The 111,215-nt window shown below is 65.0% G+C and carries 113 protein-coding genes (1 of these 113 cut by a window edge); 49 read left to right on the forward strand and 64 right to left on the reverse strand.

Going from position 1 to position 111,215, the window contains the following annotated elements; translation table 11 throughout:
* Window positions 1–137: 137 nt before the first annotated feature.
* A complete protein-coding gene (locus HZF03_RS20735) occupies window positions 138–347 on the forward strand; it encodes a hypothetical protein (RefSeq protein WP_041810056.1) in 210 nt (69 codons plus the stop codon).
* 23 nt (window positions 348–370) lie between these two features.
* Here HZF03_RS20735 and HZF03_RS20740 read toward each other — a convergent pair whose 3' ends face one another.
* On the reverse strand, window positions 371–808 hold the full coding sequence (locus HZF03_RS20740) for a tautomerase family protein (protein WP_234819455.1): 438 nt from the start codon (window positions 806–808) through the stop codon (window positions 371–373).
* 66 nt (window positions 809–874) lie between these two features.
* Between HZF03_RS20740 and HZF03_RS20745 the strand changes: the two genes are divergently transcribed.
* The 4 genes from HZF03_RS20745 (at window position 875) to HZF03_RS20760 (ending at window position 5,416) form a co-directional block, all read left to right on the forward strand.
* Window positions 875–1,744: a LysR family transcriptional regulator gene (locus tag HZF03_RS20745; RefSeq protein WP_234832336.1), complete on the forward strand. Its 870-nt coding sequence runs from the start codon at window positions 875–877 to the stop codon at window positions 1,742–1,744.
* Between the two features lie 117 nt (window positions 1,745–1,861).
* Window positions 1,862–2,872 carry a Fe(3+) ABC transporter substrate-binding protein gene (locus HZF03_RS20750; RefSeq protein WP_119019932.1) on the forward strand — a complete coding sequence of 337 codons (1,011 nt, stop codon included), beginning with the start codon at window positions 1,862–1,864 and terminating at the stop codon, window positions 2,870–2,872.
* 143 nt (window positions 2,873–3,015) lie between these two features.
* Window positions 3,016–4,662: an ABC transporter permease gene (locus HZF03_RS20755; RefSeq protein ID WP_119019933.1), complete on the forward strand. Its 1,647-nt coding sequence runs from the start codon at window positions 3,016–3,018 to the stop codon at window positions 4,660–4,662.
* Window positions 4,663–4,777: 115 nt separating this feature from the next.
* Window positions 4,778–5,416, forward strand: coding sequence for a hypothetical protein (locus tag HZF03_RS20760; RefSeq protein ID WP_119019934.1), 639 nt, complete (start codon window positions 4,778–4,780; stop codon window positions 5,414–5,416).
* A 164-nt stretch (window positions 5,417–5,580) separates the two neighbouring features.
* Here the strand turns inward: HZF03_RS20760 and HZF03_RS20765 are convergent, their stop codons facing one another.
* Both HZF03_RS20765 and HZF03_RS20770 read right to left on the reverse strand, forming a co-directional pair.
* Window positions 5,581–6,231 carry a 3-oxoacid CoA-transferase subunit B gene (locus tag HZF03_RS20765; protein ID WP_011159690.1) on the reverse strand — a complete coding sequence of 217 codons (651 nt, stop codon included), beginning with the start codon at window positions 6,229–6,231 and terminating at the stop codon, window positions 5,581–5,583.
* Window positions 6,232–6,242: 11 nt separating this feature from the next.
* Entirely contained in the window at window positions 6,243–6,959 is a 717-nt protein-coding gene (locus HZF03_RS20770) for a CoA transferase subunit A (protein WP_011159691.1), read from the reverse strand.
* A 207-nt stretch (window positions 6,960–7,166) separates the two neighbouring features.
* Here HZF03_RS20770 and HZF03_RS20775 point away from each other — a divergent pair, with 207 nt between their 5' ends.
* Window positions 7,167–9,113 (forward strand): AsmA family protein, encoded by a 1,947-nt coding sequence (locus tag HZF03_RS20775; RefSeq protein WP_119019935.1) that lies wholly within the window; start codon window positions 7,167–7,169, stop codon window positions 9,111–9,113.
* Between the two features lie 159 nt (window positions 9,114–9,272).
* Here the strand turns inward: HZF03_RS20775 and HZF03_RS20780 are convergent, their stop codons facing one another.
* The 4 genes from HZF03_RS20780 to HZF03_RS20795 all read right to left on the reverse strand — a co-directional run bounded on the left by HZF03_RS20780 (window position 9,273) and on the right by HZF03_RS20795 (window position 13,341).
* Complete coding sequence (locus HZF03_RS20780) at window positions 9,273–10,073, reverse strand: ABC transporter permease (RefSeq protein WP_011159693.1); 801 nt, start codon at window positions 10,071–10,073, stop codon at window positions 9,273–9,275.
* A gap of 307 nt (window positions 10,074–10,380) precedes the next feature.
* Window positions 10,381–11,295, reverse strand: coding sequence for an ABC transporter permease (locus HZF03_RS20785; RefSeq protein ID WP_119019219.1), 915 nt, complete (start codon window positions 11,293–11,295; stop codon window positions 10,381–10,383).
* On the reverse strand, window positions 11,292–12,434 hold the full coding sequence (locus HZF03_RS20790; RefSeq protein WP_119019220.1) for an ABC transporter ATP-binding protein: 1,143 nt from the start codon (window positions 12,432–12,434) through the stop codon (window positions 11,292–11,294). Before HZF03_RS20790 ends, HZF03_RS20785 begins: the two co-directional genes overlap by 4 nt.
* A gap of 100 nt (window positions 12,435–12,534) precedes the next feature.
* Window positions 12,535–13,341 (reverse strand): TrmB family transcriptional regulator, encoded by an 807-nt coding sequence (locus HZF03_RS20795; RefSeq protein WP_011159696.1) that lies wholly within the window; start codon window positions 13,339–13,341, stop codon window positions 12,535–12,537.
* A gap of 230 nt (window positions 13,342–13,571) precedes the next feature.
* Between HZF03_RS20795 and HZF03_RS20800 the strand changes: the two genes are divergently transcribed.
* The 5 genes from HZF03_RS20800 to HZF03_RS20820 are packed head-to-tail and all read left to right on the forward strand — an operon-like array spanning window position 13,572 to window position 18,047.
* Complete coding sequence (locus tag HZF03_RS20800; RefSeq protein ID WP_011159697.1) at window positions 13,572–14,405, forward strand: ABC transporter permease; 834 nt, start codon at window positions 13,572–13,574, stop codon at window positions 14,403–14,405.
* 11 nt (window positions 14,406–14,416) lie between these two features.
* Complete coding sequence (locus HZF03_RS20805; protein ID WP_011159698.1) at window positions 14,417–15,271, forward strand: ABC transporter ATP-binding protein; 855 nt, start codon at window positions 14,417–14,419, stop codon at window positions 15,269–15,271.
* 3 nt (window positions 15,272–15,274) lie between these two features.
* Window positions 15,275–16,330, forward strand: coding sequence for an ABC transporter substrate-binding protein (locus HZF03_RS20810; RefSeq protein WP_119019221.1), 1,056 nt, complete (start codon window positions 15,275–15,277; stop codon window positions 16,328–16,330).
* A 56-nt stretch (window positions 16,331–16,386) separates the two neighbouring features.
* Window positions 16,387–17,082: a flavin reductase family protein gene (locus tag HZF03_RS20815; protein ID WP_119020085.1), complete on the forward strand. Its 696-nt coding sequence runs from the start codon at window positions 16,387–16,389 to the stop codon at window positions 17,080–17,082.
* A gap of 11 nt (window positions 17,083–17,093) precedes the next feature.
* The gene (locus tag HZF03_RS20820) at window positions 17,094–18,047 is read left to right on the forward strand and encodes a carbon-nitrogen hydrolase family protein (RefSeq protein WP_119020084.1); all 954 of its coding nucleotides are present in this window, start codon (window positions 17,094–17,096) and stop codon (window positions 18,045–18,047) included.
* A gap of 42 nt (window positions 18,048–18,089) precedes the next feature.
* On the opposite strand, the gene HZF03_RS20825 is transcribed toward HZF03_RS20820, so the two are convergent.
* Together HZF03_RS20825 and HZF03_RS20830 are read right to left on the reverse strand one after the other, a co-directional pair.
* The gene (locus HZF03_RS20825) at window positions 18,090–20,768 is read right to left on the reverse strand and encodes a sensor domain-containing protein (protein ID WP_179906211.1); all 2,679 of its coding nucleotides are present in this window, start codon (window positions 20,766–20,768) and stop codon (window positions 18,090–18,092) included.
* Window positions 20,689–20,925 carry a hypothetical protein gene (locus HZF03_RS20830; RefSeq protein WP_085977309.1) on the reverse strand — a complete coding sequence of 79 codons (237 nt, stop codon included), beginning with the start codon at window positions 20,923–20,925 and terminating at the stop codon, window positions 20,689–20,691. The genes HZF03_RS20825 and HZF03_RS20830 overlap by 80 nt, the downstream gene beginning before the upstream one ends.
* A gap of 12 nt (window positions 20,926–20,937) precedes the next feature.
* On the opposite strand from HZF03_RS20830, the gene HZF03_RS20835 reads away from it, so the two are divergent.
* From HZF03_RS20835 to HZF03_RS20845, 3 genes are all read left to right on the forward strand, one after another.
* Window positions 20,938–22,038, forward strand: coding sequence for an NAD(P)/FAD-dependent oxidoreductase (locus tag HZF03_RS20835; protein ID WP_119019872.1), 1,101 nt, complete (start codon window positions 20,938–20,940; stop codon window positions 22,036–22,038).
* A gap of 123 nt (window positions 22,039–22,161) precedes the next feature.
* Window positions 22,162–22,860: a GntR family transcriptional regulator gene (locus HZF03_RS20840; protein ID WP_234832334.1), complete on the forward strand. Its 699-nt coding sequence runs from the start codon at window positions 22,162–22,164 to the stop codon at window positions 22,858–22,860.
* 275 nt (window positions 22,861–23,135) lie between these two features.
* Entirely contained in the window at window positions 23,136–24,338 is a 1,203-nt protein-coding gene (locus HZF03_RS20845; RefSeq protein WP_119019870.1) for an ABC transporter substrate-binding protein, read from the forward strand.
* A 432-nt stretch (window positions 24,339–24,770) separates the two neighbouring features.
* On the opposite strand, the gene HZF03_RS20850 is transcribed toward HZF03_RS20845, so the two are convergent.
* Window positions 24,771–24,953 carry a YdcH family protein gene (locus tag HZF03_RS20850; RefSeq protein ID WP_012497432.1) on the reverse strand — a complete coding sequence of 61 codons (183 nt, stop codon included), beginning with the start codon at window positions 24,951–24,953 and terminating at the stop codon, window positions 24,771–24,773.
* Window positions 24,954–25,311: 358 nt separating this feature from the next.
* On the opposite strand from HZF03_RS20850, the gene HZF03_RS20855 reads away from it, so the two are divergent.
* A complete protein-coding gene (locus tag HZF03_RS20855) occupies window positions 25,312–25,518 on the forward strand; it encodes a YdcH family protein (RefSeq protein WP_012497433.1) in 207 nt (68 codons plus the stop codon).
* Here HZF03_RS20855 and HZF03_RS20860 read toward each other — a convergent pair.
* Window positions 25,508–26,236 (reverse strand): GGDEF domain-containing protein, encoded by a 729-nt coding sequence (locus HZF03_RS20860; RefSeq protein ID WP_042441280.1) that lies wholly within the window; start codon window positions 26,234–26,236, stop codon window positions 25,508–25,510. The genes HZF03_RS20855 and HZF03_RS20860 overlap by 11 nt on opposite strands.
* Window positions 26,237–26,388: 152 nt before the next feature.
* On the opposite strand from HZF03_RS20860, the gene purE reads away from it, so the two are divergent.
* The 3 genes from purE (at window position 26,389) to rpsU (ending at window position 28,394) form a co-directional block, all read left to right on the forward strand.
* Window positions 26,389–26,877, forward strand: a complete 489-nt coding sequence (gene purE, locus HZF03_RS20865) for a 5-(carboxyamino)imidazole ribonucleotide mutase (RefSeq protein ID WP_011159709.1) — start codon at window positions 26,389–26,391, stop codon at window positions 26,875–26,877.
* On the forward strand, window positions 26,874–27,974 hold the full coding sequence (locus HZF03_RS20870; protein ID WP_119019869.1) for a 5-(carboxyamino)imidazole ribonucleotide synthase: 1,101 nt from the start codon (window positions 26,874–26,876) through the stop codon (window positions 27,972–27,974). Before purE ends, HZF03_RS20870 begins: the two co-directional genes overlap by 4 nt.
* A 156-nt stretch (window positions 27,975–28,130) precedes the next feature.
* Window positions 28,131–28,394: a 30S ribosomal protein S21 gene (gene rpsU / locus HZF03_RS20875; RefSeq protein ID WP_011159711.1), complete on the forward strand. Its 264-nt coding sequence runs from the start codon at window positions 28,131–28,133 to the stop codon at window positions 28,392–28,394.
* Between the two features lie 177 nt (window positions 28,395–28,571).
* On the opposite strand, the gene HZF03_RS20880 is transcribed toward rpsU, so the two are convergent.
* Window positions 28,572–29,447: a hypothetical protein gene (locus HZF03_RS20880; RefSeq protein ID WP_119019868.1), complete on the reverse strand. Its 876-nt coding sequence runs from the start codon at window positions 29,445–29,447 to the stop codon at window positions 28,572–28,574.
* A gap of 149 nt (window positions 29,448–29,596) precedes the next feature.
* Window positions 29,597–29,884 (reverse strand): cupin domain-containing protein, encoded by a 288-nt coding sequence (locus tag HZF03_RS20885; protein ID WP_011159713.1) that lies wholly within the window; start codon window positions 29,882–29,884, stop codon window positions 29,597–29,599.
* Between the two features lie 203 nt (window positions 29,885–30,087).
* On the opposite strand from HZF03_RS20885, the gene HZF03_RS20890 reads away from it, so the two are divergent.
* Complete coding sequence (locus HZF03_RS20890; protein WP_011159714.1) at window positions 30,088–30,462, forward strand: VOC family protein; 375 nt, start codon at window positions 30,088–30,090, stop codon at window positions 30,460–30,462.
* A 177-nt stretch (window positions 30,463–30,639) separates the two neighbouring features.
* Here HZF03_RS20890 and HZF03_RS20895 read toward each other — a convergent pair whose 3' ends face one another.
* The 6 genes from HZF03_RS20895 to HZF03_RS20920 all read right to left on the reverse strand — a co-directional run bounded on the left by HZF03_RS20895 (window position 30,640) and on the right by HZF03_RS20920 (window position 36,282).
* Window positions 30,640–32,043: an NAD(P)(+) transhydrogenase (Re/Si-specific) subunit beta gene (locus HZF03_RS20895; protein ID WP_011159715.1), complete on the reverse strand. Its 1,404-nt coding sequence runs from the start codon at window positions 32,041–32,043 to the stop codon at window positions 30,640–30,642.
* 13 nt (window positions 32,044–32,056) lie between these two features.
* Window positions 32,057–32,380 (reverse strand): proton-translocating transhydrogenase family protein, encoded by a 324-nt coding sequence (locus tag HZF03_RS20900; protein ID WP_011159716.1) that lies wholly within the window; start codon window positions 32,378–32,380, stop codon window positions 32,057–32,059.
* 25 nt (window positions 32,381–32,405) lie between these two features.
* Window positions 32,406–33,533, reverse strand: a complete 1,128-nt coding sequence (locus HZF03_RS20905; protein WP_011159717.1) for a Re/Si-specific NAD(P)(+) transhydrogenase subunit alpha — start codon at window positions 33,531–33,533, stop codon at window positions 32,406–32,408.
* Window positions 33,534–33,728: 195 nt separating this feature from the next.
* Window positions 33,729–33,881 carry an aa3-type cytochrome c oxidase subunit IV gene (locus HZF03_RS20910; protein ID WP_011159718.1) on the reverse strand — a complete coding sequence of 51 codons (153 nt, stop codon included), beginning with the start codon at window positions 33,879–33,881 and terminating at the stop codon, window positions 33,729–33,731.
* A 286-nt stretch (window positions 33,882–34,167) separates the two neighbouring features.
* Entirely contained in the window at window positions 34,168–34,314 is a 147-nt protein-coding gene (locus tag HZF03_RS20915) for a hypothetical protein (protein WP_420853821.1), read from the reverse strand.
* Window positions 34,315–34,365: 51 nt separating this feature from the next.
* The gene (locus tag HZF03_RS20920; protein WP_104512890.1) at window positions 34,366–36,282 is read right to left on the reverse strand and encodes a M3 family oligoendopeptidase; all 1,917 of its coding nucleotides are present in this window, start codon (window positions 36,280–36,282) and stop codon (window positions 34,366–34,368) included.
* Between the two features lie 365 nt (window positions 36,283–36,647).
* On the opposite strand from HZF03_RS20920, the gene HZF03_RS20925 reads away from it, so the two are divergent.
* The 4 genes from HZF03_RS20925 to mepK all read left to right on the forward strand — a co-directional run bounded on the left by HZF03_RS20925 (window position 36,648) and on the right by mepK (window position 43,319).
* The gene (locus HZF03_RS20925) at window positions 36,648–37,283 is read left to right on the forward strand and encodes a TerC family protein (RefSeq protein ID WP_119019874.1); all 636 of its coding nucleotides are present in this window, start codon (window positions 36,648–36,650) and stop codon (window positions 37,281–37,283) included.
* A 95-nt stretch (window positions 37,284–37,378) separates the two neighbouring features.
* Window positions 37,379–38,866, forward strand: coding sequence for a sigma-54-dependent transcriptional regulator (locus HZF03_RS20930; RefSeq protein ID WP_119019867.1), 1,488 nt, complete (start codon window positions 37,379–37,381; stop codon window positions 38,864–38,866).
* Between the two features lie 349 nt (window positions 38,867–39,215).
* Window positions 39,216–41,390: a L,D-transpeptidase family protein gene (locus HZF03_RS20935; RefSeq protein ID WP_119017212.1), complete on the forward strand. Its 2,175-nt coding sequence runs from the start codon at window positions 39,216–39,218 to the stop codon at window positions 41,388–41,390.
* A gap of 321 nt (window positions 41,391–41,711) precedes the next feature.
* Entirely contained in the window at window positions 41,712–43,319 is a 1,608-nt protein-coding gene (gene mepK / locus HZF03_RS20940) for a peptidoglycan L,D-endopeptidase MepK (RefSeq protein ID WP_179906213.1), read from the forward strand.
* A gap of 127 nt (window positions 43,320–43,446) precedes the next feature.
* Here the strand turns inward: mepK and HZF03_RS20945 are convergent, their stop codons facing one another.
* Both HZF03_RS20945 and HZF03_RS20950 read right to left on the reverse strand, forming a co-directional pair.
* Complete coding sequence (locus tag HZF03_RS20945; RefSeq protein WP_012497443.1) at window positions 43,447–43,719, reverse strand: DUF2312 domain-containing protein; 273 nt, start codon at window positions 43,717–43,719, stop codon at window positions 43,447–43,449.
* A 187-nt stretch (window positions 43,720–43,906) separates the two neighbouring features.
* Window positions 43,907–44,206, reverse strand: a complete 300-nt coding sequence (locus tag HZF03_RS20950) for a DUF1244 domain-containing protein (RefSeq protein ID WP_104512887.1) — start codon at window positions 44,204–44,206, stop codon at window positions 43,907–43,909.
* A gap of 191 nt (window positions 44,207–44,397) precedes the next feature.
* Here HZF03_RS20950 and HZF03_RS20955 point away from each other — a divergent pair, with 191 nt between their 5' ends.
* Both HZF03_RS20955 and pyk read left to right on the forward strand, forming a co-directional pair.
* Window positions 44,398–44,982 carry a DUF1036 domain-containing protein gene (locus tag HZF03_RS20955; RefSeq protein ID WP_119018925.1) on the forward strand — a complete coding sequence of 195 codons (585 nt, stop codon included), beginning with the start codon at window positions 44,398–44,400 and terminating at the stop codon, window positions 44,980–44,982.
* Window positions 44,979–46,412, forward strand: a complete 1,434-nt coding sequence (gene pyk / locus HZF03_RS20960) for a pyruvate kinase (protein ID WP_104512885.1) — start codon at window positions 44,979–44,981, stop codon at window positions 46,410–46,412. Before HZF03_RS20955 ends, pyk begins: the two co-directional genes overlap by 4 nt.
* Before the next feature lie 226 nt (window positions 46,413–46,638).
* On the opposite strand, the gene HZF03_RS20965 is transcribed toward pyk, so the two are convergent.
* The 4 genes from HZF03_RS20965 to ykgO form a co-directional block, all read right to left on the reverse strand.
* The gene (locus HZF03_RS20965) at window positions 46,639–47,067 is read right to left on the reverse strand and encodes an OsmC family protein (protein ID WP_119018926.1); all 429 of its coding nucleotides are present in this window, start codon (window positions 47,065–47,067) and stop codon (window positions 46,639–46,641) included.
* A complete protein-coding gene (locus HZF03_RS20970) occupies window positions 47,064–48,068 on the reverse strand; it encodes an alpha/beta fold hydrolase (RefSeq protein ID WP_119018927.1) in 1,005 nt (334 codons plus the stop codon). The genes HZF03_RS20965 and HZF03_RS20970 overlap by 4 nt, the downstream gene beginning before the upstream one ends.
* 70 nt (window positions 48,069–48,138) lie before the next feature.
* Window positions 48,139–48,801, reverse strand: a complete 663-nt coding sequence (locus HZF03_RS20975; RefSeq protein ID WP_119018928.1) for a tetratricopeptide repeat protein — start codon at window positions 48,799–48,801, stop codon at window positions 48,139–48,141.
* 97 nt (window positions 48,802–48,898) lie between these two features.
* Complete coding sequence (ykgO, locus tag HZF03_RS20980) at window positions 48,899–49,024, reverse strand: type B 50S ribosomal protein L36 (RefSeq protein WP_011159732.1); 126 nt, start codon at window positions 49,022–49,024, stop codon at window positions 48,899–48,901.
* Between the two features lie 310 nt (window positions 49,025–49,334).
* Here ykgO and HZF03_RS20985 point away from each other — a divergent pair, with 310 nt between their 5' ends.
* The 3 genes from HZF03_RS20985 (at window position 49,335) to HZF03_RS20995 (ending at window position 51,770) form a co-directional block, all read left to right on the forward strand.
* On the forward strand, window positions 49,335–50,204 hold the full coding sequence (locus tag HZF03_RS20985) for an amidohydrolase family protein (protein WP_119018929.1): 870 nt from the start codon (window positions 49,335–49,337) through the stop codon (window positions 50,202–50,204).
* 266 nt (window positions 50,205–50,470) lie between these two features.
* Complete coding sequence (locus tag HZF03_RS20990; protein ID WP_119018930.1) at window positions 50,471–51,211, forward strand: haloacid dehalogenase type II; 741 nt, start codon at window positions 50,471–50,473, stop codon at window positions 51,209–51,211.
* A 76-nt stretch (window positions 51,212–51,287) separates the two neighbouring features.
* The gene (locus HZF03_RS20995; protein WP_119018931.1) at window positions 51,288–51,770 is read left to right on the forward strand and encodes a YbaK/EbsC family protein; all 483 of its coding nucleotides are present in this window, start codon (window positions 51,288–51,290) and stop codon (window positions 51,768–51,770) included.
* Window positions 51,771–51,843: 73 nt separating this feature from the next.
* On the opposite strand, the gene HZF03_RS21000 is transcribed toward HZF03_RS20995, so the two are convergent.
* From HZF03_RS21000 to HZF03_RS21015, 4 genes are all read right to left on the reverse strand, one after another.
* Entirely contained in the window at window positions 51,844–52,134 is a 291-nt protein-coding gene (locus HZF03_RS21000) for a hypothetical protein (protein ID WP_119018932.1), read from the reverse strand.
* Between the two features lie 173 nt (window positions 52,135–52,307).
* Complete coding sequence (locus HZF03_RS21005) at window positions 52,308–53,633, reverse strand: methyl-accepting chemotaxis protein (RefSeq protein ID WP_119018933.1); 1,326 nt, start codon at window positions 53,631–53,633, stop codon at window positions 52,308–52,310.
* Window positions 53,608–54,129, reverse strand: coding sequence for a PAS domain-containing protein (locus HZF03_RS21010; protein WP_119018934.1), 522 nt, complete (start codon window positions 54,127–54,129; stop codon window positions 53,608–53,610). Before HZF03_RS21010 ends, HZF03_RS21005 begins: the two co-directional genes overlap by 26 nt.
* Window positions 54,130–54,364: 235 nt before the next feature.
* Window positions 54,365–54,589: a hypothetical protein gene (locus HZF03_RS21015; protein ID WP_119018935.1), complete on the reverse strand. Its 225-nt coding sequence runs from the start codon at window positions 54,587–54,589 to the stop codon at window positions 54,365–54,367.
* A gap of 256 nt (window positions 54,590–54,845) precedes the next feature.
* On the opposite strand from HZF03_RS21015, the gene HZF03_RS21020 reads away from it, so the two are divergent.
* Both HZF03_RS21020 and HZF03_RS21025 read left to right on the forward strand, forming a co-directional pair.
* A complete protein-coding gene (locus tag HZF03_RS21020) occupies window positions 54,846–56,207 on the forward strand; it encodes a lipopolysaccharide biosynthesis protein (RefSeq protein ID WP_119018936.1) in 1,362 nt (453 codons plus the stop codon).
* A 131-nt stretch (window positions 56,208–56,338) separates the two neighbouring features.
* Window positions 56,339–56,494, forward strand: a complete 156-nt coding sequence (locus tag HZF03_RS21025; RefSeq protein ID WP_234832268.1) for a hypothetical protein — start codon at window positions 56,339–56,341, stop codon at window positions 56,492–56,494.
* Between the two features lie 154 nt (window positions 56,495–56,648).
* Here the strand turns inward: HZF03_RS21025 and HZF03_RS21030 are convergent, their stop codons facing one another.
* The 5 genes from HZF03_RS21030 to HZF03_RS21050 all read right to left on the reverse strand — a co-directional run bounded on the left by HZF03_RS21030 (window position 56,649) and on the right by HZF03_RS21050 (window position 60,907).
* Window positions 56,649–57,437 (reverse strand): 3-hydroxybutyrate dehydrogenase, encoded by a 789-nt coding sequence (locus HZF03_RS21030; protein ID WP_011159741.1) that lies wholly within the window; start codon window positions 57,435–57,437, stop codon window positions 56,649–56,651.
* A gap of 48 nt (window positions 57,438–57,485) precedes the next feature.
* Window positions 57,486–58,625, reverse strand: a complete 1,140-nt coding sequence (locus HZF03_RS21035; protein WP_011159742.1) for a DUF3734 domain-containing protein — start codon at window positions 58,623–58,625, stop codon at window positions 57,486–57,488.
* 94 nt (window positions 58,626–58,719) lie between these two features.
* Window positions 58,720–59,235 (reverse strand): CAP domain-containing protein, encoded by a 516-nt coding sequence (locus HZF03_RS21040; RefSeq protein ID WP_119018937.1) that lies wholly within the window; start codon window positions 59,233–59,235, stop codon window positions 58,720–58,722.
* 244 nt (window positions 59,236–59,479) lie between these two features.
* Window positions 59,480–60,517: a glutamine synthetase beta-grasp domain-containing protein gene (locus HZF03_RS21045; RefSeq protein WP_119018938.1), complete on the reverse strand. Its 1,038-nt coding sequence runs from the start codon at window positions 60,515–60,517 to the stop codon at window positions 59,480–59,482.
* A gap of 93 nt (window positions 60,518–60,610) precedes the next feature.
* The gene (locus HZF03_RS21050; protein WP_133303247.1) at window positions 60,611–60,907 is read right to left on the reverse strand and encodes a hypothetical protein; all 297 of its coding nucleotides are present in this window, start codon (window positions 60,905–60,907) and stop codon (window positions 60,611–60,613) included.
* Between the two features lie 104 nt (window positions 60,908–61,011).
* On the opposite strand from HZF03_RS21050, the gene HZF03_RS21055 reads away from it, so the two are divergent.
* Entirely contained in the window at window positions 61,012–61,194 is a 183-nt protein-coding gene (locus HZF03_RS21055) for a DUF2735 domain-containing protein (protein ID WP_012497457.1), read from the forward strand.
* A 99-nt stretch (window positions 61,195–61,293) separates the two neighbouring features.
* Here HZF03_RS21055 and HZF03_RS21060 read toward each other — a convergent pair whose 3' ends face one another.
* The 5 genes from HZF03_RS21060 to cysG all read right to left on the reverse strand — a co-directional run bounded on the left by HZF03_RS21060 (window position 61,294) and on the right by cysG (window position 66,285).
* Window positions 61,294–62,229 carry a glutaminase gene (locus HZF03_RS21060; RefSeq protein WP_119018939.1) on the reverse strand — a complete coding sequence of 312 codons (936 nt, stop codon included), beginning with the start codon at window positions 62,227–62,229 and terminating at the stop codon, window positions 61,294–61,296.
* Between the two features lie 146 nt (window positions 62,230–62,375).
* Window positions 62,376–62,885, reverse strand: coding sequence for a DUF934 domain-containing protein (locus tag HZF03_RS21065; RefSeq protein ID WP_119018940.1), 510 nt, complete (start codon window positions 62,883–62,885; stop codon window positions 62,376–62,378).
* Complete coding sequence (locus tag HZF03_RS21070) at window positions 62,872–64,527, reverse strand: nitrite/sulfite reductase (RefSeq protein ID WP_119018941.1); 1,656 nt, start codon at window positions 64,525–64,527, stop codon at window positions 62,872–62,874. Before HZF03_RS21070 ends, HZF03_RS21065 begins: the two co-directional genes overlap by 14 nt.
* Window positions 64,528–64,537: 10 nt before the next feature.
* On the reverse strand, window positions 64,538–64,852 hold the full coding sequence (locus HZF03_RS21075) for a DUF2849 domain-containing protein (RefSeq protein ID WP_011159749.1): 315 nt from the start codon (window positions 64,850–64,852) through the stop codon (window positions 64,538–64,540).
* Window positions 64,849–66,285 (reverse strand): siroheme synthase CysG, encoded by a 1,437-nt coding sequence (gene cysG, locus HZF03_RS21080; protein ID WP_119018942.1) that lies wholly within the window; start codon window positions 66,283–66,285, stop codon window positions 64,849–64,851. The genes HZF03_RS21075 and cysG overlap by 4 nt, the downstream gene beginning before the upstream one ends.
* Window positions 66,286–66,683: 398 nt before the next feature.
* Here cysG and HZF03_RS21085 point away from each other — a divergent pair, with 398 nt between their 5' ends.
* Window positions 66,684–68,858, forward strand: coding sequence for a malate synthase G (locus HZF03_RS21085; RefSeq protein ID WP_119018943.1), 2,175 nt, complete (start codon window positions 66,684–66,686; stop codon window positions 68,856–68,858).
* 190 nt (window positions 68,859–69,048) lie between these two features.
* Window positions 69,049–69,249: a CsbD family protein gene (locus HZF03_RS21090; protein WP_011159752.1), complete on the forward strand. Its 201-nt coding sequence runs from the start codon at window positions 69,049–69,051 to the stop codon at window positions 69,247–69,249.
* 137 nt (window positions 69,250–69,386) lie between these two features.
* Here the strand turns inward: HZF03_RS21090 and HZF03_RS21095 are convergent, their stop codons facing one another.
* From HZF03_RS21095 to HZF03_RS21105, 3 genes are all read right to left on the reverse strand, one after another.
* Window positions 69,387–69,548: a Thivi_2564 family membrane protein gene (locus HZF03_RS21095; RefSeq protein WP_119018944.1), complete on the reverse strand. Its 162-nt coding sequence runs from the start codon at window positions 69,546–69,548 to the stop codon at window positions 69,387–69,389.
* Window positions 69,549–69,704: 156 nt separating this feature from the next.
* Complete coding sequence (locus HZF03_RS21100) at window positions 69,705–70,364, reverse strand: DUF2865 domain-containing protein (RefSeq protein WP_119018945.1); 660 nt, start codon at window positions 70,362–70,364, stop codon at window positions 69,705–69,707.
* 25 nt (window positions 70,365–70,389) lie between these two features.
* Window positions 70,390–71,157, reverse strand: a complete 768-nt coding sequence (locus tag HZF03_RS21105; protein WP_119018946.1) for a L,D-transpeptidase — start codon at window positions 71,155–71,157, stop codon at window positions 70,390–70,392.
* Window positions 71,158–71,378: 221 nt separating this feature from the next.
* Between HZF03_RS21105 and HZF03_RS21110 the strand changes: the two genes are divergently transcribed.
* A complete protein-coding gene (locus HZF03_RS21110) occupies window positions 71,379–72,494 on the forward strand; it encodes an AI-2E family transporter (RefSeq protein ID WP_011159756.1) in 1,116 nt (371 codons plus the stop codon).
* Window positions 72,495–72,611: 117 nt separating this feature from the next.
* On the opposite strand, the gene HZF03_RS21115 is transcribed toward HZF03_RS21110, so the two are convergent.
* Complete coding sequence (locus HZF03_RS21115) at window positions 72,612–73,007, reverse strand: hypothetical protein (RefSeq protein WP_119018947.1); 396 nt, start codon at window positions 73,005–73,007, stop codon at window positions 72,612–72,614.
* 372 nt (window positions 73,008–73,379) lie between these two features.
* Window positions 73,380–74,186 (reverse strand): response regulator, encoded by an 807-nt coding sequence (locus HZF03_RS21120; RefSeq protein ID WP_011159758.1) that lies wholly within the window; start codon window positions 74,184–74,186, stop codon window positions 73,380–73,382.
* Window positions 74,187–74,388: 202 nt separating this feature from the next.
* On the opposite strand from HZF03_RS21120, the gene HZF03_RS21125 reads away from it, so the two are divergent.
* Together HZF03_RS21125 and HZF03_RS21130 are read left to right on the forward strand one after the other, a co-directional pair.
* Window positions 74,389–74,601 (forward strand): NepR family anti-sigma factor, encoded by a 213-nt coding sequence (locus HZF03_RS21125; protein WP_012497468.1) that lies wholly within the window; start codon window positions 74,389–74,391, stop codon window positions 74,599–74,601.
* On the forward strand, window positions 74,601–75,146 hold the full coding sequence (locus tag HZF03_RS21130) for a sigma-70 family RNA polymerase sigma factor (RefSeq protein ID WP_011159760.1): 546 nt from the start codon (window positions 74,601–74,603) through the stop codon (window positions 75,144–75,146). Before HZF03_RS21125 ends, HZF03_RS21130 begins: the two co-directional genes overlap by 1 nt.
* A 157-nt stretch (window positions 75,147–75,303) precedes the next feature.
* Here HZF03_RS21130 and HZF03_RS21135 read toward each other — a convergent pair whose 3' ends face one another.
* Both HZF03_RS21135 and ureG read right to left on the reverse strand, forming a co-directional pair.
* Window positions 75,304–76,974: a CHASE domain-containing protein gene (locus tag HZF03_RS21135; protein WP_012497469.1), complete on the reverse strand. Its 1,671-nt coding sequence runs from the start codon at window positions 76,972–76,974 to the stop codon at window positions 75,304–75,306.
* A gap of 248 nt (window positions 76,975–77,222) precedes the next feature.
* Complete coding sequence (ureG, locus tag HZF03_RS21140) at window positions 77,223–77,852, reverse strand: urease accessory protein UreG (protein ID WP_011159762.1); 630 nt, start codon at window positions 77,850–77,852, stop codon at window positions 77,223–77,225.
* 604 nt (window positions 77,853–78,456) lie between these two features.
* Between ureG and HZF03_RS21145 the strand changes: the two genes are divergently transcribed.
* Together HZF03_RS21145 and HZF03_RS21150 are read left to right on the forward strand one after the other, a co-directional pair.
* Complete coding sequence (locus HZF03_RS21145) at window positions 78,457–78,807, forward strand: hypothetical protein (RefSeq protein WP_011159764.1); 351 nt, start codon at window positions 78,457–78,459, stop codon at window positions 78,805–78,807.
* A 465-nt stretch (window positions 78,808–79,272) separates the two neighbouring features.
* Window positions 79,273–79,557 carry a hypothetical protein gene (locus HZF03_RS21150; RefSeq protein WP_011159765.1) on the forward strand — a complete coding sequence of 95 codons (285 nt, stop codon included), beginning with the start codon at window positions 79,273–79,275 and terminating at the stop codon, window positions 79,555–79,557.
* 68 nt (window positions 79,558–79,625) lie between these two features.
* Here the strand turns inward: HZF03_RS21150 and HZF03_RS21155 are convergent, their stop codons facing one another.
* Window positions 79,626–81,737, reverse strand: a complete 2,112-nt coding sequence (locus tag HZF03_RS21155; protein ID WP_119018948.1) for a molybdopterin-containing oxidoreductase family protein — start codon at window positions 81,735–81,737, stop codon at window positions 79,626–79,628.
* A gap of 134 nt (window positions 81,738–81,871) precedes the next feature.
* Between HZF03_RS21155 and HZF03_RS21160 the strand changes: the two genes are divergently transcribed.
* On the forward strand, window positions 81,872–82,213 hold the full coding sequence (locus tag HZF03_RS21160) for a hypothetical protein (protein WP_234832269.1): 342 nt from the start codon (window positions 81,872–81,874) through the stop codon (window positions 82,211–82,213).
* Here the strand turns inward: HZF03_RS21160 and HZF03_RS21165 are convergent.
* A complete protein-coding gene (locus HZF03_RS21165) occupies window positions 82,210–83,448 on the reverse strand; it encodes a cyclic nucleotide-gated ion channel (RefSeq protein WP_119018949.1) in 1,239 nt (412 codons plus the stop codon). The two genes, HZF03_RS21160 and HZF03_RS21165, sit on opposite strands and share 4 nt — an antisense overlap.
* Window positions 83,449–83,500: 52 nt before the next feature.
* The gene (gene aadR, locus HZF03_RS21170) at window positions 83,501–84,220 is read right to left on the reverse strand and encodes a transcriptional activatory protein AadR (RefSeq protein WP_011159769.1); all 720 of its coding nucleotides are present in this window, start codon (window positions 84,218–84,220) and stop codon (window positions 83,501–83,503) included.
* A gap of 194 nt (window positions 84,221–84,414) precedes the next feature.
* Between aadR and HZF03_RS21175 the strand changes: the two genes are divergently transcribed.
* The gene (locus HZF03_RS21175) at window positions 84,415–84,732 is read left to right on the forward strand and encodes a c-type cytochrome (protein ID WP_012497473.1); all 318 of its coding nucleotides are present in this window, start codon (window positions 84,415–84,417) and stop codon (window positions 84,730–84,732) included.
* Here HZF03_RS21175 and HZF03_RS21180 read toward each other — a convergent pair.
* Genes HZF03_RS21180 through HZF03_RS21190 form a run of 3 tightly spaced genes read right to left on the reverse strand, consistent with a single transcriptional unit; the run spans window position 84,692 to window position 87,831 of the window.
* Window positions 84,692–85,888 (reverse strand): ABC-type transport auxiliary lipoprotein family protein, encoded by a 1,197-nt coding sequence (locus HZF03_RS21180; protein WP_119018950.1) that lies wholly within the window; start codon window positions 85,886–85,888, stop codon window positions 84,692–84,694. The two genes, HZF03_RS21175 and HZF03_RS21180, sit on opposite strands and share 41 nt — an antisense overlap.
* 12 nt (window positions 85,889–85,900) lie before the next feature.
* Window positions 85,901–86,680 carry an ABC transporter ATP-binding protein gene (locus HZF03_RS21185; RefSeq protein ID WP_011159772.1) on the reverse strand — a complete coding sequence of 260 codons (780 nt, stop codon included), beginning with the start codon at window positions 86,678–86,680 and terminating at the stop codon, window positions 85,901–85,903.
* A gap of 2 nt (window positions 86,681–86,682) precedes the next feature.
* Window positions 86,683–87,831: an ABC transporter permease gene (locus HZF03_RS21190; protein WP_012497475.1), complete on the reverse strand. Its 1,149-nt coding sequence runs from the start codon at window positions 87,829–87,831 to the stop codon at window positions 86,683–86,685.
* 150 nt (window positions 87,832–87,981) lie between these two features.
* Here HZF03_RS21190 and HZF03_RS21195 point away from each other — a divergent pair, with 150 nt between their 5' ends.
* Entirely contained in the window at window positions 87,982–88,392 is a 411-nt protein-coding gene (locus tag HZF03_RS21195) for a hypothetical protein (RefSeq protein ID WP_012497476.1), read from the forward strand.
* A gap of 28 nt (window positions 88,393–88,420) precedes the next feature.
* Here HZF03_RS21195 and HZF03_RS21200 read toward each other — a convergent pair whose 3' ends face one another.
* Window positions 88,421–91,144, reverse strand: coding sequence for a bifunctional acetate--CoA ligase family protein/GNAT family N-acetyltransferase (locus tag HZF03_RS21200; RefSeq protein ID WP_119018951.1), 2,724 nt, complete (start codon window positions 91,142–91,144; stop codon window positions 88,421–88,423).
* 139 nt (window positions 91,145–91,283) lie between these two features.
* Window positions 91,284–91,712, reverse strand: a complete 429-nt coding sequence (locus tag HZF03_RS21205; RefSeq protein WP_041810069.1) for a CBS domain-containing protein — start codon at window positions 91,710–91,712, stop codon at window positions 91,284–91,286.
* Window positions 91,713–91,966: 254 nt separating this feature from the next.
* Between HZF03_RS21205 and HZF03_RS21210 the strand changes: the two genes are divergently transcribed.
* The gene (locus HZF03_RS21210) at window positions 91,967–93,526 is read left to right on the forward strand and encodes a bifunctional aminoglycoside phosphotransferase/ATP-binding protein (RefSeq protein ID WP_119018952.1); all 1,560 of its coding nucleotides are present in this window, start codon (window positions 91,967–91,969) and stop codon (window positions 93,524–93,526) included.
* On the opposite strand, the gene HZF03_RS21215 is transcribed toward HZF03_RS21210, so the two are convergent.
* Together HZF03_RS21215 and HZF03_RS21220 are read right to left on the reverse strand one after the other, a co-directional pair.
* The gene (locus tag HZF03_RS21215) at window positions 93,508–95,271 is read right to left on the reverse strand and encodes a PHA/PHB synthase family protein (RefSeq protein WP_119018987.1); all 1,764 of its coding nucleotides are present in this window, start codon (window positions 95,269–95,271) and stop codon (window positions 93,508–93,510) included. The genes HZF03_RS21210 and HZF03_RS21215 overlap by 19 nt on opposite strands.
* A 269-nt stretch (window positions 95,272–95,540) precedes the next feature.
* On the reverse strand, window positions 95,541–96,377 hold the full coding sequence (locus HZF03_RS21220; RefSeq protein ID WP_119018953.1) for a universal stress protein: 837 nt from the start codon (window positions 96,375–96,377) through the stop codon (window positions 95,541–95,543).
* A gap of 189 nt (window positions 96,378–96,566) precedes the next feature.
* Between HZF03_RS21220 and HZF03_RS21225 the strand changes: the two genes are divergently transcribed.
* The 7 genes from HZF03_RS21225 (at window position 96,567) to HZF03_RS21255 (ending at window position 103,500) form a co-directional block, all read left to right on the forward strand.
* Entirely contained in the window at window positions 96,567–97,400 is an 834-nt protein-coding gene (locus HZF03_RS21225) for a universal stress protein (RefSeq protein ID WP_107345838.1), read from the forward strand.
* A gap of 86 nt (window positions 97,401–97,486) precedes the next feature.
* Window positions 97,487–98,218, forward strand: a complete 732-nt coding sequence (locus HZF03_RS21230) for a CBS domain-containing protein (protein ID WP_107356816.1) — start codon at window positions 97,487–97,489, stop codon at window positions 98,216–98,218.
* Window positions 98,219–98,363: 145 nt separating this feature from the next.
* A complete protein-coding gene (fixL, locus tag HZF03_RS21235; RefSeq protein ID WP_119018954.1) occupies window positions 98,364–99,890 on the forward strand; it encodes a sensor protein FixL in 1,527 nt (508 codons plus the stop codon).
* Window positions 99,883–100,494 carry a response regulator FixJ gene (fixJ, locus tag HZF03_RS21240; protein WP_107345841.1) on the forward strand — a complete coding sequence of 204 codons (612 nt, stop codon included), beginning with the start codon at window positions 99,883–99,885 and terminating at the stop codon, window positions 100,492–100,494. The genes fixL and fixJ overlap by 8 nt, the downstream gene beginning before the upstream one ends.
* An 85-nt stretch (window positions 100,495–100,579) precedes the next feature.
* On the forward strand, window positions 100,580–100,972 hold the full coding sequence (locus tag HZF03_RS21245) for a response regulator (RefSeq protein ID WP_107345842.1): 393 nt from the start codon (window positions 100,580–100,582) through the stop codon (window positions 100,970–100,972).
* 198 nt (window positions 100,973–101,170) lie between these two features.
* Entirely contained in the window at window positions 101,171–101,863 is a 693-nt protein-coding gene (locus HZF03_RS21250) for a helix-turn-helix domain-containing protein (protein WP_119018955.1), read from the forward strand.
* Window positions 101,864–102,192: 329 nt separating this feature from the next.
* Window positions 102,193–103,500 (forward strand): O-acetylhomoserine aminocarboxypropyltransferase/cysteine synthase family protein, encoded by a 1,308-nt coding sequence (locus HZF03_RS21255; protein WP_012497481.1) that lies wholly within the window; start codon window positions 102,193–102,195, stop codon window positions 103,498–103,500.
* 153 nt (window positions 103,501–103,653) lie between these two features.
* Here HZF03_RS21255 and HZF03_RS21260 read toward each other — a convergent pair whose 3' ends face one another.
* The 8 genes in view from HZF03_RS21260 to nuoG are tightly spaced (at most 10 nt apart) and all read right to left on the reverse strand, a layout consistent with a single transcriptional unit that may run on beyond the window.
* Window positions 103,654–105,018 (reverse strand): NADH-quinone oxidoreductase subunit N, encoded by a 1,365-nt coding sequence (locus tag HZF03_RS21260; protein ID WP_119018956.1) that lies wholly within the window; start codon window positions 105,016–105,018, stop codon window positions 103,654–103,656.
* Window positions 105,019–105,028: 10 nt separating this feature from the next.
* Window positions 105,029–106,471: a complex I subunit 4 family protein gene (locus HZF03_RS21265; RefSeq protein ID WP_119018957.1), complete on the reverse strand. Its 1,443-nt coding sequence runs from the start codon at window positions 106,469–106,471 to the stop codon at window positions 105,029–105,031.
* Window positions 106,462–108,531, reverse strand: a complete 2,070-nt coding sequence (locus tag HZF03_RS21270) for an NADH-quinone oxidoreductase subunit 5 family protein (RefSeq protein WP_119018958.1) — start codon at window positions 108,529–108,531, stop codon at window positions 106,462–106,464. The genes HZF03_RS21265 and HZF03_RS21270 overlap by 10 nt, the downstream gene beginning before the upstream one ends.
* Window positions 108,532–108,533: 2 nt before the next feature.
* The gene (gene nuoK, locus HZF03_RS21275; protein ID WP_011159790.1) at window positions 108,534–108,842 is read right to left on the reverse strand and encodes an NADH-quinone oxidoreductase subunit NuoK; all 309 of its coding nucleotides are present in this window, start codon (window positions 108,840–108,842) and stop codon (window positions 108,534–108,536) included.
* Window positions 108,839–109,345 carry an NADH-quinone oxidoreductase subunit J family protein gene (locus tag HZF03_RS21280; RefSeq protein WP_119018959.1) on the reverse strand — a complete coding sequence of 169 codons (507 nt, stop codon included), beginning with the start codon at window positions 109,343–109,345 and terminating at the stop codon, window positions 108,839–108,841. Before HZF03_RS21280 ends, nuoK begins: the two co-directional genes overlap by 4 nt.
* Window positions 109,342–109,863: an NADH-quinone oxidoreductase subunit NuoI gene (gene nuoI, locus HZF03_RS21285; protein ID WP_012497485.1), complete on the reverse strand. Its 522-nt coding sequence runs from the start codon at window positions 109,861–109,863 to the stop codon at window positions 109,342–109,344. The genes HZF03_RS21280 and nuoI overlap by 4 nt, the downstream gene beginning before the upstream one ends.
* Window positions 109,860–110,819: an NADH-quinone oxidoreductase subunit NuoH gene (nuoH, locus tag HZF03_RS21290; RefSeq protein WP_012497486.1), complete on the reverse strand. Its 960-nt coding sequence runs from the start codon at window positions 110,817–110,819 to the stop codon at window positions 109,860–109,862. The genes nuoI and nuoH overlap by 4 nt, the downstream gene beginning before the upstream one ends.
* A protein-coding gene (nuoG, locus tag HZF03_RS21295) for an NADH-quinone oxidoreductase subunit NuoG (protein ID WP_119018960.1) crosses the window boundary here: on the reverse strand, window positions 110,816–111,215 show its final stretch. 2,234 nt of this gene lie beyond the right edge of the window; the window shows 400 of its 2,634 coding nt (coding positions 2,235–2,634); its start codon lies beyond the right edge, outside the window; its stop codon occupies window positions 110,816–110,818. Before nuoG ends, nuoH begins: the two co-directional genes overlap by 4 nt.

Here is a 111,215-nt window from a genome sequence, read left to right on the forward strand (position 1 = left end):
CAAGGTTTGATTCACTCTCGGCATTAGAACACCGCCGCGCCGGCGGATCGCGCGATTCGCTTGCAGCTATTCGAATTGCATTCCCCCGAGGGCTGTGTGCTAGACTATCTCGCATGTGCACAATCCGGGGGACGCTCGTGAGTGCGAACTATCATGTCGCCGAAGGCGACCAGAACGCGCTTGGTCAGTATCTGGTCGCCCGGGCGACCAGCTGCAGTGCCGATCGACGTCCGCACCTGAAGATCGCCTGCATCCATTGTGGCGCCGAATACGTCGCCGCCGAAGTCAATTTTCATGCGTGTAAATGCCCGTCCTGCCAGAACGGTGCCGGCAACCTGCTGCTCTGAAGCCGTTGCCGCGCCGGCCGCTGTCAGCCCGGCGCGCGATACGCATACGCCTCCTGCGTGACCCCGCCATAGCCATAGGCTGCCGCCCGGCAGTCGATGATGTGGATGTTCGAGTGCGGATGCAGGTCGCCGATCAGCTCTGACAGCAGTGCGAACGCCTCGCGGTGATACGCCGCCTTCTCCACCTTGGTATTGGTCTCGTCGGTGATGGTAACCTCGAGCTTGAACGCATTCTTGCGCCAGGCGCTGAGCGCACGGCCGGCGATGAACCACTGATCGGCCGGATGATGGCGGATGAACACCGCCGTCCGATCGAGCTCCTTGCGCAGCACGCGGCAGGTGAGTTCGGCGACCGCGGCGGCGAGCCGTCCGGTCAACGCCGGGTCGAGGGGGATTGAAACCGTCAGTGTGATGCCGGGCATGTCCGCTGCTTTCCGGTGGTGGATGTCGATGCCGATCATGCCGTGGCTCTTCCCTCCTGAAAAACGGGAAGATACGATACGATCCATCTGGTTTTCGGGTGGATGATGAGCCGGCTGTTCGACCTCGATCTGCTCAACGCGCTGGTGGCGGTGGCCGAGACCGGCAGCCTGTCGGCGGCGGCGCCGCGCCTGTGCCGGTCGCAATCGGCGGTCAGCGAGCAGATCCGCAAGCTCGAGGAGATGTGCGGGCAACCGCTGTTTCGGCGCGGCAAGAGCGGCGCCAGCCTGACACAGGCCGGCGAGCGCCTGATCGGACACGCCCGTCAGCTGCTGGCGCTGAGCGACGCAGCCTATCGGGACATGCACGCCGCGCAGCTCGCCGGCGAACTGCGGCTGGCGATTACCGATTACTTTCGGCCGGGCGCGCTGCCGGGCATCCTGCGCCGCGTGCGCGACCAGTTTCCGCGGCTGCGGCTGCACGTCTCGATCCGCAAGAGCGCGCTGATCGAAGAAACCGCCGATTCCGGCGAGTTCGACATCGGGCTGTCGATGGCGATTCTCGACCGTCCGTCGCGGCGGAACGCGGCGAAGCGCATCAAGCTTCGGCGCGAGCCGCTGCTGTGGGTCGCCGACCGCTCGTTCGTGATGCCGGACGACGGTGTCCTGCCGCTCGTCGTGCTGCCCGACACCTGCTCGCTGCAGCGCTTCATCGCGCGCACACTGGCGGCGCACCAGGTGCCGCACACAGTGATGCACTCGGCCTCGGGCGTCGGCGGACTGCACTTGGCGCTGGCCGCCGGGCTCGGGCTGACCTGCCTCAACGCTTCGGCCGTGCCCGCGGACGCCGTGGTGCTGGCCTCGGGCAACCGGCTGCCGCCGCTGCCCGAAGTCGAATTCAGCCTGGTGCCGCCGCGCCGCGACGAACCGGCGCTGGTCGGCAAGGTGCGCGACATGCTGGCCGAGCAGCTGCGCTGACGGGCGCCGCCCGCTCCCGTGGCTGGAATAGTTCTAATCGCGACATTGCGCCGCTGCACTGCCCTGATGGCCTGAGCTACTGACAAGCGTTCTCGATTTTCGCCAGGAGCCCGCCGTATGAGCCGTTTCCGTGCCGCTGCCCTCGCACTTGCCGCCGTTTTCGTGCCGTTCGCCGCCGGGGCCGCCGAGCAGGTCAACGTCTACACCTACCGCGAGACCAAGCTGGTGCAGCCGCTGTTCGATGCCTTCACCAAGGACACCGGGATCGCCGTGAACGTCATTTCGGCGAGTTCGGGTCTGGAACAGCGGATCAAGGCCGAGGGCGCTGACAGCCCGGCCGACGTGCTGCTGACGGTCGACATCGGCCGGATCGACGACGCGGTCGCGGCCGGCATCAGCCAGCCGATCAACTCGGCCGTGATCGACGAAATCGTGCCGGCACAGTTCCGCGATCCCAACGGCCAGTGGGCCGGCATCTCGATGCGGGCGCGGGTGATCTACGCCTCGAAAGATCGCGTCAAGCAGGAAGCGATCACCTATGAGGAACTGGCCGACCCGAAGTGGAAGGGCAAGATCTGCATCCGTTCCGGCCAGCACATCTACAACAACGCGCTATTCGCCGCTTACATCGCCAAGCACGGCGAGGCCAAGGCCGAGGAATGGCTGCGCGGCCTGAAGGCCAATCTGGCGCAGAAGCCGTCGGGCGGCGACCGCGAGACCGCGCGCGACGTCGCGGCGGGCAAATGCGACCTCGGCATCGGCAACACCTACTACTGGGCGCTGATGCTGAACGATCCCGACAAGAAGGCCTGGGCGGACGCGACCCGCGTGGTGCTCCCGACCTTCGAAGGCGGCGGCACCCACGTCAACCTGTCGGGCGTGGTGCTCGCCAAGCACGCGCCCAACAAGGCCAATGCGGTGAAGCTGATCGAATGGCTCGTCGGTGAGAAGGCGCAGCAGATCTACGCCGACGCCAACTACGAATATCCGATCCGCGCCGGCGTGCCGCTCAATCCGATCATCGCCGGCTACGGCAAGCTGAAGCCGGATCCGCTGCCGATCGCCAAGATCGCCGCCAACCGCAAGGCCGCCTCGACGCTGGTCGACAAGGTCGGATTCGACAACTGAACGTCATCTCACCTCCACCCCCGGCACACTTCCCTCATCCCGAGGAGCCCGGCAAAGCCCTGAGGGCGAAGCCGGGCGTCGCGACGGATGAAACCACAGATCACGTCCTCATGGGTCGAGACGGCGCAACGCGCCGCCTCGCCATGAGGACGGCGCCTGGTGCATCCGACACCGAGCTCGTCGTCCTCTTCCTCGCCCTCCTCACCGCCCTCCTCGTCGCCGCGCCGGTGATCAGCCTGATGCTGATTGCGCTGCAGCCGGCACCGGAGGTGTGGTCGCATCTGATCGCCTATGTGCTGCCGCGCGCGGTGAGTGACACCGCGCTGCTGATCGCCGGCGTCGGCACGCTGACGCTGCTGATCGGGACCAGCACTGCCTGGCTGGTGTCGTCGCACGATTTTCCCGGCCGTACGGCCCTGATCTGGCTGCTACCTCTGCCGCTGTCGGTCCCGACCTATCTGTCGGCCTATGTCTATGTCGACCTGTTCGAGCCGCTCGGACTGGTGCATCGCACGCTCAGCCTGATGATGCCGGCCGCGCAGGCGGTGCACTGGTTGCCGCCGATGCGCTCGCTGCCCGGCGCGATGCTGCTGCTCGCCGCAGTGTTGTATCCTTACGTGTATCTGTCGGCCCGCGCGGTGTTTCAGGCGCAGGGGACCGATGCGATCGAGGCCGCGCGCACGCTCGGCGCCGGCCGCTTCACCATCCTGCACCGGGTGGTGCTGCCGATGGCGCGGCCGGCGCTCGCGGTCGGCGTCGCGCTCGCCGCGCTGGAGACGCTGAACGACATCGGCGCCTCGGAATATCTCGGCGTCCGCACCCTCACCGTCTCGGTATTCAACACCTGGCTGAATCGCGGCAGCCTCGCAGGCGCCGCGCAGCTGTCGCTGGTGCTGCTCGGCTTTGCCGCGCTCTTGATCGTGATCGAGCGCTTCGGCCGCCGCAGCGCCAGCGTCGAACTGTCGGCGGAAAGCCCGCGGCTCCGGTCGCGAACGCGGCTGCATGGCCTCAAGGGCGGCCTCGCAACCGCAGCTTGCCTGCTGCCGCCGCTGTTCGGCTTCGTGCTGCCGGCCGCCTACCTGCTCGGCGAAAGCCTGCGCCGCAGCCTGTCGATCGGGATCGACCCGGCGTTGTGGCGGGACGCCCTGCACACCGTGACGCTCGCGGCGCTGGCGACCCTGATCGCGCTCGGGCTCGGGCTGATCGTGGTGCTGGCCGCGCGCTGGCGCGAGGCCCGCACGACGCGCGCCGCCATGGCGGTCGCCCAGCTCGGCTACACGCTGCCCGGCCTGGTGCTGGCGCTCGGGCTGCTGACACCGGTCTTGGTGATCGACGGCACGATCGCCAACATCTTCCGCTCCTTCGGCTACTCGTCGCCCGGCCTGATCCTGATGAGCACCGGTGGTGCGGTGGTGGCCGCCTATGTGATCCGCTTCCTGGCCGTGCCGACCGGGCTGTTGAAGGCCGGGTTCGATCGCATCCCCCGCGATTACGACGACTCGGCCCGGGCCGCCGGTGCCGGTCGCTTGACCACGCTATGGAAGATCGACCTGCCGCTGCTGCGCCCGGCGCTGGTCGGCGCCGCGATCCTGGTATTCGTCGACTGTCTCAAGGAGCTGCCCGCGACACTGCTGCTACGGCCGCTCAACGTCGAGACGCTGTCGACCTCGATCTACCAATATGCCAGCCGCGGCAGCTTCGAGGATGGCGCGCTGGCGGCCCTGATCATCGTCGCCGCCAGCATTCCGCCGGTGATCTGGCTGACCCGGTTCTCCGACCTGCCGGAATGAGCCGGTCGCCACGCTGCCGCCCTCATCTCGTGGCTGATTAGGTTCGGAACTTGGCGCTGCGGCGATCCGCAGCACCGGCTGGCCTCGACCCGTCCACGACCGTATAATTCGCCCGATGAAGCAGATCCGGATCTCTCCTGTCGCCGCCTGGTGCGGCCTCGTCCTCGCCGCGATGCTGTTCGCCGGAGCATCCGCACAGGCGCAGGTGGCACCGATCCGCTATTGGGTACCCGGCGGGCCGTTCGGCTTCGGCGGCGGCGCGACCGAGAGCTGGCAGGCGCTGAGCTGGAGCGACGTCCCTGGCTTCACCGCAGAGACCGACGAGAATGGCGAGCTGCGCAGCGGCTTCGTCGCCCGCAGCTACAGCGCTCCGGTCACACCGCTGGCCGGCGGCTTGGGTTGGAACAGCCCGGGCGGGGCCGGCGCATTCGGCAATTTCGGCTCGCTCGCGACCGAAGGCTCGCAGTACGGCTACCGCTTCAAAGGCGTCGGCGACATGCCGGTGACGCTGTTCGGCGGCGTCGACAGCCTGAAGTACAGACCCGACGTTTTCACCTCGCTGACCTCGCCGGGCTTCGCCAGCAGCAACACGGCAGCCACCACCGTCAATGCCGGCATCGAGATCAAGCCGACCTCGAATGTCAGCCTGTCGTTCTCGGCCGGCTACACCCAGTACAACGGCACCACCGACAGCGACATCCGTTCCAATCTGCTGCCGGGCGAGTCGCCGATGTTCTCGGGCGGCCGGCGGTAGAAGCCCTCCACACGCGAGTCCATCCTCGTGTCCGCTTCCTTCGAGGTGCGCAAGAGCGCACCTCAGGATAACGGCGTCGTGCAGGTTTGGCAGGTGGTCGCGCTGATTGGTACGACGTGGGCACGGCGCTGCACGCCTTTGCCCACCTTGCGTTGCTACATCAACTAAGCGTTCTTCAGCGCGACGCGGAATTCGGCTTCGGTCTTGGCCTTGACCTCGTCGAGGGTGACGCCATCGGCGAGTTCGATCAGCGCCATGCCGTCATTGCCGTGCTTGTCGATGGTGAACACCGCAAGATCGGTCACCACCATGTCGACGACGCGTTCGCCGGTGAGCGGCAGATTGCACGTCTTCAACAGCTTCGGGCCGTCCTTGGCGGAATGCTCCATCACCACGACGACGCGCTTCACGCCGGCGACGAGATCCATCGCGCCGCCCATGCCCTTCACCATCTTGCCCGGAATCATCCAGTTGGCGAGGTCGCCGTTCTGGGCAACCTGCATGGCGCCGAGAATGGACAGATCGATGTGGCCGCCGCGAACCATCGCGAAGGAATCGGCCGACGAGAAGTAACTGGTCGACGGCAGCTCGGTGACGGTCTGCTTGCCGGCGTTGATCAGGTCGGGGTCTTCTTCACCCTCGTAGGGGAACGGACCCATGCCGAGCATGCCGTTCTCGCTCTGCAGCACCACGTCGACGCCGTCCGGGATGTAGTTGGAGACCAGCGTCGGAATGCCGATGCCGAGGTTGACGTAGAAGCCGTCGCGCAATTCTTTGGCGGCGCGCGCGGCCATCTGTTCGCGGGTCCAAGCCATCAGGGTTCTCCTCAGCTCGCCGCCGATTCGGCACGCTTGCGGGTGGTACGCTGCTCGATGTGTTTCTTCGCGTTCGGCACGTGGACGATGCGCTGCACGAAGATGCCCGGGGTGTGGATATGATCCGGGTCGATCTCGCCCGCCGGCACCAGATGCTCGACCTCGGCGATGGTGATCTTCGCCGCGGTGGCCATCATCGGATTGAAGTTGCGCGCGGTCTTTCGGTACACGAGGTTGCCGGCGGTATCGCCCTTCCAGGCGTGGACGATCGCGATATCGCCGAACAGGCCGCGCTCCATCACGTATTTCTCGCCGTCGAACTCGCGGATTTCCTTGCCTTCCGCCACCAGCGTGCCGACGCCGGTCTTGGTGAAGAACGCCGGAATGCCGGCGCCGCCGGCGCGGATCCGCTCGGCCAGGGTGCCCTGCGGGGCGAATTCCAATTCCAGCTCGCCGGCCAGAAACTGCTGCGCGAACAGCTTGTTCTCGCCCACATAGGACGAGATCATCTTCTTGATCTGCCGGGTTTCAAGCAGCCGGCTGAGGCCGATGCCGTCGACGCCTGCATTGTTGGAAACGAAGGTGAGATCCTTGACGCCCGCGTCGCGGATCGCGTCGGACAGGGTCTCGGGAATGCCGCAAAGGCCGAAGCCACCGGACATGATCATCATGCCGTCACGCAAGATGCCGTCGAGTGCCGCCTTGGCGTCGGGGTAGACCTTGTTCATGGTGCAGGGACCTTTGAGCGGGCTTTGCTGCGATTAGGTCTATTAGGCAAAAACCCCGCAACCCGTCAATTGCACCAGGACCCGTAGCACCCGGAAAGCCTTGAAAGCGCCAAGAAAACCGAGCAAGTTGCGACCCAAGGTCAGGCCCTGTCGGGAGCCGCCTCTCACACACCTCATTCACGCTCACGTTCCGGAAACTGGTTGGCGATGGCCCAAGGAATTAAGCGCCTCGGGATCTCGGTCGCGGTGCTGATCGCCGCCGCCGTGACGGGGGCGTTCGCGCTGTCGCTGACGATCGACCGCGGTGCCCTGCGCCAGGCTGTGGAGCAGCAGCTTCGCGCCGCCACCGGCCTGCAGCTGGTGGTCGACGGCGATATCGACGTCACCATCTTCCCGCGCAGCACTGTGACGTTCAGCAACGTACGCTTGAAGAGCGACGAGGATGGCGGCACCGACGCGGCGCTGAGCGTCAAGACGCTGATCACCAATTTGCGGCTGCTGCCGCTGCTGCTGCGCCGGTTCGAGATCGCCGACGTGATGCTCAACCAGCCGTCGATCCACGTCGTGCGCGATGCCGGCGGCCGCAGCAACTGGACGCCGTTCATCGACAGCCTGACCCGGACGATGAAGCCAGGCCTCGACGATCAGGTGTCGTTCTCCGAGATCCGGCTGCAGGACGGCGAGCTCAGCTATCGCGATGAAACCGCCGGCGTTCAGGAACACATCGACGATATCGACCTGTCGCTGGCGTGGCCGTCGATCTCGCGCACCTTTGCAGCAACCGGTCAGTTCGACTTCCGCGGCGAACGTCTCGACGGCTCGATCACCGTAGCCGACTTCATCGCGGCGCTGCGCGGCGACACGTCGGGCATCAAGCTGCGCCTCGCCGGCGCGCCGATGAAGATCGCGTTCGACGGCACGATCGCCAACAAAACCAGCCTGTCGCTGATCGGCACGGTGAGTGCCGACAGCGCGTCGCTGCGCAACGCGCTGCGCTGGGCCGGCCAGGAGCCTCCCGGCACGGGCGGCTTCGGCCGCTTCGCGCTGAAGGCCCGCGCCAACCTGATCGGTGCGTCGATCGCGCTCACCAACGTCAATGTCGAGCTCGACAAGAACGTCGCCGAAGGCGTGATGACCTACACGCTCGCCGGCGGCCATCAGGGCCTGCAGGCGACGCTCGCCGCCGGCAGCATCGACGTCACGCCGTATCTGTCGACGATCCGCCTGCTCGCCAGCGGCGCGCGCGACTGGAACCGGCAGCTGTTCGATCTGTCATCCGCCGATCCGGTCGATCTCGATATGCGGCTGTCGGCCGCGAAAGTGACGATCGGCAGCACCACGCTCGGCCGCACCGCGATCAGCGCCAATTTGCGCGGCGGCGCGCTGGCACTCAGCGTCGGCGAAGCCCAGGTGTACGGCGGCATCGCGCAGGGAACGTTCGGCGTCTCGCGCTCCGACAAGGCCGCCAGCATCAAGGCGCAATTCCAATTCAACGACGTCGAACTGCAGACCTGCGCGGCCGACCTGCTCGGCGTGCGCAACCTGTCCGGGCGCGGCAACCTCAGCGTGTCGCTGGAAGCCGAGGGCGCGAGCCCGTTCGGGCTGGCGCAGTCACTCGACGGCTCGGCGCTGCTCACCGGCCATGACGGCGCGATCAGCGGATTCAACGTCGAACAGCTTCTGAAGCGGCTGGAGCGCCGGCCGCTCTCCGGCGGCGGCAATTTCCGCAGCGGCAGCACGCCTTTCGATAAGCTCACCGTTTCGGTGCGGTTCGCCGACGGCATCGCCACTGCAGACGAAGTGCGGATCGACGGCCCGACCGCGCGGATTTCGCTGAGCGGCACCGCTTCGGTGCCGGCGCGCGAATACGACCTGAAGGGCGTCGCCAGCCTCGCCGGCGGCTCCGCCGCCAAGCCCGGCTTCGACCTGCCGTTCATCGTGCAGGGGCCGTGGGACGATCCGCTGATCTTCCCCGATCCGGAAAGCCTGATCCGCCGCTCGCCGGCCTCCGCGCCGCTGCTCGACGCCGTCAAGGATCGCAAGACCCGCGACACCGTCCGCTCGGTGCTCGAACGCATCACCGGCAAGAAGCAGGACGCCGAACCGCCGGCGGATGCGCCTGCAACCGCCCAGCCCGAGCCGAAGGCGAACTGATCAAGTTCAGCGCGATCTGCGTGGCTGCCGGTTGCGCACTGCTGGGCGCGGCCCTCTCCGTCACTGCGAGCGAAGCGAAGCAATCCAGCCCACTCAATTATCGAGCGGCTGGATCGCTTCGTCGCTTAGCTCCTCGCGAGGGCGAGGAGTGATGATGCGTCACATCGGCGCGGCGTTGTCGGCCTGGGTCTTCGACAGCTTCGAGGCAAGCGACGCGACCACGATCAGCACCGTTACGGCGGCAATGATCAACGTGCAGATCGCGTTGATCTCCGGCTTCACCCCGAGCCGCACTTCCGAATAGATCCGGATCGGCAGCGTGGTCGAGCCGGGACCGGTCGTGAAGCTGGCGATCACCAAGTCGTCGAGCGACAGCGCGAACGCCAGCATCCAACCCGCCGCGATCGCCGGCCAGATCAGCGGCACGGTGGCACGCAGGAACGCTTCCACCGGCGCGCAGCCGAGATCCATCGCCGCCTCTTCGATGCTGCGGTCGAGCGCATGCAGCCGCGACTGCACCACCACCGCGACGAAGCACATCGTCAGCGTGGTGTGGGCGATCACCACCGTCCAGAACCCGCGTTCGGCGCTGATCGCGACGAACAGCAGCAGCAGCGAGAGGCCAGTGATCACTTCCGGCATCACCAGCGGCGCATACAGCATCCCGGAGAACAGCGTGCGGCCTTTGAAATGGCCGGCGCGCGACAGCGCCACCGCCGCCAGCGTGCCGAGCACAGCCGCCGCGGTGGCCGACGTCAGCGCCACGCGCAGGCTCATCCAGGCGGCATCCAGCATCGGCTGATCCTGGAAGAACTCGCGATACCAGCGCAGCGACCAGCCGCCCCACACCGTGACCAGGCGGGAGTCGTTGAACGAATAGACCACCAGGATCACGATCGGCAGATACAGAAACGCCAGCCCCAGCGTCAGCGACACGAGGTTGAAACGGGAGAGCTTCATGGCATGCGCCCTTCCGCGCTAGGCAAGGCAGCCACATACGAATTCTCGCAGGCCGATGAGGCGGCGCTCTCTTCACCCTCCCCTGGAGGGGGAGGGTCGGCACGCAGGCCGCGAAGCGGATTGCGTGACGGGGTGGGGTGAGCCGCGGGCACGGCGGATGAACTCTTCGCCACCCCACCCCGCTCGCTACGCGAGCGACCCTCCCCCTCCAGGGGAGGGTGCCCCCCGCACCAGCGAGAAACGCCTATCCGCGATGGTACTCCCACAAAGGACAACGCAGCGACTCCAGCCGAGTCCGCCAACACCATCACGACCTCCCTTCGAGCTGACGGCGCTGCGCCCGCTCGTAGATCAGCAGCGGCAGCAGCAACACGCCGAGCAGCAGCACCGCCAGCGCCGAGGCGACCGGCCAGTCGCGGTTGGTGAAGAACTCCAGCCACAGCGTCTGGCCGATCATCGGCGAGGTCGAGCCGCCGAGTAGATCGGGGATGACGAACTCGCCGACGATCGGGATGAAGCACAGCAGCACGCCGGCGCCGATGCCGGGCAACGACAGCGGGAACGTCACCAGCCAGAATGCCTGCCGCGGCGAGGCGCCGAGATCGGCGGCGGCTTCCGACAGCGAATGCGGCAGCTTCGCCAGCGTCGCATACAGCGGCAGCACCATGAAAGGCAGATACGAATAGACGATGCCGACATACATCGCGGTGTCGGTCGACAGCCACACTACCGGCTTCGACACGATGTGCAGCGCCAGCAGCAGCTGATTGAGCAGGCCGTCGTGCTGCAGAATGTTGATCCAGGCGTAGATGCGGATCAGGAACGAGGTCCAGAACGGCACGATCACCAGCATCATCGCCAGCGGCTGCCAGCGGCGCGGCAGCCGCGCCATCGCATAGGCGATCGGATAGCCGATCAGCAGCAGGGTCGCGGTCGACACCGCCGCGACGGTGAGGCTGCGCAAATACGAGACGACGTAGAGGTGGTCGCCGAGGATCAGCTTGAAATTATCGGCCGACAGCGCGTCGAACGCCGCGCGCAGCGCCGTCCAGCCGGCGGCGAGATCGAACACCGGCGTATAAGGGGGCTGCGCGATCGCGGTCTGCGACAGGCTGATCTTTACCACGAAGCCGAACGGCACCAGGAAGAACAGCAGCATCCAGACATAAGGCGCGACGGCTGCGAGCCGCGCCGGCTTGGTGAAAATCCGGCGGCCGCTCATCGGGTCAGCACCACGCAATCGTCGGGTGAGAACCACGCCACCACGTGCTGGCCGGCGTGATACGCATCGACGTCAAGCCGCGTCGTATTGGCCATCGCGGCCAGCAAGGTGGCACCGTGATTGAGCCGAACCTTGTAGCTGGTCATGCCGCCGGCATAGCCGATGTCGGTGATGGTGCCGTCGAGCCGGTTGATCGCATCGGCATGACCGGCATCGGCGGCAGGGCCGCGCAGCGACAGCTTGATCTTCTCCGGCCGGATCGCGACCGAAATCGCCTCAGTCTGCAGCGCCTCGCGCGGTTCGGCCACCACGACCTCGCCGGCCCCGCCGGTCGCGACGGTGATGCGTCCGTTGTCGCGGCCGGCGACGCTGCCTTCCAGCATGTTGACGTCACCGACGAACTCCGCGACCCAGCGCGACGCTGGCGCCTCATAGAGCTGCCGCGGCACTGCGACCTGGTCGAGCTTGCCGGCGCGCATCACGCCGATGCGGTCCGCCACCGTCATCGCCTCCTGCTGATCGTGGGTGACGATCACGAAGGTCATTCCGAGCCGCTTCTGCAGCGCCATCAGTTCGAGTTGAGTGCTTTCGCGCAGCTTCTTGTCCAGCGCCGCCATCGGCTCGTCGAGCAACAGCAGCTTCGGCCGCAGCGCCAGCGCCCGCGCCAGCGCGACGCGCTGCTGCTGGCCGCCGGAGAGCTGATCCGGCTTGCGCTTACCCAGTCCTTCGAGCCTCACCAGCGCCAGCATTTCGGCGACACGCGCCTTGATCTCCTTGCGCGGCAGCCGGGCCCGCTTCAGCCCGAACGCGATGTTGGCCGCGACCGTGAGGTGCGGAAACAGGGCGTAGTTCTGGAACATCATGTTGACCGGGCGCTCGTGCGGCAGCACCGCGGCGATATCCACGCCGTTCAGCAGGATGCGCCCGGCATCCGGCGTCTCGAAGCCCGCCAGCATCCGCAGCAGCGTCGTCTTGCCGCAACCGCTGGGACCCAGCAGCGCGAAGAACTCGCCCGCCTTGATGTCGAGCGACAGCCGGTCGACGGCAACGAACCCGCCGAACCGTTTCTCCACGGCTTCGATACGCAACAGCGGTTCACCGGCAACCTCGGCCGGCGCGGGATCAGCGTGCTCCGTCATTTCCTCAGCGTCTCTACAGCTCCAGGCCCGTTCGATCAGAACCGCAAGCTGTAGCGGCCTATCGCACGCTACTCAACCGCCGCGAACGCCGGTACTTCGCTCATCCCTCGCCGTCGGGCGTCAGGATCGCCGGCTCGGTGTCCGGTGTACTGAGATTCCACATCGCATCGAACATCGAAGCCTGGAACGCGGCGAATTCGGCGCTGTCGATGATCAGCCCGTAGCTCTCCCGCGCCGACGAGATCAGGCAGACTTTGTTGCCGTAGATGAAGCAAGTCATCGACAGCGTGTGCGCGTGCGGCGCGTAGCGCAGCTCGCGGCACAATTCCTGGCTGGACGGCCAGATCGGCGCGATGTCGCGCTCGACGGAGCGGATCACCCGCAACCAAATGCCGCGGCGCGCGCGCTCCTGCAGATAGCGCTCCATCTCCTCCAGCCCCGGCTCGGCCATCAGTTCGCGCATCGACAGCGTGGCGCGCAGCACCTTGTCGCCACCGGACAGCGTATCCCACAGCGTGGTGCGGATGCCTTCGGGGCCCGGATGGAAGCGCACGTTCGGCTGGCCGCTCTCGTGGTGGTACATCGAGCGCAGCACCGGCATGACGTCTTCCAGCATCTGCCGGCGCGCTTCCAGCCGCTCCAACAGGATGCCGGGCTCCTGGGCGACGACGAACCGCCGCTTGCCGTGGTCGACGAACCGGACCAGCCCCTCAGCCTCCAGCTTGGCGAGCGCATCATGGGCGGTGGTGCGCGGCAAGCCGGCCTTGGCCGCAACCGCCGTCACCGAGGCGCCGCCGAGGCCCACGGCGGTCAGATACAGCTTGTAGAGCGAACCGGTGATGCCGATCCGGGCCAATTTTCCTTCGATATCCAACGTCGTCCCCCACCGCCGAAGCGCGCCGACCATGTCTGATCTCGGCCGCAACGTCTATTGTCGGATTTTCCCGACGATTTCTTGTCGAAATCGACCGCAATGCACAATGCGCCGGCAAATGACGTCAAGTTAAGCGGATATTTTGCGGTTTTGCTCGATTTATATTCCGCCAACCCCTCGATTCCGGATTGACGGATTTATCCGACATATCCCAAAGTTAGACGGTCACGCGAGCACACAGCGCGACCAAAGGAGGATTGCAGATGGAAGCGGAAGCCGATGCGGGCCGCCTGCCGGTTGAAACCATGAGGCCGCGGTTCGCGATGATTCAGAACGCCTTTGCGGGGCGACCGATGCGGGCGGCGGTGGGTCTCACCGCGTTCTTCGCGATCTGGCAGGCGATCACGCAGCTCAATCTGGTCGACGGCTTCTTGCTGCCCTCGCCGGTCGCGATCGCCGAAGCGCTGTGGGAGCTCGCGCTCGACGGCTCGCTGTGGGTGCATCTCGGCGCCAGCCTGCAGCGCGTTGCGGTCGGCTTCCTGCTCGCCTGCGTCGTCGGGCTGACGCTCGGCCTGATCTGCGGCTGGTGGCGGACGGTGTCCGACTACGTGCGGCCGGTGATCGAAGCGCTGCGGCCGATCCCGCCGCTGGCCTGGATCCCGATTACCATCCTGTGGTTCGGGCTCGGCGACGCCGCCTCCTACTTCCTGGTTTTCCTCGGCGCGGTGTTTCCGGTTTTCATCGCCACCTACACGGCGATCCGCGGCCTCGACCGCAACCAGATGAACGCCGCGCTGTGCCTCGGCGCCAAGCCCTGGCAGCTGTTTACCGACGTGCTGATCCCGGCCTCGCTGCCGATCATCCTGCCCGGCCTGCGCATCGCGCTCGGCGTCGGTTGGATGTGCGTGGTCACCGCCGAGCTGATCGCCGCCCAGACCGGCCTCGGCTACCTGATCCAGCAGTCGCGCATGCTCTTCCAGATCAACAATGTCGTCGCCGGCATGGTGACGATCGGTCTGATCGGCTTCGCGATGTCCGCCATCCTTGAACGTATCGAGCGGCGCGTGAACGCGTGGGCTCCTTCCGAGCGCAGCTGAGGGTCCTCACCATGAACGCAAATCTTGCATTGGCAACTTCAGCGATCCCCACTGCCGCGCCGGCGCTCGCCGCCCGCGCCGCTGCCGCAGAGGTCCAGATCGACATCCGCAACGTCGGTAAGGTCTACGACTCAAAGACGACACACCAGGCGGTGATCGCGCTCGACGGCGTGTCGCTGCGCATCAAGAAAGGCGAGTTCATCTCGCTGCTCGGCCCGTCCGGCTGCGGAAAGTCGACGCTGCTCAGCATCATCGCCGGCTTCCAGTCGGCCTCGAGCGGCCAGATCCTGCAGAACGGCCGGCCGATCTCCAAGCCGGATGCCTCGCGCACCGTGGTGTTCCAGGACTACGCGCTGTTCGGCTGGATGACGGTGCAGCAGAACGTCGAGTTCGGCCTCAAGGCCAAGGGCATGCCCAAGGCTCAGCGCGCCGAGATCGCGCGTGAGCTGATCAAGACCGTCCACCTCGCCGGCTTCGAGGACAAGTATCCGCACCAGATGTCCGGCGGCATGAAACAGCGCGCCGCGATCGCGCGCGCTTTGGCGCCCGATCCCGACATCCTCTTGATGGACGAGCCGTTCGGCGCGCTCGACGCCCAGACCCGCGTGCTGCTGCAGGAAGAAATCGCCCGCATCTCCACCGAAGCCGGCAAGACGGTGATCTTCGTCACCCACGGCATCGACGAGGCGGTGTTCCTCGCCGACCGTGTCGTAGTGATGAGCCCGCGGCCAGGCCGGGTGCGCGACGAAGTGCTGGTGCCGCTGCCGCGGCCGCGCACCGCCGAAATGCGTTCCGATCCATGGTTCGTCTCCACGGTCAAAGACCTCTGGGAGACGCTGAAGCCTGAATGGCAAAAAGGGGAATAAGCCGTGACAATTACGCTATCGCGCCGCCGCTTCGGTCAGCTCGCCGCCGGCTTTGCCGCCACCATGCCGCTCGCCTCCCCGTCGATCCTGCGCGCGCAGGCAGGCGATGTGGTCAAGATGTGCTGGTTCAACACCACCACGGTCTCTGCCCAGATCGCCCATGTGCTGATGCGCACCGACATCGCCGAGCGCAACGGCCTGAAGATGGAGATGATCCAGCTCGCCGCCTCGCCCGCGATCACCGAGGCGCTGGTCTCCGGCGCCGGCGACATCGGCACGCTGTCCGATTTTGCCGCCGTCACCACGATGGCGATCGGCGCACCGGTCACCACGGTGTCGTCGCAGGCGATCTTCCGTTCGGCCGTGCTCACCACCAAGAAGTCCGGCATCAATGATCTCGCCGGCCTCAAGGGCAAGCAGATCTACGGCACCTTCGGCATCACCGCGTTCCAGAACGCGCAGGAAGCCGTGCTGAAGGCCGGGCTGACGCCGGGCAAGGACGTCACCTTCGTCAATGTCGGTCCCGCAGAGCTGGCCGACGCGGTCGGCGCGCAGCGGATCGATGCGTTCTTCACCTACGATCCGTTCGTGTCGTTCTTCGAGAACTCCGGCCACGCCAAGGTGGTGTCGCAGAACGTCACCCCGGTGATCGTGCTCGCCGCCAACAACCGCTTCTTCAAGGACCGCCCGGAAGTGCTGAAGCGGATGCTGAAGGCGAACTCCGAAGCGCTGTTCTTCGCCAGCCAGAACCACGATCTGGTCAACGGCTGGTTCCGCACGCTGGAGCCCGCCAAGAACATCCCGGTCGAAGTGCTCGAGAAGGCGTCGAGCTACGATCCGGCGTGGAGCGCCAAGTCGTTCACCGACATCAAGGCGACGCTGACGCCGGCGCAGATCGCCAAGATGGACACCCTCGCCAAATGGGGCGTGGAAACTAAGCTGCTGCCGCGGGTGCCCGACGTCACCAAGTTCGTCGACACCACGATCGCCAGCGCCGTCGACAAGGAAGCCGCGGCCAAGGGCTTCGACCCGAAGAGCGTGAAGATCACCCGCGCCTGATCGGACTGATTAGGGACTTTCGGCTGTCTCCTCATGGCCGGGGCTTCGCCCCGGCCATGACAGAACTGCGAGTGAGAGACTTGCACGACTTGGTACCAAAGCCGCAGCGTCACTTCGATTTCGCCCAAATGTCCGGCGCGGATCGCTATCGCCTGATGGCCTCGACCATCATGCCGCGTCCGATCGCATGGGTCGTCACGCGTTCGCCCGACGGCTGCATCAACGCGGCACCCTATTCGTTCTTCAACATGTTCGGTTCCGATCGCCCGGTGGTCGCGCTCGGCATTCTGGCGCGGCCCGACGCGCCGAAGGATACAGCCGCGAACATCCGCGCCACCGGCGAATTCGTCATCAACCTCGTGCCGTTCGGCCTGGTCGAGGCGATGAATGCAACCTGTGTCGAAGCGCCGCCGGAGGTCGACGAACTCGACCTCGCGGGGCTGGAGACGCTGCCGAGCGTCGCCATTGCGCCGCCGCGCATCGCCGCCTCCCCGGTCGCGTTCGAATGCCGCCGCACCCATTGGCTCGACACCGGTCCCGGACAGGTGATGGTGGTCGGCGAGGTGCTGCACGCGCACTACGCCCAAGACGTGCTGACCGGCGATCCGGAGCGCCCGCGCGTCGACCACGCCGCGCTCGATCTCGTCGGCCGGATGCACGGCGCCTCCGCCTACACCCGCACGCGTGACCTGTTCGATCTCGACCGTCCGCTCTGGAAGGACGCGCAGATCATCACCACCACCGCATCATAAGGACTCATCAGATGGCTAAGTTGAAAGTCGCGGCAGTTCAGGCGACGACCGTTCCGTTCGACGCCGCGGCAGCGACCGCCCGCACCGTCGCATTGATCGGCGAAGCCGCCGCCAAGGGCGCGAAGATCGCGGTGTTTCCGGAGGCGTTCATCGGCGGCTATCCGAAGGGTCTCGACTTCGGCTGCGCCATCGGTCGGCGCACGCCGGAAGGCCGCGAGGATTTCGCCCGCTATGTCCGCGGCGCCATCACCGTGCCGGGCCCGGAGGTCGACCAGCTCGTCGCCGCCTGCGCGGAGCACGACCTCCACGCCACGGTCGGCGTGATCGAGCGCGACGGCGGCACGCTGTACTGCACCGCGCTGTATCTGGCCCCGACCGGCCTGCTCGGCATCCATCGCAAGATCATGCCGACCGGCTCGGAACGGCTGGTGTGGGGCTTCGGCGACGGCTCGACCCTGACGGTGGTCGACACGCCCTATGGCCGGCTCGGCGGCGCGATCTGCTGGGAGCACTACATGCCGCTGATGCGCGCCGCCTACTACGCCAAGGGCGTGCAGATCTGGGCGGCGCCGACCGCCGACGATCGCGAGAGCTGGATCGCCACCATGCGCCACATCGCGCTGGAAGGCCGCTGCTTCGTGATCGGCGCCTGCCAGGTGATGCGTCGCTCCGACTTCCCGGCGGACTATGCCAGCCGGATCGAGGCCGGCCCGGACGAGTGGATGATGCATGGCCGCTCGGTGATCGTCGGACCGCTCGGCGAAATCCTCGCCGGTCCGCTGCTCGACGAAGAGGGCATCCTCACCGCAGATATCGACACCGACGACATTCTCGGATCGAAGCTCGACTTCGACGCGGTCGGGCACTATTCGCGGCCGGACCTGTTCACGCTGCAGGTCGATGAGCGGCCGCAGACGCCGGTGGCGTTCAGCGCCAAAACCGGTGCAGGCGACACCGGAGCCTGACCGGCTCCAAACTAAGCGCGGCGCGCTGCGCGGAGTAGGTGATCAGCCTGCTTCGCGTGCGCGCGCCGGGGCGCGGTCTTCCAGCGCATCGAGCCCGACCAGCCAGCGATACTGATCGATCGGTGCCGGCTTGCCGATCAGATAGCCTTGCACCGCGTCGCAGGACTCGTCGACCAGGAAGTCGAGCTGATCCTGGGTCTCGACGCCTTCGGCCACCAGCGTGACGCCGAGGCCGTGGCCGAGCCCGATCACGGCGCGAACGATCGCCGCCGATTGCGGGTTGCGGCCGAGATTCATGATGAAGGCGCGGTCGATCTTGATCTTGTCGAACGGGAACGCCTGCAGATAGGTCAGCGAGGAATAGCCGCTGCCGAAATCGTCCATCGACACCCGGACGCCGAGCGCCTTCAGCCGGCGCAGCAGCGACAGGCCGCGATCGAAATCTTCGATCAGCACGCCCTCGGTGATTTCGAGTTCCAGCCGGCCCGGCTCCAGCCCGGTCTGCAACAGCACCTCGTGGACGAACGCGACCAGATCGGTGTTGAGGAATTGCGCCGGCGACAGGTTGACGGCGACCTGCAGCGGCCGGGCCCACGAGGCGGCCTGGCGGCAGGCTTCACGCAGGATCCACTCGCCGAGCTCGACGATCAGCCCGCTCTCTTCGGCGAGTGGAATGAATTCGCTCGGCGGCACGAAGCCGCGGGTCGGATGGCGCCAGCGCGTCAGCGCTTCGAAGCCGACGATGTCGTTGTTGCCGACCCGCTTGGTGCTCGACGCCTGCGGCTGGTAGTACAGCGACATCTCGCCGTTGCGGATCGCATTCGACAGATCCTGATGCAGCACCCGCCGGTCGCGGATCTGCATGTCCATTTCGGGCTCGAACACCGTGACCGAGCCACGCGCCTTGGCCTTGGCACGGAACAGGGCGGCGCCGGCGTTGGCGAGCAGCGAGGCCGCGTCGGTGCCGTTGGCGGGGAACAGCGCGACGCCGGTGGTGACGCCGATCCGCACCGTCTTGCCGTCGATCACGAAGCCCGGTGCCAGCGCCTTGGCCACCATGCTGGCGAGGTCGCGCGCCGCAGCCGGCTGCGGGCCATCGATGATCAGGCCGAACTCGTCGCCGGACAGCCGCGCCACTACGCCGCCGCGGGACGCCCATTCGATCCGCCGTGCCACCTCGATCAGCAGCTTGTCGCCGATCGCGTGGCCGAACACGTCGTTGATCTCCTTCAGACCATCGAGGTCGACGGAAAGCACGGCGAATTCATCGACCGCGTTGTCACACGCCTCGATCATCTGGGTCAGCGACTTCAGGAACGCATCACGGTTAGGCAGGTCGGTGAGGCCGTCGTGATACGCCATGTGCGCCATCCGCGCCTCGGTCTGGCGGCGATCGGTGACGTCGACATGGGTCTTGATCAGGTAGTGCGCCTGGTCGGCCTCGTCGGTGACGGTCATCCGCCGGGTGACGAACAGGCGCAAGCCGCCGGCGGTCGAGATCGGATGCTCTTCGACCACAAGGCCGCCCTTGCGGATCGCCAGTTCGTCGCGCTCGGCGATCAGCCGGGCTTCCTTGGCATTGAAGATCTCGCCGGTGGTCAGCCCGGTGGCATCCTCGCGGCGGCGGTTGAGGATGATCTCGGCGCCGCGGTTGGCGAGCATGTAGCGGCCGTCCGCGGTGTTCTGCACCGTCAGCGCCACCGGAATGTTGTCGATCACCAGTTCGAGGAAGCGCTTGGTCTTTTCCAGCTCGACCGACAATGCGCGGCGATTGGTGACGTCCTCGAACAGCGCGATCAGGAATTCAGGCTCGCCGTGTTCGTTGCGAGCGACCACGCGGTTGCTGGCGAGAATGCGATCGCCCCGCCCCAGCTCGACCGTCAACTCGGATTGGAAGGCGCCGGTGATCGATTGCAGTGCGCTCTGGTCCGCCTCGCGGATGCTCGCCGCGGACCGCGCGGGATACAACTGATCGGCGGTGGCGCCGATGATCTTGTCGCGGCTCAGCCCTGACAGAGTCTCGAACGCCCGGTTGGCCAGGATGTAGCGACCGTCTTCGATGCTCTTGGCGGCGACGCAGACCGGGATGTTGTCGATCACCGACTCCAGGAACTGCTTGGTGGTCGACAGCTCCTTCGACATCCGGCGCAGTTCGCTGCAATCGTCGTGGGTCGCGATCGTGCCGCCATTGGCGAGCCGCGAGAACTTGACCTGGATGCAGCGACCGTCCGGCAGCTCGGCCACGTAGCCCTGCGGCAGACCGGCGTTGCGATAGAACTCGTCATTGGTCAGATCGAGCATGCCGCGCGCGCGTCGCAGAGCCAGCAGATCGCGCCCGGGCATTCCCGGCGTGACCTCTGCGCGCGTCAGGTCGTACATCGCCAGATAGCGATCGTTGCAGAACACGATGCGGCCGGACGCGTCGGCGATCACGACGCCCTGCTGCAGCTTGTTCAGCACGGAGTCGACCAGAATGTTCTTGCGGCGATGGGCGCGGCGCTGCTTGCGCAGCATTGAGGTCGCCCACAGTGCGGTCGCGCACGTGAAGGCCGCGACGACGAAGCCACCGATCAGCAATTCCCAGAGGATCTCAGGTTCGATGCTGCCGATGTAGCTGGCGGGCACGAAGCCGGGCGCGGCGTTAGCCGCCGCCGAAAACAGACAGGTGCTCAATGCAGCACATGCTGCCCCCCTGCCCGCTTTCCTGATCCGCGCCGTCATACAACACCCAGAGATTGCAATCGGAGTCTGGTGCAAGAGATGTTTGGAACATGTAAACACCGCTGGCCCGGCAGGCAGTGATTGCGCGAATTTTCATCAATTGACCCGAGATGGTTAACCCGATCATAAACGCCGCCGGACGAGTGAATCGCAACATGAGCGCGGATCGATGGATGAAGTTGAGTGCGTCGTAGTCGGCGCGGGTGTGGTCGGGTTGGCGATCGCGCGAAAGCTGGCGCAGCAGGGCCGCGAAGTGATCGTGGTCGAACAAGCCGAGGCGATCGGGACCGGCACCTCGTCGCGCAACAGCGAAGTGATCCACGCCGGCATCTATTATCGGGCCGGCAGCCTGATGGCGCAGCTCTGTGTCGCGGGCCGGCAGGCGCTGTATGCGTATTGCGCCGATCACGGCATTCCGCATCGGAAATGCGGCAAGCTGATCGTCGCCACCACCGCCGCGGAAGCCGACAAGCTGGAGTCGATCCGCGCCCACGCCGCCGCCAACGGCGTCGATGACCTGCGCGCGATCGACGGCGCGGAGGCACAGCGGATGGAGCCGGCGCTCTCTTGCGTGGCAGCGCTCGTTTCACCCTCGACCGGAATCGTCGACAGCCACGCCTACATGCTGGCGCTGCGCGGTGATGCCGAAGCGGCCGGCGCGGCGTTCGCATTTCACGCGCCGCTGCTGTCGGCACGCCGTGAGGGCGAAGTGCTTGCGCTCGAGATCGGCGGCGAGATGCCGATGACGCTCGGCTGCCGGCTGTTGATCAATGCCGCCGGCCTCGGCGCAACTGCAGTGGCGCGTTCGATCGCGGCCATGCCATCCGAGCTGGTGCCGACGCCTTATCTCGCCAAGGGCAATTACTTCACCTGCAGCGCGCGCGCCCCCTTCTCCCACCTGATCTATCCGGTGCCGGAGCCAGGTGGTCTCGGCGTGCATCTGACGCTGGATCTCGGCGGCCAGGCCAAGTTCGGCCCCGACGTCGAATGGATCGACGAGCTCGACTACGTGGTCGATCCGGCGCGCGCGGCGCGGTTCTATCCGGCGATCCGCAAATACTGGCCCGGCCTGCCGGATGGCGCGCTGTCGCCGGGCTATTCCGGCATCCGGCCGAAGATCGTGCCACCGTCCATCGCAGTGCAGGATTTCGTGGTTCAGAGCCCGCGTGAGCATGGCGTGCCGGGCCTGATCAACCTGTTCGGGATCGAGTCCCCGGGATTGACGGCGGCGCTGGCGATTGCCGACCACGTCGCCGCGCTGGCCGGCTGATCGAACTCACGTCGCAACCGGCTGCGTCAACAAAATATCGAAAATCGATTTTTTGTTGACGGGCGGCATCTCTTGCGATTTGCTCGCAGCATGAGCAGCGTAAGCCCGATCCTGCACTATGCGTTGGATGGCGACGGCCCGCGGAGCCTGACTTCCGCGGTACAGGAGCGGATACGCGCGGACATTCTGGCGACCCGTCTGCTACCCGGACAAAAGCTGCACATCGCAGGCCTTGCCAAGCAGTTCTCGGTCAGTCTCGCGGCCGTCCGCGAAGCGCTGTCCCGCCTCGTCGCCGACGGGCTGGTGCAGGCCGCCGACCAGCGCGGCTTCCGCGTCAGCCCGGTGTCACTGCAGGATCTCGCCGACGTCACCCGATCGCGTATCGAGATCGAAGGCTTGATGCTGCGGCGATCGATCGAACTCGGTGACGAGGCCTGGTTGAACGCGGTCGAAGCCGCCTGGAGCGCCCTGAAGGCGTTTCCGCACCGTTTTCCGGGCGACGATCCCCTGCAGTACGACGAATGGGCCAAGCGCCATAACGCCTTTCATCTGGTGCTGGTGAGCGGCTGTGACTCGCCCTGGCTACTGCGCTTCCGCAAACTTCTGCACGAACAAAGCGAACGCTACCGAAGGCTGTCGATCCGCCGCGACTCCGGACGCGATCCGGCCGATGTCGAGGTTGAGCACGCGGCCATCGTCGAGGCGGTGATCAGACGCGACGCCGAGGCGGCGGTCGCGGCTTTGGCCAAGCATTTTACGGCGACCAAAGACAGCGTCGCGATCTCTTCCGGCGAAATTCTCGAGGTCGATCGGGCGGTTTGACCGTCCGCGTCTCGTCGTTATTCGCGACGCAGCCCGCGTCGCTCGAATGATCAAAACGATGGCCGAGGGCGTCCCAGGGACGCCCCGAGCGCCGCAACAGCGGCTTTGCGCGATGGAGAGCAGCTCGCGCGAAGAGAACACCTCAAGCCAACGGAGAACTCCAGTCCCCTGCGGCTGATCGCCAACCACCGATCCCACAGCAACCATTCGACCCAAACGGCGACCGGCATTCAACGACCGGCACCTAACAAAAACAACCAAACGGAGGAAACAAGATGCGCATGACGACCGCGCGGGCATTGCTCGCCGTATCACTCGGTCTGATCGGCACGGCCGCATCGGCCGAGGATCAACCTGGGATTACCGAGACCGAAATCCGCATCGGGCAGACCATGCCCTATAGCGGGCCGGTTTCGGCATTCGGGATTCTCGGCAAGGGCGAGCTCGCTTACTTCAAGATGGTCAATGATCGCGGCGGCATCAACGGCCGCAAGATCAACCTGATCTCGCTCGACGACGGCTACGTGCCGCCGAAGACCGTGGAGCAGACCAGACGACTGGTGGAAAGCGACGAAGTCTCGTTCATCTTCTCCACCATGGGCACCGCGCACAACACCGCGATCGCCAAATATCTGCAAAACAAGAAGGTGCCGCAGCTGTTCGTCGCTTCCGGCGCCTCCAAATTCGGCGACATCTCGCAGTACCCGCTCGCCATCATGGGCATCATGGCGCCGTTCCGCAACGAAGCAAGAATGTACGCCCGCTACGCCCTGGAGAAGAAGCCGGACGCCACCTTCGCGGTGATCGCACAGAACGACGATTTCGGCCGCGACTATCTTGCCGGGCTGCGCGACGTGCTCGGCGAGCGCTACGACAAGGCGGTGACCGCAAGCATGTACGAAGTCACCGACCCGACCATCGACTCGCAGATCGTCAGCCTGAAGGCCAGCGGCGCCGATGCGCTGATCATCGCCGCGACACCAAAGTTCGCCGCACAGGCGATCCGCAAGACGTTCGAGATCGGCTGGAAGCCGATGAGATTCCTGTCCAACGTCTCGGTGTGGATGTCGTCGGTGATGGAGCCGGCCGGCGTCGATGCCGGCGTCGGCATCATCTCGACTGCGTACGTCAAAGATCCGCTCGATCCCGCCTGGGCGAACGATCCCGGCGTGAAGGATTGGCGAGCCTACATGCAGAAGTACATCCCGGACGGAGACTTGCGCGATTCCAACTACGTCAACGGCTACAACAACGGCATGGTTGTCGAACACGTGTTGAAGGCGGCCGGCAACGATCTCAGCCGCGACAACATCATGAAGCAGGCGCTCTCGATCAAAGAGCTGGAGCTGCCGATGCTGCTGCCGGGCATCAAGGTTCAGACTGCGGCCGACGACCACCTTCCGATCGAGCAGGTCCAATTCATGCGCTTCACCGGCAAGCAATGGGAACGGTTCGGAGAGGTGCGCTCGACCAAGTAACCCTCGCTACTCGGCGGCAGCGCGAGTCTTGCATCGAGCCTGATGCAAGCATCGCGTGGCCGCCGTGCGCGGCGGCGCGAGCGCGGTCAATCATCGGATTGGAATCGGCGCCGGTCGCGAAACGCGAAATAGGATCAAGCGCGCAACGCTCACGCGAACATCGCGCGGACAGACTGATCAACGTGGTTGGGATGGGTCGCCAAGATTGACGGCGGCTACGGCGATTGCCGATCACGTCGCCAACCTTGCGGCGGTGTGACCGGCGTCAATCACCTGAAGATCGGGACTTCCAGTCCCCTCTGGCGCCGCCCGGAAGGCTCTTCGGCGTCAGAGGTGGACGATGTCCCGAAGCTGTTGCGATCGCATCACCACCATCAGATGTGGATGGACGCGAAGGTCAGCTTTGCTGCAGTGCAGTGCAGTGAGAGGAAGTCAGTGGAGGCTGGTCTTGGTTTGCTTCAGTTTCGCGATTTGATCCCGCACCATGAGCTTGCGACGTTTCAGCTCGGCAATACGCGCGTCGTCCGTAGAAGGATGGGCGAGAGCGTCGTGCAATGCCGTCTCCAGAACTTTGTGCTTGCGTTCCAGTTCGACGAGATGCGCCTGAATTGCCATACGAAACCTCCTCTTTTGGTGAGACTGAGTTTCCATCCGGACGAGGAAGTGTACATCTCTGGTGGCGTCTGTCGATAGGTCTTGAAATATCCGCGTCATAATTTCGCGCCCCACGAAACGATTCGAGAGCACGATCAGTTCATCCCCGCAAACGCCCGAGGATGCGGTCTTTCCTCAAAAGCATCGAATGTCAGAATGCGAGTTCTCGAATTATTCACCTGACGAAGGTCGTACGCCGCACGATGCGCGGACGCACCGCTTGCTCGCAACGCCGCAAAGGCGATAATGACGCCGAACTGATCGACATTCCTCCGCAACCGGCCCGCCGTTCGCGACCCGGTTCAAGCCGACACTGATCATGACCGACGAAGACGAGGGCGACCTCGGTGCCGAGCTGGCTAAGCTGCAACAAGAGCACCGCGATCTCGACGCCGCGATCGATGCGCTGCATCATTCGCCCGCGCCGGACCTGTTGCGGCTGCAACGACTGAAGAAGCGGAAGCTGGCGCTGCGCGATCGCATCGCCTTCATCGAAGATCAGATCACGCCCGACATCATCGCCTGATCGTTGCGCCCGACGCGGCGCGGCGCTCCGCCTTGCGGGCGTACATCGCCCGATCGGCAAGGGCGAACGCTTCGGCCGCGTCCATCTCCGGCGTCAGCATTGCAACGCCGGCGGAGATTCCGACCTCGATCGTTTGATCGCCATAGCGGATCGCAAGCTCGTCGACCGCGGCCTCCAAACCCAACGCTTTGGCGCGCGCGTCGGTTTCGTCGAGATTCCACAACAGCAAGGCGAACTCGTCGCCGCCGAGCCGGCCGATCAGATCGGACGCGCGGACATGGCGCAGCAGCGCTTCGGTCACGTTCTTCAGCACCACGTCGCCGGCTGCATGGCCCAGCGTGTCGTTGACCGGCTTCAGCCGATCGACGTCCAGCATGATCAGCGCACCGCCGGCGCCGTAGCGCTTGATATAGGCCAGCGCCCGGCCAAGCTCGCGCTCGAAGCCGCGGCGGTTGGCGATGCCGAGCAGGAAGTCGGTTTCGGCGCAAGCGCGCAACACGTCTATCTGGGCCAGCGCCGCCGCAAGCTGAGCCTTCAACCGGCGGATCTTGAGCTGCGGATCGGCCGGCAGCCGCCCCCCGGCAACACGCGCCCGCGGCGTCGCCGGAGCCGGGCGCGGCCCAGCGGGCGGTAATTTGCGCTTCTTGGCGGCAGGCTTTGGGGGCCCTCGGTCGACTGACCGGCGGGAGGACGAGGGGCGGATGGGCTTCTTTTTCATGAGAATCAGCCGGATAACCGCCACAACACTTGCCGCTCTTCACCAAGAAAGGATAGTGCATTCCGGGCGCCTTGGCCGGAGCGGCCGGCATCCCTATAATCTCCCCCTATGTTTCTGGATTTACAACAGAATCGCTCGAAAGAATCGTTTGAATGACAGCTCCCGTCGCGATCATCATGGGCAGCCAGTCGGACTGGGAAACGATGCGGCACGCCGCCGACACCCTGACCGCCCTCGGCGTCGCCCATGACACCCAGATCGTTTCCGCGCACCGCACCCCCGACCGCCTTTATGCTTTCGCCAAAGGCGCAAAGGCAGCCGGCCACCGCATCGTCATTGCCGGCGCCGGCGGGGCCGCGCATCTGCCGGGGATGACCGCGGCGCTGACGGAGTTGCCAGTGTTCGGCGTGCCGGTCGAATCCAAGACCATGTCGGGCCTGGATTCGCTGTATTCGATCGTGCAGATGCCGGCCGGCATCCCGGTCGGCACGCTGGCAATCGGCAAGGCCGGCGCGGTCAACGCCGCCCTGCTGGCCGCGAGCGTGCTGGCGCTGACCGATTCTGATCTGGCGACCCGGCTGGCGGCGTGGCGCAAGGCGCAGACCGATTCGGTTGCGGCCCGGCCGGAGGGCGCGGCGTGAGCGCACCCCGTCGTGAACCGCTGAAGCCTGGCGACACTATCGGAATTCTCGGCGGCGGCCAGCTCGGCAGGATGCTGGCGCTCGCCGCGGCCAGACTCGGCCTGAAGTGCCAGGTGTTCTCGCCGGACCCGGATTCGCCGGCCTTCGACGTGGTGCAGAACGCCACCTGCGCCGAATATGCCGACGTCGAGGCGCTGGAACTGTTCGCCTCCGAGGTCGACGTCATCACCTACGAATTCGAGAACGTTCCGGCCTCAGCCGCGATGGTGCTGGCGGCGCGCAGGCCTGTGATGCCGAGCCAAACCATCCTGGAGACCACCCAGGACCGGCTGGCCGAGAAGGACTTCGTCACCAAGCTCGGCATCGTGACTGCGGCGTATGCCGACGTGACTTCGCCGCAAGCGCTGCGCGACGCCGTCGCCCGCCTCGGCCTGCCGGCGGTGCTGAAGACCCGGCGGTTCGGCTATGACGGCAAGGGACAGGTGATGCTGCGCCCGGGCGACGATCCGGAAGTGGCGTGGGCCACCCTTGAAACCCGCGCTGCGATTCTCGAAGCCTTCGTGCCTTTCGAGCGCGAAGTCTCGGTGATCGCCGCTCGCGGCGCCGATGGCCAGGTGGTGAGTTACGACGTTACCGAAAACGAGCATCGCGACCACATTCTGAAGGTGTCCAAGGCGCCGGCGGCGATCCCTGACGCGGTCGCCAATGAGGCTCGCCGGATCGCCAAGACGATCGCTGATGCGCTCGGTTATGTCGGCGTGCTCGGGGTCGAGATGTTCGTGGTGCCCGGTTCAGACGGACCGAAGGTGCTGGTCAACGAGATCGCCCCCCGGGTGCACAATTCCGGACACTGGACGCTGGACGGCGCCTCGGTGTCGCAGTTCGAGCAGCACATCCGCGCGATCGCCGGCTGGCCGCTGGCCGAGCCGGTGCGGCACGGGGTGGTGACCATGACCAACCTGATCGGTGCCGACGTTCACGACTATACCCGCTGGCTGACCGTTCCCGGTGCGACCGTACATCTCTACGGCAAGCGCCACGCCCTGCCCGGCCGCAAGATGGGTCATGTCACCGTGGTTGAGCCGGAGAAGCGCTGACGGAGCCGACAAACGTCGCACAACTTAATTGTCGCGTCAGGTGGACATTGTCGGGCCGATCTGGTACATGGGCGCCCTCTAGGTGGAGGGCCTGGCCGTTGTCGGCCCCGCCTAATCCGAAACATTCCGATCTGGTCACTCTGAAGAGGATGCCGCGTGCAGGTTCTCGTTCGCGATAACAACGTCGATCAAGCCCTCAAGGCGCTGAAGAAGAAGATGCAGCGCGAGGGTATTTTCCGCGAGATGAAGCTGCGCGGACATTACGAGAAGCCGTCCGAGAAGAAGGCGCGCGAGAAGGCGGAAGCCGTACGCCGCGCCCGTAAGCTCGCCCGCAAGAAGCTGCAGCGCGAAGGCCTGCTGCCGAGCAAGCCGAAGCCGGCTTTCGGCGCGGATCGCCGTCCGAGCGCGGCGGCGCGCTGATCGCGCCTTTCGGCGACGAAACGAACTGAGTTTGAAGAACGCGGGCCCCGGGCTCGCGTTTTTCGTTGTTGCTTATTTCGTTGTTGCTTGGCGCCCTCAATCGGCGACCTGCCCCACACAACAAAATGCCCGGGTTCGAAGCCCGGGCATTCATGACTGCGGATATCGCTGTCGGTGTTAACGCGGCAGTACCGAGTGGATCACCGACTTGGCGGTGAACAGCACATCCTCCGCGACCGACGGCTTGCGGGCGGCATTGCCGTCGCTCGACGCATCCGCGCGCGCCCCCGGAATATCGGCCGGCGGCGTCGGCGGGTGCTGATCGCTGTCGCGCAGGTCGATCGAATCGGCAGGGCGGCTGCTGGCCGGCACCGAAGCGGTCGTCGCCGGCGGATTGGCATAGGGCGCAATCGACACGTTGGTCGGCGCGACGTTGACGGCCGGCGGCAGCGCCGGGGCGACGACGCGCGCGGCTTCCTGCTGCCGCGGCGGCTCCGGGGCGCGCGGCGGCTCGGGCACTTTCAGCGGCTCGGGCGCACGGCCTAGCGTTTCGGTGGCGCGCGGCGCTTCTGCCGGTGCCGCCGCGCGGAGGCGTTCCACGGCGGCCCTGACGAGCTCGTTGGGATCGCGCGCGGGCTCGCTGCGCTCCTCCGGCACCTTGACCGGCTCCGGCGTCGCGGACGCGGTGCTGACCGGCTTGGACGGGGCGGCCGGCTTCTCATGCACGGTGATCTGGTGCCGCCCCACTGGGCGGTCGGCGGGCTTGTCGGCAGCGGCCTTCTCGGTGGAGATCTTGTCGGCGCCGAGCTTGACCTTGAGCGGCTCGCTCCGGGTCGGCTCGGACCGAGCGGCCTCCGCCGGCATCACAACGGCAACGGGCTCGGCCGGTTTAGAGGCCTTGGCAGTATCGAGCTGCTGCGTCGCGGGAGCGGCCGGGGGCGGCGCGTCGGGCCTAGCGACGATGTATTGATTCACGACGTAGGCGGCGATCACGGTTGCGACGACCGACGGCAGAATCTGCCCGAGCAGTTTTTCGGTGATGAATTTCAGCATGGCCGGCCTCTTCCCCGCACGTGTGATGCTGGAAGTTTGAGGCTGATTGAGGGATCAACTGCGACCGATCGGTGGCATCGGAACGAGGTGTTCGGTGCGCCACCGAGCGGGTCGCGAGGCGAAGCTGGGCCCTGCCGATTAACGAGAGGTTAAGCTTTCAATTCAATCTCGAGAAACACGATTTCGGCTGTGGATTCATTGCGGACATCGTGTTGGACGCCTGCCTTGCGGGCGTAGGAGCGGCCGGTCTTGAGCTGGGCCAGCGAGCGCGTACCGTCCGGCGCCACGATGGTCATCTCGCCGTCGGCCATCGGCACCACGACGTAGTCCATGCCGTGGGTGTGGTGGCCGGTCGCCGAGCCCGGCGGCAACCGCCACTCGGTGACCCGCACTTCGTCGTTGTCGATCTGAATCTCGGATTTTGCCGCAACCGTCATGACGTCCCTTCTCCGGGCAGAACGCTGCCAACTAAGACACGGATACCACCAATCACCCTGCCCGACATCCGATGATCACGGACGAGCACCATGCGTGCAATCGGCGCACCCGATGCTCGGACGGTATCGCCAGGTGGGATCGGATCGGTATAGTTGGCGGGCACCCTCAGGGTGAAAACACCAAGGAGCACACGGGAAACGCCATGTTTTCACACGTCATGATCGGCACCAACAATCTCGAAGCGGCGAAGGACTTTTACGACAAACTGCTCGGTACCCTCGGCGTGCCACCTGCGATGGTCGATCGTCATCGCATCTTCTACCGCACCAAGACCGGCACCTTCGCGGTCAGCAAGCCGATCAATGGCGAACCGGCGACCGCCGCCAATGGCGGCACGATCGGCTTCGTGGCGAAGTCCCAGGAAGAAGCCGACGCCTGGCACGCGACCGGCGTCGCCAATGGCGGCACCACTTGCGAGGATCCGCCCGGTGTCCGTGCGATGGGCGACATGAAAATGTACCTCGCCTACTTGCGCGATCCGGACGGCAACAAGCTCTGCGTGATGCACCGGATGTAAGGCTCGCGCTCCCGTCATTCCGAGGAGCGAAGCGACGAAGCAATCCAGAAGCACAGTGGACTGAGCTGTGGATTGCTTTGCTTCGCTCGCAATGACGGATGTGGTGACCGCCTCCGCCCAAAACAAAAACGCCCGGCCTTGCGGCCGGGCGTTTCGTTTCTGGCAGGGCGTCGGCGCTTAGTGTGCCATCGCCTTGACGATGTTCTCGGTCATCTTCTTGGCGTCGCCGAGCAGCATCATGGTGTTGTCGCGATAGAACAGCGGGTTGTCGATGCCGGCGTAACCGGAGGCGAGCGACCGCTTGATGAACATCACGGTGCCGGCCTTCCACACCTGCAGCACCGGCATGCCGTAGATCGGCGAGGACGGATCCTCTTCGGCCGCCGGGTTGGTGACGTCGTTGGCGCCGATCACGAACGCGACGTCGGCCTGCGCGAACTCCGAGTTGATGTCCTCGAGTTCGAACACCTCGTCGTACGGCACGTTGGCTTCGGCGAGCAGCACGTTCATGTGGCCCGGCATACGGCCGGCGACCGGGTGAATCGCGTACTTCACCTCGACGCCTTCCTTCTTCAGCGAGTCGGCCATTTCACGCAGCGCGTGCTGAGCCTGGGCAACCGCCATGCCGTAACCCGGCACGATGATGACCTTCGAGGCGTTCTTCATGATGAAGGCCGCGTCGTCCGCCGAGCCGAGCTTGGCCGGGCGCTGTTCGCCGCCACCACCGCCGGCCGCCGCGGTTTCACCGCCGAAGCCGCCGAGGATCACCGAGATGAACGAGCGGTTCATGCCCTTACACATGATGTAGGACAGAATCGCACCCGAGGAGCCGACCAGCGCGCCGGTGATGATCAGCGCCGAGTTACCGAGCGTGAAGCCGATGCCGGCCGCGGCCCACCCCGAGTAGGAGTTGAGCATCGAGATCACCACCGGCATGTCGGCGCCGCCGATCGGGACGATGATCAGGATGCCGAGCAGCAGCGCGACGCCGGTGATCACCCAGAAGGCGACTTCGCTCTGCGTGATCACCATGTAGATGATCGCCGCGAACATGATGACGCCGAGCGCGATGTTCACCACGTGCCGAGCCGGCAGCAGGATCGGCGCGCCGCTCATGCGGCCCGACAGCTTGAGGAACGCGATCACCGAACCGGTGAAGGTCAGCGCACCAATGGCGACGCCGAGCGACATTTCAACGAGGCTCTGGGCGTGGATGTTGCCCGGCTCGCCGATGTCGAACGCACCCGGCGCATAGAACGCACCGGCGGCGACCAGCACCGCGGCCATACCGACCAGCGAGTGGAAGGCGGCGACCAGCTCCGGCATCGAGGTCATCGGCACCTTCTTGGCGATGACTGCGCCGATGGAGCCGCCGATCGCGATGCCCGCGATCACCAGCACCCAGCCGAGCAGATCGGCCGGCGGATGGCCGGCGAGCGTGGTGGCAATAGCGATCGCCATGCCGCTCATGCCCATCAGGTTACCCTGACGGCTGGTGGCCGGAGACGACAGACCGCGCAGCGCCAGAATGAACAGGACGCCTGCGATCAGATACAGAAATGCGGAAAGATTGGCGCTCATCGACGGCCCCTAATCACTTCTGCTTCTTCTTGTACATCGCCAGCATGCGCTGGGTGACAAGGAAGCCGCCGAAGATGTTGATACATGCGAAGATCAGCGCGACGAAGCCGAAGCCACGCGCCCACAGCGGACCGTTGTCGTTGCCGACCAGCGACACGCCGACGGCAAGCAGCGCACCGACCACGATCACCGAGGAGATCGCGTTGGTCACCGACATCAGCGGCGTGTGCAGCGCGGGGGTCACCGACCACACCACGAAATAGCCGACGAACACGGCAAGGACGAAAATCGACAGCCGAAACACGAACGGATCGACCGCTTGAACCATATGCTCCATAGCAACTCTCCTTAAGCGGTCGCGCTCACGCCGACTTGGGCTGGAAGTTCGGGTGAACGACGGCGCCGTCGCGGGTCAGCGCGGTGGCCTTCACCAGCTCGTCGTCCCAGTTGACCGCCAGAGCCTTCTCCTTGTTGACCATGGTCTCGAAGAAGCTCAGCAGATTGCGCGCATAGAGGGCCGAGGCCGACGCCGCGACGCGACCGGCGACGTTGGTGTAGCCGACGATCTTGACGCCATCGATCTCGACGATCTGACCGGGCTGCGCGCCTTCGACGTTACCGCCGCGCTCGACCGCGAGGTCGACCAGCACCGAGCCGGGCTTCATCGACTTCACCATCTCGGCGGTGACGAGGCGCGGCGCGGGCCGACCCGGAATCAGCGCCGTGGTGATGACGATGTCCTGCTTCTTGATGTGTTCGGCAGTCAGAGCGGCCTGCTTGGCCTGATACTCTTTCGACATCTCCTTGGCGTAGCCGCCGGCCGTCTGGGCGTTCTTGAACTCCTCGTCCTCGACGGCGAGGAACTTGGCGCCCAGCGATTCGACCTGCTCCTTGGTGGCGGGACGCACGTCGGTCGCGGTGACGATGGCGCCGAGACGGCGCGCGGTGGCGATCGCCTGCAGACCAGCGACGCCGACGCCCATGATGAAGACCTTCGCCGCCGGCACGGTGCCGGCCGCGGTCATCATCATCGGCATGGCACGGCCGAACGTTTCGGCACCGTCGATCACGGCGCGATAGCCGGCGAGGTTGGCCTGGCTCGACAACACGTCCATCACCTGGGCGCGGGTGATGCGCGGCATCAGCTCCATCGCGAAGGCGGCGATGCCGGCATCGGCCATGCTCTTCAGCGCGGCTTCATGGCCGTACGGGTCCATGATCGCCAGCACCAGCGCACCGCGCTTGTAGCTGGCGAGTTCGGACGCCTCCGGACGCTTCACTTTGAAGACGACATCGGCGTCCTTCAGAGCGTCGGCGGACACAGTGGCCCCGGCGGCGGTGAAATCGGCATCCGGCAAGCCGGACTTGAGGCCCGCGCCCGGCTCGACCGCGACTTCGGCGCCGAGAGCTTTCAGCTTCTTGACCGTGTCGGGCGTCGCCGCGACGCGCGGCTCGGCGGGATCTTGTTCTTTGGCAACAGCAATCTTCATGGAGCCTCCGGCGGCGCGAAGCACGCGCGTGAGCGAGCGAGATATGCGCGCATCCCGCAAAAGTGGGACCGGTTTTGCGACCGGGATGCGCGCTTACTTATTTGTTTGGAGAACGTCCAGGCGGCAAACCGGCCTCCACTTTGCCGGAACGTTCTCCGAGAGAGCGCCGCGTGTAACGGCGCACTCCAGGACAGATCAAGTCAGGAAAATGCCCATGAGAGCGACGATCACGATGACGGCGGCGGTGCCGTACTTCACCAGCTTGATAAACCCTTCATAGGTCTGCTCATGCGCGGCGTAGTCGTTGCCATCGGCAGTCGTGTAGGCAAACTCGTGGTGCTCTGCCATTCGTCTCTCCGACATCTTCGAGAAGTGGGGGATGCAATTAGCGCAATCTTATTGCGAGGGCAACGGCACTGCAGCAATTGTTAGCCTAGCCAGTTTGGGTTCATTCCAAAGTCTAGGCTGCCGTCTCCGTTCACTGCCGCAGTGTGATCGCAACAGACGATTAGAACAAGCTGTTACGAAGCGATTGCAAGAAGCAAAGGCTGATTATTCCGCGCAGCGGTGCAGCCGCAGCCTTGCGACGAGGTGATCGCACGCTCGAAGCGACGACGCGACCGTCGACCGCGCGTCAGGCCGGCCAGCTGTCCCTGATCCAGCGTGTCAGGCTGGCCTCGCTGACTTCGCCGGCAGCGAGGGCAAGGATGATCTTGGTCGCATGGGCGGGAGCTGGTTCGAAGGCGATGCCGTTCTTGGCCAGAAAGACGACCATCGCCACGAAGGCGATCTTGCCGTTCCGTTCAACAAATGTTTTACGCCGCCGAGCCGCCTACCCCATCGCCTCCAGCTCGTCGATCATGCCGGCGATCACTGAGAGGCCGCCGTCCCAGAAGCTCGGGTTCTTGGCGTCGAGGCCGAACGGCGCCAGCAGTTCCGAATAATGCTTGGTCCCGCCGGCCGCCAGCATCGCCAGATAACGCTCGGCGAAGCCTTCCTGGGCGTGCTCGTAGACCGCATAGAGCGAGTTCACCAAGCAGTCGCCGAACGCGTAGGCGTAAACGTAGAACGGCGAATGGATGAAGTGCGGGATATACATCCAGAAGCTCTCGTAGCCCGGCTTGATCTCGATCGCCGGGCCGAGGCTCTCGCCCTGCACCGACAGCCAGATCTCACCGATCCGCTGCGCGGTGAGCTCGCCGCTGCGGCGCTCGGTGTGGACCGCGCGCTCGAAGGAATAGAAAGCGATCTGCCGGACCACGGTGTTGATCATGTCCTCGACCTTGCCGGCGAGCAGCGCCTGGCGCTGCTTGCGGTCCTTGGTCTGGGTCAGCAGACGGCGGAAGGTGAGCATTTCGCCGAACACGCTGGCAGTCTCCGCCAGCGTCAGCGGCGTCGGCGCCATCAGCGCGCCGTTCTTGGCGGCGAGCACCTGGTGAACGCCGTGGCCGAGCTCGTGGGCGAGCGTCATTACGTCCCGCGGCTTGCCCTGATAGTTCATCAGCACATAGGGATGCGCCGACGGCGTGGTCGGATGCGAAAACGCGCCGGGCGCCTTACCCGGCCGGACCGGGGCATCGATCCAACGATCGGTGAAGAACCGCTCGGCGATCTGCGCCATTTCCGGCGAGAACGCCTTGTAGGCGGTCAGCACCATATTGCGCGCGTCCGGCCAGGCGATCGAGCCGGTCGCCGCGAACGGCAGCGGCGCATTGCGATCCCAATACGGCAGCTTCTTCTTTTTGAACCAACCGGCCTTGAGCTTGTAGTAGCGGTGCGACAGCTTCGGATACGCCGCACGCACCGAGGCGACCAGCGCGTCGACCACTTCGCGCTCGACCCGGTTGGCGAGGTGGCGGCTGTCGGCGACGTCTTCAAAGCCGCGCCAACGGTCGGAGATTTCCTTGTCTTTGGCGAGCGTGTTGGTGATCAGCGCGAAGGTGCGCTCATTCGCCTTGAAGGTCTTGGCCAAGGCTTCGGCCGCGGCCTTGCGTTTCGCAGGCGCACGATCCTGCATCAGGTTCAGCGTCGGCTCGATCGCCAGTTCCTTGCCGCCAACCTTGAACCGGAGCGACGAAATGGTCTGGTCGAACAGGCGATTGAACGCACCGTAACCTGTCTGGGACTTCTCGTGGAACAGCTGCTCGATGCGGTCTTCGAGCTGATACGGCTTGTCCTTGCGCAGATCCTCGATCCACGGCCGGTAGTGGCCGAGCTCCGGCGTCTGCATCGCGGTCTCGAGCACCGCATCGTCGACGCGGTTGAGTTCGAGGGTGAAGAACAGCAGATGTACCGAGGCGGCGGTCAGGCGCTCGGAAACGTCGCCATAGAATTTCGACTTCACCGGATCGACGCTGTCGCCGGCGTGCACCAGCCCTGCATAGGAACCGAGCCGGCCAGCCAGATCCTCGATCGCTTCATAGCGCTTGACCGCGCCGGCAAGCCACAGCGCGCCACCGTCCTTCGCGGTCTCTTCGGCCAACCGCCCCTTGAAGTCGGCTTCGAACGAGGCGCATTCGGCATCAAGCCGGTCGAGATCGGCGGCGACCTCCGGCGAGTCGATCGCCGGATACAGATCCATCAAATTCCACTCAGGAAGCTTCGCCGGCTTGGCGGCAGCCTTCCGTCCCGCAGCCGCGGTCTTGGCCGCTTTCGCCTTGCTGGGTGCAGCCTTGCGCGGTGCTGGCTTGGCGGGGGTGGACTTGCGGGAAGAGGTCTTCGCGGTACGTGAGGTCGCAGATTTCGCCATGGTGCTTTCAGATCGCGTGCGATTTGCCTTGCGAAACGCTACTAGCTCCGTCACCGGCTTCGCAAGTCACAGTTTCCTTCAAGGGGGACGCCCCTGCGACAAGGCAGCGCGCCTCGAACAGCCCCTCGCCGCCTTGATCGAGCTCGGCGGCAGGACTACGACACCGCTGCAAAGCGTTCGTTCCCGAACATTCGGCTCCGACTGTGCGGCGATTGACCATCGCGCGGTCTGGTGCTGGTATCGGCACTGACGCAAGCGATCTGGCGTGGTCTTGGACCACGCAGCTTGCAACCACGTCCTGGACCGGGCCCCTCTGGCAGTTCATCTGAACTGTGATGTCGGACTGGACGCTCACGGAGCGCCCGATGACCGACTTTCTCGCCATCTTTACTCCCGAAGGCCTCACCGCATTCGCCCAGGTCGTGATGATCGACCTGGTGCTCGCCGGCGACAACGCCGTCGTCATCGGCCTCGCCGCTGCCGGGCTGCCAAAAGAGCAGCGCGGTAAGGCGATCCTGATCGGCATCGTGGTCGCCACCGCGCTCCGCATCGCCTTCGCCAGTGTCACCGTGCAGCTTCTGCAAATCATCGGACTGCTGCTCGCTGGCGGCGTGCTGCTGCTGTGGGTGTGCTGGAAAATGTGGCGCGAACTGCGCAACCCGCCGGAAGATGTCGATGCACTCGATAGCGACGGCGGCGCGGCGGGCGGCGCTCCGACCAAGACCATGGCGCAGGCGGTGTGGCAGATCACGCTGGCGGACGTCTCGATGTCGCTCGACAACGTCCTGGCAGTGGCCGGCGCGGCACGCGAGCATCCGGTGATTCTGGTGTTCGGCCTCGCCCTGTCGATCGCGCTGATGGGCCTCGCCGCCAGCTTCATCGCACGGCTGCTGCATAAGCACCGCTGGATCGCCTATATCGGCCTCGCCATCATTCTCTACGTGGCGGGCGACATGATCTATCGCGGCGCGCTCGAGATCTGGCCGCACGCTTTCGGATAACAGCGGATAACCGGCTGCATTTTCACCAAGCGTTAACGCATTCGTCGCAATCCTGCACCAATTCGGGACAGTTCGGGTTGAGGCAGTGGCGAGTAATGGTTGAGCGTATTCTGATCGCCGACGACGATGCAGTACAGCGTCGGCTGGTCGAGAACATGGTGCAGAAGTGCGGCTATGAGGCGGTTTCGGTCGATAGCGGTGACGCTGCGGTGGAGGCCCTGACCGCGCCCGATGCGCCTGCGATCGACGCGGTGGTGCTCGACCTGGTGATGCCCGGACTCGATGGCCTCGGCGTGCTGTCGAAGATTCGCGCCAGCGGACTCGACGTGCCGGTGATCGTGCAGACCGCACATGGCGGCATCGACAATGTGGTGTCGGCGATGCGTGCCGGTGCGCACGATTTCGTCGTTAAGCCGGTCGGCATCGAGCGCCTGCAGGTGTCCTTGCGCAACGCACTGAACGCCAGCGCGATGAAGGGCGAGCTGCAGCGCATCCGCCATGCACGCGAAGGCCGGCTGACATTTTCCGACATCATCACCCGCAGCGAGGCGATGGCGCCGGTGTTGCGCGCCGCCGAGAAGGCTGCAGGCTCTGCGATCCCGGTGCTGATCGAAGGTGAGTCCGGCGTCGGCAAGGAACTGTTCGCGCGCGCCATCCATGGCTCAAGCGACCGCCGTTCGAAACCATTCGTAGCCGTGAACTGCGGCGCGATTCCTGACAATCTCGTCGAGTCGATTCTGTTCGGCCATGAGAAAGGCGCGTTCACCGGCGCCACCGAGCGCCACGACGGCAAGTTCGTCGAAGCCTCCGGCGGCACGCTGTTTCTCGACGAGGTCAGCGAGCTGCCGCTGGCTGCGCAGGTCAAGCTGCTGCGCGCGCTGCAGGAAGGCGCGGTCGAAGCGGTCGGCGGACGCCGGCCGGTCAAGGTCGATGTCCGCATCATCTCGGCCACCAACCGCCGGTTGCTCGACCGGGTGAAAGCGGGCCAATTCCGCGAAGATCTGTTCTACCGGCTGCACGTGCTGCCGCTGACGATCCCGCCGCTGCGCAACCGCCGCGAAGACATTCCGCCGCTGCTGCGGCACTTCCTGATGCGGTTCTGCGCCGAAGAGAAGCGCAGCATCGGCGGCATCACCGGCGAGGCGATGGCACGGCTGGCGCAACTCGACTGGCCGGGCAATATCCGCCAGCTCGAAAATGCGGTTTATCGCGCCGTGGTAATGAGCGACGGCGATCAGCTCGGCCTCGCCGACTTCCCGCTGGCAATCGCGCCGTCGGTCGTCCCTGCAGAAGATACAACCGGCGAGCCGCTGGTAATCGAACGCAGCGAGCCGCAATTTGTCGCCGCAAGCGAAGTGCCGATCGCGCCGCTGCCGAGCGTCGGCAATCTGTCGATGCTGACCGCGGACGACGAAGTGCGCCCCCTCGACGAAATGGAGCGGGAGATCATCCGGTTCGCGATCTCGCATTATCGCGGCCAGATGTCGGAAGTGGCGCGGCGGCTGAAGATCGGCCGCTCGACGCTGTATCGCAAACTCGACGAGATCGAAGCCGACCGCGCCGCGCAGGCCGAGGCGCGATAACGAGCTACGCGGCGCCGGTAGGCTTTCGGGGTGCCCACACTGATGTGGCTGCGAAACGGCAGCCCTCGGAACCGCTGATTCGCGGAACCTTTTGAACCGTGGCGCGATAGTGACAGACAACCAAGGCGGCCCGTGGCACAAGCCACTGACCGCCTTAGCCAATAGCAACTGGGGTCAGTTTGTCGTGAGTCTGCCCGGCCGATGCTGGCCGCTCGAACCGGGCCTGTGTATCCTCCGACTGAGACGTGGGATCGGCCGCGTGCCGATCCCACGGCGGGTGCCCTGACACTCGAGAACCGAACTGCAAGTCACGACTGCCGGCCGGGCAGCTTTCCCAAGGGGTAGACGAATGCGAGATCACTCGACTGGACGCCGCGGTTTCGAAGGCGTGCTGATGGCCGTCGCGGCGACCTTCCTCACCGTGTCGGCGACCTCCGTCCTGGCGCAGTCGCCGACGCGGTCGCCCGCGGATCTCGCGATCGATGCCGCCGTCCCGGTGCCGAGCCCGGTCGATCTGCCGCCGCCCTCGGTCGGTGACTTCAAGCCCGAGACCCCTGCCGCCAAGCCCGAGACAGCGGCCGCCCCTGCGCCTACCGAACCGGCCAAGGACGTTGCCGCCACCCCGGCGCCGGCTGCCCCCGAACCGAGCAAGGATACCGCGGCAACTGCGCCCGCGACCGAGCCCAAAACGGAAGCTCCGGCGGCCACCGCCACCGCTCCTGCCGCTGTTCCCGCCAAGCCGGCCACCGATCAGGCGGAGACCACCAAGCCCGCCGAACCGCAGAAGCCGGCCAGCACGGTTGCTGCTGCCGACCAGCCGGTGGCGGAGCAGCTTCGCGATCTGATCGCCAAGAGCGCGTCGCGCTACTTCGAGCGCAAGTCCGAGCGCAGCGCGGTGGAGAAGTTCTACGAGACCCGCGACTACGCACCGGTGTGGACCAAGGCGGGCGCGTTGACCGCACAGGCCAAGGGCGTGATCGCGCGGCTGAAGGACGCCGCCGCCGACGGCCTCGATCCGGACGATTATCCGGTGCCGAGCTTCACCGCCGCGACCTCGCCCGAAGCGCTGGCGGAGGCCGAGCTGCGGCTCACCGAGAGCATGATGGACTATGCGCGTCAGGCGCAGAGCGGCCGTATGCACTGGTCGCAGGTGTCGGCCGACATCCAATATCCGGAGCATCCGATCGATCCGGCCCAGGTGTTGGCGAAGGTCACCACCGCGGCCGACGCTTCCGCGGCGCTCGACAGCTACAACCCGCCGCACAAGCTGTATCGCGAGCTGAAGAAGAAGCTCGCCGAGCTGCGCGGCGAAGGCGACAAGCCGGTGATCAAGATCGCCGACGGCGAGACCCTGCGCTATCAGCCGACCCGCAAGAAGCGCGCCGAAGTGAAGATGGACGATCCGCGCGTGCCGCAGCTGCGCGCCCGCCTCGGCGTCACCGAGAACCCGGATAGCACCACCTACGACGCGACGGTCGCGGCGGCGGTACGGAAATTCCAGGATCACGCCGACCTCAAGGCTAGCGGCGTGCTGGATGAGCGCACCGTGAAGGCGCTGAACACGCCGAAGCGCGACCGCACCATCGACACCATCATCGTCAACATGGAACGCTGGCGCTGGCTGCCGCGCGATCTTGGCGCGCCGTCGCTCGGCGACGCCTATGTGATCCTCAACATTCCGGACTACACGTTGAAGGTGATGCAGCACGGCGCCGAAGTGTGGACGACCCGCGTCGTCACCGGCAAGCCGGGCAAGCACGCCACCCCGCTGCTGACGGAGACGATGAAGTACATCACCGTCAACCCGACCTGGAACGTGCCGCCGTCGATCATCTACAACGAGTACCTGCCGGCGCTGCAGCAGGATCCCACCGTGCTCGACCGCATGGGCCTGAAGCTAGAGCGCAATCGCGACGGCTCGATCCACATCTCGCAGCCGCCGGGCGAAGCCAACGCGCTCGGCCGCATCCGCTTCAACTTCCCGAACAAGTTCCTGGTGTATCAGCACGACACCCCGGACAAGAACCTGTTCGCCCGCGAGGAGCGCGCCTTCAGCCACGGCTGCATGCGGGTGCAGAACCCCGACGTGTACGCCTCGACGCTGCTGAACATCGCGATGCCGGAGAAGGACTACACCCCGGCCAAGGTCCGGGCGATGTACGGCCGCAGCGAGGTGGATCTGAAGTTCCCGACCCCGATCCCGGTCAACATCACCTATCAGACCGCGTTCGTTGACGACGCCGGCAAGCTGCAGCTCCGCAAGGACGTGTACGGCCGCGACGCGGCGATGCTGGCGCTGCTCAAGAACGACAAGGGCAAGAACCTGGAAGCGGTGGTGGCACACGCCCAGCCGAACTACTCCCGCCCGACCCGGCTGCCCGACGGGGTGAGCGTCGCCGGCGACTACACCGGCTCGTCGGGCGCCTCGTCGAGCCCGTTCTCGTTCCTGGAGAACCTGTTCGGCGGCCCGCAGCCGCGTCAGCAGCCGGCTCAGCGCAATCAGCGCCGGGTCTACGCCCGCTGATCAGCACCTCGCGTCCGCCCCAGGACGTAAAAAGTAGCTGAATATTATCAAGGGCTCGCCGCGAGGCGGGCCCTTATTGTTAACTTAGATTAACCATCCTCCATCTAGATTGAAGCACCGGGCTCGATTTCGCCATAGTCAGAGGGTTAGGGTTGATAATCGACTTGGGGTCATGGACGACGTTTCCGGATCGCTAACTTCGGTAAACGGCACGTTCACCCTGCCACGCTGACTGGGGTTCGCGGGCGGGGGTTGTTGGTCGATCATTGGTGGGGCTGTTTCGTGCTGGCTGCACTTTCGCGTCGTCTCAAATCATTGTCGATGCCCAGGGCCGGTTACGGCGCCGTGCTGACCACGGCATTGCTGCTGGCGGGCGCCGGATCGGTCCATGACGCATCCGCCGTCGGCGACAGCCGGACCCTGTCGTTCCACCACACCCATTCGGGCGAGAGCCTCACCGTCACGTTCAAGCGCAGCGGCCGCTACGACGAAGACGCGCTGAAGCAGCTCAATCACTTCCTGCGTGACTGGCGGTCCCAGGAACAGACCGTGATGGACCGCCAGCTGTTCGACATCCTGTGGGAAGTGTACCGGGACGTCGACGCCAAACAGCCTATCCAGATCATCTCCGCCTATCGCTCCCCTGCCACCAACGCCATGCTGCGCCGCCGCTCCTCGGGAGTGGCGCGCCACAGCCAGCACATGCAGGGCCACGCGATGGACTTCTTCATCCCCGGCGTGGCGCTGGAGCAGATCCGGTTTGCCGGCCTGCGGCTGCAGCGCGGCGGTGTCGGCTTCTATCCGACCTCCGGCTCGCCGTTCGTGCATCTCGATACCGGCGGCATCCGGCACTGGCCGCGAATGACCCCCGACCAGCTCGCCCGCGTGTTCCCGGATGGCCGCACCGTGCACATCCCCACCAACGGCAAGCCGCTGCGCGGCTACGAGCTGGCGCTGGCGGACATCGAAAAGCGCCGCGACGGCAGCACCGTCGCCCCGGCCAAGACCAACTTCCTGGCAACGCTGTTCGGCGGCAAGTCGCGTGACGACGAGGACGAAACCGCCGCGACGGCGGCACCGTCCGGGGCCAAGCCGATGGCCGACATCAAGGTCGCGGCCGCCGATGCGGTCGCGGCTGCGGCCGGCATGAAGCCGGCCGACGTGGGCTCCAGCGATCCGGTGCCGATGCCCCGCGCCAAGCCCGCCGCCGCCATCCAGATCGCCTCCGCCGGCGACATCGTGCTGCCGGCGCCCCGCCCGGCTCAGGCTGCTAAAGCCGAGGCAAAGACCGCGGAACCGAAGACGGCTGACGCCAAGCTGCAAAGCCCCGCCGACATCATCAACGCCCGCGGGTTCTGGGACGACATCCCCGTAGCGCCGAAGCAGGCGAGCCCGGCGCAGGTCGCCGCTATCAGCGCCCGCCAGGCATTGGCCGCCGCCGACAAATCCGAACAGGCCACCGCGATGAACGCGCTGGCCTACGCGCCGATGGCGCAGGAAAATTCCTCGAAGCATGCCCCGACCCGCCATCCGCATGTCGTCACCGCCAGCGCCCCGCTGCCGCCGACGCGCGCATCGCTGCAGCGTCAGGCTGCGGTGTCGGGCAAGGTCGACAGCGTGATCGGCAAGTCGTCCGGTCAGGGCAAGACGGTGATCGCGACCTCGGCGCGGCTCGCTGCCGCCGGCAGCCGCGACAACGACGTTTGGATCCGCGCCATGATCCTGATGCCGCGCGCGATGCACACCGCCGCCACCGTGATTGGCGATCCCGACATGACGCTGCTGAGCGGCTATCTGGCCAAGCCCGAGGCGACGCTGGCCACCAGCTTCGCCGACGATCCGCAGCCGGGCCTCTACGCCGACGCCTTCAGCGGCTCGGCGGTGGCGACGCTGACCACCACGGCATTCCCGGTCGACGCGTCGCGCTGACCGTTTCGGCAGGATCCGATCCAAAAAAAACGCCCGGGCTGGTCCCGGGCATTTTTATTTTTGGCGCCTTACCGGACCAGCACCCATGCGGGGTCAATCCGGCGGCAGCGACAGACCGCAAGCGGTCTCAGAGCATCCCAAGCGCCTGCATATAGGTCTCAAGGATGGTCTCCTGCTCGGCGCGCTCGTTGGCGTCCTGCTTGCGCATCCGCACGATGGTGCGCAGCGCCTTGACGTCGAAGCCGTTGCCCTTGGCCTCGGCATAAACGTCGCGGATGTCGTCGGAGATCGTCTTCTTCTCTTCCTCGAGACGTTCGATCCGCTCGATGATCGCCCGAAGCTGGTCCTTGGCGAAATTGGTCGCGGGATCCTCTTGGACGGCGGCAGCGGAGGTGGCCATCGTGCACTCCTGGCAGATTAATGATTGGGAAAAGCGGCGGGGCGGTCGCCTCGCGCGCCGCATCTGCGCCGGACACTCTTCGCCACGGCGCCTCCCGTCAAGGGGCATCGCGCCCATCCACAGCGACCCACAGCGGAAATCGCCGGCCGCTAAATTGCCGCTTGCTGCGCGGCGCGCAGGCGCCGCGTCAGTGACTGTGCGGGTGAGACTTCTTGAACGCTTCGACCTGGTCCGGCGTTGCAGTGCTCTGGTACTTCGCTTTCCAGGTCTCGTACGGCATGCCGTAAACCGCCTCGCGGCTTTCGTCCCGGCTCATCGCCACGCCCTGCGCATCGGCGGCGTCCTTCAGCCAGTTCGACAGACAGTTGCGACAGAACCCGGCGAGATTCATCAGGTCGATGTTCTGGACGTCGGTGCGCTCGCGCAGATGCGCCACCAGACGGCGAAACGCCGCCGCTTCCAGTTCGGTCCGGGTGCTGTCGTCCATGCGGTCACCTTTGCTCAGCCTTGCGGTCCTCCCCAGATGGGGGACGGGCTGAGATTTTGCCACATCTGGGGGCTACAGCCGACTCCGCCGCGTGGCGGGCGAGGTCCAGCAGCTCCGTGCGCGGCGGAGCGGCCGTTGACAGGCCGGCCACGTCACGCGAAATCATCAGCAAATTGGTATAGCTTGGCTGCATGATCATCACAGATTCCCTCCCCCTCCGGCATCTCCGGGCCCGGCCCGCGGCCACCATGACGGCGGCGCTGGCCTTCGGCGTGCTGCTGAGCAGCAGCGTGCCGGCCGCCGCCGACTTCCGGCTGTGCAACAACACCTCGAGCCGGGTGGGAATCGCGCTGGGCTATAAGGACGTCGACGGCTGGACCACCGAGGGCTGGTGGAACGTGTCGTCGCGAAGCTGCGAGACGCTGCTGCGCGGTGCTTTGGTGGCGCGTTATTATTACATCTACGCGCTCGACTACGACCGCGGCGGCGAATGGTCCGGCCAGGCCTTCATGTGCTCGCGCGACAAGGAATTCACCATCAAAGGGACCGAGAACTGCCTGGCACGCGGCTTCGACCGCACCGGCTTCTTCGAGGTCGACACCGGCGAGCAACGGGCCTGGACCGTGCAACTGACTGAAAGTAACGAACAGAACATGCAGAAGCTGCCGGGAATGCCCGGGGCGCCGGGGACCGGGCTTCCGGGTATTCCTCCGTCGCCGGGCCGCACCGCACCCGCCACGCCTGGCACGCCAGGCGAGGCCGGGACCAAGCCATGAGACGCCTGCGCAGGATCAAGATCCTCGCCACGCTCGGCCCCGCCTCCTCCGACAGCGCAATGATCCGCAAGCTGTTCGAGGCCGGCGCCGACGTGTTCCGGATCAACATGAGCCACACCCCGCACGACAAGATGCGGGAGCTGGTGAAGACCATCCGTAACGTCGAAAGCAGCTACGGTCGCCCGATCGGCATCCTGGTCGATCTGCAGGGACCGAAGCTGCGGCTGGGCTCGTTTGCCAACGGACCGATCCAGCTCAACAACGGCTCGAACTTCATCCTCGACTCGATCAAGGAGCCGGGCGACGAGACGCGGGTGTATCTACCGCATCCGGAGATCCTCGCCGCGCTGAAAGTCGGCGACGCGCTGCTGCTCGACGACGGCAAGGTGCGCTTGATCTGCGAAGAGACCCAAGGCGATCGCGCGGTGACCCGCGTGGTGATCGGCGGCAAGATGAGCGACCGCAAGGGCGTCAGCCTGCCCGATACCGATCTGCCGATGTCGGCGATGACCAACAAGGACCGCGCCGACCTGGAAGCCGCGTGCGAGACCGGCATCGACTGGGTGGCGCTGAGCTTCGTGCAGCGCGCCGAAGACGTCGTCGAAGCCAAGCGGATGATCCGCGGCCGTGCCGCCGTGATGGCCAAGATCGAGAAGCCGCAGGCGATCGACCGGCTCGAGGACATTCTCGACGTCTCCGACGCGCTGATGGTGGCGCGCGGCGACCTCGGCGTCGAGATGCCGCTGGAGCGGGTGCCGAGCCTGCAGAAGCAGATGACCCGCATGGCGCGGCGCGCCGGCAAGCCGGTGGTGGTCGCGACCCAGATGCTCGAGTCGATGATTTCCAGCCCGGTGCCAACCCGTGCCGAGGTCTCCGACGTCGCAACCGCCGTGTACGAAGGCGCCGACGCGATCATGCTGTCGGCCGAATCCGCCGCCGGCAAATATCCGGTCGAGGCGGTGTCAACGATGAACCGCATCGGCGAGGAAGTTGAGCGCGACGTCACCTATCGCACCGTGGTGACGGCCCAGCGCCCCGATCCGGAAGCGACCGCCGGCGATGCCATCGCGGGTGCGGCACGGCAGATCGCAGAGACGCTGGATCTGTCGGCGATCATCTGCTGGACCTCGTCGGGCTCGACCGCACTGCGGGTCGCGCGCGAACGGCCGAAGGTGCCGGTGGTGGCGATCACTCCGAGCCTTCACACCGGACGCAAGCTGTCGGCGGTGTGGGGCGTCCACTGCGTGGTAGCGGAAGACGCCAAGGATCAGGACGACATGGTCGAGCGCGCCGGCCGCATCGCATTCCGCGACGGCTTCGCCAAATCAGGCCAGCGCGTCATCATCGTCGCCGGCGTCCCACTCGGCACCCCCGGCGCCACCAACATGGTCCGCATCGCCTATGTCGGACCGAGCGATGCGGACGTGTGAGACGGCGGATCGCCCGCAAACCAAATCAGCGGTCGTCATTCCGGGCACGCGTAGCGCGAGCCCGGAATCCATAACCACCGCCTGAGTTGCTGCGCCAATCACCCTCGCCCAGTGCTTCACGTTTTCACAGGACATACGGATTCCGGGCTCGCTCACTTCGTGAGCGCCCCAGAATGACAGACAAGATAGAGCGTCGTTGGGAACGCGATCGCCGACGCCCGCTGGCTCAGCTCACCAGCTTCGCATCCAGCGTGATGTTAGTGTTGAGCAGCTTCGACACCGGGCAGCCGGCTTTGGCCTTGGCGGCGCAATCCTGGAAAGTGGCATCATCGGCGCCGGGGATCTTGGCCGTCAGCGTCAGATGCACCGCTGTGATAGCGAAGCCGTCGCCCTGCTTCTCCAGCGTGACATCGGCCTTGGTTTCCATCTGCTCGGCGGTGAGCTTGGCTTCGCCGAGGATCAGCGACAGCGCCATGGTGAAGCAGGCGGCGTGGGCGGCGCCGATCAGTTCTTCGGGATTGGATCCCGGCTTGCCTTCGAACCGGCTGGCGAAGCCGTACGGATAGTCCGACAGCGCACCGCTCTTGGTCGAGATCGCGCCTTTGCCGTCCTTGATGCCGCCCTGCCACTTGGCAGACCCCGATGTCGTGGTCATTGCGCAACTCCCTGTCTTGGTTGGTGGTCGATCGAAACTAACGGACCGCGGCTTGCGGTCGCGTGACGGGTGGGCTCGATCAGCCCCTCGACCTCACGCTGAACCAGGTCGGTGGCCACATTCTGCACCATATGACCGACGCCGGGCAGCACGATGAGCTTGCTATGCGGCACCGCTGCGGCGAAGGCGCGGGAGTGAATATCCACCGAGACGATTTTGTCGGCGTCGCCATGGATCACAACGGTCGGGGCCGCGATCTGCGGATAGCGCCAGACCTGTTCCTGCACCGCATCTTTCAACGTGGTGAGGTCCCAGCTATTGGCGCGGAATGCGCGCGGCCGGAGAAGCAGCGGCGTCGCGCTGGCCTCGACGTAATCGCTCGGCATCGTCTGCGGTGAGAACACCGCCCGCGCTCCCGGCTCGGTCAGCAACAGCCCGAGTGGCAGCGTGATGGTGGATGCGAGCAGCGGACCAACTAAGGGCGTGGTCATCAGCTGGTTATAGGTGCCGACGCCGCCACGCCACGGATGTGTCACCGGGGCCAGCATCACGAGGCCGGCAACGCGGTCCGGCTGATCCAGCGCCATCCGCGCACCGAGTGCGCCGGCCATTGAATGCACCACGAACACTGCGCGCGGCACGCCGAGCCGGTCGAGCGCTTCGGCGATCGCACGGACCTGCGTCGCCGGCGACGAATCGGCGAGGTCATCGCGGCGGCTCCAGCCATAACCGGGCCGATCGATCAGCAGCACGCGATGCTGCTGCGCGAGCTGATCGCCGAGCGGCGCGCGCATCGCACCGAGATTCGAACTCGCGCCATGAATCAGCACGATCGGTAGCTCGGCAAGGCCGCGCGGCCCGAGATCAACGACGTGCAGAGCACCGCCGGTCACGGTGATCAGTTCGCCCCTGGCCGGAAATCTGGCTTGCAGCCACGCCACGCCGGCCTGGGTGGCCAGCGCCAGCACCGCCAGCATGGCGAAGACGCCGATTGCGATCATGAAGAGGACCCGGGAGATTTTCCACACGGAACAGTTACGCCGTGCGGCCGCGAATGTTTCGCCGACGGGGTCAGATGTCCCGGCCTTCGACCTTTTCGGACAGCGTCTTGACGAGGTCCGGAACCTTGTCGAGATGCGGATTGAGGGCGAGAGCCCTGCGGAACGCATCGAGCGCGCGTTTGTCGTCGCCGAGTTCCTGCATGATCATGCCGAGCCCGGCGAGCGCCCCGAAATGGCGCGGCTCTCGTGCCAGCACCTGCTCGATGTCTTCGAGCGAGTGCATGTAGTCGTTTTGCAGATAATAGATCGTCGCGCGCCGGTTCCAGCCCTCGACATAATCCGGCTTGAGCTTGACCACGGCGTCGAGCAGCTTCAGCGCGATGTCGAACTGCTTGGCGTCCATCGCCACTTTCGAGCGGGCCATCAACAGCGCGGTGGTGTCGCTGGTGGTCTGGCTCCACAGCGCCCAGATCCGCCCTTCGACGTGCTTGGCGCTGGTTTCATCGGGCGCCGCTTTCAGGGCACCGAACAGAAAATCGAGCCCCTTGGCGCGGTCGGTCGGCACCCGCGGCAGCTTCTCCGGCGGAGCGGGCGGATGAGCCAACGGCTTTTCCAAAGGATGCTTGGGGCCGTCGGGGACCTGCGCTCGGGCACCATCAGGCGTTCCCGCCAGAACCGCGGCGAGCGCCAGCGCGCAGGGGATGAGGGAAGAATATCTGGGGGCGAACGCCATCGCGACAGTGTAGACACGACAAAGCGCGCTGCAAAGCAGCGCGCGCGTCACACCGGCGTGAGATGGAAAGCGCGAGCCGCGAGCGGCCCGGCGCAAATCAGCCCTGGCGGGCCTTGAACCGACGCTGGGTCTTGTTGATGACGTAGAGCCGGCCCTTGCGGCGCACCAGACGGTTTTCACGATGGCGGGTGAGCAGCGACTTCAGCGAGTTACGGACCTTCATGGGTCTATCCTGACTGTTTGAAAGGCCGTGACAACTGGCCGGAATGCAAAACATAAACGCCCCGCCGGCGAGGAGCCCGCCCGGGACGGTGTTTATCTATCCAGCGACTCCCGCCCTGTCAATCGATCCGCCCCCGGAACCAGCAGTAGCCTGCGGAAATCCCCTCCGGGCCGGTGTCACACCTCGATAAGGGAGCAAAACCCGGCGAAAGCCATCGCGCGGAACCGCTTCACAGCCCCTCAAAATAATTATACATCATAATCAATTCTTCGCCGCCAAGAAGGCGAGCAACGCCCAGAGGAAACGCCCGATGCTGAATCCCGACGAGCTTGTCGCTATCGACATCCATACCCATGCCGAGGAACCGTGCGGCTGCCACGCCGACGACGGCTATGACGATTTCCAGGCGCGGATGGCGGAGTATTTCGGTTCTCCCAATAAGCATCCACCGACCGTGCCGGAGACTGCCGCCTACTATCGCGCCAAGAAGATCGCCGCGGTGATCTTCCCGGTCGATGCCGAGCGCGAGACCGGCTTCCGCCGCTACAACAACGACGAGATGATCGAGATTACGCGGCAGAACTCCGACGTGCTGATCCCGTTCGCCTCGATCGACCCGCACAAGGGCAAGATCGGCGTCCGTGAAGCGCGGCGGCTGATCGCCGACTACGGTATCAAGGGATTCAAATTCCACCCGACCATGCAGGGCTTCTACGCCAACGACCGGCTGGCCTATCCGCTGTACGAGGCGATCCAGGAAGGCGGCGCCATCGCGCTGTTCCACACCGGCCAGACCGGCGTCGGCTCCGGCATGCCGGGCGGCATGGGCATGCGGCTGAAGTACTCCAACCCGATGTACATGGACGACGTCGCAGCCGACTTCCCCAACATGAAGATCGTGCTGGCGCACCCCTCCTTCCCCTGGCAAGAGGAGGCGCTGTCGGTCGCGACCCACAAGCCCAACGTCTACATCGACCTGTCGGGCTGGTCGCCGAAGTACTTCCCGCCGATCCTGGTGCGCTACATCAACTCGATTCTGCAGGACAAGATGCTGTTCGGCTCGGACTGGCCGGTGATCACGCCGGACCGCTGGCTGTCGGACTTCGCCAAACTCGAGATCCGCGAGGAAGTGCGGGCCAAGGTGCTGAAGCAGAACGCCCGCAAGCTGCTGGGGATCTGAGCTTGTCACCTCTCCCCGCGCGCGGGGAGAGGTCGGCAGGCATCGTCAGATGCATGCCGGGTGAGGGGGCGCTTCCCCGCAGCCGAGCCGCAGCGACTCGCGTCGCCCCTCACCCCAGCCCTCTCCCCGCAAGAGCGGGGCGAGGGAGCCGGCCGCAATCCTTGCACCGCTTCCCGAAGCAACGGCACCCGCGCTTCTCATCGCTCGACCACTGAGATAGCGTCGCCCTACCAGCGAAATTGGTAGCAACGACCGAGACCCAGCCCATGCCCATTGCCGCCGTCGTATTCGATGCCTATGGCACGCTGTACGACATCCAATCGGTTGCGACTGTCACCGAGCGGGAGTTTCCGGGCTACGGCGAGGTGATCACGCAGATCTGGCGGATCAAGCAGCTCGAATACACCTGGCTTCGTTCGCAGATGGGGACCTACGAAGACTTCGCCGTCGTCACCCGTGATTCGCTCGCCTACACGCTCGACTGTCTCGGCATCGAGGCTGGCGGCGGCGCGTTCGAGCGGATCTTCGCCAAATATCTCGATCTCACGCTCTATCCCGAAGCGCTGGCGGCGCTGGAGACACTCGCGTCCTGCAAGCGAGCGATCCTGTCCAACGGCAGCCCAGATATGCTCGGCGCCCTCACCCGCAACACCGGCCTCGACCGCGTGCTCGACGACGTGATCAGCGTCGACGCCGCCAAGGTGTTCAAGCCGCATCCGCGCGCCTATGCGCTGGCCGAGGCACGGCTCGGCGTGGCGCCGCGCGAGATGTTGTTCGTGTCTTCGAATCCCTGGGACGTGGCGGGCGCAAAAGCGTTCGGCTTCAACGTCGCCTGGATCGAGCGCGTCAGCCGCGAGGCGATGGCGCGCGAGCTGCGGCGGCCCGGGCCGCTGCCACCGCAGACGCTATTCAAGGCGCTGCGCACCCAGATGGACGTGCTCGGCTTCGAGCCCGACCACCGCATCGGCTCGCTGACGGCGCTGGTGGAGATCGTCGCCGGCCGCTGAGATTTGCGCCTTGTGCTCCTTTGCGGCATATCGGCCGCTCGATTGCCGGCCCGGAATGCCGGCCGTGAGGAGCCGCATGAGCCTCGAATCCGTTCGCGCCTGGTTCGCCCAACACGCCCCCGACATCGCCGTCGAGGAATCGACGATGAGTTCGGCAACCGTGCCGCTCGCTGCCGAAGCCTATGGCGTGCCGCCGGCGCAGATCGCCAAGACGCTCTCGTTGCGTGTCGGCGAGCGCGTGGTGCTGATCGTCACCAGCGGTACGATGCGGCTCGACAACAAGAAGGCGAAGGCATTGCTCGGCGGCAAGCCGAAGATGCTCGGCGTTCACGAGGTCGCCGATCTCACCGGCCACGAGGTCGGCGGCGTCTGCCCGTTCGGACTCAAGGCGCCGCTGCCGATCTATTGCGACGTGTCGCTGCAGGCCTTCGACGTCGTCGTGCCGGCGGCGGGCTCGACTCACAGCGCGGTGCGGATCGCGCCGCAACGAATGGCCGAGCTGGTCGGCGCCGAATGGGTCGATGTCTGCGAGGACCGCAGCGCGCCTGCGCAACCGTGAACACGACAACGGGGCCCGCGGGCCCCGTCATTGCTTGCATCAGCTAAGAGAGTTGAGCGCCTGAGCGCGGCGATCACCAACGGCGCCAGCCGTAGTGCCGCCCATACGGACGCGGCGGGCCATAATAGCGCGGGCCGTAGAACCGCGGACCATAGTAACCGTAAGCGCCGTAGTAGTTCGGACGCCACCAGCAGCGGCCCCAGGCGTTACAGACGTAACGCACCTGATCGACCTGGGCGGATGTGCTGCCGGCGGCCTGCGCGGCGCCTGGAAGACCGTTCGGCATCGCCGCAGACGCGATGCCCGGCGCGAGCACGACCGCGCTCAGAGCGGCTGCAGCAGCAACGGCGAGTTTCAGATTCATCGGACAACCTCCTTACGATCGAGAACCATCAGAACTGTCTCGAACTTAGGAAGTTGCAGCTGAACGAGCGCTGACGAGCGAGTTCATCTAGATGAACTCGTGTTAACCTGTGCGGCACAATCGGTTCAGATGCAGCGCGTGATGGCGCCGCGTCCTCTCGAGGCAGCCTTCACTCAGGCCGCCTTGCGCGACTCCGAACCATCGCGATGAAGCGTGCGCAGGAAATCACGCACCGCGTCGCCAAGCGAGCGGGCCTGCTGCGCGAGCGTGCCGGACGCCGACAGCGTCACTTCGGCATGCTGCTCGGTCTCGGTGATATTGCTACCGACACTTTGGATGTTACCCGAGATGTCGCGGATGCCGGCGAAGGCCTCTTCGATGTTGCGCGCGACCTCGCCGGTCGCAGCGGTCTGCGCCTCGACCGCGAGCGCGACCTGATGGGTGATGTCATCGACCTCGCCGATCGAACGGCCGATGCCGGAGATCGCATCGACGGCGGCGCGGGTGGTCTCCTGCACTTCGGCGATGCTGCGCGAGATGTCACGCGTGGCGTTGGCGGTCTGCTCCGCGAGCGACTTCACCTCCTGCGCCACCACCGAAAAGCCGCGGCCGGCGTCACCGGCGCGCGCCGCCTCGATCGTGGCGTTGAGAGCCAAGAGATTGGTCTGAGACGCGATCTCTTCGATCAACTGCACGATCGCGCCGATCCGTTCGGTGGCAGTGGACAGGCTGCCGACGGTGTCGCGGGCATGATCGGAGGCCGCCACTGCGGCCTGGGCGATCGACGCCGAGCGGTTGACGCTGCTGAGGATCTCGTTGGCCGAGGCAGTCAGTTCGGCCGTTGCTGCCGCCACCGTCTCCATGTTGGTCGAGGCCTGTTCGCTGGCGGCCGACACCGCCAGGGTGCGGTCGCGGGTCGCGATTACGCCGCGGTTGAGGCTGGTGGCGGTTTCGCCCATGTTGCTGGAGGCAGCACCGACGGCATCGATCACGGTGCCGATCGCGGTCTCGAACTCGGAGGTGTTGGCGTTGAATGCCGCCACCCGCGTTTCGATCGCCTGCATCGCTTCGTTGATGGTGCGGCTGGCGATCAGCAGCGAGCCGCGCAGCCCCTGCGGCAGGATGTGGCGATAATATTTGTCGTCGCGGATCGCCGCCATCGCGGCGCTCGACTCGCGCACGAACGCATCGCAACGGTCGATCATGTCGTTGAACCGGTTCTGCATCTGGAGCAGGCGACCGCCGTCACGATAGCCGATCAGGCGGGCCTCGAAATCGCCGTCGGCGATCCGACCACAGACCTCATCGATTTGCGTCAGCATCCTGTCGAGGCGCAGCAGCATCGCGGCACCGCCGACGGCGCCGAGCAGTGATGCGCCGAGCCCGACCTGCAACAGCAGGGGTAAACCGAACGCCACACCCGCCACGGCAGCAAGCGAGCCGACGCCGGCGATGGCGAGGCAGAGACCGGCCTTAAAGAGAGAAGACAAGTTGGTCATAGGAAATGTTCTTCGACTTGACGAAATCAATCATGTGCTGATAGCCGGCCGCTAGCGCGTCCTTGCCGTTACGGTGCCGGGATTCCTGCGCCAGCAGCTCGGCATAGACCGGCTCCAGCGCAGCGACGACGCGGCGCTCCGGCACGCGGCGATTGGAATGATAGCCGATCACCGTGCCGTTGGAGTCGAAGGAAGGCGTGACGTGTGCGAACACCCAATAATAATCGCCGTACTTTGTCATGTTCTTGACGTAGGCGAAGATCTCGCGGCCTTCGGCCAGCGTGTCCCACAGCAACTTGAACACGCAGCGCGGCATGTCGGGATGCCGCACGATGGAATGCGGTTGGCCCAGCAGTTCGGCTTCGCTGTAACCGCAAATGTCGGTGAACACACGGTTGGCGTAGGTAATCCGGCCTTTCAGGTCGGTTTTGGACACGATGATGTCGTCGGCGTCGAAGAACACTTCAACGCCCGTGGGCTTGACGGAAGAGGTCACGGCGAATTCCGGTTCAGCAGCTGAGAACGACTTGCACGGACACTGATGACGGCCCCGGTCCGGCTACGCAAAGCTACGAGGCAGGTCTTAATAGTTAGTTCGCTCAGTTAACGAGCAAATCATCCGCAATCAGCAAGCGCAGGTAACTGGTACATTGATCGCGTTCGGATCGGCACTTGGGTTGTAGTATTTTTCCTGACAAACGCGACTGTCACATTAGCGAGTGGCTGTCACATCAGCGTTTGTCGTTCTGACGACGCCCGACGCCAGCGATCAATACAAAAGCGAACACCAAGCTGGCGACGTTCAATGCCCCCTCGCGAACCGACTCGCCGGGGAGTCCCATTCCGCGCAAGGTCATCACGCTGAGGACGCCGGCAATCACTACGGCCGCGATGCCGGCGCCGGCCAGTCTCAGCACTGTGTGTCGCGACAGTTTTGGCATCGACAATTTCGACATGGTGAAATCCGTTTCCAAATCGGCAGCTGGCATCACCGGTGCGGGCCGGGACCGACGCGGCGGACCGGAGCGGCCCGATCAGGTAACACGCCAAGCCCCTTGGGGTTCCAGCGCGGAAACCCGTCGCGACCGAAAAGGAGCCTCCTCACCATCGCCGACTCCGCTGCCGAACCGATTCTTAACATCTGGTTGCTAGTCGTTGTCCACGCCGCGTCGTGCTGGACACGGCCGGTTCGGGAAACGCGCTTTGGCTGTCATGGATTCTCCACCCGCGGCAACGTCCCTCGCGGCGCTGAGGGCGCGCCTGACGTCGCTGTTCGGCGGTTCCAACGAAGCCTCGCTCACCAACCGGCTCGCCGGCACCATTTTCCTGATCCGTGTCGTCAGTGCAGGTCTCGCCTATGGGGCGCAGATCCTGCTGGCGCGCTGGATGGGTGGCTCGGACTACGGCATCTACGTCTATGTCTGGACCTGGGTGCTGCTGCTCGGCTCCATGCTGGATTTCGGCATCTCCGCCTCAGCCCAGAAGATCATTCCGGAATATCGCGCGCGCGGCGAACTCGACAGGCTGCGCGGTTTCCTGTCCGGCAGCCGCTGGGGCACGCTGGCGGCCTCGAGTGTGGTGTCGCTGCTGCTCGCCGCACTGGTCTGGGCACTGTCGCCGCTGATCGGCGACGCCACAGTCATACCGCTGTACCTCGGCTGCCTGACGCTCCCGGCGTTCGTGGTCGCCAACACCCAGGACGGCATCGCCCGCTCGCACGACTGGATGCGGCTCGGGCTGATGCCGCAATTCATCATCAGGCAGGCACTGATCATCGGCTTCACCGCCGGGCTGTTCGTGCTCGGCTTCGAGCTCGGTGCGATCGCCGCGATGGCGGCGAGTTGTGCGGCGGTGTGGATCGCGATGCTGGGACAGATGATCGCGCTCAACCGCAGGCTTGCCGGCCACGTCCCGCCCGGCCCGCGCGCCTATGACGTCCGCGGCTGGCTTGCGACCTCGCTGCCGATCCTCCTGGTCGAGAGCTTCTACCTGCTGCTGTCCTACACTGACGTGCTGGTGCTGCAGCAATTCAGCACACCCGAGGAAGTCGGCATCTACTACGCGGTAGTGAAGACGCTGGCGCTGGTGTCGTTCATTCACTACGCGATGTCGGCCACCACTGCGCATCGCTTCACCGAATACAACGCGGCCGGCGACAAGGTCCGGCTGGCCGCGTATGTGCGCCACGCGATCGTGTGGACATTCTGGCCGTCGCTGGTGGCGACCCTGGCGCTGCTGGCGCTTGGCGAGCCGCTGCTGTGGCTGTTCGGGCCGCAATTCACGTCGGGGTACGGCATCATGTTCGTCGCGGCGATCGGCCTGATGGTCCGCGCCGCGATCGGCCCGGTGGAACGGCTGCTCAACATGCTCGGCCACCAGCATGTCTGCGCGCTCGCTTACGCGCTGGCGTTCGCGGTCAATCTAGCGCTGTGCCTGATCCTGGTGCCCCGCTTCGGCGGCTACGGCGCCGCCGCCGCCACCTCCGCAGCACTCACCTTCGAAACCGTGATGCTGTTCTGGATCGTCCGCAAACGCCTCGGCCTGCACGTGCTGGCGTTCGGCAGCAAAGGCTAGAGTAAGCGGTCTGCCCGCTGCTGACCGCCTCACCGCCTCGGGCTATAGTTTCAGAATGAGAGCGGACAGCCTCGAGGCTTTGATCAAGCAGGCGGAATCCTGGCGGAAAGCGGCGGGAGGAACTGGCCGCGGTGGCTCGCGAGATCGCAAGCGAGCTTCAAGCCAACCGGTATCACGCCAGCGACGAAGAGCTGCGGATCATCGATGCTGCCGCCGCTAATCTCGACGCGGGCGAACAGGCCACCGACGACGAAATCCGAACGGCGTTTGCAAAGGCGCCCTGCTGATCGACCGACGTCGTCGCCGGCCTGACCGGGCGATCGGTCGTCTCAGCCCCCTGTTGCTCTGAGATTCAGGACCCTCCGCTTACGCGGAGGATCATGGTCATGATCTGCGAGCGGGCAGATCGATACGGACAATCAGTACCCGCCCAACCCCGCCTTACGCCGCGGTCCAGCCGCCGTCCATCGACAGGTTGGCGCCGGTGATCTGGCTGGCGTCGTCGCCGCAGAGATAGACCGCGAGCGCGGCGACCTGCTCAGGGGTGACGAACTGCTTGGTCGGCTGGGCGGCGAGCAGGACGTCGTTGATCACCTGCTCCTTGCTGAGGCCGCGCGCCTTCATGGTGTCGGGGATCTGCTTCTCGACGAGCGGCGTCCAGACGTAGCCGGGCGAGATGCAGTTGCAGGTGATCTTGTGGGTGGCGAGCTCCAGCGCCACCGTCTTGGTCAGGCCCGCGATACCGTGCTTGGCAGCCACATAGGCCGACTTGAACGGCGATGCGACCAGCGAATGCGCCGAGGCGGTGTTGATGATACGGCCCCAGCCGCGCTTCTTCATCCCCGGCACCGCGGCGCGGATGCCGTGAAACGCCGACGACAGGTTGATGCCGATGATCGCATCCCACTTCTCGATCGGAAAATCCTCGATCGGCGACACGAACTGGATGCCGGCATTATTGACCAGGATGTCGACCGAACCGAAGGTGGTCTCGCCGAGCTTGATCATCTCGGCGATCTCGGCCGGCTTCAGCATGTCGGCCGGCGAGTACACCGCCTTGACGGCAAATTCGCTCTCGATCGCCTTGCGTTCCTTCTCGATCGCGTCCGCGTCGCCCATGCCGTTGATCACGACGTTGGCGCCGGCCTTGGCGAAGGCGCGGGCATAGCTGAGCCCGATGCCCGAGGTCGAGCCGGTCACGACCGCGGTCTTGCCTGTCAGATTCGTCATCATCCGCTCCTGTTCGCGAGGTTGAGAAAGCGGCGCAGATCGGGCCGCTTATTCGAATGCATCCCGGGTGAGGTCCCAGGTCACCATGGTCTCGCCGTCCTGCGGCGCCCGTTGCCAGCTCTGGTCGCGCATCGAGACATAGACGTCCTGCTCGCCGGCCTTCCAGTGCTCCACCATGTTCAGTCGCGAGAAGTCGTAGTCCTTCGACGACGCCTCATAGTCCCGCTTGCGATAGATCAGATGCACGACGGTGACGGTGTTCTCCTGCGCCGCCTGATGCAGGATGGCGTAGGCCGGATCGTCGCGCAATTCCGCGGGGAGCCGATCGATCAGATCACGCAACGCCTTACGGGTGTTGTGGATCATCTTGTTCTTGTCTGTATTCAGCCGGGTGCGGCTGGAATAGCGGATGTCCTTCTCGCGCTCGGCGGCTTCCAGCAGCGTCTCCGGCAGCCGGCCACGGGAGCTGAACAGATCGACCTGGAAGATGAGCAGATCGTCACGCTGCTCGCAGTCGAGCACGTAGTCGAGCGGCGTGTTGGAGGCGACGCCGCCGTCCCAATAATGCTCACCGTCGATTTCGATCGCCGGAAAGCCCGGCGGCAGCGCAGCCGAAGCCATAATGTGCTCGGGGCCGATGATCTGCTTGGTGGTGTCGAAATACACGAAGTTGCCGGTCGCGATGTTGACCGCACCGACACTCAGGCGGATGCCGTTGTGGTTGAGGCGGTCGAAATCGACCAGCCGCTCCAGCGTCGAACGCAGCGGCGCCGTGTCGTAGTAGCTCAGATTGGAGGGCTTGCCCGACGGCAGCAGATGCGTCGGCGGAAACCGCGGCGTGAAGAAGCCAGGCACCCCGAAGGTGGCAATCATCGCCGCCGAGGTCTCGTTGAACAGCGAGTGCACGTGGTCGTCGCGCAGCAACGGCTGCCACGGCACCGGTGACGACGCCATCTCCCAGAACTGCTTCAGCTTCTCGACTCGCTGCTCGCGCGGATTGCCGGCGATGATCGCGGCATTGATGGCGCCGATCGAAATGCCCGCCAGCCATTGCGGCTCGAAATCGTGATGGCACAGCGCCTGATAGGCGCCGGCCTGATACGCGCCGAGCGCGCCGCCGCCTTGCAGCACCAGCACGCGGCGCGCATCGCAGGGCCTCGCGGCCTTCCTGTGCTGTGTCGGGTCCATCCGGTCGATCGCACCTCGAACAAGACACGGGCAACTTGGCGATGCGCGGCGCCAGCGTCAATTGCGCCAAGGGCGGGAGCCGATCACGGCCGGTTTATCGCGGCGTGTCGGTGGAGGCGAGGATCATGGTCCAGAACACCTTATATTTGGTGCCCGGCGCATAGCTGGCGGCGATGCCGATCCGGTCGACGCCATTCTTCAGCATGTTGGCGCGGTGCGGCGGCGAATCCCGCCAGCCCGAAAACGCTTCCGCCAGCGTGTGATAGCCGGCCGAGACGTTCTCGACCGCGACCGCCGCCGGATAACCGGAGGCGTTCAGCCGCTGCGCCAGCGGCGCCTTGACGTCATGGTCGAGCTTGTTGCGCCTTGCCATGGTCGAGGACTGGTCCTCGGCCAGCTTGGTCAGCGCCGGATTGACCGTCACCGGACCGAGCCCGTTGTTCTGGCGATATTGTGAGATCATGACGGCCGCTGCGGCGACATCGACCTTGGCACCCTCGCGCGCCATGCTCTGATACATCGACGGCGTATCGACCGACGGTGCGACATCGCCGCCGGCACAACCCGCCAGCACCAACAGGCCGAGAACGGCCATCACCCCGCGAAACATTGTCCAGATTCCCCATTCGCGCGATCGGCACTGCCGGCCCGTCACCGGCTCACGACGCGCCGGGCAGTTGTTGCACGTCAACAGTGGCTGAAAGGTGAAGATGGCGGCCGAGGGCCGGTGACCGAACCGACAAGCAATCCGCGCGAAAAAACGCGCCAAAACAAACCAGAGCAATCGGATTGAGGGCATCAAAACGGCAACGGCCCGGACTTGCGTCCGGGCCGCGGGCAGTCGCCGTGGAGGTTCAAGCGGCGGCTGCCGACTTCGAGGTGGGGACCGACGAAATCGTCTTCAGAACCTGGGACGCGATCTGGTAGGGGTCGCCCTGAGAGTTCGGGCGGCGATCTTCCAGATAGCCCTTGTAGCCGTTGTTGACGAAGGAGTGCGGCACCCGGATCGACGCGCCGCGATCGGCGATGCCGTAGGAAAACTTGTTCCACGGCGCGGTCTCGTGCTTGCCGGTGAGCCGCATGTGGTTGTCAGGACCATACACCGCGATGTGGTCGTCGAGGTTGGCCTCGAACGCCTTCATCATCGCTTCGAAATAGTCCTTGCCGCCGACTTCGCGCATGTAGGCGGTGGAGAAGTTGCAGTGCATGCCCGAGCCGTTCCAATCGGTGTCGCCGAGCGGCTTGCAGTGGAATTCGATGTCGATGCCGTACTTCTCGGTGAGACGCAGCATCAGATAGCGCGCCATCCACATCTGGTCGGCAGCGGTCCTCGACCCCTTGCCGAACACCTGGAATTCCCACTGGCCCTTCGCCACCTCGGCGTTGATGCCTTCATGGTTGATGCCGGCTGCGAGGCAGAGGTCGAGGTGCTCTTCGACGATCTGACGGGCGATGTCACCGACGTGCTTGTAGCCGACACCGGTGTAATACGGGCCCTGCGGCGCGGGATAGCCGGCCTCGGGGAAGCCAAGCGGGCGGCCATTCTTGTAGAAGAAGTATTCCTGTTCAAAGCCGAACCAGGCGCCTTCGTCGTCCAGAATGGTGGCGCGGGTGTTGGTCGGATGCGGGGTGACGCCGTCCGGCATCATCACTTCGCACAGAACCAGAATGCCGTTCTTCCGCGCAGCGTCGGGGTACATCGCAACCGGCTTCAGCACGCAGTCGGAGCTGTGGCCCTCGGCCTGCATCGTCGACGAGCCGTCGAATCCCCAAAGCGGAAGCTGCTCGAGCGTCGGATAGATCTCGAATTCCTTGATGGTCGTCTTGCCGCGGAGGTTCGGCGTCGGCTTGTAGCCGTCGAGCCAGATGTACTCGAGCTTGTACTTGGTCATGCGGTCCTCTCGTTGGAGATACCACCGGCGTTCGTCCCGATGGCGGACACGGAACCGCACCCGGCGGCCTTCGGTCCTGCAAACATGAAGCATTTAATATGCCAGAATGAGCCAAATCGCCGCAGGTGCGAGGCCGGAGCCGGTACGACAACTTCGACGAGAAAACCGGCGGCGCACCATCATGCAGCCGCCCGCAAAAACGCCCACGGCTCCGTATTTCACCGCACCCGCCTCGGTGAACAAAATTAACCCCTCGGGCGCACGATTTTGTCGGAGGTAGGAAGACGCAACCAAGCCGATCCGGCCGCGTTGCACCATGACACTGCCGCCTTCGCAAGCAGACGGCGGAATGCGCAAAGAAGCGCCAATTCCTGGTTCTTCCTTGATCATTCTGCCCGAACGCGAAGCAATCGCGTTATCATCCGTTGCGACGCGCGGCCGGGCCGCATGTCGAGCCAGCTTCATCGACCCGAAGGAGAGAAAGGAGAGATCGCGTGAGTAGCCTGAATCAGACCTCCGCCAAGATCTACCAGTTCCCGGTCGGCGGCCGGGATGGAGCCAACCGCACGGCGCTGCCAAGCAGCGAAGCGGCTTCGAATCCGGCAAACATCCTGACCTGCTCAAGCTGGTATCACGAGATCGCGATGCTCGAAGAGCAGTCGACCAAGCGGCCATGACACCGCGGCTTGCGGGGCGCGGCCACCGCGATCATCAGAGCGACTGACGAAGGGCCGGCGCACGCGTTCGGCCCTTTTTGTTGCGCCAAGCGCTGATCGTCAGACGCCGAAGATCGACCAGCCCATGCGCTTGGTCAGCCCCTCCAGCGCAACGCGGCCGAGATGGGAGTTGCCCGCGGCATCGAGCCCCGGCGCCCACACCGCAATCGATGCTCTGCCCGGCGCGACCGCGAGGATACCGCCACCGACCCCGCTCTTGCCCGGCAGGCCGACCCGATAGGCGAATTCGCCCGAGCCGTCATAGTGGCCGCAGGTCAGCATCAGCGCGTTGATGCGACGTGCTCGTTCGCTCGACACCACATTGAGGCCGGTCGACGGGTTCTGGCCGTTGTGCGCCAGGAATCGTCCGGCCATCGCCAGTTGGCGACAGCTCATGGCGATAGCGCAGTGGTGAAAATAAACGCCGAGCGTGTACTCGACCGGATTGTCCAGTACCCCGAACGACTTCATGTAGTTGGCGAGCGCAGCGTTGCGAAATCCGGTGCGCTGTTCGGATTTCGCCACTGCTTCATCGATGGCGATCGAGGAATCGCCGGCGAGGAACTGCATGAAGCGCAAAATCTCACCGAGCGCCTCGCGCGGCTGATGCCCGGACAGGATCAGATCGGTGACGGCGATCGCACCGGCATTGATGAACGGATTGCGCGGGATGCCGCGCTCGCGCTCAAGCTGCACGATCGAGTTGAAGGCGGACCCGGATGGCTCTCGCCCGACGCGGCGCCACAGCCGGTCGCCGGCCTTGCCGAGCGCCAGCGTGAGCGTGAAGACCTTCGAGATGCTCTGGATCGAGAACGGCACATCGGCATCGCCGGCGGCCGCGACATGACCGTCGGCGCCGATCACCGCGAGGCCGAACGCCTTCGGATCGACTCGCGCCAGCTCCGGAATATAGCTCGCCACCTCGCCGCGGTCCGCCCGCTGCGCCATCTCATCGGCGATTTCGGCAACGACACGGTCGAGAAGCTGATTGCTCATGGCGGCGCATTTGATGCAAAGCGCGCACCAGGTCAATCAACAAAGACAGCCCCGTCATTGCGAGGAGCGCAGCGACGAAGCAATCCATGCCGCACGCGGGTTGCTGGATTGCTTCGCTGCGCTCGCAATGACGAATACGGTTCAGGCTACGTCGCCGACGTCAGATGCCTCTGCCGCCGCAGCTGCAGCGCGCTGCGGTGTCCGTCGCCGGTCGGCTGATAGAATTCGGTGTAGCGATGCGTCGCTTCGCCGAAGGCGTGCGCATCGGTTTCCTTCTTGACGTCGAGCGCGTCGAAGCCATTGCGGACCAGGAAGGTGAACTGATCGCGCAGCACCTGCCCGGTGGCGCGCAGCTCGCCGCGATAGCCGTACACCTCGCGCAGCCGCCGCGCCTGACTGTGGGCCCGGCCGTCCTTGTAGGTCGGAAACACCAGCGCGATCAGCGCCAGCCGGTCGAGCCACGGCTTCAGCTCGGCGACGTCGCGGTTGTTCGGCCAGATCACGCCGAGCGGACTGTTGCGCGCGACCAATCGCTCTGGATCGGCCAGAAGCCGCGCCGCCGAAATCAGGACCGCCCCCTCGGCCGGCAATTCCACGTCGTCAGCTACCGCGACGAATTCGTCGGCCGTGATCTGTCCGTTCTTAACGAGTGGCATAGACCCGCTCCTTGAAGGGTTCGACGCCGAGCCGCTTGACGGCATCGACGAACAACTCGTCCGGTCGCTGCCGCAGACTGAGATAGGCCTCGACGATATCCTCGATCACGTCGGCGACTTCGCCGTACGGCACTGCCGGACCGATCAGTTCACCAAGCTCGGCCCCCTCATCGGCGCGACCACCGATGGTGATCTGATAGAACTCCTCACCGTTCTTCTCGACGCCGAGAATGCCGATGTGACCAACGTGATGATGGCCGCAGGCGTTGATGCAGCCGGAGATATTGATGTGCAGCCGGCCGATCAGCGCCGCAGTCTCGGGACTGGCGAAGCGTCGTGACAACTCCTGAGCGATCGGGATCGACCGCGCGTTCGCCAGCGAGCAGTAATCGAGGCCCGGGCAAGCAATGATGTCGCTGACCAGACCGACATTCGGGGTCGCTAGGCCGAGCTTGTCGAGCGCGGCCCACAGCGCCGGCAGGTCGCGCCTTGCGACGTGCGGTAACACCAGATTCTGTTCGTGACCGACGCGGATCTCGCCGAACGAATATTTGTCGGCAAGGTCTGCGACCGCGTCCATCTGCTCGGCGGTTGCGTCGCCGGGCGGTCCGCCCGCGGGCTTGAGTGACAGGGTGACAATGGCGTAGCCGTCGTGGCGATGCGGCGCGACAGAGTTGTTGCGCCACGCTTCGAACCGCGCATCGCCGGCCGCGGCACGCAGTTCGTCCGGCTCGGCCGGCAGCTTTTCATAGGCCGGATAGATGAAGCGCGAGCGGATGTCCTCGATCATCTCGTCGTCGAGCGTCAGAGGGCCGTCGGCGATCTCGGCCCACGCCTGCTCGACCTCAGCGGCGAATTTCTCGATGCCGAGCTCGTGCACCAGGATCTTGATGCGGGCCTTGTAGATGTTGTCGCGGCGTCCGTACTGATTGTAGACGCGCAGGACCGCCTCGATGTAGCTGAGGATGTCGCGCCCCGCGACGAACGACTTGATGGTCCGGCCGATGAACGGACTGCGACCGAGGCCGCCGCCGACCAGCACTTCGAAGCCGGTCTCGCCGGCGTCGTTCCTAACCAGCTTCAGGCCGATATCATGGATCTTGATCGCGGCGCGATCGTGATCGGACGCGGTGATCGCAAACTTGAACTTGCGCGGCAGGAACGAGAACTCCGGATGCAGCGCCGTGTGCTGACGCAGGATTTCTGCCCAGACCCGCGGGTCTTCGACCTCGCCAGGCGCAACGCCGGCCCACTGATCGGCAGTGACGTTGCGGGTGCAATTGCCCGAGGTCTGCATCGCGTGGATGCCGACTTCGGCAAGATCCGCGAGCGCGTCCGGCAGATCCTTCAGCGCGATCCAATTGAACTGGATGTTCTGCCGGGTGGTGAAATGTCCGTAGCCGCGGTCGTAGGTCCGCGCCACATGCGCCAGCTTGCGAAGCTGCGCCGACGACAGCGTGCCGTACGGAATCGCCACGCGAAACATGTAAGCGTGAAGCTGCAGATACACGCCGTTCATCAGCCGAAGGGGCTTGAACTCGTCCTCGGTCAGTTCGCCCGAGAGGCGGCGGCTTACCTGATCACGGAATTCTTCGACGCGCTCGTGAACGATGGCGCGGTCGATGTCGTCGTAAGCATACATTTAACAGCCCTCAAGCTTGGCCGGGCAGCGCGATGGTGACGCCGTTACGCCGGATTTTCTCGCGCAGATTGCCGGGGTGGATCGCCCCGTCGGCGCCGATCTCGACCGGCGCGATGTAGGCACCGACCGCGCCGACATCGTCGGCGGTTGCGGCGGCGAGCAGCGCACGCGCTGGCTCGGCCTCGCGCACGATGGCGGCGTCGGCCAGATCGGTCGACCAAGCGCTCTTCGCGGTTCGGTAAATCACCACGCCGTCGGTGGTGCGGTTCGCAGTCACCACCGACGGACCGGTGATCTTGATCTTCTGTTGCAGCGGGGACGTCATTCGGCGGCCATCTGATAGGTCGAGACGAGTTGCAGGAGTTGTTGCTGGCGCCACGGCGCCGAGTGCGCGACGACGTCGCCGATCACCAGCAGTGCCGGTCCGCCGTCGACCTCATCGACCAGCGCCGGCAGATCATTGAGCGTGCCGACAGCCGAGACAGCGTCGGAGCGCGTCACCCGTGCGAACACGCCGACCGGCGTATCGGCCGCGCGGCCGGCGGCGAGCAGCCCGTCACGGATCGTCGGTGCGGCGCTCATGCCCATATAGACCACGACGGTCATCTTCTGATCGGTCAGCGCCGACCAGTCGACGGCTTCGGCGTCCTTGGCCTTGTGCGCGGTCAGGAAGGTGATGCGCAGCGCCTCATGGCGATAGGTCAGCGGCACCTCGAACTGCGAGGCCGCGCCAAGCGCCGCGCTGATGCCCGGCACCACCGAATAGGACACGCCGGCTTCGCGCAGCGCTTCGACCTCTTCGCCGCCGCGGCCGAACACAAACGGATCGCCGCCCTTCAGCCGCACGGCGCGCTGACCGGAGCGTGCAGTTTCGATCAGCATTTGGTTGATCGCGTCCTGACCGATGCCCGGCTGGCCGACGCGGCGGCCGACCGGCACGCGTTTGGCGTCGCGCCGGATGCGGTCGAGGATCTCGGGCGAAACCAACTCGTCGTAGAACACCACGTCGGCGTCCGACAGCGCCCGCAGCGCCTTCAAGGTGAGTAGATCAGGATCACCGGGACCGGCGCCGACGATGCTGACGTGACCATCGGCGCGGCGGCCGAGCGAATGCCGCGCGTAGTCGGTGGCATCGTCGATTGTCTTCAGTTCGGTCTCGGCATCCGTCAGCCGCCCCTCGAGCACCGCGCGGCCGATCGGACCGTCGACGACGCGCTCCCAGAACCGGCGGCGCAGCGGGAATTCAGGAATCCGTGCCTTGATCGGCGTGCGCCAGCGGCCAATCAGCGCTGCCAGTTCGCCGATCTGCGCCGGTACCACGGTCTCGATCAGTTCGCGGAGGCGGCGCGCCACCACCGGCGAAGACCCGCCGGTGCCGATCGCCACCACCACATCGCCGCGATCGACGATCGCCGGAAAGATGAAGGTCGAATGCGACAGCTCGTCCATGACATTGACCGGCACGCCGAGCGCGCGCGCCTTCGCGGCGAGCGGAGCGGCAACGTCGCCGGCCCCTGCGCACAGCAGCGCGATCGCGCCGGTGAGATCGGCTTGCAGCGGATCGCCTTCCGGAAAGCTGATGCGCGACCGCTCCGCCTCGGTCAGGCCGGCCAGATCGCGGTCGCCGTCGGTGACGTACCAGCGGACCGACGCGCCGGCGCCGAGCAGCAGCCGCAGCTTGGCGCGCGCCATCTCGCCGGCACCGACCAGCACCACTGGCCCCGTCGCCAGATCCAGAAAGACTGGAAGAAATCGCATGTCCACTCCATCGCCACCCGGGCTGTTTAGAATTATTTTCTCCACCAGCGCGACACAAGCCACGCGGGAAGAAAATCATTCCATTCCACCTCAGCCGATCCGTAGAGAAATTTCACCCCTCCCCACCCCTTGGCAGAGACGGTCTTTTCTAAGGCGGCATCTGAGGCTGAGTGGAGCAAACGCCGTGCCGCCATTCCGGCTCCCGCGACTCCCGCCGGATGGCGGCCGGCTAGAGTGACAGCCGGCTTCCGGAGCGCTCCGCCGGCGCCGAACAGGGCGGGCCTTCTCTTTTGGCGGCCTTTGACGCTAAAAGGAGCACCCGGCGCCGTCATGCGGCGATCGGTCATTTGACCCCTGAAAAGGCGCCAGCGCGCCGTTTTCTCGCGAGACATCCAAAAATGAATCGTATTGACGCCCACGGACTGAAAATCGCGCCTGTGCTGTTCGACTTCATCGCCAAGGAGGCCGCGCCGAAAACCGGCATCGCTCCCGACGTATTCTGGGCCGGGCTTGCTGCGATCGTTCGTGATCTGGCGCCAAAGACCCGCGCGCTGCTGAAGACCCGCGACGACCTGCAGGCCAAGATCGATGCGTGGCATCTCGCCAACAAGGGCAAGAAGCAGGACATGGCGGCCTACACTGCCTTCCTGAAGGAGATCGGCTACCTGCTGCCCGAGCCGCCGACCGTGCCGGTCGAGACCGCCAATATCGACGAAGAGATCGGCAAGCTGTGCGGCCCGCAGCTCGTGGTACCGTTGTCGAACGCGCGCTACGCACTGAATGCCGCCAACGCGCGCTGGGGTTCGCTGTACGACGCGTTCTACGGCACCGACGCGATCCCGCAGGAAGCCACCCAGGCCAAGGGCTACGACAAGGCGCGCGGCGACAAGGTGATCGCCAAGGCCAAGGCATTCCTCGACCAAGCCGCGCCGCTCGCGACCGGCAGCCATAGCGACGTCACTGGTTACAGCGTGATCGCCGGACAGCTGTCGGCCAAGCTGAAGAGCGGCAATGCCACCGGCCTGAAGAAACCGGCACAGTTCGCCGGCTTCCGCGGCGATGCCGCCAATCCGAGCGCGGTGCTGCTGGTCAACAACGGCCTGCACATCGAGATCAAGATCGATCGCGCCAACACCATCGGCAAGGACGATCCGGCCGGCGTCGCCGACCTGGTCATCGAGTCGGCAGTCTCGACCATTCTCGACATGGAAGACTCGGTCGCCGCCGTCGATGCCGACGACAAGGTGCTGATCTATCGCAACACCCTCGGCCTGATGGACGGCACGCTGTCGGAAAGCTTTGAGAAGGGCGGCAAGACCGTTACCCGCGCGCTCAACGGCGACCGCACCTACACGGCGCCGGACGGCAAGGAGATCTCGCTGCACGGCCGCAGCCTGCTGCTGATGCGCAACGTCGGTCACCACATGTGGACCGATGCGGTGCTCGACAGCGACGGCCAGGAGATTCCGGAAGGCTTCCTCGACGCTGCGGTGTCGGGCCTGATCGCGATCCACGATCTCAAGCACCTCGGCAAGACCCGCAACAGCCGCACCGGCTCGGTCTACATCGTCAAGCCGAAGATGCACGGCCCGGATGAAGTCGCCCTCACCGTCGAGCTGTTCGGCCGCGTCGAGACCATGCTCGGCCTGACCGCGAACACCCTGAAGGTCGGCATCATGGACGAGGAACGCCGCACCACGGTGAACCTCAAGGCCTGCATCCAGAACGCGTCGAAGCGGATCGTCTTCATCAACACCGGCTTCCTCGATCGCACCGGCGACGAGATCCACACCTCGATGGAAGCGGGTCCGATGATCCGCAAGAACGAGATGAAGGCGCAGCCCTGGATCAAGGCCTACGAAGACTGGAACGTCGACACGGGTCTGGTCGACGGCCTGCCGGGTCACGCCCAGATCGGCAAGGGCATGTGGGCGGCCCCCGACAAGATGGCCGACATGCTGGCGCAGAAGATCGGTCACCCGCAGGCCGGCGCGACCACCGCCTGGGTGCCGTCGCCGACCGCCGCGACGCTGCACGCGCTGCACTATCACCAGGTCGACGTGATCGCGCGCCAGCAGGAGCTGGCGAAGGGCGGCCCGCGCGCCAAGCTCGAGGACATCCTCACCATTCCGGTGTCAAATTCGAACTGGGCTCCGGACGATGTCCGCCAGGAGATCGACAACAACTGCCAGGGCATCCTCGGCTACGTGGTGCGCTGGATCGACCAGGGCGTCGGCTGCTCCAAGGTGCCGGACATCCACGACGTTGGCCTGATGGAAGACCGCGCGACGCTGCGCATCTCAAGCCAGCACCTCGCCAACTGGCTGCATCACGGCGTCGTCACCAAGGACCAGGTGCTCGACTCGTTGAAGCGGATGGCGGTGATCGTCGACAAGCAGAACGAAGGCGATGCGCTGTACCGGCCGATGGCGCCGGACTTCGACGGCGTCGCGTTCGAAGCCGCGTGCGACCTGATCTTCAAGGGCCGCGCGCAGCCGAACGGCTACACCGAATACATCCTGCATGAGCGCCGCCGCGAGGCCAAGGCGGCGCACCTGGAGTCGGCGCGCTAACTCCAGCCACGCCTGTTACTTCGCTACAGAACCTCCCCCGCAAGGGGGAGGTTCTTGCTTTTAGAGCGCATGAATACCGCCGATTTCAATTGCGCGCCGAGCAAGTTTCAGGTGACCGCTTGCCGCAGCGTGGCCCGGAACCATCGTCAGCGCTATCCGTTGACCGGCATCCAAACAGTGGAGGCACAGGATGGACTGGAATCGCGTTGAAGGTAACTGGAAGCAGTTCAAGGGTAACGTCAAGGAGAAGTGGGGCAAGCTCACGGATGACGATCTCGACGTGATCGAAGGCCGCCGCGACCAGCTCGAAGGCAAGCTGCAGGAGCGCTACGGCTACGCCAAGGATCAGGTCCGCAAAGACGTCGACGACTGGTTCACGACGCTGAAGTAATTCGCTTCGCAGTGAATCGAAAAGCCCCGGCACGCACCGGGGCTTTTTTGTTTGAGCAACAATTTCATGAAAGCGTGACGGCGTCCGCTGGTGCCGAAAAACAAAAGGCCGGGCAGATGCCCGGCCGGATTGCTGGCTTAGAACACCGCCAGATATTTCAGGAGCGACACAATGCCGATGATGATGACGACGACACGTGCGATCTGTTTGGCGCGCCCGTCCAACGGAAGCATGTTGATCAGGTACAGCACCAAAATAACGACGAGAAATGTAATCAGAATTCCGATCAGGATGTTCATCTTCTAGCTCCAACCCGCGGTCACCCCGCCTGGATCAATCGCCAACACACTCATCAGTTCCAATTCCGGAACTGGAGGTTTCGGCGCAGAGCTTCGACAAGAGCCGGCAACGGCACAGCAAGCGCCGCACTAATCACGAGAAAAGAGATTTGGGGCTCAGTCCTGGGCCAGCACCGGCACCTTGGAATAGCCGGCGCGGACGTGATCGGCACCGGACGCCGGAGCGAACGCGACCTTGCCGTCGTTGCCTGAGGCGTTCCGCGCGGCGACCATGAGGCCGTCCTTGCCGGCGATGATATCGCCCTTGCGCACCGTCGGGTCGTCCTCGATCAGAATCTTGGCGAGGCCGAACTGATCCTTGCCATTGCAGGTGCAGCCGGCCACGATCTCCGTTCGGAACTTGAACGCATTCGGCAGCTCCGAATACGACTTGCCGCCGGAGGTGCGGGCGCTCTCGATCGAGGAACCGTACACCACCTTGGTGTCGCTGGCCGGGCAGAAGCTGTTGCAGGTCTCGGCCTTGGTGTCGCTGCCGCTGGACGAGATCGGAAAGTAGCGTCCGTCGCAAGTGCGAACGCAATAGGCCTGACCACCGGTCGAATAAGTCCGCGCACTCGGACGGGCCAGCCGCTCGCGCGTGTCGCGACCGTATCCGTCGTCGGCGAACGGCAATGCCGGCATCCGGGGTTGATAGCGCGGCGCCTGGAAGCCGCCGAACAGCGCCTGAAAGAAATCCTGCGCATGCGCCGGCGTCGCGGCGGTTACAGCCACCACGGCGGCAAAGCCGAGTCCGATCCGGCCTGAGAACTTGCGCATCACTGTCTCCGGTCGCTGTCTGGCGTTAGTCGATCGACGAGATCGAAATGTTCATGGCCTGCCGGCCGGGCCGCACGGTCGAGCGTGCTTCGATCGGACGCGAGGCCGACTTCGGCAGCACCACCACGCGTGTCCCGATCCCGGCGCGGCCGAACAGGTCTTCGACGTCCTCGTTGGTCAGCCGGATGCAGCCCGAGGAGACGAACTTGCCGATCGTGGACGGATCATTGGTGCCGTGGATGCGATAGGTGGTGGAGCCGAGATACATCGCCCGCGCACCGAGCGGATTACCCGGGCCGCCGGCCATGAAACGCGGCAGATACGGCTGGCGCGCGATCATCTCGGCCGGCGGGCGCCAATCCGGCCACTCCGCCTTACGGGTGATGGTCTGCACGCCCGCCCAGGTGAAGCCCTCACGGCCGACACCGACGCCGTAACGGATCGCTCGGCCACCGCCGAGCACGTAGTACAGATAGGTGTTGGCAGTATCGATCACGATCGTGCCGGCCGGCTCTTTGGTCGGATAGCTGATCACCGTGCGCCGCAGCCGGTCGGGCAATTGAGCATCCTCGCCGGCATCGACAGAGACGTCGTTATCAGTGGGCGCGATCACCGACTCGTCGGTCTCGAAAGGTGCAAATTGTGGGGACTGCGCGGCGTAGCCGAGCGCCTGTGCGGCGGCCGGTGTCGCCGGAAGCGCCAGCGCCAGGAGCAGCGCGGCTGCGGTCGCCGCCACCGGGGTGAACGCGCGTCCCCGCTGCGGGACGAATGCAGACAGCATCGTGGAGGTCATGTGAAGTCCCCGCTATGAGTGGCGACGTCTTGCGGCGTCGACGGAACAACGCGGTCGCGCTCCAATCCGTTCCCGCCATCCAGTCGCGAGATGCTCACTAACAACGGCGTCCGGCTCGGAACCTTCTTGGCTCGCTGTCGTTGGAGGCCACGGGAAGTGTTCGCTGGTTGAGCCGCATCCGGTCCGCTCTCGCGGCAAACTTCCACGTCTTCACATGATAAATGACTCAGACGCTGGGTGGTCCATTGCGTGCGCTTCCCGAGCCTACCGGCACGCCGCTCCCCGACAGCCAGGACGAGCGGCCGCCGCTGATCAGGCGGACGGAAGTCGTCACGTTCACCCTCGTCGCCCTGTTAGTGATCTTGCTGGTCGGCCTGCTGTATGTCGGCAAGCCTTTCTTCCTGCCGATGGTGACCGCCTTCGTGGTCGGCACCATGGTGTCGCCGGCCGCGAGCTTCTTGGAGCGCTTTCGGATTCCGCGCGCGGTCAGCGCAGTGCTGATCGTGACGCTCGGGCTCGGCACCGTGATCTTCATGATCGGGCTGATCTCTGCGCCGCTGATCGAGTGGAGCAGCCGCATCCCCGAGATCGGCTCATTGCTGCGCGACAAGCTGCACGTGCTCGATCGGCCGCTGCAGATGTGGCGGCAGATCCAGAGCTCGCTGAGCGGCTCCGAAAGCCTGCCGCAGCCGTCCGTGCAGATGCCGAAGATCGACTGGGTGTTCGAGTTTCTCTCCCCGACGCTCACCGAGGTTCTGCTGTTTCTGGTGATGCTGGTGCTGTTCGTGGCGGGCTGGAAAGACCTGCGGCGCTCGCTGGTAATGAACTTCGCCGGGCGCGAAGCCCGGCTACGCACGCTGCGGATCCTCAACGAGATCGAGGGCAGCCTTGGCGCCTATCTGCTGACGGTCACCGTCATCAACCTGTGCTACGGCGCCGCCACCGGCCTGCTCTGCGCTGCCGCGGGAATGCCGAACCCCGCGGGTCTCGGCGCGCTGGCAGCGGTACTGAATTTCATCCCGATCATCGGGCCGTTCGTGATGTTCGTGATCATGACGGTGGTCGGCATCATCAGTATGCCGACGCTCGGCGCCGGCCTACTCGCTCCGTTCGGCTTCGTGCTGCTGACGTTCTTCGAAGGGCATTTCATCACGCCGACCATCATCGGCCGCCGGCTGTCGCTGAATACGCTGGCGGTGTTCATCACCCTAGCGTTCTGGACTTGGCTGTGGGGACCGATGGGGAGTTTTCTGGCCTCGCCGCTGCTGATCGTCGGTCTGGTGCTCAAGGAGCATCTGATGCCCGAGGACAGCCCGCAACTTCCCGGCAGCGACTGAACGATCCCAACGTGGAGCAGCGCGGCCCGATCTCGCGGCGGCCGTCAATCCTACCCCTCTTACGCAAACATCCGCCCTGCGAGGCGGATGTCGGTATCAGCTTGAAAGAGAGAGAGCTCAGGCGACGCAGCGGCCCGGCTGAAGCTGCTTGGCCACTTCGGTCAGTACGCTCACGACCGGCTCACAGGCGACGATCGCCTTCGGCGCCAAGGCCGGCTTGCTTGATGCGGGAGTGCGGATCGCGGCGCCTTCGGCCTGATCGCGGGACACGCGGACCAGCACCGACTGCCCGATCAGGGTGACGCTGAAGGTCTGGCCGGCCTGCAGGTCTCCTGCCGTCGTGGCACGGTCGCCCTTTCTAGAGCGATTCACGTCCTGACCTGAGGGGGAAACGGCTGAGGCCTGCTGCACCAGGGTTGTGCGGCCGAGGTCTTCCCCGACTGCTAATTGGGCTGCGCCAAGCGTCCCGGTGATAGCGATGGCGCCCAAAATTCCCCGCACGATCTGTGACATGGTATCTTGCCGCTCTGTTTGTAGCCGGCGTTATGCCGCTTTCCCTGTGCGGCGCCGTGACTACGTGGTCGCAACGTCCGCATTGATTAATCGCGCGGACGCACAGACGGTTCGATGACCAGCGATCAACTGAGCGTGTTAACGATTTTATCAGTTGACGGGAACGGTTTTTGCGTACCGGCGTTCACGAGACGCCGGCTAAGTCCCCCCTGCCCCGAAGCCGGCGATACAGGGCGCGGCTGTGTGATGCCAGCCGCGCCCTGTTCTATTTGAGGCAATCTCTTCCCAGCGCCGGACCGATCTCCAAAGAAGTAACGCCGCCCGGCTGGGCCGGACGGCGTCGTCTTCTCAGGGACGTAACTTGTTCAACCGTCAGGATGCGACGGCGCTGGGCTTCCGGTTTCGGGAGTTGCGCTGGAAGAACAGCGCCTGGCTTGCCACTGCCGACACCATCGCCGGCTGGAACGGCTTGGAGATCAGGAAGGCGGGCTCGGGGCGTTCACCTGTGAGGAAACGCTCCGGATAAGCCGTGATGAACACCACAGGCACTTCAAAGGTTCGCAGCAGCTCGTTGACCGCATCCAGGCCGGAGCTGCCGTCGGCGAGCTGAATATCCGCCAGAATCAGACCGGGCTTCTGCGTCTTCGCGAGCGCGATCGCGTCGGCATGGGTCCGGGCAACACCGATGACGTTGTGGCCCAAGCCCTTGATGAGGCTCTCGAGATCCATCGCGATGAAGGTCTCGTCCTCGATAATCAGGACGTCGGTGGCGATCTCTTCGGCCATCTCCTTGCCGGCGGTCTCGACCAGCTGCCGGACCTCGGCGACATCGACCTGGAGCACGAAGGCGACTTCCTCTTCGGAAAAGCCTTCCAGCGACAACAGCAGAAACGCCTGACGCGGCAGCGGCGTGATCGCCGACAGCCGCCGCTCCGACGGCATCGGCAGGGTTCGCACGTCTGCGTCGTCGTTCAGGGCGACGGAGTTCCAAATCTGGGTAAACAAACGGAAAAGACCCGGCCGGGGACCGTGCCGCTCGTCGAGCAGGGCCGGATCCTGGAGCAATGCCTCCAGCATGGCGCCCACATAGGCGTCGCCGGAGGTCTGGCTACCGGTTAGCGCGCGCGCGTAGCGGCGCAGCAAGGGCAAATGCTCTGCAACAACCTGTGATCTCGACATCCCCACTCCATCAGTCATCTCGGCCATCGCCAACGGCGGGCCGGCACCTCTGCGTGGGCATCTACGCCCGAGCCGGACAAAAGTTCCATTCGCGTCGGGAACTTTCGCGCCGGGATCGCATTAGGGTCCCGTGAACGGCGACAGATCAAGAAAACCCTCGAAGTTCAGGGGACTTGACCATGGGGAAAACATTGGATCAGTCATGCAAGAATTCAAGGCGCAAACCATGAAGAAGTCGGCTCCAGGCACTAAGGGAGGTCTTAACGCCGAAATCCAGGCCCGGATCGGACATCAATTGCGCGCGATGTACGACGACGTGGTGCGGCAGGGCGTTCCTGATCGGTTCGCAGAACTGATCAAGAAACTGGATGATCCTGCCACCGGGACGGACACGACCACCGAGGGGAGGGAATAATGCCTCTCACCGATTCCCTTCGTGACGATATTCTCGCCGCGGTGCCGAGTTTGCGCGCGTTCGCGATCTCTCTGAGCGGCAACGCCGATCGAGCCGACGATCTCGTTCAGGAAACCCTGCTGCGGGCGCTCGCCAACATCGACTCGTTTCAGCCGGGCTCCAACCTGCCCGCCTGGTTATTCACGATCCTGCGCAACCTGTTCCGCTCCGACTATCGCAAGCGGCGCCGGGAAGTCGAGGATGCCGATGGCAGCTACGCCAAGACGCTGAAGTCGCAGCCTGGACAGACCGCGCATCTGGAGTTCGAGGAATTCCGCGCCGCCCTCGACAAGCTGCCGCAGGACCAGCGTGAAGCGCTTATCTTGGTGGGGGCGTCGGGCTTCTCCTACGAAGACGCCGCGGCGATCTGCGGCTGTGCGGTCGGTACCATCAAGAGCCGCGTCAACCGAGCCAGGTCGAAGCTTAGTGCGCTGCTCTATGTCGACGGTGCTGAAGACTTCGGACCCGACGACACTGTCCGTGCCGTGATCGGCGGTAACGGCTGATCCACCGCCGACCCGGCGGCGATCGCTCGATCCAACGACGCATCGAGCGATCCCCTCACCGGCATTTCCCCTGGACAATGAGCGGGGCCAAGCCTCGCGAGCAGATCGAGATCTGGCCGAGCGTCGTTCGGCCAGATCTTTGCTGTTTGCGCGTCTATCAGCGAGGCTGCTTTGGAGACTTGCGAGGCGGGCGCACCGGCGCGGTGATTTGCCCGGTCCGGTCGCGCTCATAGACGTCGACCACCGTGTCGAGCGGAGCGGTCAGCTCGTAGACGTAGCTGATATCGGTGAAATAGCGCTTCGACGTGCCGCCGAGCGCTTCCGGCGCCACGCGGTCGAGTAGGATAATGCCGAACTCACTGTCCGGACGCCGGGTCGCCGCACTGGTGTTGAACTCTTCCCAACGGAAATGGAAAGTCGCATCCTTGCCGTCGCCGGTGACCGTCCAGTTCGCCACCACCCGCGGATGCTTACCGACGACAGCCAATCCCTCGTCCGAATGCGATGCCAACTCGAAGAACAGCAGCGACAGGCTCTGCGCGGCCCGCGCGCTGACCGCGATATCGGGCCCATCGACCTCGATCCGGTCGGCATGCGGGATGGCCCGGCCCTCGAACAGCCCTTTCAGCATCACGCCCTGCCATTGGCTGTCGCTGAGAAGCGACACGACGTTGGACATTGCGTGAATCCGCCCGATCAGCAGCTCGCGAGCGACGTCGAGATCGGAGCCGTGGCGCAGCGTCCGGGTGACGATCGACTGGATCACCGCCAGGATGTTCTTCACCCGGTGGTTGAGCTCATCGATCACCGCAGTCAGGCGGCGCTCGAAGCCGATCCGCATCTGGATTTCGCGCCGCAACCGGATGTTGCTGTAGCTGACATAACCGAACAGCCCGCAGACGATCAGCGTCAGCGCCAGACCGGCGAGCCCGATGATCAGCGCCATTTTCTGAGCGCGGTCATAGGGATCGATCTTCGGGTAATAGGCCAGTGACCAGTCGCGGTTACCGAAGGTCACCGTGCGCACGATCATCGGATTGGCCCCTTCCGGAGCCACCCGCGAGCTGATCTCACCGCTCTCATCGGCCACCAGCTCGTAACCCTCACGGCTCGGATCTTTCAGTACCACCGAGAACAACGACAGATCGTCGTTGGTGAGCATCAGCGAGGCGAGCCGATAGGAGAAAGTGACGAAGCCGACGATGTCCGAGCTGTCGGTGTTCATCACCGGCGCCGCCAGGACGACGCCGACCGGGCCGCTGCCCGTTAGCGGCACCGGGTCGGAAACGTGCGGTTGCCCCTCGGCAAGGGCTTGCGCGAAGGTGCGGCCGAGCACCGGGTCATGATCCAGCATCCGGCCGGTCAGCGCCATGGTCTCGGCGTTTCGCGGCTCGACATCCATGACGACGTCGAGCGGCACGGGGCTGCTCAGATCGAGCGGCTTGCCGTCATAGTCGCGCACCGTCGGATCGGGAAAGCCGGCTTTGGTGAGCTCGGCCTCCGCGGCCGGCACCTCCTCGGGCTTCAGCCGCGCCACCCAGGTTGCCAGGACGAAATCGGTCTTGAAGGTGTAGATCGACGACCGCAGCGGCTGCAGCATGTCAGCCTTGATCACCGACGGCTTGCGAAACAACCCCGACGCGACGCGGCCGAGCAGTTCACGCTCGGTGAGGCGATCCTGAACCTGGCTGGCATGTACATCGATGGCTCGTCCGAGCGCGATGCGCTGGATCGCCGCTTCCTGCTCGTAAACGCGGGACGCGGAAAAGCCAGACAGCACCACCCCGATGATAGCGATCAAGCCGATGATGAAGCCTAGCCGAACCACGCTCTTACTCGGTGTCCGAGGCGGCGACCGCCTCCCGTATTCAACGTATCGATACCGGCCCCACCATGAAGAAGCGTCGACCTGAGCGCAACTCAACGATCTCTGAGGACGTCTCGGCGGGGTTCGAATTCCAAGAGCGGTTCAACCACGCCCGACCTCTTTTCGTTCCCGCGCCGACGATCACGAAGTTGGTACTGCAACGCACCAGATCAGGCGGAGTTACCGCTGATAGCTGCCCAGCCGATGGCTCAGGCCGACCGCCGCGGCGTCAGGCCGCCCTTTTCTTCGATAAAGCCGATAATGCGATCGAGGCCTTCGCTCTTTTTCAGATTGGTCATGACGAACGGCCGCGCGCCGCGCATCCGTTTGGCATCGGTATCCATCTTCTCCAACGAGGCGCCGACATAGGGCGCCAGATCGATCTTATTGATAACCAGGAGGTCAGACCGGGTGATACCTGGGCCGCCTTTCGAGGGGATCTTGTCCCCTGCAGCGACGTCGATCACATAAATGGTGATGTCGGCGAGTTCGGGCGAGAATGTCGCGGCCAGATTGTCGCCGCCGGACTCGATCAGCACGAGATCGAGCCCCGGAAACTTGCTTCGCATCTCGGCCACAGCGGCGAGATTCATCGACGCATCCTCGCGGATGGCCGTGTGCGGGCAGCCGCCGGTCTCCACCCCGGCGATCCGGTCCGGCGTCAGCGAGCCGGAGCGCACCAGGAATTCGGCGTCCCACTTGGTATAGATGTCGTTGGTGATCGCCGCGATGTCGTAGCGTTCACGCATCGACTTGCAGAGCAGGTCCATCAGCGCAGTCTTGCCCGAGCCGACGGGACCGCCGATGCCGACGCGGAGAGGGCCGTGATGATCCGACATGTGGATGTCCGGTAGGAGATTTGAGGAGAGCAGCCACTTTGAGGAGAGCAGCCACGCGGCGCCAAGACCGATCCGGTCCACGCCGCGAGCCGGAAATAAGAACGATGCGGCAAGAGATTGCAAGCCGTCAGCAGCGCCGCGGCGTCATCGCGGCGGGCCCGACCAAGCGCCTACATCCTTCGTCGACGCCGCGGGAGCCGCAGCAGCAGGCTGATTAAGCCGTCGACTGATCCTTCGAGGAATGCCCAGCGTCTTTGGCTTCCTTGTTCGGCTTGGCCTCAGCGGCAGCCGACCCCTTCTTGGTGATCTTTCCGTAACGCGACAACGATCGCCACAGCTCCGCTTCCGGCTCGGCTTAGCGCGCAGCGACCTTCTCGGCGAGCTTATCGGTCGCTTCGTCCTACAAGGCAGCGAGTTCTTCGATGCGCAGGGAGTCGGATCGATCTTGGCCCCAGGCATCCTCTCCTACTTTGGGCGCTGGGCTACCGAGTACCGCTTTTCACCGCAACCGACCGTACAATTTATCCACCACGCAGCCTGTTTGCGGCGATTTTCGATTGACGCCCCTGATCAGCGCTTCCAATGATGACTTTTAGGAAGAGCAATGACGTTGCCGCAACTGCCAAACTCCGAGTCCGCTGATCTCAGCGACATCAGCAGCCCTGATAGCGGCTCTGTGGACGCGGCTGCGGCGGATATTCCGGCGGGTGCTCGAGAAAATAACGAGTTCCGAACCGATTCACGGGCGCAAATACCTCCGGCAAACCAACACCCTGAGGCTGAAGTGTCTCGTCCTGAAACGAGTGCATCGCGAGAACGCGAAGAAATCGCGAAACGCATTGCAGCCTTCCGAAATCTGCAGATCAGCCTGAAGCAAGAGCGCGAGGACTATTACGAGCGCACGCTTGCCCGCACCCGCGCTGCACTCGCGCCAAACGCGAAACAGCCGCGCTGATCAATCGCAGCCACCGCTCCCGTCACGCTGATTATCTCGCCGGCGAGGCCCGATACGCCTTTGGTTGGATGGATTGCGTAGCCCGCGCACACTAAGCGCTGCCGTGTCCCATCGCGTCATTCGCGACAAATCGTCCCCATCAGCAGCACCGATCCTCGGAAATACACGACAAACGGCCGCCGATTTGCACTCTTCGGTGGCAAGTTTCCAATTTGCGAGAAAACCCGGCACTTGCCGGGGCGGGTGTAGTGATTTGCAGCAGTTTGACCGGCGTCAAAGAGCCATGACATCGACAAAACAACGATAGTCACTACGCGCGAGTACCTATTTTCGCCAAATTGCCAACTACACACACTTAAACTAATGCTAACCGAAGCCGCTTCGATCAGTTCGAAATTCTGAATTTACGAATTGTCGGCGCGGAATGGGTGTAGTAGAAGGGCGCTTCACTAAAGGAGCCTACGCGTGGCAAAGAAAGCGAAAGCAAAGACTGCGAAGACCGCAGCGAAGTCGAAGAAGGCCAAGAAGGTCGTGACCAAGGCCGCGGCGAAGACCGCTACCAAGGCCAAGGCCGCCAAGAAGGGCAAGATCACTCGCCGCGAGTACACCAAGGAAGACATCAAGGAGTTGAAGGCGCATTCGAAGGCGCGCACTCCGGTGGCGGAAATCGCCCGTCTGACCAATCGGACCGTCGGCTCGCTGCGCCAGAAGGCGCTGAAGCTCGGTATCGGCCTCGGCCACCAGCGCTGAGCCTGAACGCGCAACTCGCGAAGCGATAACGACTGCCGACCTCCGGTTGCGACCGGATCAATCGGGCCTCAGTCGCGCTTCGCGAGTGGCGCATCAGCCTTCTTTACCCAGACTTTATTATCGTGAAACGCCGCACCGCCGTGCGGCGCGATGGATTCTGCGCTGGTCAGGACGTTGATTCCCCGTCCGCCGCGATGAGCCCGGTTCGGAAACACTGATTCGGCGATCAAGACGCCACGCCTCAGTCCGCTGCTCAGCCGGACCGTCAGCATCGTTTCTCCCCGGACATTCCCCAGCATCACCAGGTCGCCTTCACCGACGCCGACTTCGGCGGCATCGGCCGGGTGCATCATCACGTTCGGCTCACCCTCGCGCGCCTGCGACGACGGCGTTTCGTTGAAGGTGGAATTGAGGAAGCTGCGTGCCGGACTGGTGGCGAGCCGGAAAGGATGCTGCGCATCGGCCTGTTCGGTCACCGCCCAGTGATCCGGTAGGCGGGGCATCTCCTGCCACGGCCCCAGCCGCAGTTTGCGCGCGAGGTTGACGTTGCCCCAGTCGACCCGGAAGTGAAACTTGCCGTCCGGATGCCCGAAGCCGTCGAGGAAGTGAGACGCGCGGAAATCCGGCTGCAGATCGCGCCACAGATCGGCTTCGAGCTGCTCGATGCCGCCATGACCGCTGGCTTTCAGCGTCGTATCGATGACCTCGCGCGGCGTCATCGCGAACGCCGGATGGTCGACGCCGAGCCGCTGCGCCAGCCCCTGCAGCACGTCGTGATTGGACCGGCATTCGCCGGGCGGCTCGACCAGCCGGGCGCCGACCGAGATGTGCTGATGGCCGCCGCCGTAATACAGGTCGTCATGCTCCAAGAACATCGTCGCCGGCAGCACGAGATCGGCCATCAGCGCGGTCTCGGTCATGAACTGCTCATGCACCGCAACGAACAGGTCCTCGCGGGCGAAGCCGGCACGGACCAGCTCCTGCTCCGGCGCGACGGTCATCGGATTGGTGTTCTGGATCAGCATCGCCTTGACCGGCGCGCCGCCGTCCAGCGCCTCGGCATCACCGGTGAGGACGCGGCCGATCTTTGATTGATCCAACACCCGCGTTGCCGGATCGAGCTGATCCAGCCCCTCGATCAAAGTCTTGTCGAAGCCGAAAATCGCTCCATTGTTGAAGAACGCGCCGCCGCCTTCGTGCTGCCACGCCCCCGTCACTGCCGGAATACACAGCGCGGCATGCATCTGCGCCGCGCCGTTGCGGCTGCGGGTGAACCCATAGCCGAGCCGAAAGAAGCTGCGCTTGGTGTGACCGACCGCATGTGCAAACGCTTCGATCTCCGCCTCCGGCACGCCGCAGATCGAAGACGCCCATGCTGGCGTCCGCGTCTTGAGATGCGCTTCGAGATCGTCCGGACAATCGGTGTAGCGCGCCAAATAGGCGCGGTCGGCAAGACCATCGCGAAACAGTACGTGCATCACGCCGCAGGCGAAGGCCCCGTCGGTCCCCGGACGCAGGATGATCCGGATATCGGCCTGCTGCATCGTTTCGTTGTCATAGATATCGATGGCGGCGATCTTGGCGCCGCGCTCTTTGCGGGCCCGGGCGGCGTGGGTCATCACGTTGACCTGTGTCGAGACCGGATTAGTTCCCCAGATCACGATCAGATCCGACTTTGACATTTCCCGCGGATCGACGCCGGCGACTTTGCCGGCACCCGCCGCAAAGCCCGCCCAGGCGACGTTCGCGCAGATCGTCGAGTAGAACCGCGAGTACTTTTTGACGTTGGCGAGGCGGTTGATGCCGTCGCGCATCACCAGCCCCATGGTGCCTGCATAGTAATAAGGCCACACCGACTCCGCGCCGAACTCCGCCTCGGCGGCATCGAACCGCGCGGCGATCTCGTCCAGCGCCTCATCCCAGGAAATGCGGGCAAACTGTCCGGAACCCTTCGGCCCGGCGCGACGCATTGGATAGGTCAGCCTGTCGGGATGATGAATGCGTTCGGCATAGCGGGCGACTTTGGCGCAGACGACGCCCGCCGTGTAGGTCTGCCGCTTGGAGCCGCGAAGCCGACCGATCATCCCGCCATCAATCACTTCGACGTCGAGCGCACAGGCCGACGGGCAATCGTGCGGACAGGTGGAATGGCGGATGTCGATCGCGGCACGCTGGCTCATGCGCGAATCGTTAGCACGAGTTTTTCCGGTTGAGAACGGTAGCGGACTATTGCTCGTGCGGCGACGGACGCCAGCGACCTGCAACCTTTTGGGCTTTCGGCCGTTATGCCGGCACAACAGGGACGACGCACGACATGCATCCGGCACAGCACATCGAATTCAACCGCTTGGCTCAGGAAATGGCGGCTTGGCGCGCCGTTCCGGCCGACGACCGGTCTCCGGCTCCGGGCTGGTGGTGGGGACCGGCGATGGCGCTCCGCCACGCCAAACAGCCGCTGTCGCCGGAAGACTGCCGCAGGTTCGGCCTACCGCTCGGCGCCTCGTTTGCCGACGCCGGAAATAAAGTGATGGCGTTTCTGGCCGCCCAGCGCTCGCTGACACGCCCACCGATTTTCCGAAGCACCGCAGCAAACATCGCCCGCTCAAGAACGCTTCGTTTTACGCAATGGCGGCGGAGTAACCACCTCTTCCTTTAAGCGTTCTCTTCCACCGACACTTCGGCCTGCCCCTCGAGATCAGCTATCTCGAGGTTGAGGTTGCGGCCGGTGCGGCCTTCGACGATCTGGTTGATCTTGCGCGCAATGCTCGGTTCGCGGGTAATCAGCGCGCGAAGGTCGGCAGCGTCGAGAACCAGCAGCCGCGTCCGCGACACTGCCTTCACGGTCGCTGAGCGCTCGACCCGCTTCAGCACCGCGATTTCACCGAAGAAGTGTCCGGTTCCGAGCCGGATGCGACGGCCCTTATCCTCAGGCCCCAGCTCGATCTCTACGTCACCTTCCGCAATGAAGTACATCGCGGTCGCGGGCTCGCCGCGGCGGAACACCACTTCGCCCCGCTCGATCTGCCGCGCCTGCAGCAGCTGCATAATGTGGGCGATGTCGCCGGCAGTAAGGTGGGAGAACAGCGGCACCCGTGCCACCATGCTCCAATTGACGATGAAATCCCGCCGGTGGATCACCTCGGAGAACGCATTGGCAACGATGCCGACCGGCAGCGCGATCATGATCAGGCCGCAGATGATGGTGGCCGAAGCGACCATCCGGCCGATGCCGGTCGCCGGCACCACGTCGCCATAGCCGATCGTGCTGAGCGTCACGATCGCCCACCACATCGCGTCAGGAATGGTGCCGAACTTCTCGGGCTGGACATGGCCCTCGGCAATGTGCATCGCAGTGGCCGAGACTAGGGTCGCACAGGCCAGGATTACGAGGCACGCCATCAGTGCCCGACGCTCGCTCTCCAACACCTCCAGCAGTGACCGCATGCCCGACGAGTACCGGGCGAACTTCAGCAACCGCAGCATCCGCAGGATGATCAGGACCCGCAAATCGTCCGGACCGAACAGCGCGATCCAAAGCGGCATCACCGAGATGCAATCGACGATGCCCTGGGGGCTGATCATGTAGGCCCATGCAGCGCGCAGCGGGCTCATGTGGTGGTACGGCAGATGCTCGGGCGCGATCCAGATGCGGATGTAGTATTCGATCGAGAACATCACCAAGCACAGCAGCTCCAGCGCCTGGAACAGCCGGCCGTAGTCCTCGCGCATCGCCGGCACCGACTCCATCACCGTGATCCCGACGCTGAGCACGATGAAGAAGACAATGAAGCGATTGACGATGACGCCCATGCGCGAGGTTTGCGCCTGGGATTCGAGGATTTCGTAGAAGTAATGCCGGGCTCGGAGATAGGCCGGCGTTTCGTCGCGCATCGGTGGCCTCGGGTGGGATTCCGGGCGGATGCGCGGCCGAAAGTGAAGCGTTTCAGGCCGCGGCGAGCGCGTCGAAGCGTTTCGGGTCCAGCACGCGTACCCCGTCCGGAACGATCACGATCAGTTTTTCCCGCTCCAACTTGGTGAAGGTGCGGCTTACGGTTTCGATCGTCAGGCCGAGGAAGTCGGCAATGTCCTGACGGCCCATCGGCAGGCTGACGGTTTTAGTGACGCCCTCCAGTCGGGCCAGACGATCACGCCAACCGACCAGGAAGGCAGCAACCTTCTCTTCGGCCGAGCGGCGGCCGAGCAGCAACATCTGATCCTGGGCGAGGCTGAGTTCGCGGGTTGCGAAGTCGTTCATGCGGAGCAGCATCTGTGGGCGGTTTTCGATGAAGCGCAGGAACGGACCGCGGAAAAATTTGCAGACGGTGACGCCGCCGATAGAATCGGCCGAAAAGGAGTAGCGGTTACCCGGTGCCATTCCGAGGAAATCGCCGGGAAGCGCAAAACCGATGATCTGGCGACGGCCATCGGGCAGCAGCTTGTACAGACGGGCGATCCCTTCGATCAGGCTGTAGACCGAATCAGCGACTTCGTCCTCGGAGAACAGCGCTTCCTTCGGCCCATAGCGGACATGCTGGGCAAGACGTTCGAACTCTTCGTGGTCGGCAGGGCCGAGTTCGCCACAGATCGCCAGCCCACGCACCGCGCAGTGCGTCTCACAGCGAAATCCCTCGCAAGTCGTCGTCGGATAAGCGAGATGCGGCATCCATCACTCCATGCGGTCGCCAGACTGAACTCTCCTGGCGCGCATCGCCGTCAACTGACCGCCCACTCTGCGCCAGAAGAGTTAATATGTCGGCAATTCGTCAAGGCAGCTTGACACAGATCAAGGTCATGCCACGACCGTCATGCATGGTGCAAGTCGTTGTTTGGCGACTTGTTTTTACCGACGGGCGGCTCATGAGACGACTACTCGCCTGCGCGGCGATCCTGCTGATGATAGCGGGTCAAGCGGCCGCCGCGACTCCGTCGGAGCGCCGTGGACTTGGCTTTGCCAAATCGCACTGCGCGCGCTGCCACGCCATCGGCCGCAGCGGTAAAAGCCGGCTGCCACAAGCTCCGCCGTTCCGTACCCTGCACACCCGCTACCCGATCGAGACGCTGGCCGAAGCCTTTGCCGAAGGTATTTACACCGGCCACCCGCGGATGCCGGCGTTCGAGCTCGATCCGGACGAGATCAACGACCTTTTGTCGTACCTGAAGACCTTGGAGCGGTAATCGGTCGGCTGGTCGTCGCGGCCGGTTCGGCTTCGGCATGGCCGGACGCGAGCGCCTGCGCCGCCCAGGGCACCAGCTCCTTGGCGATGGTATCGAATGACTTGTCGAACGCACTGACCGCCGCAGCCGGCTCCGGTTTGTCGAGCGGCGACGCTTGCTGAAACAGCCTCGCGGCAACCAGCTTGCCGTCCTTGTCGATGATCTTGGCGCTGAATGCGATCTCGGCGCGAAGAGCATCACCCTCGCCGATTACCTGGAAACTCCTGATGTCGGTCAGCAACTGGTAGTCCGGCTGCACGGCATCGTTCGGGCGCATCGGGGCGTGGGCGATGTCGTAATTCTCGAAGCTCTGGATCAGCTTTTCCTGCAGCATCTTCGGAAGGCTGTCGCTCCACTGCGCGCCGGCGAAGGCCGGGACCTCCAGCCCTGGCGCCAGCAACATCTTCTGGCTGTCGAACAGCACCACCGTATTGGATTCCGGAATGGTGAGCTGCCCCTTGAGCGGCGGCGACGGCGGCGGGAAGCCGGTCGCAGCCGACAGGTCGTACACTACCTTCTTCACCACCGGTTCGTTCGCACCGGTCATCCGTTCGACGCCGCCGAGGATGCCGTCGAGCTTTTCGGTCTTCCCCGCCAGCCACTCCGAGAACGTCTTGAAGTTCGCGATGGTATCCTTCAGCGGACCGGAGTTTTCGCCGAGCACGCTGTCGACCTTGCGCAGCGCCTCGCGGGCAGCCTGGGTCATGCTCATGCCGGCTCCCGGCTCGGCCACCAGCGTGGTGGCGATCGCCGAGCCGCTGAGCTGCTTGCCGCCTTCGAGCGCCACCACCGGCACCCCGGTCAGGCCCTGAAAGTCCAAGCCGACCTTGGTGTCCGGACGAACCGGCGTCGACGGCGCCACCGCAATGGTCGCATCGACCCGGCGCGGATCATCGGGCGCGAGCGCCAGCGCCGTGACCTCGCCGACGCGGATGCCGTTGAACAGCACGGCGGCTCCGACCAGCAGCCCCGGCACCGGATCTCGGAATTGGACGTGGTAGCTGGTGCGCGCACCGACGCCCGAGGTGTTGTGCAGCCAGAACACGAAGCCGAACACCGCGAAGATCGCCGCAAGTACGAACGCACCGACGATCACGAAAGGAGCACGAGTTTCCATGGGCGTGGCGTCCTAGTCCTGTCTGGGCTGGAGCATCGCCGAGCGCTTGCCGTGGAAATAGGCCCGCACCCAGGGATGTTCGGATTGCAGCAATTCGCGCATCGGCCCCACCGCCACGATCTTGCCGTCGGCCAGCGCTGCGACGCGGTCGCAGACGACGTTGAGGCTGGCGAGATCGTGGGTGACCATGAACACGGTGAGCCCGAGCGTGGTTTGCAGGGTCTTGATCAGCTGATCGAAATCACCGGCAGCGATCGGGTCGAGGCCGCTGGTCGGTTCGTCGAGAAACACGATAGAGGGATCGAGCGCCAGCGCGCGGGCCAGTGCCACACGTTTGGTCATGCCGCCGGACAGTTGCGACGGGTACTTGTCCCAATCGTCCGGCGCGATACCGACCATCTCCAGCTTGGCGGTGGCGATCTCGTCCTGCAGCTTCTCCGACATGTCGAGCATCTCGCGCAGCGGGAACTGCACGTTCTGTCGGGCGGTGAGCGAAGAGAACAGCGCGCCCTGCTGAAACAGAATCCCCCAGGTCGCCGCCACTGCCGCGCGCGCCCGGCCGAAGCCGCGCTCGGTGTCGTGGCCCATCACTTCGATGTGGCCGCTCTGCTTCGGGATCAACCCGATGATGGTGCGCATCAGCACCGACTTGCCGCCCCCCGAAGCGCCGACCAGTCCGAGGATCTCACCACGGCGGACATCGAGTGACAGGTGATTGAGCACGGTCTGCCGGCCGAATCCGACCACAAGGTCGGCGACGCGGATGGCGTAGAGTTGAGCGAGTGCGTCCATCGCTACATCCCGATCGACGCGAAGAACACGGCGAACAATCCGTCCAGCACGATCACCAGAAAGATCGACTTCACCACCGAGGTAGTGGTCTGCAGGCCGAGCGATTCGGCGCTGCCCTTGACCCGCAGGCCCTCGCTGCAGGCGACGATGCCGATCACCAGCGCCATGAACGGCGCCTTCCACATCCCGACCTCGAAGGAGTTCAGCGACACAGCTTCGTGCAGCCGGGCGATGAACACCGAGGGCTGCATCCCGCCATAGAACCACGCCGTCAGCAGGCCGCCATACAACGCAGCCATCGACCCGACGAAGGCCAGGATCGGCAGCGCGATCACCAGTGCGATGATCCGCGGCAGGATCAGCACCTCGACCGGATCGAGCCCCATGGTCGAGAGCGCGTCGATTTCTTCGCGCATCTTCATCGAGCCTAGTTCGGCCGTATAGGCACTCCCCGACCGACCGGCGACCATGATCGCGACGATGAGCACACCGATTTCGCGCAGCACCAGGATGCCGACCATGTCGACCACATAAGATTCAGCACCGAACTTGCGGAAGTGGAAGATCCCCTGCTGGGCGATGATCGCTCCGATCAGGAAGGTGATCAGCACCATGATCGGGATCGCCTGCCAGCCGACCCTGTACACCTGGTAAGTCAATGAGGTCAGGCGCAGCGAGCGCGGCCGGCGCAGCACGCCGAGCAGCGCGGCGCCGAGCGCACCGAGCATTTCCAGAAACACCGCCATATCGGTGGTGGCGCTCCAGGCCGACCGCCCGATTTCGTCGAGCTTCGCGATGATCGGGTTGGGCTTGGGGTGCGGGGTCGGCCCACGTCGATTGAGCTGTCTGACTTCGTCGATCAGCTCCGCGTAGCTCGTGGAAATGCCTTTGAACTGTGCGGTGCGACCAGCCTGTGCGGCACTACGCGACAGCTTTTCCAGCACCCAGGCGCCGATCGTGTCGATCTCGCCGATCTCGGCCATATCAATGGTCAGCGACTTTGCCGCCGCAATCTGCGGCGCAACGTCCTGCGACAGCTGCTCCATGAACTTGCTGTTCGTCGCCGTCCAAGCCCCCTTGGGCTTGAGTTCCAGCGTATCGCCATCGGCCTTGGCATTCAGCACAGGCGCCAGACTCACGGCTGGTCCCATCCGGTCTCGAAGGCCAGCATGCGCTGCTCCGTTTCGATTCGCGCCGATGCGCTGCAGCGCACAGTGTGCGTCGTGCACCGCGATTGATGCAAATCAATTATGGCTCTTCTGCTCTGCGTCAGCATCGTGCGCAACGTCAGGAGCGAAACAATGACCAAGGTTACGCCCTCCGCGATCCTCAACACCTCGTTGCCGGCGAGCTTCCGCCAGATCAGGCTCGAACTCGCACGCGAACCTGGACATCCTGAAGGCGAAGCGAACATTGCCTATGTGATCATTGCTCCGCTCGACGGCAACGACCGGATCGACGCCGAAATCTGGAAGAAACACCGCGAAGCCTGCCGGGTGGCGCGGCAGCGGCCGCACCAGCCGGACAGCCTTGGTCATCTGGTGCACCGTCCAGGCGGATCATGGGCATTTCAATATGACAGTGCCGCGAAACTGCCCGACGAAGCAGGCTATCACTTCGCCGACGAACGTTTCGTGCAGGGTGAGTACGTGTCGCTGCGCGAGGAAGGCGACATGCACACCTTCCGTGTGGTCGCCGTCAGCCGGCTCTAGCAAGCACTAAACTAGGGCGACACTGTCGTCACGCCGACCCGGCGGCGCGCGCGGCTTCCTCGGTCAGCGGTAACCGGACGTTAAGGATGTCTGGCTCGGACGCATCGGTTTTGGTTTCGAAGCCGAGATCGCGGCACATCCGCAGCATCGCGGTGTTCTCGCGCAGCACCTGACCGCAGACATAGTGCAGACCTTCCGAGCGGGCGTATTCGATGATCAGTTTCATCAACGCCCAGCCGAGCCCTTTGCCCTTCAGGTCGGAGCGTAGCAGGATGGCGTATTCGCCGCTCTCGTAGATCGAGTCCGAGTGGATTCGGACCACGCCGAGCATCTCGCCGGTGATTTCGTCGAACGCCACGAATGCCATCGCGCGGGCGTAGTCGATCTGCGATAGCCGGGCGATGAAGGCGTGGCTGAACTCCTTCATCGCCGCGAAGAACCGCAGCCGCAGATCCTCCGGCGTGACGTGCTTGAGGAATTCGTGGATCGCCGGCTCGTCGTCGGGACGGATCGGCCGTGCCAGCACGCGCCAACCATCCTTGACGGTGAGATGCCGCTCCCATTCGGTCGGATACGGCTTCACGGCAAAATGCGAATTGCCGAGGCCGGCGAATTTGCGCTCCGGCGCGCGCACCACGACGCGGGCGTCGATCGCCACGACGCCGCTTTCATCGGCGAGCAGCGGGTTGACGTCGAGTTCGCGGATCTCCGGCAGGTCGGCCGCCATCTGCGACAGCTTCACCAGCGTCAGCGCCACGGCGCTCCGCTTCACCTCGGGTACGTCACGATACGCACAGAGCAGCTTGGAAACACGGGTGCGCGCGATCAGCGACTCGGCGAGCGGCAGGTCGAGCGGCGGAAGCGCCAGCGATCGGTCGTCGATCAGCTCGACGCCGGTGCCGCCCTGACCGAACGCGATCACCGGACCGAAAGTCGGATCGTCAGCAATGCCGATGGTCAGCTCGCGCGCCTTTGGGCGCAGGATCATCGGCTGAACCATCACGCCTTCGAGCCGCGCATTGGGCCGCAGCTTGGCGGCACGCGCCATGATTTCGTTCACCGCAACGCGGACCGCTTCGACGCTGGTGAGATTGAGCACCACGCCGCCGATGTCGGATTTATGCGGGATGTCGCGCGACAGCACCTTCACCACCACGGTGACGCCTTGCGACAGGAACGACGACGCCCAAGAAACTGCTTCCTCGGCATTGGTGGCCGCCAGCGTCGGGATCATCGGGATCTGATAGGCCGCAAACAAACCGCTGATCTCCAGCGGATCGAGCCAAGTGCGGCCTTCGCGGAGCGCCTTCTCGACGATCGCGCGGGCCGTTTCGGTGTCCGGATCGAAATCCTTCGGCAGGCTGGGCGGAACTTCGGTGAGAAGCTGCACCGCCTCGCGATAGCGCACCATGTTCATAATGCTGCGAACCGCGTCGTCCTCGGTCGGATAGTTCGGAATCGAGGCGGCATCGAAGGCGTGTGTCACCGCCTCCTCTGCACCGACCCAGACCGCAAACACCGGCTTGAACGACGTGCGACGAACGCGCTCCTCGCCGACCACACGGATCACTTCGCGGGCGATGTCCCGCGGCGAAGCCACCGCGGTTTGCACATTCATCACCAGGATCGCGTCATTGTCTGGATCGGCGAGCAGCATCGACAGCGTCGCCGAATAGCGCTCGGCGTCGGCATCACCGGTAATGTCGATCGGATTGAAGCCGGACCACGAGGTCGGCAGGATCGCGTCGAGCTTCTTGTGCAAATCGGCCGACAGCGTCGCGGGCTCACCGCCGAGCTCGACCAGGCGGTCGACCGCCAGAATGCCGATGCCTCCGCCGTTGGTGAGAATCGCGACCCGCTTGCCGCGCGGCGCGCTGACGCGGCCGAGCGTTTCGGCACAGTCGAACAGCTCGCGCAGATCGTACACCCGCAACATGCCGGCGCGGCGGAACGCGGCCTCATACACTGCATCGGCACCGGCGAACGCACCGGTGTGGGTCGCCGCCGCCTTCGCGCCGTGCGCCATGCGGCCCGACTTCACCACCACCACCGGCTTGACCCGCGCCGCTGCGCGCGCTGCCGACATGAACTTGCGGGCGTCGGTGACGGCTTCGATGTAGAGCAGGATCGCGCGGGTATCGAGATCGGCCGCGTAGAAGTCGAGCATGTCGGCGATGTCGACGTCGAGCTGATCGCCGATCGAGACGATGCCGGAGAAGCCGATCTCCTTGACAGCCGCCCAATCCACCATGCCGGCAGCGATCGCACCCGACTGCGAGATCAGCGCCAGGTTGCCCCGCCGCGGCATATGGGCGGCAAAGCTGGCGTTGAGATTGACGCCTGGAATCATGATGCCGAGACAGTTCGGCCCGATCAGCCGGATGCCCGATTTGCGCGCGGCGCGATTCGCCGCCTCCGCATAGGAGCCTTTGCCGCGCCCCATCTCCGAACTGATGATGATCGCGCCGGCAACGCCGAGTTCTCCGGCTTCGGCGACGACCTTGGCGACCGAGCGTGGCGGCGCCGTAATGACGATCAGATCCGGGACGAAGGAGAGTTCCGCGAGCGAGCCGACGGTCTTGAAGCCGCCGATCTCCGGGTAGCGCGGGTTGACGACTCCGATCTGCCCCTTAAATCCCGCCTCGCGCAAATTGGTAAGAACAGCGCGACCAAGAGAGGCCGGCCGCGGACTTGCGCCGACGACCGCCACGGCTCCGGGCGACAGCAGGGTGCTCAATCGATAGGTCGACATCTCACCTCGACACCGGACGACCGGCCGCGAACGGCAACCGTCGCACGATCCGGAATCTGCGCGGGAAATGTGTACGACAGTTGCTGCAACAAGCCAATGTCGGGCTGGCGCGACGGAGGGACGCGTACTGCTCGCGCAGTTAGCGTACCTTGGTGAAGGTCGCCAGCGCCTTGATGACGTCCTCGCGCGAGATGATACCATCCAGCTTGCGATCGGCGTCCAACACCGGGATGCTGCGGGTCTGATGTTCGACCATCAACTGCAGCACCCGGGTGAGCTTGGTATCGGAGTGCACGTAGAGGAAATCCCCCGACATGATGTCGCCGACGCTGCGATTCATCAGGTCGTCGTAGTGCGGCAGCATCTGGGTCGGGTGGAACGCGAAACAACTCAAGAAATCGTACTTTGTCACCATGCCGATGACACGCTGATCCTCCACCACCGGATAGGCGTTGAAGTCGTCGTGTTCAAATTTGTCCTCCAACTCGCGCATGGTCAGTTCGCGCGACACGGATTTCACCGCTCGCGTCATATGTTCGGCAACGGTTGCCTCTAGAAACTTGTACAAGACCGGACCCAATCACTCGGAATTTTCGCCAACGATCTGTGGCGACCCAATGGCGGCCCTGCTAATCGTCGTTGGTGTGCAAATTGACCGCAGCTTTGACGAATTGAATTGATCAAGGTCAAACCACAGGCAATTCGGGGCGCCGCTTGTTTTTCCTACAACAATGCTCATGATTTGCCCGTCCGGATTGCGCAATCGGGATGCAACATGATCCATCCTCGGACAGTTCCGTAGCCGCCTAAGTAGTAGTCCCGATGCCCGCCCCAGACGCCAGCTCCCCCGGCTGCCAGCAGCAAGACGTCTTCGACTTTCTGGGCCGCGGGGCCGGCGACGCGCCCGTGGTGCAGATCGACACCCATGGCGCAGCGGTTTTTCTCGATGGGAACCGGGCGCTGAAGATCAAGCGCGCCGTCAAGTTCCCGTTTCTGGACTATTCAACCCTCGCCAAACGAAAGATCGCCTGCGAGCAGGAGCTCGAGGTCGGCCACCGATTCGCGCCGACGATCTATCGGCGTGTCGTTCCGATCACCCGCACTGACAAGGGAGCGTTACAGATCGGCGGCGAAGGACCTGCGGTGGAATGGGCCGTGGAGATGATGCGCTTCGACGACAGCGCCACGCTGGATCATCTCGCCCGCGCCGGTTCGCTCGGTCCTGAGCTGATCGACGCCGTCGCCGATGCGATCGCCGCCTCGCATCAAGCAGCGCCTTTGGCGGCGACTGCACCATGGGTCGCATCGATGGAACCGATCCTGGCGGACGACTCCAACGAGCTTGCCGCAGGCGGTTTTGCGGCCGCCGACGTTGCGATGCTCGACAACGGCAGCCGCAATGCGCTCGGCCGGCTGCGCCCGTTGCTGGAGCAGCGAGGTGTGGCAGGCTTCGTTCGCTGGTGCCACGGCGATCTGCACCTCGCCAATATCGTGGTGATCGACGGCAAGCCGACGCTGTTCGACGCCATCGAATTCGATCCGGCGTTCGCCTCGGTCGACGTGCTGTACGATCTCGCCTTCCCGCTGATGGACCTGCTGCATTACGGCCGCGGCAGCGACTCCGCACAACTTTTGAACCGCTATCTCGCGGTGACGAGCACGGACAATCTCGATGCGCTGTCGGCACTGCCGCTGCTGCTGTCGATGCGCGCTGCGATCCGCGCCAAGGTGATGCTGGCACGACCCGCGGCCGATGAGACGATCAGGCGAGCCAATCGGGCGATTGCCGAATCCTATTTCGAGCTGGCACTGCGGCTGATCGCGCAGCCCCCACCCCGGCTGATCGCGGTCGGCGGGCTGTCGGGCACCGGCAAGTCAGTGCTGGCTCGCGCTCTCTCCGGCAACGTCCTGCCCCTGCCCGGCGCCGTGGTGCTGCGCTCGGATGTGGCCCGCAAACGGCTGCACGGCGTCGCCGACACTGAACGGCTCCCGGCAACAGCCTACACCGCTGAAGTGACGGAGGCGGTGTATCGCGGTCTAGCCGAACGCGCCGCGCATATCTTGAAACAGGGACATTCGGTGATCGTCGATGCGGTGTTCTCCAAGCCCGAGGAGCGCGACACGATCGAAAGCGTCGCGGCCGGGCTTGGCATCCCGTTCCACGGGCTGTTTCTCACCGCCGATCTCGCCACGCGGATCGCGCGAGTCGCCGGCCGCACCGCCGATGCGTCCGATGCGACGCCGGAGATCGTCCGGCAGCAGCAAAGCTACGCGCAGGGCGTGATCGGCTGGACCTCGATCGACGCCGGCGGCACTCCGGCCGAGACGCTGTCGCGGGCGGTGGCGGCTTTGCCGCAGACCGCTCAGGTCTGCAGCACGTAGCTGCCCGGTGCGTCCGGCAGTGCGCCCGGATCGACGTCCGGCAATCCGATGCGCGGCGGCGCGACCGGCTCGCCGGAGCGGGTACCGAGCCAATGCACCCATTCGGTCCACCACGAGCCTTCGGCGTGGGGCGCCTGCTTCAGCCAATCGTCCGGCCCGACATACGGACCATCGGCTTCCTTGGTCATCACTTGATAACCATGCGCCTTCGGCGACGGCGGCGAGACGATACCGGCGTTGTGGCCGCCGCCGGTCAGACAGAAGGTGACGTCGGCGTCGGCCAGCAAATGGATCTTGAAGGTCGATCGCCACGGCGCGACGTGATCGCGCTGCGTTCCGACCACGAAGATCGGCGTGTGGATGTCGGACAGTGCGATCGGCCGGCCATCGACCACATAGCGGCCTTCGGCCAGATCGTTGTCGAGGAACAGCTTGCGTAGATATTCGGAGTGCATCCGATACGGCATCCGCGTGGCATCAGCGTTCCAGGCCATCAGATCATTGGGCTCGGAGCGCACGCCCATCAGATATTCATGCACCAACCGCGACCAGATCAGATCGTTGGAGCGCAGGATTTGGAACGCGCCAGACATCTGGGTGGTGTCGAGCACGCCGCGATTCCACATCATGTCTTCGAGGAAGGCGACCTGGCTCTCGTTGATGAACAGCGTCAGCTCGCCGGCCTCGGTGAAGTCGGTCTGGGCGGCGAACAGCGTGATCGATTTGAGCCGGCTGTCGCCGTCGCGTCCCATCGCAGCCGCCGCGATCGACAGCAGCGTGCCGCCGAGGCAATAGCCGACCGCATGCACCGGACGATCCGGCAGGATCGCGCCGATCGTGTCGAGCGCGGCCATCACACCGAGCCGGCGATAGTCTTCGAGCGAGACATCGCGATCCGCGGCGGTCGGATTGCGCCACGAGATCATGAAGACGGTGTAGCCCTGCTCGGTGAGATACTTCACTAGCGAATTATGCGGCGACAGATCGAGAATGTAGTACTTCATGATCCAGGCCGGCACGATCAGGATCGGCTCCGGCCGCACCGTCTCGGTGGCGGGCGCGTATTGGATCAGCTCGATCAGTTTGTTGCTGTACACCACCTTGCCGGGCGTCACCGCGACGTCCTTGCCGACCACGAAGTCATGCTTCGGCTCGTGCGCCATCAGTTCGAGGAGATCTTCCCACCAATTGCGGAAGCCGTCGGCGAGATTGCGGCCCTCGGTCGATGCCGTGCGGCGAAGCACTTCCGGATTGGTGAGGGCGAAGTTCGACGGCGCCCACACGTCGAGCATCTGCCGGGTCGCGAACTCGACGATCTTCTCGTTCTGCTCCGACACACCGCGAATATTGGTGGTGGCATCGTGCCACCACTGCTCGGCGAGCAGAAATCCCTGCGCCATCAGGTTGAACGGCGGCTCGCGCCATTCCGGCGCGCTGAAGCGCCGATCTTGCGGTTGCGGCGCGATCAGCGACCACGGCGCGGTCTGGCCGATCGAGGCTTCGGCGAGTTGTGTCCCACGGCGCAGCGCATCGTTGACAAGATCCATCCGCTGTGTCGGCGCCCAGAACAGATGCGACAGCCAGTCGGCATAGGCGAGCGTCAGCGCCGTCGGCGACAACCCGCCGGTCAGCGGCGCCAGTGTCGCATGCAGGGTGCGATCGCTGTCGCTCGGACCGTGATGTCTGACCGGCGATTGAATCTGCTGGGAAGCGGCGCTCGGCGCCGGCGGAGAAGTCTGCAACATCATCACCTCGTCGCGGCCGTCGCGCGGAAACGCCGGCTCGGCCTATGGCTAGTTTCGCCCGCCCGATGGCAATTCGGTACGCCCCTGCCCTCCACATATAGGACGACCAAGATGTCATCTTGCAGTCATCCGCTGATTCTGGAGTAAGCCGCCGCGAAAATGGTTAAGTCGTGGTAGCGGAGTCGGATGCGAAGCCTCGCATCCGGCTTGAACCGCGCCGCTTGACCTTGCTCAAGCCGCGGATGGGAGCCGCCAGCCCCGTTGATCCCCTACCGCGCCAGGAAGGCGCAGCGCGAGGTCTGCTCCAGCAGGTGCTGGGTGACACCGCCGAGAATCCACTCGCGGAAGCGCGAACGCCCGTAAGCGCCAGCGACCACGATGCCGGCGCCGACCTGCCGGGCGATGTCGGTGATTTGCCGCGACACATCCCCGGTGTGTTCCGGCACCTCGCCGATGGCATGGATGTGATGACGCGACAGCCAATCGACCACGTCGTGCACGCCGGCCAGCGCGGCTGCACGGCCATGGTCTTCCTCGCTCTCGACGATCTCGACCACGGTGACGTGGCTGGCCTGGCGCAACAGCGGCAGCGCGTCCACGATCGCGCGACGCGCCTCCGGATTGTCCTTCCACGCCACCAACACGCTCGACAGATCGATCCGGCACACATTCGGCGGCACCACCAGGAGCGGGCGCCCGATCTCCATCACAAGGTCGGCCGGATCGGCCGACGCGAACGGATCGGTGAGAAGGCTCGACACGCCGGCGCCGCACACCACGATGTCCGCGGCGCGCGCCTGCTGCACGATGTAGCGCGACGGCTGTTCGATGGCGCTGCGCCATTGCAGTTCGCGGGTGTGGCCGCTCATCGCCTGGCGGAATTCGGCTTCCAGATCCGACAGACGCTGCTTGATGGTCGCGAGGCCCTCCACCATCAGGCGCTCGGCCTGACTGCCGGACATGTAGTACACCGGCGGGCTCAGTTCGGAGGCCGCAATTCCGATCAGGCGCGACTCGAAGCGCTCTGCCAATTCCGCCGCGATGCTGAGACGACACGCGTTGGGCTGGTCGAACGCGAGCGCGACCATCACCGTCGAGTACGTCATCGGGCACCTCCCGGGAACCACCGCGGCAACCACAATCCTGCAGCCACCGCTCACCGCTTCCGGCCACTGCAACGGAGCTATGATCCCGCAACAGAGCTTTCAGATACGATGAGCTAGATCAAAGTAACCCGCAAGCACCGCCATATATTCCGCTCCCGATCCGACACGCTTGGAAGCGGGAGTCCTGCAATGCTGAGTGACATCGTCGCCCACATCCCGGCCGATCGACCGGCCGACGGCGTGGTCGCCTGCGCCGTCTCGGTCGCGAAGGCATTCGATGCGCATCTGGACGGCATCGTCTGCACCTATCAGCCGATCAATCCGGCCATCATGGTGGGCGCATCGGCCGCATACTATGCTGCCGCCACCCAGCAAAACACCGATGCCGATGAGGCCGCCGCACGGCTCGATCAGTTCGAGATCGCGGCCCGCGCCGCCGGCGTCACGCACGGCGCCCGCTCGGTGTGCGATACGCCGGTGCTCGCCAATCAAGCCCTGTCGGAAATCTCGCGGCTGTACGACCTCACCGTCCTGGTGCAGCCGGACCGCGCCAAGCCGGGTCACCAGGACCCGCTGCCGGAAGCGGTGCTGTTCAATTCCGGCAAGCCTATGCTGATGGTGCCCTATATCCATTCAGGTCCGCTCGCCTTCGACCGCATCCTGATCTGCTGGGACGGTGGACGTCCCGCGGCGCGCGCAGTGCATGACGCGATGCCGTTCCTCACCCGGGCGAAGATGATCGACGTCGTCTCCGTCAACGAAGATGAGGACGTGGTCGGACAGGCGTCGTCCACCGCACTGCTGGCCCACCTGATGCGCCACGATCTGGCGGCGACCGGACACCAGCTCACCTCGCCGCCCGGCAGCATCCACAACACTATTCTGTCATTCGCCGCCGACAGCGGCGCCAACCTGCTGGTGATGGGCGGCTACGGCCATTCGCGGCTGCGCGAGTTCATCCTCGGCGGCGTGACGAGAGGCATCTTCAAATCGCTGACCTTGCCCGCGTTGATCTCGCATTGACGCGTCGCGAGGGTCAGCGACACAACAAGCCACGGTGCGACCGGCGTGGCGCTCGGATTGCCGCCGCGGCTTAGGGGAGACTGGATATGCGTGCTCACCAAATCATGACTCGGCAACTTGTCACGATCGGCCCGGATGCGTCGATCGTCGATGCCGCCAATGCGATGATCGACAATCACGTCAGCGGCCTGCCGGTGGTCGACGACGACGGCAAGCTGATCGGTATCATCTCGGAAGGCGACTTCATCCGCCGCGCCGAAATCGGCACCCAGCGCAGGCGCGGGCGCTGGCTGCGGATGCTGCTCGGCCCCGGCACCTGTGCCGGCGACTTCGTCCACGAGCACGGCCGCAAGGTCGGCGAGGTGATGACGCACCATCCCTACACGGTCAGCGAAGACACCTCGATCGAGACCATCGTGAAGCTGATGGAGAAGCATCACGTCAAGCGCTTCCCGGTGATGCGCGGCGATCTGCTGGTCGGAATCGTCACCCGCAAGAACCTGCTGCGCGCGGTCGCCGACCTGGCGCGCCAAGCCCCCGAGCCGAACGCGGCGGACGACAAGATCCGCGACAAGATCATCGCCGAAATCGAACGCAACGACTGGCGCCCGTTCGGCCTCAGCGTGCTGGTGCGGGACGGCGTGGTGCACCTCAACGGCGTGATCACCGAAGAGCGGTCGCGGCAGGCCGCGGTGGTGGTCGCCGAGAACGTCTGCGGGGTGCGGGAAGTGCACGATCATTTGTGCTGGGTCGATACCATGTCCGGGTTCTACCTGAACTCGCCGGAAGACGATCGGGCGGCCAAAAAAGCGAGTTGAAATCCGCGCGCCGCCGCCGTTTAAGTGACCCTGACAGCGGCGGGCGCCCCGCCTTCCGCTGGTTGTGAAGTCGCGTCCGCGCGCCGTGTTGCGGATCGGAATGCCGTTGTGTTAAGAGCGGCAAAGAGAGCATTTCAGGCGTCGCGTGACCGAACCAGCCCCACCGTCGACCGAACTCCTTGCGCGCGATCGCCGTTTGCAGCAGGGCATCGACGGGTACGGCGTCGGCACCTGGGAGCTCAATCTCGCCACCCAGGAATTGGCGTGTTCGGCGACCGCGCGGAAGCTGTTGGGCGTGCCGGCGGACGCTCCCCTCACCTACGACACCTTCATCTCCCTGGTTGATCCGGACGATCGGGAGCAAATCGCTCTCGCGCTGCAGCAATCGATCAAGCACGGCGATAAGATCGACGTGATGTACCGGGTGGCGGAGAAAGACCGCCCCAGCCATTGGCTGCGCGCCCGCGGCGGCGTCGTGCACGAGGACGGCGCCTCCTATCTTTGTGGCATCGTGCTCGATATCGATCAGCAGAAGATGCTCGAGCAGGAACTGCGGCTGCAGCAGGGCCAGCTTCGCTCGATCCTCGACACCGTGCCGGACGCGATGATCCTGATCGACGGCCGCGGCATCATGCGGTTCTTCTCGCGGGCGGCGGAGCGGATGTTCGGCATGTCCGAGCGCGAAGCGATCGGCCAGAACATCAGCGTGCTGATGCCGCGCCCCGACGCCACCCGTCACGACAACTACATCGATCGCTATAACAACACCGGCGAACGCCACATCATCGGCATCGGCCCCATCGTCACCGGCCGCCGCAAGGACGGCAGCACCTTCCCGATCCATCTGTCGATCGGCGAGATGGAATCCGGCGGCGAGCGCTACTTCACCGGCTTCATCCGCGACCTCACCGAATATCAGCAGACCCAGGCGCGGCTGCACGAATTGCAGGCCGAACTGGTGCACGTCTCGCGGCTGACCGCGATGGGCGAAATGGCCTCGGCGCTGGCGCACGAACTGAACCAACCGCTGTCGGCGATCAGCAACTACATGAAGGGCTCGCGCCGGCTGCTCGCCGGCAGCACCGATCCGAACACGGTCAAGATCGAAAGCGCGATGGAACGCGCCGCCGAGCAGGCGCTGCGCGCCGGCCAGATCATCCGCCGGCTGCGGGATTTCGTCGCGCGCGGCGAATCCGAAAAACGGGTCGAGAGCCTCGCCAAGCTGATCGAGGAGGCAGGCGCGCTCGGGCTCACCGGTGCCCGGGAACAAGGCGTCGTGCTGCGTTTCAATCTCGATCCGGCCCATGATCTGGTGCTGGTCGACCGGGTGCAGATCCAGCAGGTTCTGGTCAATCTGTTCCGCAATGCGCTGGAAGCGATGGCCAATTCCGATAAGAAGGAGTTGTCCGCCGGCAATGCGCGCGTGGCGGACGACATGGTCGAGGTCACCGTCTCGGACACCGGCAGCGGTCTGCCGGAGCAGGTCAAAGCCAAACTGTTTCAGACGTTCTTCACCACCAAGGAAACCGGAATGGGGGTCGGACTTTCGATCAGCCGTTCGATCATCGAGGCTCATGGCGGCCGGATGTGGGCGGAAACGAACAGCGCCGGCGGCGCGACGTTCCGCTTCACGCTGCCGCTGGCGCCCGTCGGGGATTTGACTGATGCCTAAGGGAACCGTGCATGTGATCGACGACGACCTGGCGATGCGGGAATCGATCGACTTCCTGCTGAGCTCGGCCGGCTACGAGGTCCGACTGTACGAATCCGCGCAGGCATTTCTCGACCTGCCGGACGTGGAATTCGGCTGCATCCTGTCGGACGTCCGGATGCCGGGGATCGATGGTCTCGACCTGTTGAAGCGCCAGAAAGCGGCTGGCAGCAAGCTGCCGGTGCTGATCATGACCGGCCACGGCGACGTGCCGCTGGCGGTCGAGGCAATGAAGCTCGGCGCCTCCGACTTCATCGAGAAACCGTTCGACGACGACCGCCTGATCGGACTGATCGAAACGGCGCTGAAACAGGCCCAGGAAGGCGCCAAGAGCGAAGCTGTGGCGCAGGATATTGCGGCACGGATCCAGTCGCTCAGCCCGCGTGAACGCCAGGTGATGGACGGCCTGATTGCCGGCATGTCCAACAAGGTGATTGCCCGCGAATTCGATATCAGTCCGCGTACTATCGAGGTCTATCGCGCCAACGTAATGACCAAGATGCAAGCCTCGAGCCTGTCGGAACTCGTGCGGATGGCGATGCGCGGTGGCGTTATCAAGGATTGAGACAGATCAATCCGGCTTCGTTGGTAGCCCGTATGCTACCAGTATGACAGTTTTCGCAGCGCTCATCGGTGCGTGAGGTTTGGTAATGCCGAACGCACCCGCAAAAACCATCGTTTACGTCGTGGACGACGATCAGGGCGTGCTCGGATCGCTGCGTTTCCTGCTGGAAACTGATGGCTTCGCGGTGCGCACGTTCCGGAGCGGACCGGCGCTACTCGACGCCATCGACCAAGGCCCGGTCGACTGCATCGTGATCGACTACAAGATGCCCGGCATGAACGGCATCGACCTCGCCCGCGGGCTGCGCGAGCGCAAGGTGCGCGCCCCGATCGTGATGATCACCGGCTATCCGGACGAGACGATTTCCAGCCGCGCAAGCGTCGTCGGCGTGCAGCACGTGGTGGTGAAACCCCACCTCGAAGAGAGCCTTGTTTGGCATATCCGGGCCGCTCTCGAAGAGAGCGGCGCCGCAGCCTGAGCGGGCCGCGCCGGCTCCTTCGCTCTTTATCTTAAGATTCTGTTAAGACGTCAGTTTTCCCCACGGAAGCGGACGGGGGCGCACGCTCCCAGCCTCCGTAAACCTACTTAGGGGAACCCACTTAAGATATGGAGCGAAATACCTCGTCCTCGGAATCTTCCGTACAACCCTGGCCATCCGATCAAAGGAGATGGCCAGATGCTGAACCAGTCGCTCAGGACGCCCGCCACCGCCCACGCGCCCATCGATCCCTCTTCGTGTTCTCCGGCAGAGCAGTTCTTCGCGACCACCGGTCACGCCGGTCTGATCGCCTCCGAATTCACCTATAAGAAGGAAGAGGAAATCTACGGCGAGGACGAGCCGTCCGAATACGTCTACCAGGTGGTGTCCGGTGCCGTGCGCAGCTACAAGCTGCTGTCCGACGGCCGCCGCCAGATCGGCGCCTTCTATCTTCCGGGCGACGTGTTCGGGCTGGAGTCTGGACCGACCCACCGCCTCACCGCCGAAGCCATCGTCGACACCACTGTCCGCCTGATCAAGCGCCGCAGCCTCGAACAGGCAGCCGCCACCGACGTCAACATCGCCCGCGGCCTGTGGTCGATGACCGCCGGCGAGCTGCGCCATGCCGAAGACCACATGCTGCTGCTCGGCCGCAAGAACGCGATGGAGCGGGTCGCCAACTTCCTGCTGGAAATGGACCGCCGCCTGGCCGTCGCCGGCATGATGGCGCTGCCGATGTGCCGCCGCGACATCGGCGACTATCTCGGCCTCACCCTCGAAACCGTCTCCCGCGCGCTGTCGCAGCTGCAGAGCAAGGGTATCCTGGGCTTCTCCGGCGCCCGCCAGATCGAACTGCGCAACCGCGCCCAGCTTCGCAATCTCGACGCCTAAGCCCACGTCGGCGGCATCCCCGCCGGAGCATCTCTTTCATCGGATCGGACAGACAGGCCACCAGCAATGGTGGCCTCTTCTGTTTGGGCCCGAGCCATCCCCAACTGGCTTTTCAATCGCCGTGATTGGGAAAATTTTTCTCTTTCTTCCCGCAATCGGCGAGGAATGAACGCACCGCCATAGCTATACTGCCGAGATGGAGATTTTTATTTCCGTCCATTGATTGACTTGGGGCACCCTGCGGCGTCCTGATGATGGCCCGCGGACCTGCGTTGCCGTCATGAGCGCGCGGTTTACAGCCCGATTTTCATTGCCGGAAGGATGTCGCCATGACCCAGAAGCTCCACCCCGAAACTCTCGCCCTGCATGCCGGCTGGCGCGCCGATCCTTCGACCGGCTCAGTCGCAGTTCCTCTGTTCCAGACCACCTCGTACCAGTTTCACAACACCGAGCATGCGGCGAACCTGTTCGCGTTGAAGGAGCTCGGCAACATCTACACCCGGATCGGCAACCCGACGACCGATGTGCTGGAGCAGCGCGTCGCGGCGCTGGAAGGCGGCGTCGCCGCGCTCGCGGTGGCTTCCGGGCAAGCCGCGTCGGCCTTTGCGCTTCAGAACCTCGCCCGCGTCGGCGACAACGTGGTGTCGTCGACCGACCTCTATGGCGGCACCTGGAACCTGTTCGCCAACACCCTGAAGGACCAGGGCATCGAGGTTCGCTTCGTCGATCCGTCCGACCCACAGGCGTTCGAGCGCGCCACCGACGAGCGCACCCGCGCCTACTATGCCGAGACGCTTCCGAACCCGAAGCTCGCGGTGTTTCCGATCGAGGAAGTCGCCGCGATCGGCCGCAAGCACGGCATCCCGCTGATCGTCGACAACACCGCAGCGCCGCTGCTGGTGAAGCCGCTCGAGCACGGCGCAGCGATTGTGGTGTATTCGGCGACCAAGTATCTCGGCGGTCACGGCACCTCGATCGGCGGCCTGATCGTGGACGGCGGCAACTTCCCGTGGGAGCAGTTCCCGCAGCGTCAGCCGGCGCTGAACACGCCGGACCCGAGCTATCACGGCGCCGTGTGGGTCGAGGCAGTGAAGCCGATTGGGCCGGTGGCCTACATCATCAAGGCCCGCACCACGCTGCTGCGCGACCTCGGCTCGGCGCTGTCGCCGTTCAACGCCTTCCAGATCATTCAGGGTCTGGAAACGCTGCCGCTGCGGATCGAGCGTCACGTCCAGAACGCCCAGAAGGTCGCCGACTATCTGGAGAAGCGCCCCGAGGTCGTGAAGGTGATCCATCCGTCGAAGCAGAGCGGCGTCGCCCGCGAGCGCGCCGAGAAGTACCTCCAGGGCAAGTTCGGCGGCCTGGTCGGCTTCGAACTCGCCGGCGGTCGGGAGGCCGGACGCAAGTTCATCGACGCGCTCGAGCTGTTGTATCACGTCGCCAATATCGGTGACGCCCGCAGCCTGGCGATCCACCCGGCCAGCACCACCCACTCGCAGCTCTCCACCGAAGAGCAGCTCGCGACCGGCGTGTCGGACGGCTACGTGCGGCTGTCGATCGGCCTCGAGCACATCGACGACATCCTCGCCGACATCGACCGCGGTCTCGCGGCGGGACGCCTGGCGAACGCGGCGTAACCCCGAGCACGGTCGGCTCCCTCTCCCGCTTGCGGGAGAGGGTTAGGGTGAGGGCCGACACGGGCACTGAGTCTCGGCCTCGCGGACACGCCCCCTCACCCGGATGGCTGCACCATCTAACCTCTCCCCGCGCGCGGGGAGAGGAGAGCGCGGCTACGGCGCCATCGTCGCGGCAACGACGTTCATCAGGCCAGCCGGGGCCACCCCGAAGATCACGATCAGCGCGATGCAAACAATCAAGAGGCCGCGATCGAGCTGCGGCAGCGGCTCGGACTCGTCGTGGGTGTGGCCGACGAACGGCGCGGTGAAGAACTTCGCGTAGTAGAAGAAGCCGAGCGACGAGCCGGCGACCACGATCCCGACCAGCACCCACAGGCTGCCGTCGATCAGGACCCGCAGCAGGAACAGCTTGGCGATGAAGCCGCCCGCCGCCGGCAGGCCGGCGAGCGACAATAGCGACAGTGACAGCGCAATCGCCTCAAGCGGGCGCCGCTTCATCAGCCCGTGCAGGTCAGGCAGCGTCGGCGCGCGGCCGAGCGCGGCCGAGACGCACAGCGCCCCGAGCATCGCCGGCGCATAGATCGCCAGATAGAACAGCACCGCCTCGCCGGCATGCGGCGTGCCGGAGGCGATGATCAGCGCGATGTAGCCGGAATGCGCGATCGTCGAATAGCCGAGCATCCGCGGCAGTTGCGGCTGCCGCAGCGCCAACAGATTGCCGATCAGCACCGACGCGCCGCCGAGCGCGGCGAGCCCCTCGCTCCACACGGGCTCCGGCAGATGCGCGGTCAGCGCCAGACGCAGGATTACGATCGCAACGGCCGATTTCGACACCACGCCGGCCAGCGTCGCGGCACTCGCCGGTGCGGCTTCGAAGGCATCCGGCGTCCACATGTGGAACGGCACCAACGAGAACTTGAAGGCGAGACCTGCGAGCAGCAGCGCGGTGCCGAACGCCGTCAGCGCACCGCGACCGCCCCAGCCGGCGAAATCCAGCGCGCCGGTTTCGGCAAAGATCAGCGCGATGCCGAGCAGCAACGCGGAGGACGCCAGACCGCTCATCACCAGAAATTTGTAGGCCGCCTCCAGCCCCTGCCGCGTCAGGCGAAACGCGAACAGCGCGATCAGCGACAGGCTGAGGATTTCGATGCCGAGAAACAGCGTCGCGGCATGGCCGGCGCCGGCCAACGTGGCGGCACCGATCGCCACCAGCACCAGCAGCGACGGCGCCTCCTTGGCGGGGTGACCGGTGCGCAGAAACACCAACGCGCCAAGCGACACCAGGCACGCAAACACGATGCCGAACCGCGCCGGGCCGTCGTCAGTGAACAGCGCGCCCATCGGTGCGGCGGGCGCGCCGACGCGCAGCAGCACGATCGCAGCGGCGAGCCCCAGCCCTGCCGCGGCGGATGCCTGCACGATCTGCAGCCGCGCCAGCGGCACCAGCATCATCGCCGCGACAGCGGCAAGGGCCAGCACCACCAGCGGTGATAGCGCGGCGAATTGGGCGGCGGTCATGGCGCGGCGATCACGGCGTCTGAGTGAGCGCGGCCTTGATCGCCGGCTCGAGCAGCGCCAACAGGCTCTGCGGATAGAGGCCGATGATCAGCGTGCCAATGCCCATCACCAGGATCGGCCAATACTCGCGCCAGGTCATGTCGGCGAGCGGCGGCTTGGGCTGCGGCAGGCCGAACACCAAGCCCTTGAGCAGCCGCGTCGCGTAGATCACCGAGACGACCAAGGTCGACAGCGCCAAGAGCGCGAACACCCAATTGACCTGGAAGATGCCGACCACCACCAGCGCTTCGCCGACGAAGTTGGCGGTGCCGGGCAGCGCCAGTAGCGCCGAGCAGAACAACGCGAACGCTGCGGCGAATTTCGGCGCCGTCTGCTGCAAGCCGCCGAGCTGGCGCAGGTCGCGGGTGTGGGTGCGCTCGTACAGCGCGCCGATCAGCAGGAACAGCGCCGAGGCCGAGAACGAGTGCGCGATCATCTCGACCGCGGCACCGGCAAGCGCGTAGTGGACGCCGGCGGAGATGCCCATCAGCACGATCGACATATGGGCGATCGACGTATAGGCGACCAGCCGCTTGGCGTCGTTCTGGCCGCAGGCGACGAGGCCGCCGTACAGCGCGCCGGCGGCGCCGAGCGCGATGCCGTAGGGCGCGACCGCGGCAAGCCCGTCCGGAAACAGCATCGGCGCAAACCGGAACAGGCCGTAGGCACCGGTCTTCAAGAGCAGGCCGGCGAGCAGGATCGAGCCCGCGGTCGGCGCCAGCGTATGCGCTTCCGGCAACCAGGCGTGGAACGGCGGCACCGACAGCTTGACCATGAAGGCCAGCGAGAAGCCGAGCAGCATCCACACCTGGACCGGCGTCGACAGCTTCATCTCGGCGAGTTCGAAGGCGCTGAAGGTCATGTGGTCGGCCATCGCCGCCAGCGCGAACGACGCCGCCAACAAGCCGAAGCCGGCGACCGCGTTGAAGATCAAGAATTTCAGCGCGGCGCCTTCCTTGTCGCCGTGGCCCCACACCGCGATCAGCGTGAACGCCGGCACCAGCATCGCTTCCCAGAAGAATGCAAAGATCAGAAGGTCGAACGACAGGAACACGCCGACGGTCGCCGCCACCGTCCAGCACAGGCTGGCGTGAAACAGCCCCGACTGGGTGCGAATCTCCGACCACGACGCCATCACCGAGATGATGCCGAGACCGGCGGCAAGCGCGATCATCGTGGCCGACAGGCCGTCCATGGCGAAATCCAGCGAGATGCCGAACGACGGCACCCACGGATACGACACCTTGTCGTACCACCGCCCCTCGGCCCCGGTCGCGACGACCGCGACCAGCAGCACCAGCATCAGCGCGAAGGTCGCGATCGTGACCCAGCGCTCACGTTCGCCCTTGCCGGCGACGAAGAATGCGACGAAGCCGCCGAAAGCTGGCAGCAGGATGAGCGCAATCAACGCCATGACGTCCCCCAGGCAAACAATAGAAGTCCCGCGCAACCGAGCGCGATCCACAGCGAGTGATCGCGGACGCGGCCGGTCTGCGTCAGCCGCACCAGCGCCCAGGCGTGGCCGGCACCGCTGGCCAAACCCATCCAGGCGCGATCGATCCGGTCCGGATTGAATCGCGCCACGAAAAATCCGACGAACAGCCGGGCCACGACGATCAGCAACCGGCCGACCGGATCGCCGGCCACCATGCGCACCACCGGCGTCTGGCCGTCGGTCGCACGCGTGATCAGGTCGGTGCGAATCCCGCGCACCTGGCTGGCGCCGCGACCGAGTGGATCGTCGGTGACGAGTCCGGGCACGTCAACGCCCTCGCGGCGCAGCGCCACCGCGTCGGCAACTGCTTCAGTGCCTTCGGCATTGCCGAGCACCGTGGCGACGCGGCGGAAGCGCCGGACGAAGTAGTAATAATACAGCACGTCGACGCGGAAGATCCGGATGTGCCGCATCCGCGTCGCCAGACGCTCCAGCTCTTGCGGATGCCTGACCAGCCATCGCGCCAGGACTACACCGAGGATCGGGGCGGCAGCGCCGAGTAGCGCCGGCACCAACGGAATGTGCTCGGGCGCGCCGCCGGTGAAGCTGATCAGCGCGCCGACCGACATGCCGCCAACCACGGCGACGAAGGTGAGGACCGACAGCGGCACCACGACCGCGAGACCGCCCCATGGCGGCGCGGCGAGATCGGCGGTCTGGCTCGCTGCGACGAACACGACCCGGAACGCGTAGGCGCCGGTGAGCACCGCTGCTGTGGCGGCGAGCAGCCACAGCGGCACGCCCCAAGGCCCGCTGCTCCAAACTGCGGCCAGCACCGCTTCCTTCGAGTACCAGCCTGCGGTGATCACCGGCAGGCCGGCGAGCGAAGCGGCGCCGATGGCGAAACTCCAGAATGCCATCGGCTGACGATAACGAGAGCCGCGCAGCGCTTCGATCGCGGTCGAGCCACCCGCTGCGTGGCTCATCACGCCGGCGCTGAGGAACAGCAGCGACTTGAACGCCGCGTGGATGGCGAAATGCGACAGCGCCACCGCCGGCGCACCGAGCCCGAGCGCCAGCACCATGAAACCGATCTGGCTCATGGTCGAGAACGCCAGCAGCTTCTTGACGTCGGTCTGGATCAGCGCGACCAGCGCGCCGAGCGCCGCAGTCAGGATGCCGAGCATCGCGACCATCGCCGAAATCTCGGGCGCTGCGGCGAACAGCGGCGCGAGGCGCGCCAGCAGGATCACGCCGGCCGCGACCATGGTGGCCGAATGCAGCAGTGCCGAGACCGGCGTCGGGCCGGCCATCGCGCTCGGCAGCCAGGTGTGGAACGGGATCTGCGCCGACTTGCCGAGCGCGCCCAGCGCAATCAGCCCGGCGATCGGCGCCAGCCGCCACGGATCAATCGACGGCACCGCAGCGAGCATGCCGTCGAGCCGCGTGGTGCCGGCGTTCAAGAACAGCATCATCAAGCCGGCGAGCAGCAGGCTGTCGGCAACGCGGGTGGTGATCAGCGCCTTGCGTCCCGCGGCCACGGCCTTCGGCAACCGGTCGTAGAACGCGATCAGCATGAAGCTGCACAGGCCGATGGTTTCCCAGCCCAGGAACAGCAGGATGACGTCGGCGGCGAACACCACCGCCAGCATCCCGGCCAGAAATAGGTTCATCACCGCGAAGAAACGGCGCAGATCCTGCAGCGGCTCGGATGCCATGTAGGCGCCGGAATAGATCAGCACCAGCGCGCCGACCAGCACCACGGTGCCGCCGGTGACCATGCTGAGCGGATCCATCGACATCGCGATCTGCGCGACGAACACACCGGTATCGATCGACAGGATCGGCACCGTCGCGCCGGCAACGCACACGCCCTCGATGCAGGACAGCGCCACCGGGAAGAACAGGATCGCCGGCAGTACCGCGGCGCCGACGCCGAGCGCGATCACCGCGGCACGCGACAGCGGTGCCGGGATCAGCGAGAGGAACACGAAGCCGAGCAGCGCCGGCACCGGGACGAAGGGAAGCAGATGCGCCATGCTCACCCCTTCAGCCCGCTGATGGCATCGCTATCGTCGGTGCCGGTGAGGCGGCGCAAGCGCAGGAACAGCGCCAGCCCGACCGCGACCTCGGCGGCAGCGAGCGTCAGCACCAGGATGAACATCCCCTGCCCTTCGGGATCGGCGTGATAAGCGCCGGCCGCGATGAAGCCAAGCGCAGGGCCGCTGAGCGCGACCTCCAGCGCCACGAGCTGGAACAGCATGCCGCGGCGCGCCAGCACGCCGAACACGCCGACCGCGAACAGGCCCGCGGCGAGGATCATGATGCCGATCAGGTCGGAGCCGGTCATGACCCGTTCCTCGGGCTGCGGTCGTTGCGACCGATGTGGCGGACGCCGATCAGGCCGGCCATTAGCAGCAGCGAGGCGAGTTCGACCGCCAGCGCCCACGGCCCGAACAGCAGCTTGCCGACCTCCTGGGCCGACACCGGCGCGGGCTGGCCGGTAGCCTTCAAACCGATTTCGCCGAACACGAAGGGCGCGACGATCAGCACCGACATCAGAATCGGCAACGGCCAGGCGCGGCGCAGCAGCGCGCGCTCGCGGGTAATCGATTCCGGCGAGATCGGCAGCGTCATCACCACGAACACGAACAGCACCACGATAGCGCCCGCATAGATCATGATCAGCAGCACGGCGGCGAACGCCGCGCCGAGCGCGAAGAAACACACCGCCAGCGCCAGCAGCGTCACCACGAGATACAATAGCGCATGCACCGCATTCGGCCGCGTCACCGACACCGCGGCCGAGATCAGCGCGAAGGCGCCGGCATAGATCGCAAGCAGCGAACTCATGGCAGCAGCCCCTTGAGATTCACCGGCGGCGCCTCGTGCTCAGCCTCGCCCTTGTCCTTGCCGGGGATCGCCTTGCCCGCGACCGACCAATAGCGATAGCCGCGCACCTTGCCCTCACCGGAGATCAAGAGGTCGTGCTTCTCGTACACCAGCGCGTCGCGGCGCCATTCGGACAATTCGTAGTCCGGCGTCAGTTGGATCGCCGCGGTCGGGCAGGCGTCTTCGCAGAAGCCGCAGAAGATGCAGCGGGCGAAGTTGACGCGGAAATGCTCCGGGTACCAGCGACCGTCGTCGGCGACTGCTTTCGCCAGATCGATGCAGCCGACCGGGCATACCGTCGCGCAAAGATTACAGGCGACGCAGCGCTCCTGGCCGTCCGGATCGCGGGTCAGCACGATCCGGCCGCGGGCGCGCGGATACAGCTTCGGCTTCTGTTCCGGATAGAGCTGGGTCTCCGGCTTGACGAACAGCTTGCGGCCGACCCGCAACAGAGCTTCCAGCCATCCGAATCCGATCATGACGCGCTCCTCGCCACCACGACGATGCCGGTCAGCATCAAGTTGAGCAGCGACAGAGGCAACGCCACCTTCCAGGCGAAGCTCAGAAGCTGGTCGTAGCGCGGCCGCGGCAGCGTCGCGCGGATCCAGACGAACGCGACCGCGATCACCGCGGTCTTCAGCCCGAACCAGACCGGGCCGGGCAGCCACGGCCCGAGCCAGCCGCCGAAGAACAGCGTCACCGCCAGCGCCGACACCAGCAGCACCGCGAGATATTCGCCGAGGAAGAACAGGCCGAACGACATGCCGGTGTATTCGGTGATGAACCCGGCGATCAGGTCGTTCTCGGATTCCGGCAGGTCGAACGGCAGCCGGTGCGCGGCGGCGATGCCGGCGATGGTGAACAGCGCCATGCCGAGCGGCTGCAGCACCACGAACCAGACGCCGCGCTGCGCCTCGACGATCTCGGTCATCGAGAACGAGCCGGCGATCATCACCACGCCCATCAGCGACAGGCCGAGAAACACCTCATAGGCCAGCATCTGCGCCGCGGCGCGCATGCCGCCGAGCAGCGAGAACCGATTGTTCGACGCCCAGGCGCCGAGCACGGCGGCGTAAGCCGTCAGCCCCAGCATACCAAGCAGGAACAACAGGCCGACGTCGACCGACGACAGTGCCCAGCCGTCACCGATCGCCACGACGCCGAAGCCGGCGAGCACCGGCGTCGCCGCAACGGCCGGCGCCAAGATGTACAGCAGCTTATCGGCGCCCGGCGGCGGCCGATCCTCCTTGGTGAGGATCTTCACCGTGTCGGCGACCCATTGCAGCGAGCCGAACGGGCCGACGCGGTTCGGACCGTAGCGCTCCTGCACGAAGCCGAGCAGCCGCCGCTCGACCCAGGTGAAGGTGCCGGCGAGTACCAGCAGCACCATAATCAGCGCGACCGAAATGGTGGCGGTGATGATCATCCCGATCATGGCGCCGCCTCCACCTTGACCCGGCGCAGCGGCCCGCGCGGCTGGCACGAGCCGGCGCTGATCACCACGGTGCCGCGCGGCACCATTGCATCCAGCGTCACCACCGGGGCGCAGGGATTGCCGTCGACCCGCACCGCGGCGCCGTCACGGAAACCATGCAGCGCCGCATCGTCCGGATGCAGCAGCAATCGCGGTGCCGGGCGGCGTGCGGCGAGCAGCGCACTGGCTCGGCTCAGCTCACCGCCGGTGAAGGCGTCGTGCAGCGGAATCAGCCACAGCCCCTCGCCGGCGTGAATCGGCTGCAGCACGGCATCCGGCAGCGAGGCCTCGCCCGATTTGACCAGCAAGGCGCCGGGATCGCCGCCGCGCAGCGGGCCACCGACTTCCTCCAGGAAG

The sequence above is a fragment of the Rhodopseudomonas palustris genome (assembly GCF_013415845.1).
In the GTDB taxonomy this organism is placed as follows: Bacteria; Pseudomonadota; Alphaproteobacteria; order Rhizobiales; family Xanthobacteraceae; genus Rhodopseudomonas; species Rhodopseudomonas palustris_F.

Bases quoted from the DNA above. Each gene is read 5' to 3' on its own strand.
- HZF03_RS21145 (WP_011159764.1), top strand. From the start codon at position 78,457: ATGACGTTGCCGCAACTGCCAAACTCCGAGTCCGCTGATCTCAGCGAC.
- HZF03_RS21255 (WP_012497481.1), top strand. From the start codon at position 102,193: ATGACCCAGAAGCTCCACCCCGAAACTCTCGCCCTGCATGCCGGCTGG.
- HZF03_RS21090 (WP_011159752.1), top strand. From the start codon at position 69,049: ATGGACTGGAATCGCGTTGAAGGTAACTGGAAGCAGTTCAAGGGTAAC.
- HZF03_RS20935 (WP_119017212.1), top strand. From the start codon at position 39,216: ATGCGAGATCACTCGACTGGACGCCGCGGTTTCGAAGGCGTGCTGATG.
- HZF03_RS20930 (WP_119019867.1), top strand. From the start codon at position 37,379: ATGGTTGAGCGTATTCTGATCGCCGACGACGATGCAGTACAGCGTCGG.
- HZF03_RS21155 (WP_119018948.1), bottom strand. From the start codon at position 81,737: ATGAGCCAGCGTGCCGCGATCGACATCCGCCATTCCACCTGTCCGCAC.
- HZF03_RS21050 (WP_133303247.1), bottom strand. From the start codon at position 60,907: ATGATCAAGGAAGAACCAGGAATTGGCGCTTCTTTGCGCATTCCGCCG.
- HZF03_RS21020 (WP_119018936.1), top strand. From the start codon at position 54,846: ATGGATTCTCCACCCGCGGCAACGTCCCTCGCGGCGCTGAGGGCGCGC.
- HZF03_RS21260 (WP_119018956.1), bottom strand. From the start codon at position 105,018: ATGACCGCCGCCCAATTCGCCGCGCTATCACCGCTGGTGGTGCTGGCC.
- HZF03_RS21045 (WP_119018938.1), bottom strand. From the start codon at position 60,517: ATGACCAAGTACAAGCTCGAGTACATCTGGCTCGACGGCTACAAGCCG.
- HZF03_RS21075 (WP_011159749.1), bottom strand. From the start codon at position 64,852: ATGACGTCCCCGCTGCAACAGAAGATCAAGATCACCGGTCCGTCGGTG.
- HZF03_RS21190 (WP_012497475.1), bottom strand. From the start codon at position 87,831: ATGGGACCAGCCGTGAGTCTGGCGCCTGTGCTGAATGCCAAGGCCGAT.
- HZF03_RS20760 (WP_119019934.1), top strand. From the start codon at position 4,778: ATGAAGCAGATCCGGATCTCTCCTGTCGCCGCCTGGTGCGGCCTCGTC.
- HZF03_RS20775 (WP_119019935.1), top strand. From the start codon at position 7,167: ATGGCCCAAGGAATTAAGCGCCTCGGGATCTCGGTCGCGGTGCTGATC.
- HZF03_RS20820 (WP_119020084.1), top strand. From the start codon at position 17,094: ATGGCTAAGTTGAAAGTCGCGGCAGTTCAGGCGACGACCGTTCCGTTC.
- HZF03_RS21125 (WP_012497468.1), top strand. From the start codon at position 74,389: ATGCAAGAATTCAAGGCGCAAACCATGAAGAAGTCGGCTCCAGGCACT.
- HZF03_RS20975 (WP_119018928.1), bottom strand. From the start codon at position 48,801: ATGGCGTTCGCCCCCAGATATTCTTCCCTCATCCCCTGCGCGCTGGCG.
- HZF03_RS20905 (WP_011159717.1), bottom strand. From the start codon at position 33,533: ATGAAGATTGCTGTTGCCAAAGAACAAGATCCCGCCGAGCCGCGCGTC.
- HZF03_RS21245 (WP_107345842.1), top strand. From the start codon at position 100,580: ATGCCGAACGCACCCGCAAAAACCATCGTTTACGTCGTGGACGACGAT.
- HZF03_RS21250 (WP_119018955.1), top strand. From the start codon at position 101,171: ATGCTGAACCAGTCGCTCAGGACGCCCGCCACCGCCCACGCGCCCATC.
- HZF03_RS20765 (WP_011159690.1), bottom strand. From the start codon at position 6,231: ATGGCTTGGACCCGCGAACAGATGGCCGCGCGCGCCGCCAAAGAATTG.
- HZF03_RS21280 (WP_119018959.1), bottom strand. From the start codon at position 109,345: ATGAGTTCGCTGCTTGCGATCTATGCCGGCGCCTTCGCGCTGATCTCG.
- HZF03_RS20895 (WP_011159715.1), bottom strand. From the start codon at position 32,043: ATGAGCGCCAATCTTTCCGCATTTCTGTATCTGATCGCAGGCGTCCTG.
- HZF03_RS21065 (WP_119018940.1), bottom strand. From the start codon at position 62,885: ATGCCACTCGTTAAGAACGGACAGATCACGGCCGACGAATTCGTCGCG.
- nuoK (WP_011159790.1), bottom strand. From the start codon at position 108,842: ATGACCGGCTCCGACCTGATCGGCATCATGATCCTCGCCGCGGGCCTG.
- HZF03_RS21200 (WP_119018951.1), bottom strand. From the start codon at position 91,144: ATGTCGACCTATCGATTGAGCACCCTGCTGTCGCCCGGAGCCGTGGCG.
- HZF03_RS21040 (WP_119018937.1), bottom strand. From the start codon at position 59,235: ATGTTTCGCGGGGTGATGGCCGTTCTCGGCCTGTTGGTGCTGGCGGGT.
- HZF03_RS20790 (WP_119019220.1), bottom strand. From the start codon at position 12,434: ATGACGGAGCACGCTGATCCCGCGCCGGCCGAGGTTGCCGGTGAACCG.
- HZF03_RS20800 (WP_011159697.1), top strand. From the start codon at position 13,572: ATGGAAGCGGAAGCCGATGCGGGCCGCCTGCCGGTTGAAACCATGAGG.
- HZF03_RS21000 (WP_119018932.1), bottom strand. From the start codon at position 52,134: ATGAATCTGAAACTCGCCGTTGCTGCTGCAGCCGCTCTGAGCGCGGTC.
- HZF03_RS20990 (WP_119018930.1), top strand. From the start codon at position 50,471: ATGCCCATTGCCGCCGTCGTATTCGATGCCTATGGCACGCTGTACGAC.
- purE (WP_011159709.1), top strand. From the start codon at position 26,389: ATGACAGCTCCCGTCGCGATCATCATGGGCAGCCAGTCGGACTGGGAA.
- HZF03_RS21195 (WP_012497476.1), top strand. From the start codon at position 87,982: ATGACCAAGGTTACGCCCTCCGCGATCCTCAACACCTCGTTGCCGGCG.
- HZF03_RS21115 (WP_119018947.1), bottom strand. From the start codon at position 73,007: ATGTCACAGATCGTGCGGGGAATTTTGGGCGCCATCGCTATCACCGGG.
- fixJ (WP_107345841.1), top strand. From the start codon at position 99,883: ATGCCTAAGGGAACCGTGCATGTGATCGACGACGACCTGGCGATGCGG.
- HZF03_RS21230 (WP_107356816.1), top strand. From the start codon at position 97,487: ATGCGTGCTCACCAAATCATGACTCGGCAACTTGTCACGATCGGCCCG.
- HZF03_RS20815 (WP_119020085.1), top strand. From the start codon at position 16,387: ATGACAGAACTGCGAGTGAGAGACTTGCACGACTTGGTACCAAAGCCG.
- HZF03_RS20780 (WP_011159693.1), bottom strand. From the start codon at position 10,073: ATGAAGCTCTCCCGTTTCAACCTCGTGTCGCTGACGCTGGGGCTGGCG.
- HZF03_RS20880 (WP_119019868.1), bottom strand. From the start codon at position 29,447: ATGCTGAAATTCATCACCGAAAAACTGCTCGGGCAGATTCTGCCGTCG.
- HZF03_RS20925 (WP_119019874.1), top strand. From the start codon at position 36,648: ATGACCGACTTTCTCGCCATCTTTACTCCCGAAGGCCTCACCGCATTC.
- HZF03_RS21015 (WP_119018935.1), bottom strand. From the start codon at position 54,589: ATGTCGAAATTGTCGATGCCAAAACTGTCGCGACACACAGTGCTGAGA.
- aadR (WP_011159769.1), bottom strand. From the start codon at position 84,220: ATGCCGCATCTCGCTTATCCGACGACGACTTGCGAGGGATTTCGCTGT.
- HZF03_RS20755 (WP_119019933.1), top strand. From the start codon at position 3,016: ATGAGGACGGCGCCTGGTGCATCCGACACCGAGCTCGTCGTCCTCTTC.
- HZF03_RS20825 (WP_179906211.1), bottom strand. From the start codon at position 20,768: ATGACGGCGCGGATCAGGAAAGCGGGCAGGGGGGCAGCATGTGCTGCA.
- HZF03_RS20995 (WP_119018931.1), top strand. From the start codon at position 51,288: ATGAGCCTCGAATCCGTTCGCGCCTGGTTCGCCCAACACGCCCCCGAC.
- HZF03_RS20970 (WP_119018927.1), bottom strand. From the start codon at position 48,068: ATGATCGCAATCGGCGTCTTCGCCATGCTGGCGGTGCTGGCGCTGGCC.
- HZF03_RS20850 (WP_012497432.1), bottom strand. From the start codon at position 24,953: ATGGCAATTCAGGCGCATCTCGTCGAACTGGAACGCAAGCACAAAGTT.
- HZF03_RS20785 (WP_119019219.1), bottom strand. From the start codon at position 11,295: ATGAGCGGCCGCCGGATTTTCACCAAGCCGGCGCGGCTCGCAGCCGTC.
- ykgO (WP_011159732.1), bottom strand. From the start codon at position 49,024: ATGAAGGTCCGTAACTCGCTGAAGTCGCTGCTCACCCGCCATCGTGAA.
- HZF03_RS21165 (WP_119018949.1), bottom strand. From the start codon at position 83,448: ATGCGCGACGAAACGCCGGCCTATCTCCGAGCCCGGCATTACTTCTAC.
- HZF03_RS20860 (WP_042441280.1), bottom strand. From the start codon at position 26,236: ATGAAAAAGAAGCCCATCCGCCCCTCGTCCTCCCGCCGGTCAGTCGAC.
- HZF03_RS21120 (WP_011159758.1), bottom strand. From the start codon at position 74,186: ATGTCGAGATCACAGGTTGTTGCAGAGCATTTGCCCTTGCTGCGCCGC.
- nuoI (WP_012497485.1), bottom strand. From the start codon at position 109,863: ATGATCGGATTCGGATGGCTGGAAGCTCTGTTGCGGGTCGGCCGCAAG.
- HZF03_RS21185 (WP_011159772.1), bottom strand. From the start codon at position 86,680: ATGGACGCACTCGCTCAACTCTACGCCATCCGCGTCGCCGACCTTGTG.
- HZF03_RS21095 (WP_119018944.1), bottom strand. From the start codon at position 69,548: ATGAACATCCTGATCGGAATTCTGATTACATTTCTCGTCGTTATTTTG.
- HZF03_RS21060 (WP_119018939.1), bottom strand. From the start codon at position 62,229: ATGAGCAATCAGCTTCTCGACCGTGTCGTTGCCGAAATCGCCGATGAG.
- HZF03_RS21110 (WP_011159756.1), top strand. From the start codon at position 71,379: ATGACTCAGACGCTGGGTGGTCCATTGCGTGCGCTTCCCGAGCCTACC.
- HZF03_RS21070 (WP_119018941.1), bottom strand. From the start codon at position 64,527: ATGTATGCTTACGACGACATCGACCGCGCCATCGTTCACGAGCGCGTC.
- HZF03_RS21160 (WP_234832269.1), top strand. From the start codon at position 81,872: ATGCATCCGGCACAGCACATCGAATTCAACCGCTTGGCTCAGGAAATG.
- HZF03_RS20965 (WP_119018926.1), bottom strand. From the start codon at position 47,067: ATGACCACGACATCGGGGTCTGCCAAGTGGCAGGGCGGCATCAAGGAC.
- HZF03_RS21100 (WP_119018945.1), bottom strand. From the start codon at position 70,364: ATGCGCAAGTTCTCAGGCCGGATCGGACTCGGCTTTGCCGCCGTGGTG.
- HZF03_RS21180 (WP_119018950.1), bottom strand. From the start codon at position 85,888: ATGGAAACTCGTGCTCCTTTCGTGATCGTCGGTGCGTTCGTACTTGCG.
- HZF03_RS20770 (WP_011159691.1), bottom strand. From the start codon at position 6,959: ATGAACAAGGTCTACCCCGACGCCAAGGCGGCACTCGACGGCATCTTG.
- HZF03_RS20920 (WP_104512890.1), bottom strand. From the start codon at position 36,282: ATGGCGAAATCTGCGACCTCACGTACCGCGAAGACCTCTTCCCGCAAG.
- ureG (WP_011159762.1), bottom strand. From the start codon at position 77,852: ATGTCGGATCATCACGGCCCTCTCCGCGTCGGCATCGGCGGTCCCGTC.
- HZF03_RS21085 (WP_119018943.1), top strand. From the start codon at position 66,684: ATGAATCGTATTGACGCCCACGGACTGAAAATCGCGCCTGTGCTGTTC.
- HZF03_RS20855 (WP_012497433.1), top strand. From the start codon at position 25,312: ATGACCGACGAAGACGAGGGCGACCTCGGTGCCGAGCTGGCTAAGCTG.
- HZF03_RS20890 (WP_011159714.1), top strand. From the start codon at position 30,088: ATGTTTTCACACGTCATGATCGGCACCAACAATCTCGAAGCGGCGAAG.
- HZF03_RS20885 (WP_011159713.1), bottom strand. From the start codon at position 29,884: ATGACGGTTGCGGCAAAATCCGAGATTCAGATCGACAACGACGAAGTG.
- HZF03_RS21035 (WP_011159742.1), bottom strand. From the start codon at position 58,625: ATGGACCCGACACAGCACAGGAAGGCCGCGAGGCCCTGCGATGCGCGC.
- HZF03_RS20955 (WP_119018925.1), top strand. From the start codon at position 44,398: ATGATCATCACAGATTCCCTCCCCCTCCGGCATCTCCGGGCCCGGCCC.
- HZF03_RS20805 (WP_011159698.1), top strand. From the start codon at position 14,417: ATGAACGCAAATCTTGCATTGGCAACTTCAGCGATCCCCACTGCCGCG.
- mepK (WP_179906213.1), top strand. From the start codon at position 41,712: ATGCCCAGGGCCGGTTACGGCGCCGTGCTGACCACGGCATTGCTGCTG.
- nuoH (WP_012497486.1), bottom strand. From the start codon at position 110,819: ATGATCGGGATGATCATCACCGCCACCATTTCGGTCGCGCTGATTATG.
- HZF03_RS21270 (WP_119018958.1), bottom strand. From the start codon at position 108,531: ATGGCGCATCTGCTTCCCTTCGTCCCGGTGCCGGCGCTGCTCGGCTTC.
- HZF03_RS20740 (WP_234819455.1), bottom strand. From the start codon at position 808: ATGATCGGCATCGACATCCACCACCGGAAAGCAGCGGACATGCCCGGC.
- HZF03_RS20945 (WP_012497443.1), bottom strand. From the start codon at position 43,719: ATGGCCACCTCCGCTGCCGCCGTCCAAGAGGATCCCGCGACCAATTTC.
- HZF03_RS21030 (WP_011159741.1), bottom strand. From the start codon at position 57,437: ATGACGAATCTGACAGGCAAGACCGCGGTCGTGACCGGCTCGACCTCG.
- pyk (WP_104512885.1), top strand. From the start codon at position 44,979: ATGAGACGCCTGCGCAGGATCAAGATCCTCGCCACGCTCGGCCCCGCC.
- HZF03_RS21265 (WP_119018957.1), bottom strand. From the start codon at position 106,471: ATGGCGTTGATTGCGCTCATCCTGCTGCCAGCTTTCGGCGGCTTCGTC.
- HZF03_RS20910 (WP_011159718.1), bottom strand. From the start codon at position 33,881: ATGGCAGAGCACCACGAGTTTGCCTACACGACTGCCGATGGCAACGAC.
- HZF03_RS21215 (WP_119018987.1), bottom strand. From the start codon at position 95,271: ATGTTGCAGACTTCTCCGCCGGCGCCGAGCGCCGCTTCCCAGCAGATT.
- HZF03_RS21210 (WP_119018952.1), top strand. From the start codon at position 91,967: ATGCCCGCCCCAGACGCCAGCTCCCCCGGCTGCCAGCAGCAAGACGTC.
- HZF03_RS21130 (WP_011159760.1), top strand. From the start codon at position 74,601: ATGCCTCTCACCGATTCCCTTCGTGACGATATTCTCGCCGCGGTGCCG.
- HZF03_RS20845 (WP_119019870.1), top strand. From the start codon at position 23,136: ATGCGCATGACGACCGCGCGGGCATTGCTCGCCGTATCACTCGGTCTG.
- HZF03_RS21225 (WP_107345838.1), top strand. From the start codon at position 96,567: ATGCTGAGTGACATCGTCGCCCACATCCCGGCCGATCGACCGGCCGAC.
- HZF03_RS21220 (WP_119018953.1), bottom strand. From the start codon at position 96,377: ATGACGTACTCGACGGTGATGGTCGCGCTCGCGTTCGACCAGCCCAAC.
- HZF03_RS20985 (WP_119018929.1), top strand. From the start codon at position 49,335: ATGCTGAATCCCGACGAGCTTGTCGCTATCGACATCCATACCCATGCC.
- HZF03_RS20745 (WP_234832336.1), top strand. From the start codon at position 875: ATGAGCCGGCTGTTCGACCTCGATCTGCTCAACGCGCTGGTGGCGGTG.
- HZF03_RS20835 (WP_119019872.1), top strand. From the start codon at position 20,938: ATGGATGAAGTTGAGTGCGTCGTAGTCGGCGCGGGTGTGGTCGGGTTG.
- HZF03_RS21005 (WP_119018933.1), bottom strand. From the start codon at position 53,633: ATGACCAACTTGTCTTCTCTCTTTAAGGCCGGTCTCTGCCTCGCCATC.
- HZF03_RS20900 (WP_011159716.1), bottom strand. From the start codon at position 32,380: ATGGAGCATATGGTTCAAGCGGTCGATCCGTTCGTGTTTCGGCTGTCG.
- HZF03_RS20795 (WP_011159696.1), bottom strand. From the start codon at position 13,341: ATGGTCGGCGCGCTTCGGCGGTGGGGGACGACGTTGGATATCGAAGGA.
- HZF03_RS21175 (WP_012497473.1), top strand. From the start codon at position 84,415: ATGAGACGACTACTCGCCTGCGCGGCGATCCTGCTGATGATAGCGGGT.
- HZF03_RS20750 (WP_119019932.1), top strand. From the start codon at position 1,862: ATGAGCCGTTTCCGTGCCGCTGCCCTCGCACTTGCCGCCGTTTTCGTG.
- HZF03_RS20950 (WP_104512887.1), bottom strand. From the start codon at position 44,206: ATGGACGACAGCACCCGGACCGAACTGGAAGCGGCGGCGTTTCGCCGT.
- HZF03_RS20830 (WP_085977309.1), bottom strand. From the start codon at position 20,925: ATGTTGCGATTCACTCGTCCGGCGGCGTTTATGATCGGGTTAACCATC.
- cysG (WP_119018942.1), bottom strand. From the start codon at position 66,285: ATGCGATTTCTTCCAGTCTTTCTGGATCTGGCGACGGGGCCAGTGGTG.
- HZF03_RS21105 (WP_119018946.1), bottom strand. From the start codon at position 71,157: ATGACCTCCACGATGCTGTCTGCATTCGTCCCGCAGCGGGGACGCGCG.